This window comes from Hymenobacter sp. BT559, assembly GCF_016427535.1.
Classification (GTDB): domain Bacteria; phylum Bacteroidota; class Bacteroidia; order Cytophagales; family Hymenobacteraceae; genus Hymenobacter.
In genome coordinates, this window is the sequence record NZ_JAELXV010000003.1 from 460,865 (window position 1) to 576,207 (window position 115,343).

The 115,343-nt window shown below is 57.8% G+C and carries 94 protein-coding genes, 1 tRNA gene, 1 pseudogene and 1 riboswitch (2 of these 97 running past the window's edge); of the genes and pseudogenes, 39 read left to right on the forward strand and 57 right to left on the reverse strand.

What is annotated here, in order from left to right:
- From pafA to JAO77_RS12725, 3 genes are all read left to right on the forward strand, one after another.
- Window positions 1-786: the final stretch of an alkaline phosphatase PafA gene (pafA, locus tag JAO77_RS12715; protein WP_198990745.1), read on the forward strand. It extends 915 nt beyond the left edge of the window; only the last 786 of its 1,701 coding nucleotides appear in the window; the start codon falls outside the window, past its left edge; its stop codon occupies window positions 784-786.
- A gap of 153 nt (window positions 787-939) precedes the next feature.
- Window positions 940-1,494, forward strand: a complete 555-nt coding sequence (locus JAO77_RS12720; protein ID WP_144846364.1) for an inorganic diphosphatase — start codon at window positions 940-942, stop codon at window positions 1,492-1,494.
- Window positions 1,495-1,581: 87 nt separating this feature from the next.
- The gene (locus JAO77_RS12725; protein WP_198990746.1) at window positions 1,582-2,436 is read left to right on the forward strand and encodes a UbiA prenyltransferase family protein; all 855 of its coding nucleotides are present in this window, start codon (window positions 1,582-1,584) and stop codon (window positions 2,434-2,436) included.
- Between the two features lie 86 nt (window positions 2,437-2,522).
- Here JAO77_RS12725 and JAO77_RS12730 read toward each other — a convergent pair whose 3' ends face one another.
- From JAO77_RS12730 to JAO77_RS12740, 3 genes are all read right to left on the reverse strand, one after another.
- Complete coding sequence (locus tag JAO77_RS12730; RefSeq protein ID WP_198990747.1) at window positions 2,523-3,221, reverse strand: hypothetical protein; 699 nt, start codon at window positions 3,219-3,221, stop codon at window positions 2,523-2,525.
- A 1-nt stretch (window position 3,222) separates the two neighbouring features.
- Window positions 3,223-4,518 (reverse strand): LVIVD repeat-containing protein, encoded by a 1,296-nt coding sequence (locus tag JAO77_RS12735; protein WP_198990748.1) that lies wholly within the window; start codon window positions 4,516-4,518, stop codon window positions 3,223-3,225.
- Window positions 4,519-4,707: 189 nt separating this feature from the next.
- Entirely contained in the window at window positions 4,708-6,258 is a 1,551-nt protein-coding gene (locus JAO77_RS12740) for an NAD(P)H-hydrate dehydratase (RefSeq protein ID WP_198990749.1), read from the reverse strand.
- Window positions 6,259-6,379: 121 nt separating this feature from the next.
- Here JAO77_RS12740 and JAO77_RS12745 point away from each other — a divergent pair, with 121 nt between their 5' ends.
- The 4 genes from JAO77_RS12745 to sdaAA all read left to right on the forward strand — a co-directional run bounded on the left by JAO77_RS12745 (window position 6,380) and on the right by sdaAA (window position 9,657).
- Complete coding sequence (locus tag JAO77_RS12745) at window positions 6,380-7,558, forward strand: hypothetical protein (protein ID WP_198990750.1); 1,179 nt, start codon at window positions 6,380-6,382, stop codon at window positions 7,556-7,558.
- 24 nt (window positions 7,559-7,582) lie between these two features.
- The gene (locus JAO77_RS12750; RefSeq protein ID WP_198990751.1) at window positions 7,583-8,122 is read left to right on the forward strand and encodes an RBBP9/YdeN family alpha/beta hydrolase; all 540 of its coding nucleotides are present in this window, start codon (window positions 7,583-7,585) and stop codon (window positions 8,120-8,122) included.
- 74 nt (window positions 8,123-8,196) lie between these two features.
- The gene (gene msrB, locus JAO77_RS12755) at window positions 8,197-8,655 is read left to right on the forward strand and encodes a peptide-methionine (R)-S-oxide reductase MsrB (RefSeq protein WP_198990752.1); all 459 of its coding nucleotides are present in this window, start codon (window positions 8,197-8,199) and stop codon (window positions 8,653-8,655) included.
- Between the two features lie 105 nt (window positions 8,656-8,760).
- Window positions 8,761-9,657, forward strand: coding sequence for an L-serine ammonia-lyase, iron-sulfur-dependent, subunit alpha (gene sdaAA, locus JAO77_RS12760; RefSeq protein ID WP_198990753.1), 897 nt, complete (start codon window positions 8,761-8,763; stop codon window positions 9,655-9,657).
- A 6-nt stretch (window positions 9,658-9,663) separates the two neighbouring features.
- Here the strand turns inward: sdaAA and JAO77_RS12765 are convergent, their stop codons facing one another.
- The 4 genes from JAO77_RS12765 to ispF all read right to left on the reverse strand — a co-directional run bounded on the left by JAO77_RS12765 (window position 9,664) and on the right by ispF (window position 14,505).
- Complete coding sequence (locus tag JAO77_RS12765; RefSeq protein ID WP_198990754.1) at window positions 9,664-10,728, reverse strand: hypothetical protein; 1,065 nt, start codon at window positions 10,726-10,728, stop codon at window positions 9,664-9,666.
- A 27-nt stretch (window positions 10,729-10,755) separates the two neighbouring features.
- Window positions 10,756-12,138 carry a lactate utilization protein B gene (locus JAO77_RS12770; protein ID WP_198990755.1) on the reverse strand — a complete coding sequence of 461 codons (1,383 nt, stop codon included), beginning with the start codon at window positions 12,136-12,138 and terminating at the stop codon, window positions 10,756-10,758.
- A 94-nt stretch (window positions 12,139-12,232) separates the two neighbouring features.
- Window positions 12,233-13,957, reverse strand: coding sequence for a M28 family peptidase (locus JAO77_RS12775; protein ID WP_198990756.1), 1,725 nt, complete (start codon window positions 13,955-13,957; stop codon window positions 12,233-12,235).
- Window positions 13,958-14,025: 68 nt separating this feature from the next.
- Complete coding sequence (ispF, locus tag JAO77_RS12780) at window positions 14,026-14,505, reverse strand: 2-C-methyl-D-erythritol 2,4-cyclodiphosphate synthase (protein ID WP_198990757.1); 480 nt, start codon at window positions 14,503-14,505, stop codon at window positions 14,026-14,028.
- Window positions 14,506-14,816: 311 nt separating this feature from the next.
- Between ispF and JAO77_RS12785 the strand changes: the two genes are divergently transcribed.
- The 5 genes from JAO77_RS12785 (at window position 14,817) to JAO77_RS12805 (ending at window position 22,176) form a co-directional block, all read left to right on the forward strand.
- Window positions 14,817-15,431, forward strand: a complete 615-nt coding sequence (locus tag JAO77_RS12785) for a TetR/AcrR family transcriptional regulator (protein WP_198990758.1) — start codon at window positions 14,817-14,819, stop codon at window positions 15,429-15,431.
- 47 nt (window positions 15,432-15,478) lie between these two features.
- The gene (locus JAO77_RS12790) at window positions 15,479-17,146 is read left to right on the forward strand and encodes a TolC family protein (protein ID WP_198990759.1); all 1,668 of its coding nucleotides are present in this window, start codon (window positions 15,479-15,481) and stop codon (window positions 17,144-17,146) included.
- 24 nt (window positions 17,147-17,170) lie between these two features.
- Window positions 17,171-18,304, forward strand: a complete 1,134-nt coding sequence (locus JAO77_RS12795) for an efflux RND transporter periplasmic adaptor subunit (RefSeq protein ID WP_198990760.1) — start codon at window positions 17,171-17,173, stop codon at window positions 18,302-18,304.
- Between the two features lie 29 nt (window positions 18,305-18,333).
- A complete protein-coding gene (locus tag JAO77_RS12800) occupies window positions 18,334-21,774 on the forward strand; it encodes an efflux RND transporter permease subunit (protein WP_198990761.1) in 3,441 nt (1,146 codons plus the stop codon).
- Between the two features lie 129 nt (window positions 21,775-21,903).
- Entirely contained in the window at window positions 21,904-22,176 is a 273-nt protein-coding gene (locus tag JAO77_RS12805; protein WP_198990762.1) for an acyl carrier protein, read from the forward strand.
- A 589-nt stretch (window positions 22,177-22,765) separates the two neighbouring features.
- Here the strand turns inward: JAO77_RS12805 and JAO77_RS24380 are convergent.
- Together JAO77_RS24380 and JAO77_RS12815 are read right to left on the reverse strand one after the other, a co-directional pair.
- Window positions 22,766-23,125 (reverse strand): annotated as a pseudogene (locus JAO77_RS24380) (YkvA family protein); the annotation flags it as partial.
- 149 nt (window positions 23,126-23,274) lie between these two features.
- Window positions 23,275-23,970: a C40 family peptidase gene (locus JAO77_RS12815; RefSeq protein ID WP_198990763.1), complete on the reverse strand. Its 696-nt coding sequence runs from the start codon at window positions 23,968-23,970 to the stop codon at window positions 23,275-23,277.
- A 319-nt stretch (window positions 23,971-24,289) separates the two neighbouring features.
- Between JAO77_RS12815 and JAO77_RS12820 the strand changes: the two genes are divergently transcribed.
- Window positions 24,290-24,610 (forward strand): hypothetical protein, encoded by a 321-nt coding sequence (locus JAO77_RS12820; protein WP_198990764.1) that lies wholly within the window; start codon window positions 24,290-24,292, stop codon window positions 24,608-24,610.
- A gap of 67 nt (window positions 24,611-24,677) precedes the next feature.
- Here the strand turns inward: JAO77_RS12820 and JAO77_RS12825 are convergent, their stop codons facing one another.
- Window positions 24,678-25,409, reverse strand: a complete 732-nt coding sequence (locus JAO77_RS12825) for an SDR family NAD(P)-dependent oxidoreductase (protein WP_198990765.1) — start codon at window positions 25,407-25,409, stop codon at window positions 24,678-24,680.
- Between the two features lie 161 nt (window positions 25,410-25,570).
- Between JAO77_RS12825 and JAO77_RS12830 the strand changes: the two genes are divergently transcribed.
- The 3 genes from JAO77_RS12830 (at window position 25,571) to JAO77_RS12840 (ending at window position 28,649) form a co-directional block, all read left to right on the forward strand.
- Entirely contained in the window at window positions 25,571-26,302 is a 732-nt protein-coding gene (locus JAO77_RS12830; RefSeq protein WP_198990766.1) for a YetF domain-containing protein, read from the forward strand.
- Between the two features lie 115 nt (window positions 26,303-26,417).
- Window positions 26,418-27,167: a hypothetical protein gene (locus tag JAO77_RS12835; protein WP_198990767.1), complete on the forward strand. Its 750-nt coding sequence runs from the start codon at window positions 26,418-26,420 to the stop codon at window positions 27,165-27,167.
- Between the two features lie 132 nt (window positions 27,168-27,299).
- Window positions 27,300-28,649 carry a lysophospholipid acyltransferase family protein gene (locus JAO77_RS12840; protein ID WP_198990768.1) on the forward strand — a complete coding sequence of 450 codons (1,350 nt, stop codon included), beginning with the start codon at window positions 27,300-27,302 and terminating at the stop codon, window positions 28,647-28,649.
- A 78-nt stretch (window positions 28,650-28,727) separates the two neighbouring features.
- On the opposite strand, the gene JAO77_RS12845 is transcribed toward JAO77_RS12840, so the two are convergent.
- Together JAO77_RS12845 and JAO77_RS12850 are read right to left on the reverse strand one after the other, a co-directional pair.
- Window positions 28,728-30,383: an NAD(P)/FAD-dependent oxidoreductase gene (locus JAO77_RS12845; protein WP_198990769.1), complete on the reverse strand. Its 1,656-nt coding sequence runs from the start codon at window positions 30,381-30,383 to the stop codon at window positions 28,728-28,730.
- 93 nt (window positions 30,384-30,476) lie between these two features.
- Entirely contained in the window at window positions 30,477-31,874 is a 1,398-nt protein-coding gene (locus JAO77_RS12850; protein ID WP_198990770.1) for a sensor histidine kinase, read from the reverse strand.
- Window positions 31,875-31,977: 103 nt separating this feature from the next.
- Here JAO77_RS12850 and JAO77_RS24160 point away from each other — a divergent pair, with 103 nt between their 5' ends.
- Window positions 31,978-33,291 (forward strand): McrB family protein, encoded by a 1,314-nt coding sequence (locus tag JAO77_RS24160; RefSeq protein WP_198990771.1) that lies wholly within the window; start codon window positions 31,978-31,980, stop codon window positions 33,289-33,291.
- Between the two features lie 114 nt (window positions 33,292-33,405).
- Window positions 33,406-34,437, forward strand: a complete 1,032-nt coding sequence (locus JAO77_RS12860; protein ID WP_198990772.1) for a 5-methylcytosine restriction system specificity protein McrC — start codon at window positions 33,406-33,408, stop codon at window positions 34,435-34,437.
- 105 nt (window positions 34,438-34,542) lie between these two features.
- Here JAO77_RS12860 and JAO77_RS12865 read toward each other — a convergent pair whose 3' ends face one another.
- The gene (locus JAO77_RS12865) at window positions 34,543-34,767 is read right to left on the reverse strand and encodes a hypothetical protein (protein WP_198990773.1); all 225 of its coding nucleotides are present in this window, start codon (window positions 34,765-34,767) and stop codon (window positions 34,543-34,545) included.
- 152 nt (window positions 34,768-34,919) lie between these two features.
- Here JAO77_RS12865 and JAO77_RS12870 point away from each other — a divergent pair, with 152 nt between their 5' ends.
- The 3 genes from JAO77_RS12870 (at window position 34,920) to JAO77_RS12880 (ending at window position 37,261) form a co-directional block, all read left to right on the forward strand.
- Window positions 34,920-35,510: an RNA polymerase sigma factor gene (locus JAO77_RS12870; protein ID WP_198990774.1), complete on the forward strand. Its 591-nt coding sequence runs from the start codon at window positions 34,920-34,922 to the stop codon at window positions 35,508-35,510.
- Window positions 35,511-35,609: 99 nt separating this feature from the next.
- Complete coding sequence (locus tag JAO77_RS12875) at window positions 35,610-36,779, forward strand: S1C family serine protease (RefSeq protein ID WP_198990775.1); 1,170 nt, start codon at window positions 35,610-35,612, stop codon at window positions 36,777-36,779.
- A 242-nt stretch (window positions 36,780-37,021) separates the two neighbouring features.
- A complete protein-coding gene (locus tag JAO77_RS12880; RefSeq protein WP_198990776.1) occupies window positions 37,022-37,261 on the forward strand; it encodes a hypothetical protein in 240 nt (79 codons plus the stop codon).
- 114 nt (window positions 37,262-37,375) lie between these two features.
- Here the strand turns inward: JAO77_RS12880 and JAO77_RS12885 are convergent, their stop codons facing one another.
- Window positions 37,376-38,302: a septal ring lytic transglycosylase RlpA family protein gene (locus JAO77_RS12885; RefSeq protein WP_198990777.1), complete on the reverse strand. Its 927-nt coding sequence runs from the start codon at window positions 38,300-38,302 to the stop codon at window positions 37,376-37,378.
- 346 nt (window positions 38,303-38,648) lie between these two features.
- Here JAO77_RS12885 and JAO77_RS12890 point away from each other — a divergent pair, with 346 nt between their 5' ends.
- Window positions 38,649-39,563 carry a DUF72 domain-containing protein gene (locus JAO77_RS12890; RefSeq protein WP_198990778.1) on the forward strand — a complete coding sequence of 305 codons (915 nt, stop codon included), beginning with the start codon at window positions 38,649-38,651 and terminating at the stop codon, window positions 39,561-39,563.
- Between the two features lie 214 nt (window positions 39,564-39,777).
- Here the strand turns inward: JAO77_RS12890 and JAO77_RS12895 are convergent, their stop codons facing one another.
- Entirely contained in the window at window positions 39,778-40,521 is a 744-nt protein-coding gene (locus JAO77_RS12895; protein WP_198990779.1) for a tetratricopeptide repeat protein, read from the reverse strand.
- 153 nt (window positions 40,522-40,674) lie between these two features.
- Between JAO77_RS12895 and JAO77_RS12900 the strand changes: the two genes are divergently transcribed.
- Entirely contained in the window at window positions 40,675-41,565 is an 891-nt protein-coding gene (locus JAO77_RS12900; protein ID WP_198990780.1) for an alpha/beta hydrolase, read from the forward strand.
- 11 nt (window positions 41,566-41,576) lie between these two features.
- On the opposite strand, the gene JAO77_RS12905 is transcribed toward JAO77_RS12900, so the two are convergent.
- The 6 genes from JAO77_RS12905 to JAO77_RS12930 all read right to left on the reverse strand — a co-directional run bounded on the left by JAO77_RS12905 (window position 41,577) and on the right by JAO77_RS12930 (window position 48,114).
- Window positions 41,577-42,371, reverse strand: coding sequence for a DUF4097 family beta strand repeat-containing protein (locus JAO77_RS12905; protein ID WP_198990781.1), 795 nt, complete (start codon window positions 42,369-42,371; stop codon window positions 41,577-41,579).
- A 196-nt stretch (window positions 42,372-42,567) separates the two neighbouring features.
- Window positions 42,568-44,697, reverse strand: coding sequence for a prolyl oligopeptidase family serine peptidase (locus JAO77_RS12910; protein ID WP_198990782.1), 2,130 nt, complete (start codon window positions 44,695-44,697; stop codon window positions 42,568-42,570).
- Window positions 44,698-44,745: 48 nt separating this feature from the next.
- The gene (locus JAO77_RS24385) at window positions 44,746-45,237 is read right to left on the reverse strand and encodes a methylated-DNA--[protein]-cysteine S-methyltransferase (RefSeq protein ID WP_198990783.1); all 492 of its coding nucleotides are present in this window, start codon (window positions 45,235-45,237) and stop codon (window positions 44,746-44,748) included.
- 297 nt (window positions 45,238-45,534) lie between these two features.
- Entirely contained in the window at window positions 45,535-46,725 is a 1,191-nt protein-coding gene (locus JAO77_RS12920) for an amine oxidase (protein WP_198990784.1), read from the reverse strand.
- Between the two features lie 36 nt (window positions 46,726-46,761).
- Window positions 46,762-47,685 (reverse strand): cation diffusion facilitator family transporter, encoded by a 924-nt coding sequence (locus JAO77_RS12925; RefSeq protein WP_198990785.1) that lies wholly within the window; start codon window positions 47,683-47,685, stop codon window positions 46,762-46,764.
- 356 nt (window positions 47,686-48,041) lie between these two features.
- Window positions 48,042-48,114, reverse strand: a tRNA-Thr gene (locus tag JAO77_RS12930).
- 144 nt (window positions 48,115-48,258) lie between these two features.
- Here JAO77_RS12930 and JAO77_RS12935 point away from each other — a divergent pair.
- Complete coding sequence (locus tag JAO77_RS12935) at window positions 48,259-48,699, forward strand: hypothetical protein (RefSeq protein WP_198990786.1); 441 nt, start codon at window positions 48,259-48,261, stop codon at window positions 48,697-48,699.
- A 23-nt stretch (window positions 48,700-48,722) separates the two neighbouring features.
- Here JAO77_RS12935 and JAO77_RS12940 read toward each other — a convergent pair whose 3' ends face one another.
- The 4 genes from JAO77_RS12940 to JAO77_RS12955 all read right to left on the reverse strand — a co-directional run bounded on the left by JAO77_RS12940 (window position 48,723) and on the right by JAO77_RS12955 (window position 53,233).
- Complete coding sequence (locus JAO77_RS12940; protein WP_198990787.1) at window positions 48,723-49,625, reverse strand: S66 peptidase family protein; 903 nt, start codon at window positions 49,623-49,625, stop codon at window positions 48,723-48,725.
- Between the two features lie 84 nt (window positions 49,626-49,709).
- On the reverse strand, window positions 49,710-50,741 hold the full coding sequence (locus JAO77_RS12945) for a homoserine O-acetyltransferase family protein (protein WP_198990788.1): 1,032 nt from the start codon (window positions 50,739-50,741) through the stop codon (window positions 49,710-49,712).
- Window positions 50,742-50,921: 180 nt separating this feature from the next.
- Window positions 50,922-52,301 (reverse strand): O-acetylhomoserine aminocarboxypropyltransferase/cysteine synthase family protein, encoded by a 1,380-nt coding sequence (locus JAO77_RS12950; RefSeq protein ID WP_198990789.1) that lies wholly within the window; start codon window positions 52,299-52,301, stop codon window positions 50,922-50,924.
- A gap of 345 nt (window positions 52,302-52,646) precedes the next feature.
- Window positions 52,647-52,764, reverse strand: a riboswitch (SAM riboswitch).
- 178 nt (window positions 52,765-52,942) lie between these two features.
- Window positions 52,943-53,233 carry a LysM peptidoglycan-binding domain-containing protein gene (locus tag JAO77_RS12955; RefSeq protein ID WP_198990790.1) on the reverse strand — a complete coding sequence of 97 codons (291 nt, stop codon included), beginning with the start codon at window positions 53,231-53,233 and terminating at the stop codon, window positions 52,943-52,945.
- Window positions 53,234-53,455: 222 nt separating this feature from the next.
- Between JAO77_RS12955 and JAO77_RS12960 the strand changes: the two genes are divergently transcribed.
- A complete protein-coding gene (locus JAO77_RS12960; protein ID WP_198990791.1) occupies window positions 53,456-53,881 on the forward strand; it encodes a hypothetical protein in 426 nt (141 codons plus the stop codon).
- Window positions 53,882-54,028: 147 nt separating this feature from the next.
- Window positions 54,029-56,614 carry an erythromycin esterase family protein gene (locus JAO77_RS12965; protein ID WP_198990792.1) on the forward strand — a complete coding sequence of 862 codons (2,586 nt, stop codon included), beginning with the start codon at window positions 54,029-54,031 and terminating at the stop codon, window positions 56,612-56,614.
- On the opposite strand, the gene JAO77_RS12970 is transcribed toward JAO77_RS12965, so the two are convergent.
- Together JAO77_RS12970 and JAO77_RS12975 are read right to left on the reverse strand one after the other, a co-directional pair.
- Entirely contained in the window at window positions 56,604-57,689 is a 1,086-nt protein-coding gene (locus JAO77_RS12970; RefSeq protein WP_198990793.1) for a lysylphosphatidylglycerol synthase transmembrane domain-containing protein, read from the reverse strand. The two genes, JAO77_RS12965 and JAO77_RS12970, sit on opposite strands and share 11 nt — an antisense overlap.
- 63 nt (window positions 57,690-57,752) lie before the next feature.
- On the reverse strand, window positions 57,753-60,644 hold the full coding sequence (locus tag JAO77_RS12975) for a TonB-dependent receptor domain-containing protein (RefSeq protein ID WP_235998402.1): 2,892 nt from the start codon (window positions 60,642-60,644) through the stop codon (window positions 57,753-57,755).
- A gap of 388 nt (window positions 60,645-61,032) precedes the next feature.
- Between JAO77_RS12975 and dxs the strand changes: the two genes are divergently transcribed.
- Window positions 61,033-62,979, forward strand: a complete 1,947-nt coding sequence (gene dxs / locus JAO77_RS12980) for a 1-deoxy-D-xylulose-5-phosphate synthase (protein ID WP_198990794.1) — start codon at window positions 61,033-61,035, stop codon at window positions 62,977-62,979.
- 197 nt (window positions 62,980-63,176) lie between these two features.
- Here the strand turns inward: dxs and JAO77_RS12985 are convergent, their stop codons facing one another.
- The 17 genes from JAO77_RS12985 to JAO77_RS13065 form a co-directional block, all read right to left on the reverse strand.
- Complete coding sequence (locus JAO77_RS12985; RefSeq protein ID WP_198990795.1) at window positions 63,177-67,649, reverse strand: malectin domain-containing carbohydrate-binding protein; 4,473 nt, start codon at window positions 67,647-67,649, stop codon at window positions 63,177-63,179.
- Window positions 67,650-68,070: 421 nt separating this feature from the next.
- Window positions 68,071-69,129 carry an NAD-dependent epimerase/dehydratase family protein gene (locus tag JAO77_RS12990; protein ID WP_198990796.1) on the reverse strand — a complete coding sequence of 353 codons (1,059 nt, stop codon included), beginning with the start codon at window positions 69,127-69,129 and terminating at the stop codon, window positions 68,071-68,073.
- A 9-nt stretch (window positions 69,130-69,138) separates the two neighbouring features.
- On the reverse strand, window positions 69,139-70,380 hold the full coding sequence (locus JAO77_RS12995; RefSeq protein ID WP_198990797.1) for a glycosyltransferase family 4 protein: 1,242 nt from the start codon (window positions 70,378-70,380) through the stop codon (window positions 69,139-69,141).
- Window positions 70,381-70,440: 60 nt separating this feature from the next.
- Window positions 70,441-71,010, reverse strand: a complete 570-nt coding sequence (locus tag JAO77_RS13000) for a WcaF family extracellular polysaccharide biosynthesis acetyltransferase (protein ID WP_198990798.1) — start codon at window positions 71,008-71,010, stop codon at window positions 70,441-70,443.
- Window positions 71,007-71,903 (reverse strand): glycosyltransferase family 2 protein, encoded by an 897-nt coding sequence (locus JAO77_RS13005; protein ID WP_198990799.1) that lies wholly within the window; start codon window positions 71,901-71,903, stop codon window positions 71,007-71,009. Before JAO77_RS13005 ends, JAO77_RS13000 begins: the two co-directional genes overlap by 4 nt.
- Window positions 71,900-73,048, reverse strand: a complete 1,149-nt coding sequence (locus JAO77_RS13010; protein WP_198990800.1) for an XrtY-associated glycosyltransferase XYAG1 — start codon at window positions 73,046-73,048, stop codon at window positions 71,900-71,902. The genes JAO77_RS13005 and JAO77_RS13010 overlap by 4 nt, the downstream gene beginning before the upstream one ends.
- Before the next feature lie 37 nt (window positions 73,049-73,085).
- On the reverse strand, window positions 73,086-73,616 hold the full coding sequence (locus JAO77_RS13015; protein WP_235998403.1) for an acyltransferase: 531 nt from the start codon (window positions 73,614-73,616) through the stop codon (window positions 73,086-73,088).
- A gap of 134 nt (window positions 73,617-73,750) precedes the next feature.
- Window positions 73,751-74,911 (reverse strand): glycosyltransferase family 4 protein, encoded by a 1,161-nt coding sequence (locus JAO77_RS13020; protein WP_198990802.1) that lies wholly within the window; start codon window positions 74,909-74,911, stop codon window positions 73,751-73,753.
- 15 nt (window positions 74,912-74,926) lie between these two features.
- On the reverse strand, window positions 74,927-76,273 hold the full coding sequence (locus JAO77_RS13025) for a hypothetical protein (RefSeq protein ID WP_235998404.1): 1,347 nt from the start codon (window positions 76,271-76,273) through the stop codon (window positions 74,927-74,929).
- 25 nt (window positions 76,274-76,298) lie between these two features.
- Complete coding sequence (locus tag JAO77_RS13030; protein WP_198990803.1) at window positions 76,299-77,564, reverse strand: glycosyltransferase family 4 protein; 1,266 nt, start codon at window positions 77,562-77,564, stop codon at window positions 76,299-76,301.
- A gap of 42 nt (window positions 77,565-77,606) precedes the next feature.
- The gene (locus tag JAO77_RS13035) at window positions 77,607-78,722 is read right to left on the reverse strand and encodes a hypothetical protein (RefSeq protein ID WP_198990804.1); all 1,116 of its coding nucleotides are present in this window, start codon (window positions 78,720-78,722) and stop codon (window positions 77,607-77,609) included.
- 26 nt (window positions 78,723-78,748) lie between these two features.
- Window positions 78,749-79,783, reverse strand: a complete 1,035-nt coding sequence (locus tag JAO77_RS13040) for a glycosyltransferase family 4 protein (protein ID WP_198990805.1) — start codon at window positions 79,781-79,783, stop codon at window positions 78,749-78,751.
- A gap of 8 nt (window positions 79,784-79,791) precedes the next feature.
- Entirely contained in the window at window positions 79,792-80,940 is a 1,149-nt protein-coding gene (locus JAO77_RS13045; RefSeq protein WP_198990806.1) for a polysaccharide biosynthesis protein, read from the reverse strand.
- Between the two features lie 273 nt (window positions 80,941-81,213).
- A complete protein-coding gene (locus tag JAO77_RS13050; RefSeq protein ID WP_198990807.1) occupies window positions 81,214-82,146 on the reverse strand; it encodes a glycosyltransferase family 2 protein in 933 nt (310 codons plus the stop codon).
- A gap of 34 nt (window positions 82,147-82,180) precedes the next feature.
- Window positions 82,181-84,523, reverse strand: a complete 2,343-nt coding sequence (locus JAO77_RS13055) for a GumC family protein (RefSeq protein ID WP_198990808.1) — start codon at window positions 84,521-84,523, stop codon at window positions 82,181-82,183.
- Window positions 84,524-84,538: 15 nt separating this feature from the next.
- A complete protein-coding gene (locus JAO77_RS13060; protein WP_198990809.1) occupies window positions 84,539-85,315 on the reverse strand; it encodes a polysaccharide biosynthesis/export family protein in 777 nt (258 codons plus the stop codon).
- A gap of 740 nt (window positions 85,316-86,055) precedes the next feature.
- Window positions 86,056-86,739: a sugar transferase gene (locus JAO77_RS13065; protein ID WP_198990810.1), complete on the reverse strand. Its 684-nt coding sequence runs from the start codon at window positions 86,737-86,739 to the stop codon at window positions 86,056-86,058.
- Window positions 86,740-87,499: 760 nt separating this feature from the next.
- Between JAO77_RS13065 and JAO77_RS13070 the strand changes: the two genes are divergently transcribed.
- The 3 genes from JAO77_RS13070 (at window position 87,500) to JAO77_RS13080 (ending at window position 89,709) form a co-directional block, all read left to right on the forward strand.
- Window positions 87,500-87,787 carry a hypothetical protein gene (locus JAO77_RS13070; RefSeq protein WP_198990811.1) on the forward strand — a complete coding sequence of 96 codons (288 nt, stop codon included), beginning with the start codon at window positions 87,500-87,502 and terminating at the stop codon, window positions 87,785-87,787.
- Window positions 87,788-88,005: 218 nt separating this feature from the next.
- Window positions 88,006-88,986 (forward strand): aldo/keto reductase, encoded by a 981-nt coding sequence (locus JAO77_RS13075; protein WP_198990812.1) that lies wholly within the window; start codon window positions 88,006-88,008, stop codon window positions 88,984-88,986.
- 162 nt (window positions 88,987-89,148) lie between these two features.
- Window positions 89,149-89,709, forward strand: a complete 561-nt coding sequence (locus JAO77_RS13080; RefSeq protein WP_198990813.1) for a DUF4136 domain-containing protein — start codon at window positions 89,149-89,151, stop codon at window positions 89,707-89,709.
- Between the two features lie 15 nt (window positions 89,710-89,724).
- On the opposite strand, the gene JAO77_RS13085 is transcribed toward JAO77_RS13080, so the two are convergent.
- From JAO77_RS13085 to JAO77_RS13100, 4 genes are all read right to left on the reverse strand, one after another.
- Window positions 89,725-90,873: a Gfo/Idh/MocA family protein gene (locus tag JAO77_RS13085; protein WP_198990814.1), complete on the reverse strand. Its 1,149-nt coding sequence runs from the start codon at window positions 90,871-90,873 to the stop codon at window positions 89,725-89,727.
- Window positions 90,874-90,954: 81 nt separating this feature from the next.
- Window positions 90,955-91,827, reverse strand: coding sequence for a hypothetical protein (locus tag JAO77_RS13090; RefSeq protein WP_198990815.1), 873 nt, complete (start codon window positions 91,825-91,827; stop codon window positions 90,955-90,957).
- 96 nt (window positions 91,828-91,923) lie between these two features.
- Window positions 91,924-92,394 carry a c-type cytochrome gene (locus JAO77_RS13095; protein ID WP_198990816.1) on the reverse strand — a complete coding sequence of 157 codons (471 nt, stop codon included), beginning with the start codon at window positions 92,392-92,394 and terminating at the stop codon, window positions 91,924-91,926.
- Window positions 92,391-93,674: a PQQ-dependent sugar dehydrogenase gene (locus JAO77_RS13100; RefSeq protein ID WP_198990817.1), complete on the reverse strand. Its 1,284-nt coding sequence runs from the start codon at window positions 93,672-93,674 to the stop codon at window positions 92,391-92,393. Before JAO77_RS13100 ends, JAO77_RS13095 begins: the two co-directional genes overlap by 4 nt.
- Window positions 93,675-93,794: 120 nt before the next feature.
- Between JAO77_RS13100 and JAO77_RS13105 the strand changes: the two genes are divergently transcribed.
- The gene (locus tag JAO77_RS13105) at window positions 93,795-94,562 is read left to right on the forward strand and encodes an alpha/beta fold hydrolase (protein ID WP_198990818.1); all 768 of its coding nucleotides are present in this window, start codon (window positions 93,795-93,797) and stop codon (window positions 94,560-94,562) included.
- 1 nt (window position 94,563) lies between these two features.
- On the opposite strand, the gene JAO77_RS13110 is transcribed toward JAO77_RS13105, so the two are convergent.
- Window positions 94,564-95,271, reverse strand: a complete 708-nt coding sequence (locus JAO77_RS13110) for an energy transducer TonB (RefSeq protein WP_198990819.1) — start codon at window positions 95,269-95,271, stop codon at window positions 94,564-94,566.
- Between the two features lie 221 nt (window positions 95,272-95,492).
- Between JAO77_RS13110 and JAO77_RS13115 the strand changes: the two genes are divergently transcribed.
- The 4 genes from JAO77_RS13115 to JAO77_RS13130 all read left to right on the forward strand — a co-directional run bounded on the left by JAO77_RS13115 (window position 95,493) and on the right by JAO77_RS13130 (window position 99,895).
- Window positions 95,493-96,377 (forward strand): transporter, encoded by an 885-nt coding sequence (locus tag JAO77_RS13115; RefSeq protein WP_198990820.1) that lies wholly within the window; start codon window positions 95,493-95,495, stop codon window positions 96,375-96,377.
- Window positions 96,378-96,582: 205 nt separating this feature from the next.
- Window positions 96,583-98,109 carry a DUF1800 domain-containing protein gene (locus JAO77_RS13120; RefSeq protein ID WP_198990821.1) on the forward strand — a complete coding sequence of 509 codons (1,527 nt, stop codon included), beginning with the start codon at window positions 96,583-96,585 and terminating at the stop codon, window positions 98,107-98,109.
- Window positions 98,110-98,165: 56 nt separating this feature from the next.
- Complete coding sequence (locus JAO77_RS13125; RefSeq protein WP_198990822.1) at window positions 98,166-99,392, forward strand: DUF1501 domain-containing protein; 1,227 nt, start codon at window positions 98,166-98,168, stop codon at window positions 99,390-99,392.
- A 128-nt stretch (window positions 99,393-99,520) separates the two neighbouring features.
- Window positions 99,521-99,895, forward strand: coding sequence for an SPW repeat domain-containing protein (locus tag JAO77_RS13130; protein WP_198990823.1), 375 nt, complete (start codon window positions 99,521-99,523; stop codon window positions 99,893-99,895).
- A gap of 98 nt (window positions 99,896-99,993) precedes the next feature.
- Here JAO77_RS13130 and JAO77_RS13135 read toward each other — a convergent pair whose 3' ends face one another.
- The 3 genes from JAO77_RS13135 to JAO77_RS13145 all read right to left on the reverse strand — a co-directional run bounded on the left by JAO77_RS13135 (window position 99,994) and on the right by JAO77_RS13145 (window position 104,096).
- Window positions 99,994-100,830 carry a hypothetical protein gene (locus JAO77_RS13135; protein ID WP_370550196.1) on the reverse strand — a complete coding sequence of 279 codons (837 nt, stop codon included), beginning with the start codon at window positions 100,828-100,830 and terminating at the stop codon, window positions 99,994-99,996.
- A gap of 98 nt (window positions 100,831-100,928) precedes the next feature.
- Window positions 100,929-103,538, reverse strand: coding sequence for a lamin tail domain-containing protein (locus JAO77_RS13140; protein WP_198990824.1), 2,610 nt, complete (start codon window positions 103,536-103,538; stop codon window positions 100,929-100,931).
- 165 nt (window positions 103,539-103,703) lie between these two features.
- Window positions 103,704-104,096, reverse strand: coding sequence for a VOC family protein (locus tag JAO77_RS13145; protein WP_198990825.1), 393 nt, complete (start codon window positions 104,094-104,096; stop codon window positions 103,704-103,706).
- A 293-nt stretch (window positions 104,097-104,389) separates the two neighbouring features.
- Here JAO77_RS13145 and JAO77_RS13150 point away from each other — a divergent pair, with 293 nt between their 5' ends.
- The 3 genes from JAO77_RS13150 to JAO77_RS13160 all read left to right on the forward strand — a co-directional run bounded on the left by JAO77_RS13150 (window position 104,390) and on the right by JAO77_RS13160 (window position 107,456).
- Window positions 104,390-105,382: an aspartate-semialdehyde dehydrogenase gene (locus JAO77_RS13150; protein WP_198990826.1), complete on the forward strand. Its 993-nt coding sequence runs from the start codon at window positions 104,390-104,392 to the stop codon at window positions 105,380-105,382.
- An 89-nt stretch (window positions 105,383-105,471) separates the two neighbouring features.
- Window positions 105,472-106,632 (forward strand): hypothetical protein, encoded by a 1,161-nt coding sequence (locus JAO77_RS13155; protein WP_198990827.1) that lies wholly within the window; start codon window positions 105,472-105,474, stop codon window positions 106,630-106,632.
- A 23-nt stretch (window positions 106,633-106,655) separates the two neighbouring features.
- Window positions 106,656-107,456: an alpha/beta hydrolase gene (locus tag JAO77_RS13160; RefSeq protein WP_198990828.1), complete on the forward strand. Its 801-nt coding sequence runs from the start codon at window positions 106,656-106,658 to the stop codon at window positions 107,454-107,456.
- Between the two features lie 52 nt (window positions 107,457-107,508).
- On the opposite strand, the gene JAO77_RS13165 is transcribed toward JAO77_RS13160, so the two are convergent.
- The 5 genes from JAO77_RS13165 to JAO77_RS13185 form a co-directional block, all read right to left on the reverse strand.
- Window positions 107,509-108,513 (reverse strand): phosphotransferase enzyme family protein, encoded by a 1,005-nt coding sequence (locus JAO77_RS13165; protein ID WP_198990829.1) that lies wholly within the window; start codon window positions 108,511-108,513, stop codon window positions 107,509-107,511.
- Between the two features lie 479 nt (window positions 108,514-108,992).
- Complete coding sequence (locus JAO77_RS13170) at window positions 108,993-110,363, reverse strand: hypothetical protein (protein WP_198990830.1); 1,371 nt, start codon at window positions 110,361-110,363, stop codon at window positions 108,993-108,995.
- On the reverse strand, window positions 110,342-111,106 hold the full coding sequence (locus JAO77_RS13175; RefSeq protein ID WP_198990831.1) for an ABC transporter ATP-binding protein: 765 nt from the start codon (window positions 111,104-111,106) through the stop codon (window positions 110,342-110,344). Before JAO77_RS13175 ends, JAO77_RS13170 begins: the two co-directional genes overlap by 22 nt.
- A 131-nt stretch (window positions 111,107-111,237) precedes the next feature.
- Window positions 111,238-113,514 (reverse strand): S41 family peptidase, encoded by a 2,277-nt coding sequence (locus JAO77_RS13180; protein WP_198990832.1) that lies wholly within the window; start codon window positions 113,512-113,514, stop codon window positions 111,238-111,240.
- A gap of 92 nt (window positions 113,515-113,606) precedes the next feature.
- The gene (locus tag JAO77_RS13185) at window positions 113,607-115,085 is read right to left on the reverse strand and encodes a hypothetical protein (RefSeq protein ID WP_198990833.1); all 1,479 of its coding nucleotides are present in this window, start codon (window positions 115,083-115,085) and stop codon (window positions 113,607-113,609) included.
- Between the two features lie 226 nt (window positions 115,086-115,311).
- Between JAO77_RS13185 and JAO77_RS13190 the strand changes: the two genes are divergently transcribed.
- A protein-coding gene (locus JAO77_RS13190) for a four-helix bundle copper-binding protein (RefSeq protein ID WP_198990834.1) crosses the window boundary here: on the forward strand, window positions 115,312-115,343 show its beginning. 304 nt of this gene lie beyond the right edge of the window; the window shows 32 of its 336 coding nt (coding positions 1-32); the start codon lies at window positions 115,312-115,314; its stop codon lies off the right edge, out of view.

Consider the following 115,343-nt stretch of genomic DNA (forward strand, 5'->3'; position numbering starts at 1 on the left):
GGCCTAGGTGCCCAAACCGACTTCCTGGCCGTGAGCTTCAGCAGCACCGACTATGTGGGCCACCAGTTTGGCACTACCGCCATCGAAACTGAGGACACTTATTTGCGCCTCGACCGCGACTTGGCCCGTTTGCTGGCTGGCGTCGAGAAGCAAGTAGGCAAGGGCAATGCGCTGGTATTCCTCACCGCCGACCACGCCGCCGACCAGGCGCCTGGCTTCTTGCAAGCCCACCGGCTGCCGGGCGGCGGTGTGGGCCCAGCCATCGTGCGCGATACCGTGCAGCGCGTACTGGCCCGCCAGCACGGCCCCGGCCAGTGGGTGCTGAGCTACGAAAACCAACAGATATATCTCAATCGTCCGCTCATTGCCCAGAAAAAGCTGAACCTAAGCCAGGTGCAGGAAGAAGTGGCCGACATATTGCGAGCGCAGCCGCACATTACGGAGGCCATCACGGCCCACGACCTGCTGCACGGCAGCTGGAACGAGGGCCTGGGTTATTTCCAGCAAAATGGGTTCTACGCCTCGCGCTCGGGCGATGTGCTGGCCGTGCTGGCCCCCGGCTGGCTCGAAGCATACGGCTATCCCGTGGTGAAGGGCACCACTCACGGTGCCTCGTGGGCCTACGATACGCACGTGCCACTGCTGTTCTGGGGCTGGCATGTGCGCCACGGCGAGTCAGCAAAGAATGTTAAAATTGTAGACATTGCCCCCACGGTAGCCCGCTACCTGCACATTCAGGAGCCCAGCGGCTGCACCGGCGTGCCACTGACGGAGGTAATGAAGTAACCTAATCTTATTTGCTAAGCAGGAAAAAGCTAGTTGCTGCTGAAATAGATAGCCGTAGCGCTAGCTTTTTTCGACCTAGGGCTGCATCCATCGCATCTTTGTCGCGTAATTGCCAGCCCATTTCCCCTTCTTTCACCCCTCCCCCCATTCAACGTGGCCCATTTTAACCCCTGGCACGACGTATCGCGCGGCGATAACCTGCCCGAAACCGTGACCGGCATTATTGAAATTCCGAAAGGCAGCAAAGGCAAATACGAGCTCGACAAGGACAGCGGTCTGCTAAAGCTCGACCGCGTGCTGTTCTCGGCCGTGCACTACCCCGCCGCCTACGGCTTCATTCCGCGCACGTATTGCGACGACAAAGACCCGCTCGACATCCTGGTGCTATGCTCGGTTGATATTCCGCACATGTGCGTAGTAGAGGCCAAAGTAATCGGCGTGATGCAGATGCTTGACCAAGACGAGGAAGACGATAAAATCATTGCAGTGGCCGCCCACGACGTGAGCGTGAACCACTACAACGAGCTTGCCGACCTGCCGCCCTACATGATGCTCGAAATGCAGCGCTTCTTCGAAGACTACAAAGCTCTCGAAAAGAAGCACGTAGAAGTAAAGCAGTTCCTAGGTCGCGAAGATGCCTACCGCATCATCAACGAGAGCGTGAAGCTGTACGAAGAAACCTTTGGCGCCGAGCACCAGCAGGCGTAAGCCTTGCCATGCTCCGCTTGAACGTCAGGCCGCCCGGGTTTTCCGGGCGGCCTGACGTTCTTTTGTTAGGTTCGTTTGATTGCTCTCATGTCGCCCCGTCGCGCTCTTCCTCTGCGCCTGCTCGATGCCCTGCTCTACAGCAGCGTGTGGCTGGCCGCCGCCGCCGCCGCTCAAACGGCAGGGGTGCTGCACGAGCTACCGGGTGGCTTCGTAGGAGCTGGGTGGCAGGCAGTGGCCCTGGTGTTTGCCGTCACGCTGCTCACTTATAACCTCGATGCTGCCCTGCCCTTCAAGCACCGGCAGCCGGTGGGCACCTCGGGGCGCAAGGCCTGGCAGCACCGCCACCGCTGGGGTCTAGCCACGCTGGCCGGCCTGGCGGCCCTAGGTGGCGCTTGGCTGCTGCTGGTAGGGGGCTGGCTGCACTACCTGCCGCTGCTGCTGCCGCTGGCCGCGCTGGCCCTGGGCTACTCGCTGCCGCTGCTGCCCTGGCGCGGCCGCTGGCGGGCCGTGCGCGAAATACCATTGCTCAAGGTGTTCCTGATTGGCGGCGTGTGGGCGGCCGTGACGGTGGGCTTGCCCGCGCTGGCGCTGCACCGGCCGCTGGCCCCCCTGGCGCTCCTGCTAGCACAGCGGTTTTGTCTGGTGTCGGGGCTAGCCATTGTGTTTGATATTCGTGACTTTAGTCGCGACCGGCTTACTAATCTGCGCACCATGCCCGTGGTGCTGGGCCTGGGCGGCGCCAAAACCGTGGCGCTGGTGCTGCTCAGTATTTCGGTGGCCCTCGGCTTGTGGCGGGGCTCGCCGCTGCTGGTAGTGCTGCTGCCTGCGGCCTTGGCCGCCTGGGTTATCGCCGTATCGCGCGATACGCGGAGCGACTATTTCTTTGCCCTCATCGCCGATGGAGTGCTGCTGGTGCAGGCCGCGGCCGTGTTCCTGCTGTAGGAAGGAGGGCATGTCATTGCCCGGCAGTAAATAGGCCACCTAGGGCCTGGTGCCGGCACCAGGCCCTAGGTGGCCTATTGGGGAAGCTATAGTACTATGCCCAGCTTAAAGCCCGCCGGAAAGTAAATGCCTTGGTGCGCATAGTCAGAAGGCCCACTGCGAAACTGGCTTTCATCGAGCGCTGACCAAAAGTGACTTTTGCGGACGCCTACGCCGGCGTACACATCGAGCAGGGCCCAGCTTGCTAGTGCTAGCTGGTAGCCAGCTTGGGCGGCTACGCCGTAGCGCAGCACCGTTTCGCGGTAGCGCAGCGGGCCGTATACTAGGTAGGGTAGGCCGCCCGGTCCGGTTTCCTCGTGCCACTGGTCGCCTTGCGAAAAGTGAAGCCGGAAGAACTGCACTTGTGGGCTATAACCCAAATACAAGCCCGTGGCGAAAGACTGGCCAGCCCTAGGGGCCGCCAGATAAAAGCGGTGCTGCCCCTGCAGGCCCGCGCCCCGCACCAGGTCGTTGTAACGGCGGCGGTTGGGGTCGGGGGCTGCGTCGGGACGGCCGGTGGGCCCCCAGTATAGCTGCGGGCCCACCGTGAGCGTTTGGGTGGGGTGGCCGGGCCGGGCGTGCTCGGCCTCAAGCCAAAACCCACTTAGCACCAAGTGCTGAGGTGTGGCTTTGAGGACCCAGCCGCTAGGCGCTTGGCCGTGGGCTCGCCCGCCCAGCAGCCCTAGGGCCAGGCAGCCCAGCCAGCAGGCACCCGCTGGCTGGCTTAATAAGGAAAACGCTGGCATGCTACAGTGTAGGCGAAACCGGGAGCATACTCACCTGCTGCAAGCTGGTGCTACCAACCCGGTACTGGTAGAGGCCACCCGGCCCGATGGCCAGCAGGTAGTCGCCATTCGGAATAACGTCGGTGATATTAGTCGTGAAGTGCTGGAGCTGCGTGAGGGCCGGGGCCTTACTGGCATCAAAGGTTTTGAGGCCGTCGTCGCACACGTAGAGGCGGTTGTTTTCAATACCTAGGCCACCCGGGTTGGTCAGCGGGTAGGTAGCGGCCAGGGTAGGCCGGCTAAGGTTCGTTAGGTCGATGACTTCGAGTGCGTTGGTAATGCCCCCGCCGCAGGTGCGGCCCGTGCGCAGGGTCACGTAGGCGTAGCGGCCGTCTACCACCACCGGGTCGCAGCTAATCAGGTGCTGGTAGAAGCTCACCCGCTGCGGGTTGGTGGGCGTGGCTACATCGTAGATGTACATGCCCGACTGCGTACCTAGGAATAGGTAGTGGTCCTGCGGAAAAATTGTTTCAATGCCAAACCCGACGTTTACCTGCTTGCTCGCCACTGGTGCAGCCGGGTTTTGCAGGTCAAACAAGCGTAGGCTATTGTCGTCTACGGTGTAAAGAGTCTGGCCCAGAATAGCAAAGCGAGCCAGCGAGCCGCCTTTGCCCGTGGTGGCACCCGGGGCCGCGCTAGAAGCATTGGACAGCGTATTGCTGTAAAACATCGGGCCCCAGTTCCGATAGGTCACCCGGTAGGGAATTACTTCGCTGGCAGTCAGCTTATGCCAGCCCACTACCACGGCATCGGCGGGGCGCTTGCCGACTTGATAGGCTTCTTCCAGCGGGCCCATCTCGGGCATGGGCAACTCGCGGAAAGCGTTGCGCACGCGTCCCGTAGGCTTGGCATTGGCCGGGTCGCTGATGTCGATGGTAACCAGGTCGGGGCCGTTGTCGGCATACAGCAGGTTGCCCCGCACGGCCAGGTCCACGTTGCCCGGAATGCGCAGGAAGCTCACCGGCTTAGGGCTGGCCGGGTCGCGGTTGTCGATAACGTGGATACCCTCGTATTTCTCATTCACAAATACATAGGCGCCGCGCAAGTAAATCTTGCCAGTATTGTGCAGCGGCTGGGGCGCTACAGTGGCCACCGAGCTTTCGAGCGTGCTGCGCGTCAGCAGCAGGGGCCGGTAGGCAGCATACACCAGGTAAGAAACGGTGTTTTCGGGCTCCGGGTCTTGGCGGGTGCAGGCTAGCAGGGTAAGCAGCCCCAGCAGCAGGGCCCAGCTCGATGGGCGAGGTAGTAGTCGGTTCATGTGGCAGTCAGGCTAAAGGAAAATGACAAAGTAGCCCCACCCAAAAGCGGGGCACTCAATAGAGCCCGTATGACTGCCAAGAGGTTGCAATCCTAAAGTATTTATTTACTTATATGCTGTCAGCCGCTTGCTTGCAGTAGCCATGCAGCTTGGGCTGCGAACTCCAAACTACATGTCTATCCTCACAACTCAGCCTTCCAACTCCCGCAATGCGGGCCCGATGTGCTGCACTAAGTCGCCCGCTATCAATCCAGCTTCGCCAGTGTGGGCAGCGGCCAAGTCGCCGGCGCGCCCGTGAGCTAGCACAGCCAGGCGCGTGGCCAGCAATGGGTTGAGGCGCTGGTCGGCGCGCAGGGCCAAGAGTAGACCCGTGAGCACGTCGCCGCTGCCGCCGGTGCCCATGCCGGGGTTGCCGGTGCCGTTGAAGTACACCTGCCCATCGGGTGCAGCCGTGGCAGTGTAGGCACCCTTCAATACCACAATGCAGCGGTGGCGCCGGGCAAAATCGCGCAGCAGGTCGAGGCGGTGGTAGTCGTCCTGGGTCTTCTCGGTGAGGCGCGCAAACTCGCCTAGGTGGGGCGTGAGCACCGTGTTTTCGGGCAGCAGGTCGAGCAGCTCGCGGTGGGTACCTAGGAGATTAAGCGCGTCGGCGTCGATGACGAGCGGCACTTTGGCTTCGCGCAGCAGCTTTTCGAGCACAACGCGGCTGGCGTCGTCCTGCCCCAGGCCGGGGCCGATGGCAATGGCCTGGTACGGCTTCAGGTCGGGCAACTCGCTGATGAAATCGGCCTGCGGGTCGGGCAGGCACATGGCCTCGGGCCGCGTAGTCTGGATGATGTCGTAGCCGCAGCCAGGCACGGCCACCGTTAGCAGGCCCACGCCGCCGCGCAGGCAGGCTCCGGCGCTGAGCACCGCCGCGCCCACCTTGCCCCGGCTGCCCGCCAGTAGCAGGGCGTGGCCGAAGGTATTTTTATAGGCGAACTTATTGCGCCTAGGTAGTTGCAGCTCGGGCTGCGGCACGGCGTGCGGGGCAGCCCAGCCATCGGGCAGTGGCTTAGAATACTGCGTAAAGTGCCAGGGCGTATCGGCGTGGTCGATGTACTGCTGGCTCAGGCGAATGTCTTCGAGGTGCCACTCGCCCACGTACTCGGCATTCTGCGGCAGCAAGAAAGCCAGCTTGGGCAAGCCAAAACTGACGGTGTGCATGGCGCGCACCACGGGCGCTTCCGGGTCGGGCTGGGGGGCGTCGGCCAGCAGCCCGCTGGGTAGGTCGATGGCTACCACCCGGGCGTGGCTGGCATTGAGGTGCCGCACTACGTTGGCGGGCAGCCCGGTGAGGGGGCGCGTAAGGCCGGTACCAAATAGCGCGTCAATGACCAGAGTAGTGGGCTGAATGTCGGGCAGTGCATCGGCGGCCAACTCCTGCACTGGAATGACCTTGGGCAGCACGTGGTGGTTGTGCTGGTAGTCGTCGGAGTACTTCTCGGCGGGTAGCAGGGCCAGGCGCACGGCGTAGCCGGCGTAGTAGAGCAGGCGGGCCAGCGCAAGGCCATCGCCGCCGTTGTTGCCGGGGCCGCACAGCAGCAGCACATCGGTGGCCGTGTGTGGGTCGTAGTGCCCGAGCAGCCACTCGGCCACGGCGGTGGCAGCGCGCTCCATGAGCTCGGTCGAGGTGGTGCGCTGCTCGCGGATGGTGGCTTGGTCAAGCTCGCGGATTTGGGCGGCGGTGAGGAGTTTCATGGGATAAGGCAAGGTAAGGCAGCCACGTGGGGCGGTAGTAATAAGCGGATACTATACCGGTGTGTTGTAGTATTGGGAGAATTTTATATTCAAGGCTTTAGCTTTTAGCCACCTAGCTGCTATGGAAAAACTTGTCCTTGTGGCCCTGCTGCTGGCTGGCGCCTCGGCCCACGCCCAGCAGGCCGCCTCACCGTATGTGTTTGCCGACGACATTGCGGCTACCCTGCGCACCCAGCCCGACCAAAATCAGCAAGCCGCCTGGCAATACTCTCGCATCGGGCGCTACCAAGCGGCACTAGTGGCGCACGAAAAAGGCGTAGTGCCCACCCCGCGCCCCTTGCCCCACGCCGATAGTCTAGCCTTTGCTGCCTACCGCCCTACCAATGCCAAAGCCTACATTCTGAAGCGGGCCCAGCACGAGCGCATCCTTATTATCAATGAGGCTCACCATGTGCCGCGCCATCGGGCGTTCACGGCCTCGCTACTACCCGAGCTGGCGGCGCAGGGCTATCACTACCTAGCCGTAGAGGATTTGCTAGAGGACGACTCGCTGAACTGGGCCGCTCGCCGCTACCCCGTGCAGGCCACTGGCAGCTACGTAGGTGAGCCTAACTTTGGCAACTTGCTGCGTACCGCCCAGCGTCAAGGCTACCAACTACGCTGCTACAACTACGGCTTTAGCCGCGAGGGCGACTGGGTGGCCCGCATTCGAGCCCGCGAAATGGCTCAGGCTCGCAATATTCAGCATATTCTGCTAGCCGACCCTAAAGCCAAAATAGTAGTGCACTGCGGCTACAGCCACGCTAGCGAGCAGCCTGACCCCGAAGATCAAACGCGTTGGCTGGCCAGCTACCTGCGCGAGTACACAGGCATCGACCCGTTTACCGTAGACCAAACCTCTCTCAGTGAGGGAGCTGGTAACCCTTATTACCAGCCGCAGCCCATGCGCGAGAGCGCGGTGTTGCTCGATGCGCGGGGCCGGCCCTTCAGTACCGCCGACAAGTATATGAGCGTCGATGCATATGTGTACCACCCGCCGGCTGCCTACATACAGGGCCGACCCACTTGGTTATTTACTGCCAAGCGCCAGCCGGTAGCGGTTGCCAGCCGTGTGCAGGTGCCCTATCCCTGCCAGGTGCTGGCCTACGTAGCCGGCGAGCCCGCCGAAGCCGTGCCGGTCGATATAATCGAGCTAGCTACCAAAGCGGATGCCACGGCCTTGGCCCTAGCCCCCGGCCGCTACCGCGTGGTAGTACGCAGCCGCAGCGGGCAGGTGCAAGAATTTGAACTGAAGCGCTAAGTAGTAGGCGTTCTACCTTCGGCCATGCAAAGTTCCACTCGCTTTTTCATTGTGCCCGGCCTGGGTAATTCGGGCCCCAGCCACTGGCAAACGCTTTTTGAGCGTCAATACCCCGATTTCACTCGCGTTCAGCAGCGCAGCTGGGATGCCCCCGACCGCGCCGAGTGGGTCGCAACGCTAGAGCAAGCCCTAGCGGGCGAAGACCTCAACCAAGTCGTGCTCATTGCTCACAGTCTGGGCTGCGCAACGGTGGCGCACTGGGCCAACACCTACGGCCACCGCATCAAGGGCGCGCTACTAGTGGCTCCGGTTGATGTAGAAACTGACGCCTTCGCTACCCTTGCCCCTACCGGCTTTGCGCCTCTACCGTTGCTGCGGCTGCCTTTTCTGAGCAAAGTAGTGACGAGCACCACCGACCCCTGGGTGAGCGCAGCCCGCGCCGGGCAGTTTGCCGAGGCCTGGGGCAGCGAGTTGGTCGTAATTGGCGACGCTGGCCACATCAACGTATCCAGCGGCCACGGCGACTGGCCCGAAGGCCTAGCGCTGCTGCGCGATTGGGCCTAACGGCTCAGCTTGAACTCTGCGCGGTGTCCTGCGTTTTACCTAAGTATATCCCCTGCCTCTAAAACCAACCCGAGATGCAAACCTGGAACGACGTTATTCGCCTGGCCAACCACGGCGCCCCCGAGCCGCCCCGTCGCGTAGAAAAAACCAATGCCGAATGGAAGCAAGAGCTCACGCCGCAGCAATACCACGTCACGCGTGAGCACGGCACCGAGCGCGCTTTTACTGGCGAGTACTGCGAGGCCCACGAGGCCGGCCTCTATGCCTGCGTGTGCTGTGGCACCCCACTCTACGACTCGCGCACCAAGTTTGAGAGCGGCACTGGCTGGCCCAGCTTCACGCAGCCAGTCGAAGAGAACGCGATTAAGTACAAGAAAGACACCAGCTATGGCATGGTGCGCGTGGAAGTGCTCTGCAACGTATGCGACGCCCACCAGGGCCATGTGTTCCCCGACGGTCCCGCCCCGAGCGGCCTGCGCTTGTGCATCAACTCGGCCAGCATCAAGCTGGTAACTGAGAAAGCACCCGCCTAGGTAGCTAGCCAACCAGGTAAACGCCCGTCATGTCTCAGCAAGCTCAGCATGACGGGCGTTTTATCTTTGTGCCTCTTCTCTGTTCCCTGCCTCACTCCACCCACCATGTCGCTCCTTTTTACCGATTTCGCCTCCTGGCAGGCGCACTGCGCCGCCACCGGCGAGCCGCTTTTTCAGCCCGTGCTGGCCTACGAAATCGAGCAGAAAGGGGCCGCTGAGGCCGACATTTGGCCCGGTTTGCAACGCGCCTACGACGTAATGCGCGACGCTGTGCACACCGGCCTGACGGGCGACATGACTTCGCGCTCGGGCATGATAAATAACGGGGCCAAGAAGATTGCGGCCTCGCCTGTTACAGTGCTATCGCCCGAGTTCAAAAATCTAGTGGTGAGCGCCCTAGGGGCCAAGGAAGTGAACTCGTGCATGGGCCGCGTAGTGGCCGCGCCCACTGCTGGCGCGTCGGGTATTTTGCCGGGCGTGCTCACTACCATTCAAAATATCCACCACCTGCCCGACCAGAAAATCCTGGAGGGCCTGCTGGTGGCGGCGGGTATTGCGCTTATTATCGAGCAGAATGCCTCGCTGGCCGGCGCCGTGGGCGGCTGCCAGGCCGAAACTGGCTCGGCCGCTGCTATGGGCTCCGGGGCCATTGTGTACTGCCTAGGTGGCACCGTGGAGCAAGTTTTTGCCGCCGTGGCCATCACCATTCAGTGCATGCTCGGGCTGGTGTGTGACCCCGTGGCGGGCCTCGTAGAGGTGCCCTGCGTGGTGCGCAATGCCTCAGCGGCGGCCATCGCATTTTCGTCGGCTCAGATTGCCATTGCGGGCGTCGACCCGGTTATTCCCGTTGACCAGTGCGTGGCGGCCCTGGGCGAGGTGGGCCAAAGCATGGAAACCCGCTATAAGGAAACCGCCCTAGGTGGCCTGGCCAACACCCGCCGCGGCCGTGAGATTGAGAAGATGGTGTTGGTGCAGGATGTCAACATCTTGCCCGATGAGTAAGGCGGCTTAGTGCAGCGAGCCCATAGCCGGCGCAAACAGCAGCTGGCTCATAAAGCCTAGGGCGCTGTCGTACAGCTGGCGCCGCTCCTGGTATTGCTGCCAGGCTTCTTCTTCGTCGGGCCGCAGGGGTAGGCCTGCTTCTTGCATTTCCTGCCAGGCTTTGGCGAACTTCTGGCGGTCGGGTGAAGCTTCCTTAATCTCTTCTTTTGTGCGCAATTCGGCCGGCTCGGTTTCGACTTTGTGGTTGAAAAAGCGGTGAATGCGGTTGAGGGCTAGCACCCCAGCCGTAAACGTTAGCTCTACCTGTCGCGAGCGGGGCACGTCGAGTGCCGAGAACAGCAGGTTGGCCGTATCGAGCACCAGCCCGGCCGCCGTAACCCAGGAGCGCCCTGCTTGAGGCGAGCGAAAAAAGGCCAACACCGGCAGCGAGGTGTGGCTTTCGTCAATCTCAACCAGCCACTCTTCCCAAGCCAGCCATTGGTCGTCGTCGTTGCTGAAGTTGCCATCGTGGCCCAGCCAGCGCAGCAGCCCGCTAGCCGTGGCCGGAACGCCCGCGCGCAGCTCTATCTGAGCCACCACGATTTCGCGCCGCGAAAAAGCCTGGTAGATAGTAGGTAGATAAGAGATGAGCAGCGTGAGCAGCAATAAGCCAATGGTGGCCTCCGAGTAGCTGAAGACGTTGATGGCAAAACCTGCTTCCGATGTAGTACCTAGGGTGAGCAACGAGCTGCCACTCAGCTCATAGCTCTTGGTAAAGCCATCGACACCGAGCGCCCAGTAAATGCCGGTGTAGCCGATGCCCACCAATGCCAACCACCCAATAGGCAGGGCCACCAATCCTACCGGCGCGTAGTGCGCTAAGATGCGGTCGCGGTGCGCATAGGTATTGGCGCGGCGCGCCGCAAAGTCAAACAAGGCTCGCACACCGCCAAAGACGAAGGCATTGAGCCGCACGGACTCGTTGCGTGGTAGCACAAACGAGCGGATGGCCCCCGATACGGTAGTGATAATGAGCCAGCCGCCGGCTATTCCGGCCAGTACGCGCAGGGCGTACTCAACAGTTGAAGACATGGCCCCTTGTACGGAGCCGCTGAGGTTCTAGCTGCTATGGCTGGCCTTCCATAGTTCCCGGAATGACTTGTCGGCCACTTTCAGGCTCTCGCGGCGCTTGCGCCAGCCCGCTTGGTCGAGCAGGTAGCCTAGGCTGAAATCCTTGAGGCGGCCGGGCAGGATGTCGAGCGCCCAGCGGTGGCGCATGCTCCAGCGCCAGAGGCCGATGGCGATTCTCTCAACCCGGGCATTGTGACCCTCGCTTACGCTCTCCTGGCGGTTGAGCAGTAATAAGTTGTGCAGGTTGATGCGCACCGGGCACACGCTGGTGCACGCCCCGCACAAGCTGCTGGCGAAGCTCAGGTGCTGGTGCTCCTTTAGCCCACTCAGGTGCGGGCTGATAACTGAGCCGATGGGCCCCGAATAGGTAGTTTCGTAGGTGTGGCCGCCGATGTTTTTGTACACCGGGCACACGTTGAGGCAGGCGCCGCAGCGGATGCAGCGCAGCGCCTCGCGGCGGTCGGGGCGGGCCAGCAGATTGGTGCGGCCGTTGTCGAGCAAAATCACGACCATCTCCTCCGGGCCATCGGGCTCACCAGGCTGCCTAGGTCCCAAGTACACCGTGTTGTATACCGTTACCTGCTGGCCAGTGCCACTGGTGCTGAGCAAGGGCCAAAACAGGTCGAGGTCGGTGAGCTGCGGAATCAGCTTCTCGATGCCGACCACCGCAATGTGCAGCTTGGGGAAGGTGGCCGACAGGCGGGCGTTGCCCTCGTTCTCGGTCACGGCCACGCCGCCCTCTTTGGCAATCAGGAAGTTGCCGCCCGTGATGCCTACCTCAGCCGCCGTGTATTTGTCGCGCAGCAAGTGGCGCGCCGTAAGCACCAGCTGCTGCGCATCGTCGGTATGCTCAATGCCGAGGTGCTTGACAAAGATGTTGGCGATGTCGGCCTTGCTCAGGTGCATGGCCGGCGTCACGATGTGGTAAGGCCGCTCGCCGTTGAGTTGTACAATGTACTCGCCTAGGTCGGTTTCTACCGACTCCACGCCCCGGCTCTGCAAATACTTGTTGACGTGGATTTCCTCGGTGGTCATGCTCTTGGCTTTCACCACCGTGCGGGCTTGGCGCGCCTCGGTGAGGCGGCCTATTTCATCCAGCGCTTCCTGGGCATTTTGGGCCCACACCACGCGCCCGCCGCGGGCCGTGAAGGCAGCTTCAAACTGTAACAGGTACTCGTCGAGCTTTTCCAGCACGCCGGCCTTGAGGTAGGCGGCGCGGGCGCGAGCTAGCTCGTGCTGCTCGTAGAGCTGCATGCCAGCGCTCACCGCCGCATCGTATTTGCCGATGTTGAAGCGGATTTTGCGACGGTGTTCGAGGTCGAAGGCTTTAGCTTCGGCGTCAGTCTGGAAGGCAGTGGCTTTAGTTAGCATAGGCTTCCCGCAGGGTTAGCAGGGTATGGCATAAAGTTTCGCAAAGACAGCCAGAAAACCTGCGCCTTACTCTGCTAACTCTGCGGGAAATTACTTAAGGTTTGTTCGAATCTACCACCGGCCGCTCGTCGCGGTTGGCTAGTTCCCAAGCAGTGTAGAACACGAGCCGCGCCCGCGCTTCCATCTTGCCAAACTCAATCTTGTCGATTTCGTCGCTCGCTTCGTGGTAGTCGGCGTGCACGCCGTTGAAGAAAAACGCCACCGGCACCTTGTGCACCGCAAAGTTGTAGTGGTCCGAGCGGTAGTAAAAGCGGTTGGGGTCGTTGGGGTCGTTGAAGCGGTAGTCGAGGTCGAGCTTGGTGTACTTCTGGTTGGCGGCTTCCAGCACGCTGTGCAACTGCGACGACAGCTTGTCCGAACCAATGACGTATACGTAGTCGGCCTTGCCCTCGTGGGCCACATCTGTGCGGCCTATCATGTCGATGTTGAGGTCCGTAATGGTGTTAGCCAGCGGAAAAACCGGGTGGTTGGCGTAGTACTCCGAGCCCAGCAGGCCTTTCTCCTCGCCCGTGTTGGCCAGGAATAATATGCTGCGGCGCGGCCCGTGCCCCGCGTGAGCAGCCTTGGTAAACGCCTCAGCAATAGCCAGCATACCGGTTGTGCCCGAGCCATCGTCGTCGGCGCCGTTGTACACCTTGCCGCCGATAATACCTAGGTGGTCGTAGTGCGCCGATACCACCAAAACCTCGTCCTTCTTATCGGTGCCGGGCAAGAAGCCCAGCACGTTTTCGGTGCCCACCGCCGAGCGCTCCTGCGGCGCGCTGATAGTGAACTTGACCGGCTTGAACTTGCTGGCTACCGGTGCCTTAGCAGCGGCCGTGGCAGCGGCATAGCTGCGCAATGCCGCGTCGGAGGCACCTAGGAGCTTGAGACCTACAGCCGGCGACACGAAAAACGACGGCGCCCGGCCGCCACCCTGCTCGGCTGCCGCAATAATGGGCTGCATCACGCGCGGGGCCAGCCGCTCCTCCATCTTCTCAAATGCCAGGGCCGGCTCGGTGCTGATGAAGAACACGCTGCGGGCGCCTTTCTGCGCCGCCAGCGCGGCCTTAGCCCGGAAATCAACGCTCCACTTAGTGGCGCTGCCATCGGAGCTCAGCACCGATTTGCCATCGGTGGTGCGAGGCTCGCCCAGCAGCATCACTAGGTCTTTGCCTTGCACGTCGCGCCCGGCGTAGTCAGAATAGGTGCCCTGCTCGATGCCGTAGCCCACAAACACCGGCTGCACCGCCGTGGCCTGCTGAAAAGGCGAGCGCCCAAACGCATAGAAGTCTTTAAGCCAAGCATACGCCTTGCCACCCACCGTAAGCGTGCCACCTTTCTGCCAGGCGCTGCGCTCTAGGCTAAAGGTTTGCAGGTACGGGTTGGCCGTGTTGGCGGTCACGGGCGCTACCAAGCTATCGGCCCGGAACTGCTGGGTGATGTATTCGGCGGCCATCTTCTGGCCTTTGGTGCCGGTTTCGCGGCCTTCGTACTCGTCGGAGGCCAGCACCGAGAGGTCGCGCCGCAGTTTGTCCTGCGTAATGTAGCGCTCAGCATACACCGTAGCGTAGTCGGCCGCTGGCAGGGGCGCCACCGGCACCGAGCCATGCGGCGCAATGCCACCATCAGTAGGTTTAGCCGCTGGCTTTTTAGTAAGCTTGGTTTTTGTCTTGGTCTTGACCTTCACCGCGCCCGGCGTTTGGGCAGCTAGGGTAGCCGGCAGCGCCAGGGCAGCGAGCAGCAACAGGGGGTATTTCACCAGTTTAGAAGTTATCATAGAAGTAGGTCTGTCATGCTGCGCCACGCTCAGCCCGGCAAACGTCTTTTGATTATTAAAATCGATACCTAGGCTTTCGTAATCAGTACGGTGGCATAAGCCGCTACGCCTTCTTGCCGGCCCACGAAACCAAGCTTCTCGGTAGTAGTGGCTTTGATGGAAATGTCGTCCTCGTCCACGCCCATCACCTGGGCCAGCACCGTGCGCATGGCCGGGATGTGCGAGTTCACCTTGGGCCGCTCGAGGCAGATGGTCGAGTCGATGTTGCCGACTTCGTAGCCTTTCTCGCGCAAGATGCGCATGACCTCGGCTAGCAGCTTTTTACTGTCGATGCCTTTGTACTGCGGGTCGGTATCGGGGAAGTGGAAGCCGATGTCGCGCAGGTTAGCCGCGCCCAGCAGCGCGTCGCAAATGACATGGATGAGCACGTCGGCATCGGAGTGGCCTAGGGCGCCGTAGGTGTGCGGCACCTCAATGCCGCCGAGCCAGAAGGGGAGGCCCTCGCGGAGCTGGTGAACGTCGTAGCCGAAGCCAACGCGAATTTTCATGGAGTTGAAGTGGAATAGCGAAACCACAAAGGTATTGGCCCGTGCCTAGGCCAGCGGCAAACTGATAATCACTAAAAAATAGGTAAAAGAATATGGTAATAATTAAACTAATAATATTAGCTTTGTGCAGCTAATAAAAGTAGTTGGCGCAAGCTGGCTTGCAACCTAGCTGAAAAAATAATGAACCGGCTTAAAGTAATCGGCTGGCCACCGCGTCAGGTGAGCTGATTGAACCAGACGAGCAGCGCCAAAGAAACTTTGGAAACTTTGAACTCGATAATAGTTTCCGCTGTATCTTTGCCATGCCAATCATGGAAACGAAGGACCGAATTCTGACCCGCGCTGCTGCACTGTTTTTGCGCAACGGCATCAAGAGTGTGAGCATGGACGACATCGCTGCTGACCTCGGCATGTCGAAGAAAACGTTATATAAAACCTTTGCCAGCAAGGATGAGATAGTGATGGCCGTGATGTCGGGGCACCTCTGCCAGGCGCAGGGCGAGTGCACCCGGGTAGCGAGCGCCGCCGCCAATGCTGTGGAGGAAATGCTAACGCTATCGGCCTGGGCCGACAAGGAGTTTAGCAACGTGCATCCCAGCATTTTCTACGACCTCAAGAAGTACCACCCCGATGCCTGGACTTTGTTCTCCACCCATAAAAACGCCTTCATTCTTGACCAGATAACCCAGAACCTGCGGCGCGGCATTGCCGAAGGGTTGTTTCGGGCTGACCTCGACGTGGAAGTGCTGGCCCGCCTCAACCTGGTGCAGATAGAGCTGGCCTTCGACCCCGATATCTACCCACCCGCACAGTTTAGCCCACTGCGGGTAAACCGGGTGTTCGACGAGCATTTTCTGCTGGGCGTGGCTACGCTAAAAGGGCACCGGCTTTTTAACAAGTACCGTCAGATTACGGAAGAAGAATAACGGTTTCTCCTGAGATTTTACCCAGACGTTCTGTCTCTCACATTTTTATGAAGAACGCATTAACCAAGGCGTTGCTGGCTGGCCTAGCCCTAGGGGCGGGCGCCCCCACCTTGGCGCAGACCCCCGCCCCAGCCACGCCGGCGAACCCGGCCGGCCAGGGCCCCATGGCCATAAGCCTGAGCCAAGCCGTGCGCTACGCCGTGCAAAACAAGCCTAGCCTGCTGGCTACCCGCCTGGCCGAGCAAACCGCCAAGGCAAAAGTAGGCGAAGTAAAAAGCCAAGGTTTGCCGCAGGTAAACGTGGCGGCTAACCTAGCCGATAACTTCAAGCTGCAAAGGTCGTTGCTGGATGCGGGTGCCTTTTCGGGCCCCACGCTGAGCGGTACTACTCTCACGCCGGGCGACATAGCAGCGGCATCGGCTGGCCAAAGCGTGACATTACCGCCGGCTTATGGGGCACCTGTATCGGCGCCGCCCCAGGCTATTGCCTTCGGCTTGCAGTATGCGGGCAACACCTCAGCTTCGTTTTCGCAAATGCTGTTTGATGGCTCGTACCTAGTAGGCCTGCGGGCGGCTAGGGTGTACGAGGAGCTGGCTAAAAAGCAGACCCAGCAGGCCGAAATCGACGTAATCGAGCAAGTAAGCAAGGCCTACTACAGCACGCTGGTAGCCCGCGCCCGCCTGGCCCTGCTGGCCCGCAACGTGCAGCGCCTCGATACGCTGCTGTACCAAACCGATAAGACGTTCAAGGCCGGCTTTGCCGAAAAGCTCGACGTGGACCGCTTGCGCGTGCAGCGCAACAACTTAGTGGTGGAGCAGCAGAAAGCGCAGCGCCTCACCGAAGTAAGCGTGGCGCTGCTTAAGTTTCAGATGGGTTTGCCGCAGGCGCAAAACGTGCAGCTTACCGACTCGCTCGGCGCGGCCGTGGTCGATGCCGGGGCGCTGCGCCAGCGCCTAGGGGTAGCCAATTTCAACACTGGCGGCGGCGACCAGAGCCTCGGCCAAGTACCCACGGTGGCCGCGCCCACCACCGGCCAGGCGCCCACTACGGCGCCCGTAGCCAATAATACCGGCCAGCCCACGCAGGCCAATGCAGCGTTTAACTACAACAACCGCATCGAGTTTTCGACCCTCGAAACGCAGCAGGCGCTGGCTGGCCTCGACCTAGCCAACCGCCAGCGGGGTGCCTACCCGCGCCTGAGCCTCACGGCTGCCTATGGCTTCACGGGCTCGGCCAAGTCGGCGCGCGACTTATTTGCCTTCCGCGGCCCTGAGTCGGTTAACGGGCAAGGCCTACTCAACCAAAACTGGTTTGGCTTTGGCAACGTGGGCCTGGCCCTGAACGTGCCGGTGTTCGACGGCTTCCGCCGCAAGTACCAGGTGCAGCAGGCGCGCTTGCAGCAGAAGACCATTGAGCACGGCTTCGAAACGCTGCGCCAAAGCATTGATTTGCAAGATGCCCAAAGCCGCGCCACGCTCGTGAATGCCCTCGACGTGCTCGACAACCAGCAGGCCAACCTAACGCTGGCCGCCGATGTAGCCCGGGTGTCGAAAATCAAATTCCAGGCTGGCGTGGGCTCCAACGTGGAGCTGATAACGGCCGAAACGGACCTGCGCCAAGCCCAAACCAACTACTACGCTGCCATTTACGATGTGCTGGTGGCCAAGGTAGACCGCGACAAAGCCACCGGCGAGCTGTACCAGCAGGCCAAGTAATTCTCTTTGAAAGCTAGTAACCTCATGAACCTGAATACCGCTCGTTACTCCCTGCTCGCCGCCACGCTTTTCCTCGCTTCGTGCGGCGGGGGCGACAAAGACCCCAACGCCGAGCTGGCTAAGCTCAAGGCCGAGCAGGCCGCGACCCAGGCCAAAATAGCCGACCTAGAAGCCAAAACCGGCTCGGCCAAAGCCGCCGAAGCCAACTCGGCCGTGCCCGTGTCGGTAATTAAAGTAGCGCCCCAAAACTTCGCGGGCTACCTCGAAGTGCAGGGCCGCGTTGATTTTGACCAGAACGCCACTGTGGGCGCGCGGGCGGCCGGCACGCTCACCAGCGTGCGTGTGCAGCGCGGCGACCAGGTGCGCAAAGGCCAAGTGCTGGCCACCGTAGATGCCAGCATCCTGGACGCCAACATTGCCGAGCTACGCACGCGCATGGACCTGGCTAAGACGGTTTACGAAAAGCAGGCCGGCCTCTGGAAGCAGCAGATTGGTACCGAGGTGCAGTACCTGCAAGCCAAGAATAACTATGAGGCCTTGCAGCGCAACCTAGGTAGCCTCAACCAGCAAAAAGCTCTCTACAACGTGGTGGCCCCCTACGCCGGCGTGGTCGACAACGTGCTGCCGAAACTGGGTGAAACGGTAGCGCCCGGCGCACCGGTGGTGCAGCTCAATAGCGGCCGGGGCGGCAAAGTACTCGCCGATGTATCAGAAGCTTACGCGGGCAGCATCAAGGCTGGCGACAAGGCCCTGGTAGCCCTGCCCGACATGGGCAGCGAAGAAATCGAGAGCACTGTGCGCACCGTGAGCCGCACCATCTCGGCCACCAGCCGCACCTTCACCGTGGAGCTACGCCTGCCCAGCAACGTGGCCGCCCGCCTGCGCCCCAACATGGTAGCCACCGTGCGCATCAAAAACTACGGCAACAACAACGCCACCGTGCTGCCAGTCGACCTCATTCAGCACGACGAGGAAAACGCCTACGTGCTGGTGGTGAACAACGAAGGCGGCAAGCCCGTGGCTGCCAAGCGCGTCATCAAAACCGGCCAGACTTACAACGGCAAGCAAGAAGTACTAAGTGGCCTAAAAGCAGGCGACGAAGTGATTTCGGCAGGCTACCAGAACCTCAATGAGGGGCAGACGGTGAAAGTCGGCTAAGTACACTCCTCAACTAGCAACTACCTGTTATGCAAGATATTGAAAAGGAGTTTGGACCCACCAGTTGGTCCATTAATAACAAGACGAGTATTTACATCATCACCTTGCTCCTGACGGTGATGGGCATTTTTGCCTACATCAAGCTCGGCAAGGAGAAGTTTCCCGACATCGTGATTCCGCGCATCATCGTGGCTACGGTGTATCCCGGTACGTCGCCGACCGACATTGAAAACCTGGTGACGCGTCAGATTGAGAAAGAAATCAAGGGCGTAAACGGGGTTAAGAAAATCAACTCGACCTCGAACCAGGACTACTGTATTGTAGACGTAGAGTTTAAGTCGGGTATCGATGTGCAGGTGGCTAAGCAACTCATCAAGGATGCCGTAGATAAGGCCCGCACCGAGCTGCCCAACGACCTGCCCACCGAGCCCACGGTGCAGGAAGTCAACATCTCGGAGCAGCCGATTATGTACGTCAACCTGAGCGGCAACCTGCCGGCCTCGCAGCTCAAAAAGCTGGCCGACGACTTCCAGGATAAGATTGAGGCACTGCCCGAAATCACCCGCGTCGACATCGTGGGTGCCCTGGAGCAGCAGGTGAACGTAGACGTGGACTTGCAGAAGCTGCAAGCCTCGCAGCTGAGCTTTACGGACATTGAGAATTCCATCGCCCGCGAGAACATCACGGTGTCGGGTGGCTCTATCGACGTGGGCGACCAGAAGCGCGCTGTGCGCGTGGCCGGCCAGTACGTGAATGCCGCCGACATCGCCGACATCCAAATTAAGAACCTGCGCGGCGCTCCGGTGCGCCTAGGTGACATTGCCACCGTGCAAGACGCCTTTAAGGACCGCGAAAGCTATGCCCGCCTCGACGGCCAGCCCACCGTGACCCTGAACGTGGTGAAGCGCCAGGGCGAAAACCTGCTCGACGCCTCAGACAAGATTCACACCCTAGTGAAGGACGCCGAAGCCAGTCTGCCCAAAGGCACCAAAATCACGATTACGGGCGACTCGTCGAACGAAACCCGCAATACGCTGAATGACCTGATTAACACCATTATCATCGGCTTCCTTCTGGTGACCTTGATTCTGATGTTCTTCATGGGTACCACCAACGCGCTTTTCGTGGGCTTGTCGGTGCCGCTGTCGATGTTCTTGGCCTTCGTGATGCTGCCCATGTTTGGCTTCTCGCTGAACATGATTGTCCTCTTTGCCTTCTTGCTGGCCCTAGGTATCGTGGTAGACGATGCTATCGTGGTTATCGAAAACACGCACCGCCTGCTGCACGAGCACCCCAACCTGAGTACTGCTAAGGCGGCCAAATTCGCGGCCGGCGAGGTGTTCATTCCAGTACTGGCCGGTACGCTCACTACGGTGGCGCCGTTCGTGCCGCTCATGTTCTGGCCCGGCATTGTGGGCTCGTTCATGTTCTTCTTGCCGGTGACCCTAATTCTGACCCTAGGGGCTTCGCTCATCGTGGCGTTCATCATGAACCCCGTGTTTGCCGTGAGCTTCATGGAGCGCGAAGAGCACCTCGACCGTGTTGAAACGCCCAAGCTGACCCGCAACTTCCTGCTCGGCATGGGCGGGCTGGCGCTGGTAGCGCTAGCGGGCTACCTGGCCGGCTCCAAGTTCTTGGGCAACTTGATGGTGACCATCATCGTGCTCTGCTTCCTCGATAAGTACGTGTTTGTGTACATGATAGCTGGCTTCCAGCGCAGCATCCTGCCGCGTTTCCAGGATGGCTACGCTCGCCTCGTAGAGATTGTGGTGGGTGGTTCGGTGTGGCGCCAGGTGGGTATCATGCTAAGCTTGGTAGTGCTGTTTGTGGGTAGCATCATGGCCGTGGGCGCCCGCAAGCCCAAGGTGGACTTCTTCCCCAAAGGCGACCCCAAGTTCATTTACACCTACTTACGCATGCCAGTGGGCACCCGCGTAGAAGTAACCGACTCGGTAACTAAGATTCTCGAAAAGCGCGTGTACGGCGTTATTGGCCGTAACAACCCCGACGTAGAATCGGTGATTACCAACGTGGCCATCGGCGCCGGCGACCCCACTGAGGCTACCGCGTCGGGCGTGTCGCAGTCGCACCTAGGTAAGGTGGGCGTGGCCTTCAAAGAGCTGGCCGAGCAAACCGGCCCGGCTACTCATACCTACATGGATAAGATTCGGGAGGTAGTGAAAGGCATTCCCGGCGCCGAGGTGTCCGTTGACCAAGAAGCCAGCGGCCCGCCCCAGGGTAAGGAAGTAGCCATCGAAGTATCGGGCGACGACTACCCCAAACTGGCCGCCCTGAGCAAGAAAGTAGAGCGCTACGTCGATTCGCTGAAAATCGGTGGTATCGAAGACCTGCGCTCCGATTTGCAGGACCGCAACCCCGAAATTGGCGTGCGCATCAACCGCGTGCGGGCCAACCGCGAAGGCATCTCGACCGCCCAAATCGGCTCGGAAGTCCGCACGGCTATCTACGGCTTCGAGGCTAGCAAATTCAAGACCCCCGACGATGAGTACCCCATCCAGGTGCGCTACGCCAAGCCCTACCGCGACAACGTAGATGCCATCGTAAACTCGCCGCTCACCTTCCGCGACGCCACTGGCGCCGTGCGCCAGGTGCCTATTTCGGCCGTGGCCGATGTGAACTATGGCACTACCTACGGCGGTATCAAGCGCAAGGACACGCACCGCCTCATCACGATTAGCTCCAACGTGCTCAACGGCTTCACTGGCCCCGATGTGGTGGCCAACGTGCAGCGCGCGCTCAAAAGCTTCCCCACACCGCCCGGCTACACCGTGCGCATGGGTGGCGCCCAGGAAGACCAGAAGGAAACCAGCGACTTCCTAGGGGTGGCTGCTATTGGCGCCATCGCCCTCATCTTCTTGGTGCTCGTGACGCAGTTCAACTCGGTAGCTAAGCCGCTCATCATCCTCACCGAAGTTATCTTCTCTATCATCGGCGTAATGCTCGGCCTCGCCATCACGGGCATGAATATCTCCATCGTAATGACGGGGGTAGGTATTATCGCCCTAGCTGGTATTGTGGTGAAGAATGGCATCTTGCTGGTGGAATTCACCGACATGCTGCGGGCCCAGGGCATGAACCTGCACGACGCCCTTGTGCTGGCCGGCCGCACCCGTCTCAACCCGGTTATTCTCACGGCTACGGCCGCCATCCTAGGTCTGATTCCGCTGGCTATCGGCCTGAACATCGACTTCTACGAGCTCTTCAACTCGGGCCACCCACACTTCTTCCTAGGTGGCGAGTCGGTGGTGTTCTGGGGCCCGCTGGCCTGGACCATCATTTTCGGGTTGTCGTTTGCAACCCTTGTGACCCTGCTGGTAGTCCCGGTAATGTATCTGCTCAATGAGAAGATACAAGCGGCCTTTACCGGGCGCGATGTTAACAGCCCGCCACCTTCGGTTCCAGCCGACCGTGAGGAGGTAGAAGCTGCTACGCCGCCCGTGCTGGCCTAGTTCTTGTGGTAAGTTGATTGCCGGGTGTGGAGAGGTACTTGTCTTCCTAACAAGCGCCGCTCGATGCTCGGCAATCAATTTTAAAAAGGCATTCTCACCCGACGTTTCTGCAATTTTACACTTCTATCTATGTTCGCTGCTACTACCTCTGCCACCCAGGCTGCTTCCAAAAATATTGAGCAGCAAGTGCTTCGAATCATTAGCAAGCGCAAGGCCATCAAGGCGGTGCGCCTGCGTCGTACCGCTAGCCTCAGCCGCGACCTCCGCTTCGATACCGTTGACCTAGTCGACATCATTCTGGAGCTAGAGCGCAACTTCCACATCACCGTGCCCGATGAAGTTCCGTTTTACACCGTCGGCGACTTTGTGCGCTACGTCACGGCCCACGCCGCAGCGGCTTAGTTGTCTGAACCGCAGATTCGTCGGATTTATCGGATGAGGCGGATTTTGGAGCTAGTAGCTTACTTGTTCGTTAAATGCGTATTCATTAAAAAAGGCTGCCCTAGGGCAGCCTTTTTTGTGACTATACTAATCAATGAGGGTTGTCCTCAAAATCAGACTAATTCGATGAATCCGCGGTTCAGACCTAGCGGTCGTTGCCGCCCGTGTCGTTGCGCTGGCCAGTATTGCCATCGCGCGAGCCGTCGCTCACGTTGGCGATGTCATCAACGCCAGCCGACTTAGCCGACTCGTTGGTGGGCTCGGGTAGCGGGCCGTCGGGACCCACATCGCTGATGGGCTTGGTCGTAGAGGAGGTTGGCGAACCTAGACCTGCATCAGTGGCCGACTGGCCGGTGCCGGCCGGAGCGGTAGGGTAGTCGGTAGTGCCGGTGTTCTTAGCCGACTGGTTGGTGGTAGTTGACATAGCGAGTGCAGGGGTAGAGGGGCGGTTTTTGTAGATTTCTTCATCCGACACCACGGTAGCAGCCTTGGCCGTTTCCCAGGCGTGAAACTTGTCGAGCTCGTGCTTGATGGAGGTTGAAAACCACGCCACCAGCGCCATATCATCGAGCAGGCCCACTACCGGAATAAAGTCGGGAATCAGGTCAATCGGCGACAGAAAGTAGATGAGCACGGCTACCGCCGCTACCACTGTTGAGGTAGGCAGTTCGGTGTACTCGCCCGAGATGCTGAGCTTGATGAGCCGAAATAGGCTTTGCAGCGTGTCCCAGGCTTCGTGTGCCAGCGTGCCTAGCTCTTTCTTCTCACTAGCCTTTTGGTAAGCGTCAGTCAGAAGCTTCTTAAGCCGAGTGGGTTGCTGAATGTAGCTCTCGGCCGCAGCCAGAAACTTCTTGAAAAACTTGGACCCGGCCACATCGTTGCCGGAAGGGGGGGAGTTGTAAGTAGCCATGCGGAAAAAAGGGAATGCAAAGAGGCAAGCGGCGCCACCGCCGCCAGGGCTTAGTACTGCATTCGGGCCGGCAATGTTTTGGCTAACCAAAAACGGCCCTTAGCAGCGAGAGCTAAGGGCCGTTGAAAAGGCGAAAGTGCTAAGTATGACTAGTTGGCTAGTTGCACAGTAGCTGCTTCGAGCATCGCTTCGGCTTGGGGCACTTCGGTGCCTTCTACGCGGCCGGCAGCGTAAAAATTGCGGTGGTAGTAGGCTTGGTTGAGCGAGCTCACCATCACGCCGCCATTGGTGGCCGAGTGGGCAAACTTGCCGTCTTTCAAGTAGATGCCTACGTGGTAGATATTGCCCTTGCCGTGGCTGAAGAAGACAAGGTCACCAGCTTTCATCTCCGTCTTGGCCACGCGCTTGGCCGAGCCAAACATGGCCCGCGAGCTGTGCTTGAGGGTGATGCCGTACACCTTCTTGTAAACCTGCGTCACAAAGCCCGAGCAATCGGTGCCGCGGCGCGAGCTGGCGCCGTAGCTGTACGGCGTGCCAATCCAGTCAATCACGGTTTGGAGCAGGCTCTTGTTCTCGGTCTGGGTCAGCTTAAGACCTAGGGTTTGGCCATAGTAGCCGTAGGCCAGCGAGTCGCGGGTGGCCGTTACTAGTGCCGACTCGGGCGCGGCCGTGGGCTCATCGCCTTCGTTGCTGGGCAGCAGGCCCGAAAGCAGCGATGCTTCGGCTACGGCGGGCACAGCGTGGGTAGCAGTACCGGCCGAGGCCGAAGCATCGGGTGCTTTATCAAAGCAGAAGGAGAGAGCCAGGGAGGCAGCGGCGAGGCAACACAGCAGGGTATTCTTCATAGTCCGTTGGTTGGGGTGAGCACCGGCCAGTGCCATCGAGCTACTCGGCCGGGAAAAAAGGTGGTGACTGTTGCGCTAGGCGAAGCGGTAATTACCGCCAGAATTAGAGTGAGTAAAATGAAATCGAATGACTCAATTTTGGGTTGAGCTAAGAAATAGGCTCGGCCAAATCTAAGTCATAAAAAGTGATACAATTGAATGGAAAGCAATAAAAGTGCAAATTTTATTAGAAAAGTACCGTATTAAAGCAAAAATAACTGTTCAAGAGCCGTAACTATTACCAAATCAACCTCGTAGTTTCGCCCGAGTTTTGTACTTTATGGAGCCACGCACACTCGTTAATTCTCCGCTCGCCCGGGTGGCCCGGCTAGTGCTAGGCCGCGCCCCGCGGGTAGCTATGGTGCTAGGCCAGACGGTGCACCTAAGCGGCGCCACACGTGCCGAATTCTTGGCCGACCCTGAATGGGTGGCGCATGAGGAAGTGCACCTGCGCCAAGTGCGTGACCTAGGTCTGCCGCGCTTTTTGTGGCAGTACTTGGTAGAGTCGGCGCGAGTGGGCTACTACCAAAATAGGTTTGAGGTAGAAGCTCGCGAAGGCGCCCGGCTCTTCATGGAAAACCTAGCCAAAAAGGCGACCTAGGGCCAAAAAGAAAAGCCTAGGTCGCTTACCGCGACCTAGGCTTTCAAAAGGCGTAGTGACTAGCGTGTTAGAGCTGTGCCAAGCGGCCACCATCGACTACGAGCGTGGTGCCGTTGATGAAATTGGCCTCGTCGGAGGCTAGGAAGCAGATGGCGGCGGCCAGCTCGTCGGGAGTACCTATCTGGCCGGTTATCTTCTCGGTGCCGTTCTGCACGTTGGGGTTGCTGCGCAGCATGGGCGTTTCGACGGCTCCCGGCGCTACGCCCACAATGCGAGCCTGGGTGTAAGGAATTTCGAGGCTAAGGCCGCGAATGAGCGCCTCCGTAGCGCCTTTGCTAGCGGCGTAGGGCACCACGTTGGGGGTAGTTTGGAAGGCGTGCACCGAGCTGATGGCCACCACGGCGCCGCCCTGCATGTGCGGCACGCAGAGCTGGCAGAGCCGGAACAAGGCCCGCACGTTTACGCTCTGCACGCGGTCCCAATCGGCGGGGGCCATTTCGAGCAGGGGAGTGTAGGTCATCATGGCCGCGTCGTTTATCAGTACGTCGATGCGCTTAAATCGCGCCAGGGTGCGCTCCACGATGCGCACCAGGTCGGCGTCTTTGCCCACATCGGCTTTGATGAATAGTGCTTCGCTACCGCCAGCCTTTATCTCGGCCTCTACTTCGCGGCCTTCTTTGGCTTCGCGGCCTATGCAAATAACTGATGCCCCTTCGCGCCCTAGGCGCACAGCTGTGGCCCGGCCAATGCCGGAAGTGGCGCCCGTGACCAGGCAAACTTTATTCTGAAAACGGAACATATAACGAGTAGCAATAGTAGCGCTTAGTAGTTGCCTACCTAACGGTGGCGGCGACCTAGGGTTGTTCGGCTAAGGTGGGCTATTCGCCTAAAAAAGCAATTGCTAGCCAGTTTATGACGAGTAAGGCAGCCATTGGCCTGATGCGGTCGTAAAGAGGAGCTATGGTTTTATCTGCATTGCTCCTAGCGGCCGTTGAGCCCTTTTCACTAAAGCGGCTACTGATATCAGACGAGGCGCCCGTTAGCTTCCTGCTCGAAATCGTGCTGCGCAGCGTGCTTATGTTCTTGCTCACCGTGGGGGCACTGCGTATTTCGGGCAAGCGTGGGGTAAGGCAGCTCTCCCTGTTTGAGTTTGCGCTGATACTGGTGCTGGGTTCGGCTGCCGGCGACGCTACCATCTACCACGACACGCCCCTGCTACACGCGGTCGCTGTATTTGTAGTAATTATTGCCCTATATGTGCTTTTTAACTACTGGACCGATAAGTATCCCCGGGTAGAGCGCATGCTGGAGGGTGAGCCTGAGTTGATTGTTCAGGATGGTGAAATCGACTTGCCCGCTTTCAACAAAGCTAGCCTGACGGGACAGGAACTGAATGGCCAATTGCGGCAGCTGCAAGTGGAGCACCTAGGGCAGGTGCGGCGCCTATACATTGAAGCAACCGGTGAGATAAGTGTTTTTTTCTTTGAGCCCGAGCACGAGCGCCCCGGCCTACCTATTTGGCCCGAGATATATAAGCACCCCCTGTACGAATTGCCGAAGGCTGGCGCCTACGCCTGCCACGCCTGCGCCACCGTGCGCGAGCTGCCTGCTGGGCCAGTACCCACCCCGTGCCCACGCTGTGGCCGAGCCGATGGCTGGCTGCCTGTGTGCGCCACGCCCCGCATTACGTAAGCCCTAGGGCTAGCTCGGCCGCAACCCGCCAGCCACAACTTACGAATACTAACGCTTACTAGCCCAGCCGGGTCGGCAGGGCCTCTTAGTCCTTTCCCTTATCATCTTTTCGCTCATGGAACCTACTTCCCACCAGCCGTCTTACGGCTCTACTGGCGCCGCCAATACGCCTCATTCTGACAATACCTCGTCGGCCGATTCGAGCTTCTCGACTACAGCTGCGCACGCCACGGGCAGCAGCCCGTACCCAACCAATGCCTCGGCACCGCAGCCCGCCGCTAGCGGTGTAAAAGCTAAGCTTGACAACGCGCTCGAAAGCGGCAAAAAATGGCTCAACGATTCGGGCGTGGCCGAGCAAGCGCAGCAACTGCCCCAGAAAGCCAAAGACCTCAGCAACAAAGCCTGGACGGGCATTAGTGGCCTCACTACCACCCAAAAAGCAGTGGGTGTAGGCCTGCTGGCCGCCGGAGTAGCCTTCCTGGCCACACGCGGCAAGAGCAAGAAATCGGCCGGCGAGTACCGCGACCGCCCCCGCAAGTCGCCCTTCGACCACCAGCCCCACACCAAAGACGGCGACCACGCCTACGACCGCAAAGGCCAGCGCCCCTGGGGTGCCAGCCGCTATGGCTCAGGCTCCGCAGCAGCCGGCAAGCCCCGCGTAAGCTCGGGCAGCGGCTACACGTCGTCGCCTTCTTCGTCGCACAGCAATGACCTAGGGCGCCAGGCCCCGGCCAGCCGCCACCAAGATGCCCCGGCCTCTGGCCAGCGCCGCGACCAAGGCCCCGCCTCGGGCAGCCGCTACGACGCAGGTACCTCGGGTGGCCAAAACCCGAATAACCTCGACCAGCTCAATAGCGCATATTAATGATTAATTATTAAGGGTTAATTGTTAATTTCTCTCCATGAGCCATTAACAATTAACCCTTAATAATTAATCATTAACGAAAAGGCCGACTGCTCGCGCAGCCGGCCTTTTTTAGTGTAAACTTGCCTGCCTATGCTCTTCTACACCGTTATGAAGCCCGTAGTGCGCCTTGGGCTGCGCGTGTTTTTTCGGCGCCTTGAGGTGCGCCACCGCCAGCGCCTGCGCCTGCCGGGCCCACTCATGCTGTGTAGCAACCACCCTAATACGCTCATGGACCCGCTCGTAACGGCTGTGCAGCGGCACCAGCCCATCGCGTTTCTGGCCAAGAGCACGTTCTTCAAAAACCCGGTACTCGGCGCCATTATGCGCTCAGGCAACTGCATTCCCATCTACCGTCGCCAAGATGCCGAAGGCGAGGGTGCCAGCACGGCCCGGCAGCTAGCCGCCAGCAACGAAGCCAGCTTTGGCCGCTGCTACGACTACCTAGAGCGCGGCGGCACGGTCATGATTTTTCCGGAAGGCACCAGCGTGAGCGAGCGCCGTCTGCGCCCGCTCAAGACCGGGGCCGCCCGCATTGCCCTAGGGGCCGAGGCGCGGCACGACTTTAAGCTGGGCCTCAAGCTAGTGTGCGTGGGCACCAATTACTTTGACCCCACGCGCTTCCGCTCCGATGTGCTGCTCAATGTGGCCCCGCCCATCGTGGTGGCCGACTACGCGGCCCGCTACCACGAGGACCCCGCCGCCGCGGCCGACGAGCTCACCGAGGAAATCAGGCAGCGCCTCACGCGGCGACTCGTCATCAGCCGCGCTGCCGAGGACGACGAGCTGGCCCAGCAGGTAGAGCGCACCTTCGGTGACCACCTCAATCCCGACGACGACCCCACCACGCTCTACGACAACTTTGAGCTGAGCCGCACGCTGCTCGACGCCGTGGCTTGGTTTGAGCAGCATAACCCCAATCGGCTGGCAGCGTTGCGCACCGCCCTAGGGCAGTACCTAGCCAGTTTACAAGCCTATAGACTCGAAGACGACGACCTCGACCAAACCCAACGCCCCGGCGCGCGCCTGGCCGACTTCCTCAACCTGGTGCTGGGCTTGCCGGTATGGCTCTATGGGCTCATTACTAACTATGTGCCTTATAAGATTCCGGCGCAAGTAGCCCGTCGGGCTACTAAGGACACTGAGTTTATCGCTGCTATCCTACTAGGCGTGGGCATCATCACGTTTCCGGTGGCTTACGCCATTGAAGCGGCTGCCGTGCAGCACTGGCTCACGCACGACTGGCGCCTGACGAGCTTGTTTGTGCTCAGCCTGCCGCTGGCAGGTTTCTACGCCCTAGGGTACTGGCAAACGCTGAGCGCCCGCCTGCGCCGCCTGCGGGTGCGCTGGCTACCGGCTGCTACCCGGGCTGGCCTGCGGGCGCAGCGTGCCGAGGTCCTGCGTCTGCTGGATGACGCACGAGCCGAATACTTAAAGCAATGAGCAGTTAACAATGAACAATGAGCAGACGGAATGACGCCTCTGCCCATTGTTCATTGTTAACTGCTCATTATTAATTGACTATTCGTCCAAGTATTGGTGCACAAACTTGATAGCCATGCTGCCCTCGCCCACGGCTGAGGCCACGCGCGCCATGGCGCCAGCGCGGCCATCGCCGGCGGCAAACATGCCGGGCACGCAGGTTTCGAGCAGGTAAGGCTCGCGCTCCTTTTTCCAGGAGGCGCCGTAGCGCGGGTCAGCTACCAGGTCGCGGCCGGTGAGCAGGTAGCCCTTGGCATCGCAAATGGCGAGGTGGCATATCCACTCGGTGCTGGGCCGGGTGCCGATGAAGATGAACAGGGCGCGCGCAGGGTGCTTTTCAGGCTCCTGGCCATCGCGCTGAATCACGACGGCCTCCAGCGAGGTGTCGCCGCACGCCTCGCGCACCTGGGTGCGGGGTAGCAGTTCGATGTTCGGCGTCTGGCTAATCTGCTCGATGAGGTAGGCCGACATGCTGGCCGCCAGGCTCTCGCCCCGGATAACAATAAATACCTTCGACGCATACGTGGAGAGGTACATAGCCGCCTGCCCCGCCGAGTTGCCCCCGCCGATGATGTACACCGGCTGGTTGCTGCAGCTGCGGGCTTCGGTGCGCGCCGCGCCGTAGTACACGCCCGCCCCGCTTAGGCGGTCGAGGCCCGGCGCTTGCAGTGTGCGGTAGCTGACGCCGGTAGTAAGGACTACGGCGCGGGTTTTTATCTCAGTTTTGTCGCCCAGAGTCAGTACTTTGTAACCATCTTTTACGCACAGGTCTACTACCTCTTGCGGTGCCATAAACTCGGCACCTAGGCGGGTGGCCTGACTCCAGGCGCGGTGGGCCAGCTCGGCGCCGCTCAGCCCGGTGGGGAAGCCTAGGTAGTTTTCGATGCGCGACGACGAGCCCGCCTGCCCGCCGGGCGTTTGCCGCTCAATGATGAGCGTTTTCAGACCTTCCGATGCGCCGTACACGGCGGCTGCCAGCCCGGCTGGGCCCGCCCCAATAACGACCACATCGTACAGCTCTTGCTTGGCCTCTACCAGCAGCCCTAGGTGCCGGGCTAGGTCAAGTTTATCGGGCCGCGACACCACCTTACCATCGGGGCAAAATACCACGGGCAGGTCGTCGGGCCCGAAGCCGCTGGCTTGCAGCAGCGTAGTAGCTTCGGCATCCTTCTCAAAATCAAGCCATTGGTAACCCACCATGTAGCCGCTTAAGAAGTCCTTGAGGTCGTGCGACAGTGGCGACCACTGAAACCCAACCAGCCGAATGCCCGCAAATGCCGGCCGGTAAGTGGCTTGCCAGCTAGCCAGCAGGTCGTGCAGGGTAGGGTAGAGAAGTTGCTCGGGCGGGTCCCAGGGCTTGAGCAGGTAGTAGTCGAGCTGCGCCGAATTGATGGCCTGAATAGCGGCTGTAGTATCGGCGTAGGCTGTCAGCAGCACGCGCTTGGTGCTCGGAAACAGGCCGCGGGCGTGGGTTAGTACCTCCACCCCCTCTACTTCGGGCATACGCTGGTCGGCCAGCACCAGGGCCAGGGGCTCGGCGCGGGCGCGCAGCTCGTCGAGCGTTTTTAAGGCCTCTGGGCCCGAGCCTACGCTCAAGATGCGGTAGTCTTTGTGAAACTCCTTGCGCAGGTCGCGGGTAATAGCGCCCAGCACCTGCGGGTCATCGTCAACAGTCAGGATAATGGGCTTTTTCATAGAAGGAAGCTAGCACGCAGCATGAGTAAGCAGCGTGCAAAATAATAGTAGATGCGTACCACATTCAATACGCAGCGATTGGGTAACACTTCCTTAACCAATCGGCAGCCAGGTGGTGAACTCGGTGTGCCCAGGCTGCGATGCGGCCTCTAGGCGCCCGCCATGCTCCTGCACGATGCGCCGCGCTATGTCAAGGCCCTGGCCCGAGCCCTCGCCGGCCGGCTTAGTGGTATAGAAAGGCTCGAACATGTGCGCTAGCACCTCGGGTGTGATGCCCGAGCCGTTGTCTTGTATACTGACGCACACGAAGTCGCTTTGCTTGGTTACGCGCACCGTGAGCTCGCCGCCTTTGTCTGGTAGCGCATCCAAAGCATTGTCAATCAAATTAGTCCACACTTGATTAAGGCTGCCGGCCTGGCCCATTATCAGCGGTAGGCTGGGGGCATAGTCGCGGGTGAGGCGCACGTTTTTCTGGCGTAGCGTGTGGGCGAAGATGTTGAGCGTGCTATCAAGCCCGGTCGTGACGGCCAGCTTCTCGCGGCCCCCGGCACGGTCCATGTGCGAGTAGGTTTTGACATCGTTTACCAGCGTGCTGATGCGCTGGCTAGCCTCCCTGATGTCGTGAGCTAGGCGTAGCGTGGCCAAGTGGCCAGCCAGCCAGGTCAGTGCCGGAGTGCGGGCCGCGTCCGGTAGCTGGGCCACTACCGGCGCCAGGGCATCTAGGTCCAGGCCCGCGTCGAGGAGGTTGGCAGCTAGGGTGTAGCCATCGGGGCAGCCCTGTGTTTCAAGCCAGTCGGCCAGTTCTTCTTCGCGGTCCGAGGCTTGCAGCGCCGAGAGTACCGGAGGCGCCTCGGTGGGTAGCACCGCCAGCGCCGTGAGGGCCGCCATGGCGTCGGCCGGTGGGCAAGCGGCGAGCATATCTAGCAGCAGCTGTGGCTTCAGAAGCAGGGAGTCGGCCAGTGCGGCGGCGGCGCGGCTAATGGCGGCGGCTGGGTTATTGAGCTCGTGTGAGAGGCCAGCCGACAGCTTCCCTAGAGCCCGCAGCTTGTCGTCCCGCTCCTGAGTGCGTGCTTCTTCGCGGGCGCGGTCGCTCATGATGCCTACTAAGCGCTGTACTAGCTCGGGGCTCACATGCTCTAGCGCTGCAAACTGGCTGCGCGGCAGTTGATACAAGATAGTTTCGCCAACTGCTACACCTTGGCCACGAAATATTTGCAGTCGTGAGTAGGGGAGCACTCCGGTCACGCGGCCTGCTTCGACGCTAAAGACGGGTGTGCGGCCGGTGGGGGCCGTGGCGTAGTACTGCATGGCGCCCTTCACCACGGCCAGCATACGGTCGGCGGGGGCACCGGCTTCTACGACGATTTCGCTGGGGGCGTACTGCCGCACTTCTCCTGCTTCGAGTAGCCAGGTCAGTACTTCGGGCGGCAGGTTTTCGAAGGCCGTAATGCCACCTAGGAGAGCAGGGTCGGGAGGAAGGAGCTGAGACATACTAGGGCAACCAGCCAGCCGCTGGCAGAGTTAAGCGAGGAAGACGGGCCAAAGAAAAGGCCCCGGCCCGCACTACTGGCGGCCAGTACGTGTTATTTGCGCTGTGACTGACGTTTCTGCTCCTGACTCCCCGGCGCCTGCCGCCCCGCTGCTCACCCGCGAGCAGGTGCTGCGTGCCCTGCGCCTCGTGGAGCGCGAAGGCCGCCAACTGCCACCCAGCACCGTGTACGAGTTGCTGTATCGCAGCCGCCGCTACCCACCTCGCGCTGTGGCCGAGCTGGCCTATCGCCTCGCGCACCGCGACCCCAAAATTCGCTGGCCCCACCCCGCCGGCCAGCCTACCAATACGGTGCTCGAAGCGCTCGACTTTACCATCGTGGCCAAGCGTCCCATCCTAGCCGCGGGCTCGGCCCAAGACCAGGGTCAGGCCGCCGAGCAGCAGGCCGAAGACCTGTACACCGGCCCGCCCCTGGCCGACAAGGTGGCCGCCGACTCCGCTGTGGCCGAGCCTGCCCCCACCTACGCGAGCCCGCCGCCAGCGGCCTACGACGAAAAAACGGCCCTAGGTGAGCTGTTTATCTCGAAGGAAGAGCTAACCGCAGCCCTGGCCGGCCTGCGCCGCCGCCGCGCCCTGTTGCTACAGGGCCCGCCCGGCACCGGCAAAACGTTTTTGGCGCGCCGGCTGGCTTGGCTGCTCCTGGGTGCCCAAGACGATAGCCGCATCGAGTTGGTGCAGTTTCACCCTAGCTACGGCTACGAAGACTTCGTGCTCGGCTTTCGGCCTGGCCCCGACGGACAGTTTAGCTTGGTGCCCGGCGTGTTGCCGCTGCTGTGTCAGCGCGCCGCGCTCGACCCCGAGCGGCCTTATTTCCTATTGATTGATGAGCTAAACCGCGGCAACGTGGCCCGCATTTTTGGTGAGCTCCTAGTGCTGCTAGAGCCCTCGCAGCGCGGCCCGGCTCACGCCCTGCGCCTGCCCTACGCCCCGCCCGAGGAGCCACTGTTTTACGTGCCTGAGAACCTATACGTCATCGGCACGCTCAACCTCGCCGACCGCTCGCTGGCGCCCCTCGACTACGCCCTGCGGCGCCGCTTTGCGTTCGTGACCATGCAGCCGCAGTTTAGTGGCGCCCTGCAAGAGCTGCTGCACGCTGCCCGCGTACCCGGACCCCTAGCCGCCCACGTAGCCGAGCGCATGGCCGAGCTCAACCAGGCCATTGCCGATGACCCCGACCTAGGGCCCGATTTTGCGGTAGGCCACAGCTACTTCTGCGCCCCGCCCGCCGCCCCTGCCGAGGCAGCAGTTTGGCTGCGCCTAATCTTCGAGCAAGAAATAGGCCCGCTGCTGGCCGACTACTGGCGTGAGCAGCCCGCCACGGCCGCCGCCCATCAGCGCCGGTTATTGCAAGGGTTGTAAAATACAGGCCGCAGTATCTCGCGCAACTACTGGATAGCCCCCGCCCCCAACTAGTCAGCCCGCCGCAGGCGGGCGTATCCGCGCAATCAGTTAAATCCGCTAAATCTGCGATAAATGATACCGCTCGCCACGCTCTACTACTTGTTGTGCTACGCCTGGCAGCGCCTGCCCGTGCCGGCCGTGCTGCAAGCCACCGAGGCCACGCCCTTCCACCGCCCGCTGGAGCTGCTGACCCAAATGCTGCTGCACGCCACCCGCGAGCTGCTGCGCACCGGCCTGCCCCGCGGCTACCAAACCCAGGAAGCCGAGTTGCGCGAGCTGCGGGGCCGCATTGAGTTGGCACCCAGCCTAGGCCGTGGGCTGTTGCCCCAGGGCCGCGCCGTGTGCACCTACGACGAGTTGAGCCCCAACCAGCCGCTGTACCGGCTGGTAGCTGGTACCCTAGCGGCCCTGGCCAACCACCGGGCCGTGCCCGTGGCCCTGCGCCGCGACCTAGGCCATGTGCGCCGCCGCCTGCCCGCCGAGGTAGTGCCGCTAGTGCCCACGGCAGGCATCTTCGCGGAGCTGCGCCGCCAGCGCCCGGCCAGCCAAGAGGCGTTTTTACTGCACCTCTGCGAGCTCATCTACCAAACTGCTCTGCCCGAGCCAGCCGAGGAGGGCAGAGGACGCTTTGTAGATTTTCGGCGCGACGAGCGCCTGATGGCGCGCTTGTTTGAGCAAGCCGTGCGCAATTTTTACCGCCGCGAGCAGCGCCAGTACCGCGTATTTGCCGAAACCATTACCTGGCAGGCTGCCGCCCCGCAGCCAAAAGACCTAGACTTACTGCCCACTATGCTCACCGACACGACCTTGGATAGCCCGGCCCGTAAGATTATTCTCGATACCAAGTACTACGCGGCGGCCCTGCGCCCACGCTACGACCAGCAGCGCCTCATTTCGCCGCACCTCTACCAGCTCTACGCCTACCTCCAAAACGTGCGCCCCGCTGCGGGCCAGCAGCTCGAAGGCATCTTGCTCTATCCCGCTGCTACGGCCGCCGTCGATGTGCGCTATACCCTAGGCGGCCACCCGGTGCGCATCGTCACCCTAGATTTACACCAGCCCTGGCCCGGCATCGCTGCCGACTTGCTGGCGCTGGTTGCCTAAGCTGGCCTTGCGAGCTTAGGGAGCACCTAGGTCACAAAAAAGCGGCTCACACTAGGTAGTGTGAGCCGCTTTCAGAAAAATACTCCGGGCTAGGCCCGGGCGTAATTACATTTTCTTGGTGGTGTCGGTGCTCATAGCGCCGGTGCCGGTAGCAGCATCAGCAGGAGCAGCGCTCATCGACGAGGTCGAGTCGGTGGTAGCCGTGGTGGTCGACTCCGTGGTAGCGGGCGTAGTGGTGGTGGTTTCGGTGGTAGCGGGCTTCGACTCGCACGAGGTCAGGCCAACAGCGAAGAAAAGAGCAGCAGCCGATACTTTCAGAAGGTTGTTCATCTTGAGGTAAATTTGAAAATGGGAGTAGTTAAAATCTGCCCTTAATCCGCCAGCCGCCCCTAGGTAACCCAGTGGGTGGAAAAATTTTTTAAATAAATTATTTTGGGTTACTAATGCCCGTTAGCCGGCATTAACCCCCGAAGCGAATGAACATGGATAGCACAACGGCGCTGGCGGCCGATGCCCAACTTATCCGAGCCATCCAAAGTGGCGACGAGCGGGCGCTGAGCCAGCTCTATCGACTGCACTGGCCCATGGTGTCGCACTTCGTGCTGCAAAACAGCGGAACCGAAGACGACGCCCGCGATGTGTACCAGGAAGGCGTAATGGTGTTTTATGAAAAAGTACGCGAAGGCTCCCTGGAGCTGAGCTGCCAGATTAAAACTTACCTCTACGCAGTGTGCCGCCGCCTGTGGCTCAAGCGCCTCACCACCAAGAGCCGGCTGCACGGTGTGCGCCTGCTCGATGATGATGACTACGGACCCTACCTCAACACGGGGGCCGAAGATGACCTCCACGAAGCCGAAGAGCGCGACCGGCGCTTTGCAACCATGAGCGAGGCGCTCACCCACCTAGGGGAGCCCTGCCGCTCGCTGCTCGAAGGCTTTTACCTGCTCGATAAGTCGATGCAGGACCTCACGGCGGAGCACGGCTATACCAACGCCGACACCGCCAAAACCCAGAAGTACAAGTGCCTCACGCGCTTGAAGAAGTTGTTTTTTGCTAGTTATAAAGAAGTATAGTTTAGGGCATAGTGCCTAGCTGCTAGTGCTTAGTAAATGGTCGACCAAGCCAGTACTAAACGCCAAGCACTAAGCACTAGCAGCTAGGCACCAATCAAAATGCAAACCGAAGCCGACTACTACGCGCTCTTTGAAGCTTACCAGCGCGGTGAGCTTGCCGCCGGGGCGCGGGCCGACCTAGAAGCGCGCCTCAGCACCGACCCGCGGCTGCACCAGCGCTACGCCGAGTTTGAGGAGCTGACCGGCACGCTACGTGCCTACGGCGAACGCCGCCGCACCCGCCAGATGCTAGGTGGCTTGCACGAAGCCATGCTGGCTGCCGACGAGGCGCCAGCTGCAGAAGAAAAACAGGCAGATGGCTTGTCGTATTCGGTAAACCCGCGCCTGAGCATTTCGCGCACCGAGCGCCGGCTGCGCGAGTTTTGGAATGGCCACCGCGCCACTATGGGCGTGGCCGCTTCGGTCGCCGTGTTGGCGGTGTTTTGCACGTTGCTAGGCCTCGATTTGTGGCGTGCTACCACTGCCGCGCCGGCCAGTAGCCTGCGGGAGTTGCGAGGTGAGGTAGCCCGCATTACACGCCGTACGGATGCGCTCACCCGGAAGGTGAATAACGTGGCTGGTACAACCGATGCTGTAGCACCAGTACGCGTGAATAAATATAGCGGTACCGGTTTTGCGCTCACCGCCGATGGCTACCTCGTAACCAGCGCGCACGTTATTAAAGGAGCCGATTCGCTACTGGTAGAAAGCCGTGACCACCGACGCTACCACGCCGAAACCGTGTATACTGACCGCAAGCACGACCTCGCTATCCTACGCATCAAGGACCGTAATTTCAAGCCCTTTAATCGACTGCCTTACACGTTTAAGGCTGGTCAAGCTGACCTAGGCGAACGCGTGTACACCTTGGGCTACCCCCGCGAAGATGCTGTGTATGGCGAAGGTGCGCTAAGCGCCCGCTCGGGTTATGACGGCGACACGGCGTTTTACCAAGTAAGTATTCCCTTGAACCCCGGTAACTCGGGCGGTCCGCTGCTTGATGGGCAAGGCAACCTGATTGGGGTGGTAAGCAGCCGGCAAGACGATGTGCTGGGCGCGGCCTTTGCCACTAAGTCGTCGTACCTGGTGCATCTGGTCGATTCGCTCAAAAACAAGCAGCCCTTGCAGCCCTACCACTTGCCGCGCACCAACCAGCTGGCCGGCGCCGCCCGCCCGCAGCAACTCAAGCGCCTGCAAGACTTTGTGTTTGTAGTAAAGGTTTATGAATAGACTTTCATCCTGCTTTCTGCAAAATTTAGAAAAAGCCCCGCTCTCCAGTGGGGCTTTTTTTGTGGCTGGTAGCCTTCTAAATAGCAGGCTGCTTGCTACCGCCCTAGGGCTGGCACCCCCTACGCTAGGTACCAAATAATAATTAACTCGGCCAAAACGCCAGGCTGACTTTCGCGTACAACCGTTGCACAGGCCGCCAGCTACCGGCCGGCCGTGCTCCCTCACCAAAATACCCTCCCCCAATGGCTGACCAACTCCAACAAGTCGAAAAAATTCTCCCCGAGGATATTGCGCGCACGTTTGAGGCCGCCGTCAATGTGTTTCAAGGCAAGACCGAGCACATGGATGACCTACTCAAGAACGGCGGCACGCTGCTGCGCAAGGTTTCTAAAAACTTCAACTCTACGCAGATGATTCTGGGCGTAGCCGCGCTGGCCGTGGTGTCGATTATCGTTATCAACCGCGCTAGCCAAGACGAATAGTACTGGCTAGCCAGCACTAGCAGTACCTCCTAGGTACCTAAAAAAAGCGCCTCACTCCTAGTATCTAGGAGTGAGGCGCTTTTTTGTAAAAAGCTATAGAGCAGCTTGTGGGGCCTAGTTGAGTGGCGCAACAGCGGGCGTAGTAGTGGTTGCGGCAAGCACAGCTTGGCTCGGCAGCTGCCGCACTACGCCAGTTACGCCCCACGACTGTAAGCGGCGCTGCACGGTTTCGGCCGCCAGCCACGTATCGAGCTGGCTAATGAGCACGCGGCTAACCTGCTGGCCCGCCAGGACCTCTTGCTTAATACCGACGGTTAGCGCTGGGTCGAGCGACAACACACGGGCGCGCATAGCTTCGGCATTCTGAGCTTCTTGGAAAATGCCCACCTGCACCAGAAACTGCGGGGCCGGTTCGGTAGCAGTAGCGGCCGGAGCAGCCGAGCCAGTAATAGCGGCAGGCGTGGTAGCCAGGGCAGCACTATCGGGCACGCTATGCCACTCATAGGTAGTAAACGGCGCAGCGGGGTTGGGGTCGGCAGCTCGCAGGTCTACGAGGTTGAGCGGAGTGGCGGCAGGACCTAGGGGAGTAGTGGTAGGTACTACCTGCGCAATAACAGTAGCAGCACCCGTCGAGATGATACCTAGGGGGCGCGCTGCTACCTCCGACAGGTCGATGATGCGCTGGTGGCGGAACGGGCCGCGGTCAGAAACCCGCACCACTACGGCTTTGCCGTTTTTCACATTTGTAACGCGCAGCCGGGTGCCAAAGGGCAGGCTCTTATGGGCGCAAGTAAACTTGAAGCGGTTGAACCGCTCGCCGCTGCTAGTGCGCTTGCCCTGGTGCTCGCGGCCGTACCACGAAGCCCGGCCCCGCAGCACGGTAGAGTAGGAAAGGGAGGCTGTTGCCTTGGCGTGGGTGGCGGCCGTGCGGGCCCGGTGGGTGCCGGCAACCGCAGGTGAAGCTAACCCACAGACAAACAGTAGATAAAAGCAACTAAATAGAAAGCCGGAAGTAAAGAAAGAAATTCGCTTGAGCGTCATGCGCTTTATAGGGATGGTAACTGACCGAATTTAAGTAGGCCCCTCCTCAAAAACCTATTATCATACTTTGCTAAAGAAATTATCAAGCGTTAAAAATTATCCTTTTTTTATAAAACTTGCATTTAAGATATCTAAGTGCGGGTAAAGCAATGGCTGATTGTGTTTAGTAAAGCCACTTTTTAGCTGCTTATTGTATTTTTCCGCGGTGGCCTCCAGAATTAGATTTTGCGGCGGGTGTAAAATTTTGGCATTGCGTCGTCGAGCTAGCTCGTGGCTAGGTTGCACAGGTGCCGCTTTCTTTGTATATGCGCGCAAGCTTCCCGCAGGTAGGCCGTACCTTCGTAGCATGGATTTTGGCCGACTACCCGACCTGCGCCACGTCGATTTCAGACTACCCCCCGACCACCCCGAAACGGCGCACGTGCTGGCTCGCGCTCAGCCGACAGCCCCCGATAGCCCTGGCCTGTACGTGGGCTGCCCCATCTGGACCAATAAAGAATGGCTGGGCTCGTACTTCCCGCTCGGAGCCAAGGAGCCTGACTACCTGCATCATTACGCCAAGCAATTCAATTCGCTAGAATTGAATACGACGCACTACCGCATCCCCGATGCGCCCACGGTGCGGCGCTGGCGCGAGGCGGTGGGGCCGGGCTTTAAGTTTTGCCCCAAGCTGCCGCGCAGCATCAGCCACGAGCGCGAGCTATATAATACTGACGCGCTAACACTGTCCTTTACCCGTGCCATTCTAGAGCTGGAGGACCGCCTAGGTCCCTGCTTTCTGCAATTGCCACCCCACATCGGCCCCGAGAGCTTGCCACGGCTCGAGCGATTCTTGCTCGACTGGCCGGCCGAGGTGCCGCTAGCCGTAGAGCTACGCCACCCCCGCTGGTTTGCCGACCGGGGCCTAGCCGATACGATATACGCCACGCTCGAAGCCCTGAATAAAACGTTGGTCATCACTGACGTGGCGGGTCGGCGCGACGTGCTGCCCCAGCGCCTGACCACACCCGTGGCGTTCATCCGCTTCAATGGCCACGGCTTGGTGAACAGCGATTTTCAACGCGCCGACGAATGGGCCGAGCGACTGGCTAGCTGGTACCAGCAGGGGCTACACGCTGCCTATGTCTTCATCCACCAAAAAGACGTGCGGCACGCGCCCATTTGGGCGCAACATTTCCTGGGGCGCGTGCACGCGCTCACGGGCTTTCCCATTCAGCCACCACGGCCCATTCCGCAGGTAGTGCAGGGTAGCTTGTTTTAAGGGTTAATTGTTAATGGTTAGTTGTTAATGATTTTAGTCTAAATCAATTATTAGACTTGCTTCTGGACAAGAAGCTTAAATAACAACTGTCATGCTGAACGCAGTGAAGCATCTCTATCGCACAATTGAGCAAGTTCAGATGGTGCGTTAGAGATGCTTCACTGCGTTCAGCATAGCGCGTTTTTGGCCTTTTCTTAATTTAGAAACAAGGCTATTACCTAAACTTGCCTTGGGGGTCGGGCAGCTTCTCCTTTAAGTCGCTGATGAGGGTAAAATCGAGGCTGGACAGGTTTAGATTCTGGCCTTTGTGAACAGCCTCCCACGCGCCAGCATAGTCTTCTTGGTAGTAGCGCACGCGGGCCTGAGCTTGCCAGGCGTTGGCGTTGTTAGCATCGGCCAGCACGGCGCGCTGCGCATAGCTAGCGGCCTCGGCTAGGTCTTTCTTTTTCTTGGTCTGAAGGTAGCGCTCTATCGCGATGGTAGTAGCATCGGTGAGTAGCCCGGCGTTGGTGGGGGCCACGGCCAAGCCTTGCAGCAAGATGGCTTGCACCTCGGCCGGCGGAACCTGGCGTTGGCTCATGAGGGCCGCAAAACCGTGGTAGGGGTCGGGATTTTTTACATCGAGCACCCAGGCCAGGTTAAAGCGCACAGCGGCCGTGTCAGGCTGGTTTTCAAGCATATATTGAAAACCCTTGGTGCTGAAAAACTTGCTTGCCTCGGCCCGCGATGGGAAGCTGCGGTCGATGTCGGCCAGCACGGCTGCGCCCACTAGGGCCTGCGCTTGGGCTGGGCTAGCGCCGCCGTACAGGGGGGCCAGCCGCGCTGGGCCGGTAGCGGCTGCTGCGGGCGCGTTCTTCTTGTTGCGTTGGGCGTGGGCGGGCAGGCAAGCAGCCGTGCCCAGCAGTGTGAGGAAAACCGCGCCTAGGAGCGTGCGCGTGGAGTGTGAAAAGAAAGCCACGGAAAATGCAGATGAATGGGACAGTTAGCAAAAATAGGGTGTCACTGCCATTTGCTGGCTACCCCTGCTTAGTCGCGGCAAACCACCCACCTAGAGCCGGCGTAGGTAGGATAGCGGCCCCAAAAACTTATCTGGCTGCGGCTGCCCTCACTTATGCGTTATATACGCCTGCTGGCGCTACCCACCCTTGGGTTGTTGCTGGCTATCACGATAGTATTGCTGGCCACCGAGTGGGCCGTGGCCCGCGCCAGTCACCGTGCGTCCGATATCGCTTACGTGCCGGCGTCGGCGCCCGACTTCGATACCAACCGCCACCGGCTCGATGTGTACGAACCTAAGCAGGAGGCCACCGCGCCGCGGCCGGTAGTACTGTTCATCCACGGCGGCAGCTGGAACAGCGGCAGCAAAGACGACTTCATTTACAAGGCCATCGGCCGGCGGCTGGCCAAAAACGGCTTCGTGGGCGTGGTAATCAGCTACCGCCTCTCGCCGCAGGTGCAGGTGCCGCAGCAGGCGGATGACTGCGCCCGCGCCCTGGCTTGGACGGTGGCCAACATCAAAGACTACGGCGGCGACCCGGCGCGCATCGTGCTCATGGGCCACTCGGCGGGTGGTGGGCTGGCCGCCCTGCTGGCCACCGGCTCCGATACCTTGTTGGCAAAGCATGGCCTGCCCCGCACGGCCGCCCACGCCGTGTTGCTCGACGACCCGGCCGGCCTCGATATGCTCGACTACCTCACCAAGATGCAATACCCTGACGATGCGCAATACCTAGGTGCCTTCAGCAAAGACCCGGCGGTGTGGCGCCAAGCCTCGGCGCTCTACCACATGCGGGCCGGAGCACCGCCCTATAGTATCTATATCGGCGGCGAAACCTACCCTAGCATCAAAGAGAGCAGCGAGAAATTTCGGCAGCGGCTGACGCAGCTGGACCAGGCGCCTAGGTATACCATTTTGCCTGGTAAGAAGCATGTGAGCATGGTGACGCAGCTGTTTTGGGCGGGCAACCAGCTCTATAATGAACTGCGTCGGCTGGCGCAGTAAACGTGAGCAGCCTAGCTCTGCCGCACGACCACACTGCCATTGGTGGTCACGGCTTTAACTGGCTGGCCACCTTTGCCTAGCGCAGTATTGACCTCGTGCTTGCGGCTTTTGGGGTCGCTCTGCGGGAGGGTGGTTTTGAGGCTGCCGTTGGTGGTGCTGGTCGAAAACTGGGCTGAGTAGTCGGCCGGTACCTCCCACCTAATGCTGCCGTTCACGGTTTCTACGTCGAGGCCACTGCCCTGCCATTGGTTGCCGCTAAGCTTGATGGAGAGGCTGCCGTTGACGGCCTTACCTGTTACTTGGCCCCCTAGGTTGGCTAGCGACACGCTACCGTTTTGGGCGCTAAACGTGATGGCTGACTGCACACCCGCGAGGTAAATACTGCCGTTTTGGGTGGTGAGGGCTAATGCCATGCGGCGCGGCACAAACACCTCGTAGCTAACCGCGGCCCGCTCTACGCCATTCGGTACTTTGGCAACCAACTCGTTGCTCGCCGTGCTGATACGAATAGCCGTTGCTTGGGCCTTGGCTTCGGCCTCAGTATCAGCCCACGCCGTTACCTTGGCTCGCATACGCACATCGGGGCCGTCCCAGCCCTTCACGCTAATACTGCCATTGGTGCTGGCATCGATGGTGAGGGGCTGCCCCGCCGTGGCGGGTAGGGTGAGGTCGCGGGTTTCGCAAAAGAGCTTTTGGCGGCCGTCATTACGCTCCTGGCAAGTGGAGGTGAAAGTGGGGGCCGGAACGGTTTGAGCAGTGGCAGCTAGTCCGCTCAGTAGCAGCAAGCCTAAGGCTAAGGATTTCATGGGCAGTAAAATAACAGGTGAGTGAAGAGCATTTGAAAGGTGGCGACAACAGGAGTACCGGCCGCTAGCGCGTTCGTTACAGGCACCTAGGGCTTTTTTGGAGCCTCGCGCCAGGCAACACCTAAAGTGGGTCAAAACAAACAAGCCCCTACTCCGGCAAAAGAAGTAGGGGCGTGCCGGTTGCCACATGGCAGGGCTACTGTGCCGCCGAGTATTTCACGCCCATGTTCTCGAACATGAACGCCCACTTGTCGGTCTGCTCGCTGATGACCTGGGCCGTGCTGCGGCCCGCGCCGTGGCCGGCCTTGGTTTCGATGCGGATGAGCACCGGGGCCGGGCCCTGCTGGCTTTCCTGCAAGCGCGACGCAAACTTGAAGGAGTGCGCTGGTACCACGCGGTCGTCGTGGTCGGCGGTGGTAATGAGCGTGGCCGGGTAGCTGGCCGGCTTCAGGGCGTGGTAGGGCGAGTACTTATAGAGGTAGTTGAACATCTCGGGCGAGTCTTGGGCCGTGCCGTAGTCGTAGGCCCAGCCCGCGCCGGCCGTAAACTGGTTGTAGCGCAGCATGTCCATCACGCCCACGGCCGGGAAAGCCACCTTGCAGAGGTCGGGCCGCTGCGTCATAGTGGCGCCCACCAGCAGGCCGCCGTTCGAACCGCCCGCGATGGCAAGGTGGTCGGTATCGGTGTACTTATTGGTTTTTAAGTATTCGGCCGCAGCAATAAAGTCGTCGAATACGTTCTGTTTCTTGAGCTTGGTGCCGGCCTCGTGCCACTTCTCGCCGTACTCGCCGCCGCCCCGCAGGTTAGCCACGGCGTACACACCGCCTTGCTCCAGCAGAATGATATTGGAAGTACTAAAGCTCGGCGTCACGCTGGAGTTGAAGCCGCCGTAGGCGTAGAGCAAAGTGGGGTTCTTACCGTTCAGCGCTAGGCCTTTCTTGTACGTGATAATCATCGGCACACGCGTGCCATCTTTGGAGGTGTAAAAGACCTGCTTCGATTCGTACTTGCTAGGGTCGAACTGCACGCCCGCTTTCTTGTATACCGTGGAGATGCCAGTAGCTAGGTTGTACTTGAAAATGGTAGGCGGGTAGGTGTACGACGTAAACGTGTAGTACGTCTCCTTATCCGTTTTCTTGCCGCCAAAGCCGCCCGCCGAGCCCACGCCCGGCAGCCCAATGGTGCGCAGCTTCTTGCCAGCCATGTCATACTCTTCTACCAGCGAGGTAGCGTCTTTGAGGTAGGTAGCGAAAATGTGGCCACCCACGGTGCTGACGTTCAACACATTTTTGGTTTCTGGAATGAGGTCTTTCCAGTTGGCTTGCGTAGGAGCGGCAGCATCCACGGTTACGAGGCGGTGGTTGGGAGCCTGGTAATTGGTTTCGAGGTAGAGCTTGCTGCCCACATTATCGACCACGTGGCTGATGCTCTTTTCGTCGGGCACGATAGTCACGATGGGGCTGCCGGGCTTGCTTAGGTCCTGCAAATACAGCTTGTTGCCGGTAGTGGTGTTGGCCGCCGAAATGATGAGAAAGCGCTCGTCCTCCGTCACGCTCGCCCCGATGTAGCGATTCGGGTCTTTCTCACCGCCGAAGATGAGCTTGTCCTGGCTCTGCGGCGTGCCCAGTTGGTGGTAGTAGAGCTTATGAATCTGGGTTTTGCCGGCCAGCTGGCTGCCCGCCGTGGGCTTGTCGTAGCTGCTGTAGTACAGGCCTTGGTTGCCCTTCCAGGCCAGGCCCGAAAACTTTACGTTCTTGAGCGTGTCGCCCACGATGGACTTGTCGCTGGTTTTCAGTACTATCACCTTGCGCCAATCGGAGCCGCCTTCCGAAATCTGGTAGGCCGCTAGGCTGCCATCCTGCGTGAAGTTGATGCCCGCCAGCGAAGTGGTGCCGTCTTTCGAGAAGGTATTAGGGTCTAGAAACACCTCAGGGGCACCGGTGCCAAGCTGCCGGTACATGACGTACTGGCTTTGCAGGCCGGTGTTTTTCGAGAAGTAAGTGTACTTACCCTCCTTGGTGGGCGCCGAGTACTTCTCGTAATTCCAGAGCTTGGTGAGGCGGCTGCGGATGGCCTCGCGGTACGGAATCTTACCTAGGTAGTCTTGGGTCACCTTATTCTCTTCCTGCACCCAGGCCTTGGTATCAGTGGCCTGGTCATTTTCGAGCCAGCGATAGGGGTCGGGTACCTTAGTCCCGAAATAAGAGGTAACGGTATCTACTTTCCGGGTTTGAGGGTAAGGCAGCGTTTTGCTGGTGACTACGGCCTGGGCACTGGCCTGACCGGCCGCCAATAGGGCAGCAGCTAGTAGCGGGTAGTTTCGCATAAGCAAGTGTGGATTACGGGACTAGGGAGCCCGCAAAGTACAACTTGCTCAGGAAAAAAGGCTGCCCTGCTGCTCGGGCTGCTCAAAAGCCAGCAGCCACTGCTTGCGCACCAGCCCACCCGCGTAGCCGGTGAGCGAGCCATTAGCGCCCACAATGCGGTGGCAGGGCCACACAATCGGGAGCGGGTTTTGGCCATTGGCCGCGCCCACCGCCCGCACCGACTTGGGGTTATTTAGGCGCTTGGCAATGTCGAGGTATGAGGCCGTGCGGCCGTGTGCCACGTCCGCTAGGGCAGCCCACACCTGGCGCTGAAAATAGGTGCCCGTGAGCGATACGCACGTCAAGTCAAACTCGCGCAGCTCGCCGGCAAAATACGCTTTGAGCTGGTGATAAGGCGCTTGTAGGCACGCGGCCAAGTCGGCCGGGGCAGTGGGCGCCGGGGCCTCGCGGTCGAGAAAACGAACCGCGTGCAAGCCCGCATCGGAGGCACTGAGCGCCAGCATGCCGAGGGGCGAATAGAGGTAGGCCAGGGTTTCCATAGAATAAAAGCTAAGGTGGCTACTACCTGCAAGGTACGCACGGCTGCCACTATAGCACGAGCAGCTACCTAGGGCTTTCTAGGCGTAAGACCCCACCCCCGGCCCCTCCCCTCCGGGAGAGGCGAGCCGACTACATACAGACTTTAATGGACGTAATTAGTCGTCCAACACCCCTCTCCCGGAGGGGAGGGGCCAGGGGTGGGGTCTCACGAATGGCAGGCTAATACCCCAAAAAAAGAGGCGCCCCACCGGGGCGCCTCTTTGCAGCGTAAGATAAAAAGCCGAGGCCCTCAAGGACTAGCTCAGGGCCAGGGCGGGCTTGCGGTCGAGCACAGCCGATACGGTAGCCTGGGCTTCGAGTAGGGCCTCGGCGCTGGGCTGGTGCAGCACGCGGTGGGGCGGGCCGTCGGGTTGCAGGGCGGCGTCCCACATGCCCGAGTGGTGCCAGTGGTCGAGGAAGTCCCAGTCGGGCCGGTCTACCATGGGGTAGATGCAGGCGCCCAGTAAGGGCACGCCCTGTTGGATGGCCGCCGCGCACTCGCGGCCTATCATCTTGAGCCACAGCGGTCGGTCGATGCCGGGGTGGCTAGTTTCGGTGAGGGCCACGGGACGGCCATAGCGGCGGTGCCCTTCCTTGAGCAGCTCACGCAGGTTGCGCCAGCGCGAGTCGGGGTGCGGGTCGTTCCAGCCCAGGCGGTGGTGGGTGGTCACGTCCCACTGGTTGTCGTAGTAGTAGTTAAAGCCGATGATGTCCATAAACTCGGGCCGGCCGCCTAACTCGGGGCTCACGCGACCCGCCAGGATGTCGGTGGCTTGGTACTGCCACTCGTGGTGCTGCTTGGCTTCGCGCTTTTGCTGCGGGGTGGCATCGTGCGGCGCTACCACATTCACCAGTGGCTCGGTGGTGAGGATGCGGATGCTAGGGTCGGCCTCGCGCAGGGCTACCACGCCTTCAATATAGGCGCGCATCAGCGCATACTTCACTTCCCACCCTAGGCGCACGCCGTAGGGGGAGGTGGCCCGCACCTCGCCGCCGGCCCAACTCAAAAAGCTTACTTCGTTGATGGGCGTGACAATGAGCGCACCCTCGGGACGCTCGGAGCGGTAAAAATCGACAAAGGCCCGGCACAGCGCCGCAAAGCGCCGCGCAAACATGGGGTGCAGCGGCGTCAGGTCGTCGGGGAAGCCGAAGTGGCACATGTCCCACACCTGCTGGATGCCGTGGCGCTGCCCGGCGTCGAGCATCGTCTTCACGGTGCTCCAGTCGTAGTGGTAAGGCGTTTTCTCGATAAAGGCCCAGCGGATGCCTTCGCGCACAGTTTTGACCTGAAACTGCCCTAGGTCGGTGTAGTCTTGGTCGAGCAGCTGCAAGTGGCCGGTAAGGGGTAGAAAATCGACCCGGTTGCCAAACGCATTGAGCTGGTCGGTGCACTCGTAGCCGCCCCACCAGAAAGACTGGAAGGGGCTATCGGTCATAGAAGACATCATAGGGTAAGTGGGTATAATGCTGTCATTGGCAAGAAATTATTCGCGGTTAACCAATGACTTAGCTTCAATAAAAATGCGCTTAAACTCGGGGTGCGCGGCCCGGATGCGGTCTTGCACCGCCTCCACGGCTTCTTCTACCTGTGTGGCCGTCAGGTGGTCTTCAAAGTCCACGTCGAGGGCCAGCATCACCTCGTCGGGGGCGAGGTACATGGTGAGCGGCGGGCGCACTTGCGACACGCCGGGCGTTTGGCGAGCCAGGTCTTGCACCTGCTGGGTGGTGGCCTCGTCTACGCCTTCACCGGTTAGCAAGTCTTTGGTGCGCGACACCAGCAGCACGGCTACACCCATCAGCAACAAGCCAATGATAATAGAAGCACCCCCGTCGAAGAGCGGGTTGTTTAGCAAATGTCCAAAATAAACTCCTAATAACGCAATGACAAGGCCTGCTACGGCTGCCACGTTCTCCAGCACTGAGGCAAAAACGGCCGGGTCGCGGCTCGTGCGCAGGGTGTGCCAGAAGCTGCTGCCAGCCGCTTGCTTTTCGAGCAGCGCCCGAATGGCCAGCCCCGCCGCCGCGCCTTCAAACACTATCGACAAGCCCAGCACGATGTAGTTCCACATGGGGTCGGTGAGTGGCTCGGGGTGCTCTAGGTGCTTGATGCCCTCGTAAAAAGACATGCCGCCACCGATGGCAAAAATGAGCACGGCTACAATCAACGCCCAGAAATACAGCTCCTTGCCGTGGCCAAACGGATGCTTGGCGTCGGCGGGACGCTGGCTGCGGCTCATACCATAGAGCAGCAGGCCCCCGTTGCCAGTATCTACCAAGGAGTGGATGCCCTCGGAGAGCATGGCCGAAGAGCCCGTGATATAGGCGGCCACGAATTTGCTGATGGCGATGGCTACGTTGGCCGCGATGCCGCCGTAGAGCGAAAGTTTGGAGGAAGAGGATGCTGACATGCGAAGAGGGGTTTGTACGCGCCAAGGGAGCCGAGGTTGGGGTCGCAGCCAGCTTGGCGGTCGCGTCGCCCCAACTGCCACCTAGGGCACCGGCCCACGCAGCCTACCCGGCGCCCCTAAAATAGCCGAAGACAGATACTCGCTACGAGTTGCTTCTGAGCATGGGGCCGAGCCGCCGAGTGCCTAGAGCACGCAATTGCCCTGCTGAGCCGGCATAGTATGCCGGCCTACTTGGTTTGACCCAGCCGCTGGCCAGGTTCGATTGCCAACGGCTTGCCGCGCTTGCTACGAGGCAAAAAGCCACTAAAAACAAAAAGCCCTGGACGCTAGCGCCCAGGGCTTTTTGTTTAAAAGAGAGCCGATTATTGGACTCGAACCAACGACCTGCTCATTACGAATGAGCTGCTCTACCAGCTGAGCTAAATCGGCCTATACGCCAGCGGCCATCTGCTGCTGGGGCTGCAAAGATAACACGCCACGCGGAAGCCGCACAAGCTTAGGCAAAATTTTACGTAACCTAGCGGCGTGCTACGCGTCTCACCACTAGTAGCCATGTAGCGGCTGCCCAGCCTCATGAAACTTCTGCCTTCGCTAGCTGCCGGCTTTACCGGAGCCGTAGCCCTGACCATTTTGCACGAAACAGTGCGCCACCTGCGCCCCCACGATGCGCCCCGCATGGACGTGCTCGGCGAACGCGGCCTGCGCAAGCTCCTAGGCATAGCCGACGCCCCTCAGCCCGATGAATCGACCGCCTATGTAGCGACGATGGCTGGCGATATACTCAGCAACGGGCTGTATTATACGCTAGTAGGCAGTGGCAAGCACAGCTTGCGCCGCGGTGTGCTGCTGGGCGCGGCCGCGGGTGTGGGCGGTGTGCTATTGCCCGGTCCCCTAGGCCTAGGCGAAGCCCCCAGCAATCGCACCCCCCAAACCCAGGCCATGACGGTGGCGTGGTATACCCTAGGTGGGCTAGTAGCCGGTGCTGTAGCTCAAGCCCTGCGCCGAGGCAAATAGCCGGCTCATAGAGAGAAATAGGATTACTGGCTAAGCTGGCTGCCTGTAGTGCTAACTACCAGTGTGGCCGGCCGGCCTACTACCAGCGCTTGGTTATCAGCCTCGTGCCCCACCGGAAAGCCGTAGCCAACCGGGAAGGAGTAGCGTTGCGCGTAATGGTCAATAATCTGGTAGGCATCTTGGCCGAAAGGCACGGCATTGTCGCGCATCTGCGAAAAATGACCTACAACTAAGCCCGCCAGGCCGGCCAGCTGGCCGCTGCGGTGTAGGTGCAGCAGCATGCGGTCGATGTGGTACAGGTACTCATCCAGGTCTTCGAGAAACAGAATGCGCCCCGTGAAATCGGCCTGCGAGCTGGTGCCCGTGATGGTGTGCAGCAGGCTCAGGTTGCCGCCTACCAGTTCGCCAGTAGCTGTACCGGGTCGGTTGAGGGCGTGCGCTGGGGCCGTGTACGTAGCTGGCTCGCCTACCAGCGCGGCGCGCAGGCTGGCCACGGCGGCGGCGCTACCCTCCTGGCCAAAGAGCACGGGCATCACGCCATGAATGCTTTGGTAACCTAGGCGCAGTAAGTGGCAGTTGAGCACGGTGATATCAGAAAACCCTGCCACCCACTTGGGAGCCTCAACAAAGCGGCTGAAGTCCAAGGTATCGACTAGGCGAGCAGTACCGTAGCCGCCGCGGGCGCAGAAAATAGCCCGGATACTGGGGTCGTCGAGTTGGCGCTGAAAGTCGCGGCGCCGCAGGTCATCATCGCCGGCAAACTGGTGGCTGGCCGCCCCGATGCTCTCGCCCAGCACTACCTCTAGGCCCCAGTCGGTGAGGGTTTGCTGGGCAAACGCTACTTCGGCCGGCGTGATTTTGCGGGCCGTGCTGACGAGCGCCACGCGGTGGCCGGGCTGGAGAAAAGGAGGGGCGAGGGACGGCATAAACACGAGCTGAATCAGCTCGCAAAGAAAGCCCGTGGGCATTACTCATCGGCCTCTGCTTACTTAGCGGCCCCTAGGTGTCCGCTAATCACCCGCTAGCTCGGCGGCATAAAAGGCCTCCAGCGCGTGCGTAATTTTTACGGTTTCTAGCAGAAAGCCATCGTGCCCGAAGCTCGAATCAAGTTCCCCGTACACCGCTCCCAAAATGCCTTGAGCAATAGTGCGTTGCTCCGCTAGCGGAAACAGCACATCGGAGGTGATGCCCAGCACCAGGGTGTGCGCCCGAATGCTGGCCAGCGCCGCAGCCACGCCGCCCCGGCCTCGGCCGAGGTGGTGCGAGTCCATGGCGCGCGTGAGGGCTACGTAGCTGTAGGCATCGAAGCGAGCCACGAGCTTGTTGCCCTGGTAGCGCTGGTAGCTGCTGGCCCGAAAATCGTGGAGGCGGCTGTCGTCGGGGTCGGTTTGGGTAGCAGCGTAGGCGTCGTAGCCGCGGTAGCTGAGCAGCGCCACCGCCCGGGCGGCAGCCAAGCCCGCATCGCCACTGCCGGGTTGGTTATCGTGGTAAGTAGCGTCGGCCTCGATGGCCAAGCGCTGCGCCTCGTTGAAGGCAATGCCCCAGGCCGAGTGGCGAGCGCTGGTAGCGATAACTACCAAGTGATTAAAAACATCGGGCTGGCTCACGGCCCATTCCAACGCTTGCTGGCCGCCCATCGAGCCGCCAATGAGCGTGTGTATGTAGGTCAAGCCCAGCTCTTGGCGCAGGGCTTCGTGCGCGGCCACTAGGTCGCGAATAGTGAGCAGCGGAAAGCGCTGGAAGCGACCTAGGCCGGTGGCGGGGTCGCTATCGAGTGGGCAGGTGCTGCCGTAGCACGAGCCCAGGATATTGGCACACACAATAAACCAGTCGGCCGGGTCAAAGAAGTGGCCTTCCCCAAACAGTCCCAGCCACCAGTCCAGTACATCCGCATTGGCCGTGAGGGCGTGGCACACCCACACCACGTTGTCGCGGGTGGCGTTGAGCTGGCCCCAGGTGCGGTAGGCTACGTGGGCGCCCGCCAGCACCTCGCCACTTTCTAGCAAAAACTGGTCGGGAAGTTGAAAAAGGTATTCTTTCATAAAGGAGGTATACGAAACTATTTACCATTGCGAGGAGGAACGACAAAGCAATCGCACCCGAACGGCTCGTTAACAGCTCATTCGAATACGATTGCTTCGTCGTTCCTCTTAGCAATGACAGTGCTTAGTTAATTGGTGCTTAGTGTGTACTCTAAGCACTAATTAACTAAGCACTAACAACTAAACTTCCAGCGGCTGCACGTGCTCGGGCTGCGGGTCAGGAATGGTAGTATCGGCCTCGTCTTTGGGTGCGGCCTTAGTGGCAGCCTCCAGGGCTTGGCCTAGGTCAGCCAGGATATCGTCGATGTGCTCGATGCCCACCGAGAGGCGCAGCAGCGTGGGCGTTACGCCCGAGGCAATCTGCTCCTGCTCGCTTAACTGCTGGTGCGTAGTAGCCGACGGCTGAATGATGAGCGTTTTGGCATCGCCCACGTTGGCCAAGTGGCTGATGAGCTTGAGGTTGTCGATAACTGCCGTGGCCGTATCCTTGCTGCCGTGCAGCGCAAACGACAACACGCCGCCAAAGCCGCGCTGCAGGTACTTAGCGGCCGTAGCGTGGTGCGGGCTGCTGGGCAGGCCGGGATAGTTGACGTTGGCCACCTCGGGGCGCTGCTCTAGCCATTGGGCCACCTTGAGGGCGTTCTCAACGGTGCGCTCTACGCGCAGGCTCAGCGTTTCGAGGCCTTGCAGCAGCAGGAAAGAGTTGAAAGGGCTGATGGCGGGGCCAAAGTCGCGCAGGCCTTCCACGCGCGCCCGGATGGCGAAGGCGATATTGCCAAACGGCCCGCCAATGCCAAATACGTCGTTGAATACCAGGCCGTGGTAGCCTTCGCTAGGCTCCGTAAACTGCGGGTATTTGCCGTTGCCGAAGTTGTAGGTGCCGCCATCCACAATGACACCACCGATGCTGGTGCCGTGGCCGCCTATCCACTTGGTGGCCGACTCTACCACGATATTGGCGCCGTGCTTAAGTGGCTGAAATAGGTAGCCGCCCGCGCCGAAAGTGTTGTCTACCACCAGCGGCAGGTCGTGCTTCTTGGCTACGGCCGCCACGCGCTCGAAGTCGGGCACGCTAAAGCTGGGGTTACCAATGGTTTCGAGGTAGATAGCCCGCGTTTTGTCGTCAATCAGGCTCTCGATGCTGTCGGCGTCATCACCCTCAGCGAAGCGTGCCTCGATACCTAGGCGCTTGAACGCCACCTTAAATTGGTTGTAAGTGCCGCCGTAGAGGTAGGAGCTCGACACGAGGTTGTCGCCGGGCTGCAATATGTTGTTCAGGGCAATGAACTGCGCCGCTTGGCCCGAGCCCACGGCCACGGCCGCCACACCACCTTCGAGCGCCGCAATGCGCTGCTCGAATACGTCGGTGGTGGGGTTCATCAAGCGCGTGTAGATATTACCAAACTCTTTGAGGGCAAATAAATTAGCGCCGTGCTCTGCATTTTTGAATACGTAGCTGGTCGTTTGGTAAATGGGCACTGCCCGCGAGCCAGTGGTGGGGTCAGGCTGCTGCCCGGCGTGTAGCTGAAGGGTTTCGAAGTGCAAGTTTTGGGTAGCCATGGGAATGGAAGCTTAAAGCTGAAAAATGCTAGAAATACACAGTGAGGAAGCTTGTGCAGCGCGTCAGAGGTCGCGCTAGCGGAGCCCGGTTGCAGGGCGAGTCGGCGCGGGGCTTGCAGATGACTTTAGTCTGCTGGCAGCAACCTAGGCTGCCTCACGCACTCATGAACCCGCAAAAAGATAGGAGTAGCTAATACTGCTTAGCAGCAACAACGCGAGCCGCAACAGCACATTCGGCGGGCGGCGCCTAGCGCAACTGACGTAGCCATCCGGGCCTGGCTGCGGGCGGCAGCCGGAGTGGGGGAGGGCAAGAAAACGGCGAAGAGGGAATGTTGCATGGTACTCGATTTATAGCTCCCGTGCCGGGCAGCAACGCCGGGCAGGGTAGGAATTGGCACCTTTCCGAATGGGAAGGTTGCCAGCGGGTCACGGAGCCTAATCTCTCGCCGCTTCTGTATAAAACTGAAAACAACTGCCCCGCCGGCTGCGGGGAGTACCAAGGGTTGGTGCGGGCAAAGATATACACGAAGCGCACTTGCGCAACAAAGCGCTTTCGAAGTGCAAATCCGAACATAGCAGGCAATAAAAAGGCCGCCCCAAATCTGGAGCGGCTTTTCTCACCTTTTTTCTGCAAAAAGTACCTAGAGACTAGGTAGGGTTAACACCTGACCGATTTCAATCTTGTCAGGGTTACTGCCGATAGTGGCCTTGTTGGCCTCGTATATCTGGTGCCACTTGGCGGCGTCGCCGTAGTGGTTTTTAGCAATCTTGGAGAGCGAATCGCCGCTAACTACGGTGTAAGAATCACCGGCAGTAGCATTGGCGGGCTTGCTGTTGCCGAAAAAATCGGTGTCCGCGCCAGTAGCAGCTGGCTTAGCAGGCTCAACGGGCTTCTTATCGCCCTCATTAGTCAGAAAATCTAGTAAGCCCATGGCTGCAAATGATTGGCTGTGAAAAGAATAGGTAAGGCAACCTAAGGGCAGCTGCTTGGCAATGGCTAAGCGCTACCCGGCTGGTTTGCGGAGACTAATACGCGTTAGCAAACCAAAGGTTATGATTAATAACCAAAAAAATTGCACCGCGTAAGCAGCTCCGTTACTGGTACTACCCGTAATTCATTCGCTCTTCACTCCTCACAAAAAACTTTCTTCCCCATGGTTACCTCTTCTTTTTCCCTCCGGTCTTACGCAGCGTCGTTGCTGTGCGCTTTTGTGTTGCTATTTGCGGCTGCTTCGTGCGGCAATGACAAAGGCAAAGTAGAAGGCGTAAACATGCTCTACGGCACAAGCGGTAAGGTATGGAAAACCGCTAAGGAAACCGATGCCGCTGGCGACAAGGTAAAGCAGACCGATGCCCAGGAGCAGGAAACGCTGCACATGTTCTCGAACAACACCTATACCATGACTGGCACCGCCGGCGCCATGCAAGGTAAGTTCGCCTTCGACCAATCGGCCAAGACGCTGACGCTGACCCCCGAAGCTGGCGGCACGTCTAACACCTTCACCGTAGAAACGCTGACCGACAAGAAGTTGACCCTCGTAGGCACCAGCGGCGCCAAGCTGGTGCTGGAAGCCGAATAGAGCGGCCTCAACATACTAAAAAAGCCCCGTGCCTAGTTTGGCATGGGGCTTTTTTTGCGCCCGATGCGACCTGCGCCCGCCGAGTTGCTTCTTTGCATTCGAATTGGCCAGTATGGCATCTAGATAAGTTATTTTAGTACATAAAAAATGAGTTGGTTTCGTTGGGTAGTGCTGTGGGCACTGGGCGTGGGGCTAGGCATAGAAGCACAAGCGCAGGTAGCGCCGCCCGGCCAAGCAGTGCCGGCCCGGGCGCTACGCAGCGTGAGCCCGGCCGATACCACGTTTGCCGACCTAGAGTTTTTGCGAGCCGAAATAGGCGGGGCCCGGGTGGTGTTCTTGGGCGAGCCCACGCACGGCGAGGGCAATGTGCTGGCGGCCAAGGCCCGACTAGTGGCGTTTTTGCAGCAGCGCCTTGGTTTTACGACCCTAGGTATGGAAAGCGGCTTCTACAGCCTGCACAAGGCGCAGCGCCAGATTACGCTGGGCAAGTCGGTGGCTAAAAACTTGGAAAGTAGCATCTTCCCGATATGGATGCGCACGCAGGAGTTTCAGGCCGTGGTGCCGCTAGTGGGCCAGGAGGGACTGCGCGTAATGGGCTTCGACCCGCAACTGAGCGGCGAGTACAGCACCGACCTAGTAGATGACCTCGACGACTTCTTGAGCGATGAGAAAGGCAGCGACGCCATCAACTACGACCTGCTCGACAACATCATCAGCTACCAAGCTGACCATTTTGCTTTTCCGCTCAACCACCAGCCCGCCGAGCTAGAGGCCGAATTGGCTAAGGCCGATAAGCTGCTTGCCAAGGCGGCCACCGCGTCTACGGCCGCGCGGCGCAACGAGGCGCTGTTTTGGCAACAGTGCCTGCGCAGCTTGCGGGCCCTAGCCCGCGACTACGCCGAGCACGACCCCAGCGCCAAGACCCAGGCCGAATGGGTAGCCGCCGACAGCAACCCGCGCGACGCCCAAATGGCCGAAAACCTGCTGTGGTACCTGCGCCAGCATCCTGGCGAAAAAGTGATTTGCTGGGGCGCGCTGCCACACTTCGCCAATCGCGTCGAGCTGCTCGGTAGCGAGGAACTGCGCGCTTACCGCCCCATGGGCCGGGCCGTGAAAGACGCCCTAGGTGCCAGCCAGGTGTATATACTGGGTACGCTAGCGGGGAGCGGCGCCCACGGGCTGCCCGGCACCGCGGGCATGGCCGTGCCCGAGCCCGCCGCGGGCACCTTAGAGGCCAGCCTACTGGCCCTAGGTTCGCCCTATGCCTTTGTGAGCCTCAAGCATGATGCGCCCGGCCGGCAGCTCACTGCGTATGCCTTTGACTACCAGCCGCTAGCTGGCCCGTGGAGCGAGGTCGTAGACGGGTTTCTGTTTTTGCGCAGCGTAGCCCCGCCGCATTTGGCAGCTGCCGACAGCATCGCCGCGCCGGCCGATAGCACGGGGGGCATAGCCGCTGTGCCGCCCCTGCCCGGCTCGCTAAACCCCGCCCCGGCGCGCGCGGGCACTACGCTGCGGCGTGGGGTAGCGGCCCCCGATGTGTCGGGGGTGCGCCTGGTGCGGGGCGTGGTGCTCGACCAGCGCAACCGCGCCGTGGTGCCCTACGCCACTGTGCTGCTGCCAGGGCAGGGCAAGGGCACTACCGCTGATGCCAATGGCCGCTTTGCCCTACCCCTGCCTGGGCCTACCAAGCTGCAAGTGCGCAGCCTAGGGTATGAGATAGCCAGTGTGCAGTCGCCGGTCGGCGATGAGGAGCTGACAGTGCTGCTGGCGCCCGCCGCCTACGCCCTCGATGAAGTGCGGGTGGCCGCCGCCCCGCCCGACCCGGTGGCGATTCTAAAAAACGTTATTGAAAATATCCCGACCAACTACGAGCAGCAGGACTACGCCACGGAGGTATATCGGCACGAGCGGATTAGCAACTTTGATACCCTTAGTTACGAGGCTGAAAGCGTGACCCGGCTGCGGGTGCCAGCCGGTTATCGGCACTTCACCCGTGGCTTCCTGGGGCATGAGGATGGTGTGGATATTCAGGTGCAACAGAAGCGCGTGCTGACGGAGCAAAAGAACGGTTCGCGCAGGGCGCAGATAGGAGGAGGTATGCAGGCATTTGCCTTTAGCGCTGCTGACCCCGTGCGGACTTCTCCTCTTTTTGTGGCCCGCAACCTACGCAAATTCAATGTAAAGCTTGACAGCGTACGCCAGCAGAGCGGCGAAACGTTTTACGTAGTAAGCTTCGCTGCCAAGAATGCCAACCACCGCAGCACGGGCACCTATTTGGCAGGTGTGTATCAGGGGCGGCTACTCGTGCAAAAGCGCGACTACGCCGTGGTGCACTACGAAGCGCTGTGGCAGCTTGACACCGCCAACTACAATGGTGTAGCCCGCAAAAGCATAGGAAAGAATAACTTGGTAGAAAAGCTATACGCCCAAGTATTTACTTCTGACCGTAACACCCACGTAGTGGACTACACTAAGGACGAAAACGGCCGCTACTACGCCCGCCGCAGTGTGGGCGTATCTCAAACGACGGGCCGCGTGCTCCGCACAAAGCAGCCGTTTTACTACCAGAGCCTGGTCGAAATGTTCTTCCGGCCTCTACCCGACGCCGGTCCGGCACCCACGCCGCCCGCCAAAGGAGCCAAGCCAGTTATAGTGGAGGTGCCTTATCGCCCTGAGTTCTGGCAGCAGTACCAGCGGCCGGGTGGGGCACTAGCCCCCGCGGCTACGAAGTAGGCGTGGGCCGGCCAAATACCCGCGCCGCCCAGCGCGGCAAGAACACGGTACCTAGGACCAGGTAGAAGTAATAGGTGACAATGCGGTAGAGCAGCACCATGAAGCTCGTCATGGTAGCGGTGCCGATGAAGCTCCCGAAAAAGGTAGGAAAGGCGCCTTCGGCAATGCCGGCGCCACCCGGCGTCACGGCCAGCAGCAGTACTACTTTGTAGGTGATGTTGCGGGCGAAGATGAACAGGAACTCGCCCGTAGTCATGGGCACGAAGGCCGCAATGAGGCAGCCAATAACGGCGTAGCGGGCCGTCCAGACGAAGAAGGTGCTGAGGCTGGCGCGCCACCAATATAGCCAGCCGGCCCCGCGCAGGTGTGCCGAGGCATTCACCATTTCCTGGCCGTGGCGGTAGGCCGTGCGCCGAAAGCGCCGCAGCCCCCGCACTGACGCCAGCCGCACCAGCAGCCGCCGCACCGAGATGGGATTGACAAACAGCGCGTACAGCAGCAGTCCCGCGTAGGACGACACGGCCACGTAGCTCACCACAAACAGCACGCGCAGCGTTTCGGTAAAAGTGGAGTCGAGGTGGCGGGGGTAAAGTGCCGACCCAGCTAGTCCCACTACCAGCGGTACCATCAGAACGTAGTAGAGGTTATCTAAAAACGCCGTGACGATAGTATAGGCCAAGGACTTACCTAGGGGGATGCCCTCCTTGGTGAGAATAATCGGTGCTGCCGCAGTGCCGCCCGCCGCCGAGGGCAGCACGCAGGAGGCAAGCTCCCAAATCACGATAACTTCAAACGCCTGGCGCCAACTAAGCTCGCGCTCCGAAATGTAGCGAATGCGGTAGATATAGCCTAGGTCGCGGGCCCAAAGCACGAGCAGCGTTATGAGCAGCCACTCCCACTTGGCATTGGCTAGCGGGGCGAGGTCGCCGGGCTTGTAGCTGCGCCAAAACAAAAAGCCTACTACCGCCAACCCAATGAGCACGGGCCACACCAGGCGCGAAGGGCGCAGCTGCCGCAGCAGGTTGGCATCCTGGTCGTCGGCGGGGGGCGGCGGGGGAGGGCTAGCTAGGGGCATAAGAAAGGGGCGGCCGGGCAAAAGTACGCCCAGCCGCCCCCGCTATACGGTGCTAGCCCCTACCTAGGGGCGCCCGCCCGGGCTACCGGCCGGCGTGATGCCGCCCGGCGAGGTAGTACCCGGCGACGGCGCGTTTACCGGCGTCGTATTATTAGAGTTGGTAGCCGGCGTCGTAGGCTTCACTACCGAGTTGTTGGCGGGCGTTGCCGCAGGCTGCCCGGCTGGCGTAGTGCCCGGCTGGCCTGCTGGCGTGGTACCCGGCACTACCTGGGCGGGCTGCTGGCCCGAGGTGCTATCGGTAGGAGCAACGGCCGGGGCCGTTTTGGTCGTATCGGTCGGCGTAGTAGCGCCAGGTGCGCCGGGCAAGCCACCAGGCCGCTGGCTCGCACCGGCTGGACGCTGCCCACCACCGGCCGGGCGGCCGCCACCGCCGCCTTGCTGGCCACCACCGCCGGTGTCGCCACCGCCGCCACCTAGGCCACCGCCGTTGTCGCCGCCTTCTTTCAAGTCATCGTTGCTCACGCCTCTGCGGTTGCGGGGGCGCTGGTCTACCGTCAGCTTGCCGATTCGGTAGCTGATGTTGACCTTGAAATTTAAGATTCTGATAACGTTGGTGCTACTCTGAGTTAGCAGCGGCGAGTTGATTTCGTTGCGGAAATCACGGGTGCTGGTGAAGAAGTTTTCGGCCCCAAAGCCAATACCACCCCGGTTGTCGGCAAAGCTGCGCCGGATGTTGAGGCTATAGATGCCGAAGCCGCTTTGGTAGCCCTGCAGCTGCACCTGCTGCCCGCGGAAGAAGCTAAACCCTTGAATGGCCCACTGCTTATTGAACGCGTACGAAGCTTGCACGCGGCCATTTATGACAAAACCCTTGTTGCTAGCTGCGTAGAGAGGGTCTTCTAAGTTGTTATTCAGCACGGCGTAGTAGGTATCTACGCCACCGTTCAGGGTTAGCTTGCCCGCGTTAGCGCTCGCAAAAATGCTGGCCCCATAGGCGTCTTCCTTACCTATGTTAGCAAAGCTGGTCACGATGGTGTCGCCGTTAGGTGTGCGAAAAGCCTGGATGGAGCCAGTCGTATTGCGCACAAAGGCCGACATGTTCAGGTTCACCTTCTGCTTCACCAGCGTGCTGTAGCCAATCTCGTAGTTGTTGGTGTACTCGGGGCGCAGCTCCGGATTGCCCTGGGTAGCTTGCAACGGGTTGGGTGCCTGGCGGTTCGGGTTCAGGAACTGTAGCGAGGGGCGCTGAATACGGCGGTTGTACGCCAGTTTCAGCACGTTGCCATTGTCAAGCTTGCGCGACAGGTTCACGCTGGGTACTAGCACACCGTAGTTCGGAATATCAGGTCTTTTGTTATCGCCCTGCGCAAATTCGGCGCTGATGGTCGTGTACTCGTAGCGTACGCCGGGCTTCAAGGTAAAGCCTTTGGGCAAGCCGATGGTGTACGTAGCGTAGCCCGACGCCACGTTCTGGTTGTAATTGAAATTGTTGGGCCGCTGCTCAGTATCGACAATAAAATTGTCGCTGTTGCCCGTGGCGGTGAAGTAGGCGTACTCGCTATTCACCTTGCGGTAGATATTTTTTACACCCAGCTCTAGTAACTGGTTTTTGGCTGTCGGCGACTGATAGTCAAGCTGCGCCGTCATTTCCTGGTTATAGCTGTCGTTGTCGTTGCGCCGGCGGCTAGTCGTCTCGTTGCCGCCACCTAGGATGTCGTTTAGGAAGTTATTCGTCCGGTTATTCCGGCTGTACAGCGTCAAAATGCTGAATTCCCGTTGCGGCGTTTCGTAGGTATGCGTGTAGTTGAGGCTGGCATCGACGGTGCCCGACTCATCGGTTGTCTTCACGTTGCGCACCGAGTTGAGCAATGGGTTGGTCGATACGGTTGTCAGCAGGTCTTGGTAGTTATTGCTGTTACGCACCCCATACGCCACCGAGGCCGACAGCGAGTTGTGCTTGTCGATGTCGTAATCCCAACCCAGCGTGTAGCGGCCAAATGCGTCATTGCGCCGCGTGTCAGCCGACTGTATGTTGTTCGACCCGAAGCTGCCGTCTAGATTACGGGTAGTCTGGTTGTTGATGAAGCTGCCCGGCTGGTTGTAGCTAGCCCGCCCAAAGCCGCCCAGCGAAAAGCCCATTTTGCCGGTACGGTAGCTGCCGTTCAGGCCCAGGTTGCTGGCCCGCAGGCCGGCCCCTAGGTCCACGTTTAGCGAGCCGCCGCGCAGGTTATTCGTTTTAGTTACAATATTGATGATGCCGCCCGAGCCCTCAGCGTCGTACTTGGCCGAGGGCGAGGTAATGACTTCCACCGTCTGAATCTGGTCGGCCGGAATCTGCTTAAGCGCATCAGCGATGCTGCTGGCCGCGATGGTCGAGGGCTTATTGTTAATCAGCACCCGAATGTTAGAGCTACCCCGCAGGCTCACGTTGCCGTCTAGGTCCACGCTCAGCAGCGGCACACGCTTGAGCACGTCGGTGGCGTCGCCGCCGGCCGTGGTCTTGTCCACGTCGGCATTATACACGGTGCGGTCCACGCGCTCCTCAATCAGCTGCTTGCGGCCGGTTACTACTACCTCCTTCAGGGCTTGAGCCGAAGCGCCCAGCTGGATGGTACCTAGGGCCACAGCTCCGCCCTCGGCGGGCACTACCACGCCTGGGCGCTCCTCACCCTTGTAGCCCAAGAAAGAGACCTGCACCGTATAAGTGCCGCTCGGAATGCCAGGCAGCACAAATTTGCCATCGTCGCCGCACACGCCGCCATTTATCACCTTGCCGGTGCCGTCGAGCACGGCCACGGTGGCATACGAAATGGGCTTGCCTGTAGCAGCATCCGTAACGGTACCGGTGAGGCGGCCGCTGGCAGCAGGCCGGGCCGCCGGAGCCGCTGCGGGCACGGGCGCCGCTGCCGGGCGGGTGCCCGCACCCGCGGGCCTAGTGCCTTGGCTATGAGCCAAAAGCGGTGCAGTAAGTAAAGCCGCCGCAACTAAGGCAGGAGGTAGGGTAGTCTTCATCATAAAAATCGATAACGGCCAAAGTGCGTAAACGGCTGGCAATAGTTGCATTAGTCAGCCCCGAATTGCCAAAATCGTCGGTTAAAGCGGCAATTGTATCGACTAAGGCAGGTAAAGGAGCTGCTGGTATTGCCAGTGCCCCAAGCCACTACGCCAGGCAAAGGTCCAGCGAAAAGCAGACCTAGGTGGCATTTTTTTTGTAAGCGCTACCTTAAGTGCACGCCGTGCCAGAACCGCCCAGCCGGCGCTGTCGTACCTTTGTCTCAACCGCCCAATCTTTTAGACGGCCTAGCGGTTACCCACTGCCTCTTCTTCTGTACACGCTTGCCCGATGATGATTGAACCCGGTCCGCTACTGGCGGCGATAACCTCGCCCGACGACCTTAAAAAGCTAGCCCCTGAGCAATTAGTGCAGGTTAGCGCTGAGCTGCGCGAGTTTATTATCGACACGGTAAGCATCTACGGTGGGCACTTCGGCGCCTCCCTAGGGGTGGTCGAGCTAACGGTAGCTCTGCACTACGTTTTTAATACTCCCTACGACCAACTGGTGTGGGACGTGGGCCACCAGGCCTACGGCCATAAAATATTGACTGGCCGGCGCGACCGCTTTCCTACCAACCGCCGCTACGGTGGCATGTCGGGCTTTCCCAAGCGCAGCGAGAGCGAGTACGATGCTTTTGGCGTAGGCCACAGCAGCACCAGCATCGGCGCCGCCCTAGGTATGTCGGTGGCCTCCGATTATAAGAAAGAGTTCGACCGCCAGCATATTGCCGTTATCGGCGATGGCTCCATGACGGCCGGCATGAGCTTCGAGGCACTCAATCAAGCCGGCGCGCTCAACAATAACATGATTGTCGTGCTCAACGACAATTGCATGAGCATCGACCCTAACGTGGGCGCGCTCAAGGAGTACCTGACCGACATCACCACCTCGCGCACCTATAATAAAGTGCGCGACGAGCTGTGGAATGTGCTCGGCAAGCTTTCCAAGTTCGGGCCCAACCCGCAGCAGATTGCTCGCAAGGTAGAAGCCGCTATGAAGGCGACCCTACTTAAGCAGAGCAACCTGTTTGAGGCGCTAAATTTTCGGTACTTCGGTCCCGTTGATGGCCACGATGTGCAACACCTAGCAGCAGTATTCAACGACCTAAAGAGCATTCCTGGCCCTAAGCTGCTGCACTGCGTCACGGTGAAGGGTAAAGGCTACGCGCTGGCCGAAAAAGACCAGACCCTGTGGCACGCGCCGGGCCTGTTTGATAAAATCACGGGCGAGATTTTTACCAAAATTCCCGACAAGCCACAGCCGCCCAAGTACCAAGACGTATTCGGCCACACCTTGCTGGAGCTAGCTCAAGCCAATGATAAAATCATGGGCGTGACGCCAGCCATGCCCAGCGGCTCGTCGCTGAACATCATGATGGCGGCCATGCCCGACCGGGCTTTCGACGTAGGCATAGCCGAGCAGCATGCTGTAACCTTCTCAGCTGGCATGGCTACGCAGGGCCTGGTGCCGTTCTGCAACATCTACTCTTCGTTTATGCAGCGTGGTTACGACCAGGTAGTCCACGATGTAGCCCTTCAAAACCTGCACGTTGTGTTCTGCCTCGACCGGGCCGGCTTTGCCGGTGCCGATGGCCCCACGCACCACGGCTGCTATGACCTAGCCTACATGCGCTGTATCCCGAACATTGTAATAGCAGCGCCCATGAACGAGCAGGAGTTGCGCAACCTCATGTACACCGCGCAGCTGCCCGAAAATGCCGGGCCGTTCAGTATCCGCTACCCCCGCGGCGAAGGCGTGATGCCCGAGTGGCGCACCCCCTTGCAGCGCATAGCCATTGGTACTGGCCGCGTGGTGCGCGAAGGCGAAGCTGGTGGAGTAGCCATTCTCAGCATCGGCCATATCGGTAACTATGCTGTGCAAGCCACCACCGCGCTAGCTGCTGAAGGTCTTGAAGTAGGCCACTACGACATGCGCTTTTGCAAGCCGCTTGATGAAGAAATGCTATTGTCTATCGCTCGCCGCTATCGCGCCATTGTAACGGTTGAGGATGGCTGTTTGCAAGGTGGCTTTGGCTCAGCTGTACTAGAGTTCCTGGCCGACCAGGGCCAGCACCTTGCAGTGCGCCGCCTAGGTATCCCCGACCGGGTAGTTGAGCACGGCACGCAAGACCAACTCTATAAAGAATGTGGCTTCGATGCCGCAGGTATTGCAACCGCCGTGCGCGAGCTGAGTAGTAAAACTTCAGTTGCGATACGGGAAACGGTTATAGGCTGAGGAATAGCTTAAAAAAAGTGTAACAGTACAGGTGCTATTTAGCTGATGCATAAGCTATTTTAATGCTACGATACGAATTTTAATAATTAGATAAGCAATATCCATTAACGTAAAACGGGCCCTAGTACCAATCGGTACTAGGGCCCGTTTTACGTTAATGGATATTGCTTATTGGTACACTAATCAAGAAAAAAGAATCATTTACCTGAATAAGATACTTTGGTGCTAGCAGACCAGTTTTGGCATTGTAACTGTAAGTAGTAAACTCCCGCTACCTTCAGTATTTGTGAGAAGTCTAGGCTTAGTTCCGAAGATGGTTCGGCTAAGAAAATACTCTTAGACAGTAATGCGTTTCCAGTAACTGAGGTCAGCTTTACTTGTACATCCCCTTGCACCGCTGTGGGCAAAACCCAGTGAATTTTACCGTCGGCAGTGGGATTAGGATAAACAGCTGATTTAGCTACTACAGCTTCTTCTGCTAGGCTAAACGAGGTAGCGCTAGCTGCTAATACTTTACTTGCTGTGTTTATCGTACTTACTGTTCCACTTACTACCTGTAGGGCCGCTACAGTAGGATAATCGAGACCTCCATCACTAGGCAGAGAACTGAAGCCAATGGACAATACACCATCGCTAACAGTAGTAGTAAATTTCTCTATGCGCGCTGCGTTGGCGCCTGCCTTAGCAAAAATGTCATAATTGTCAAGAACTTTCTTACCTTCTATTGTTACGTCGAACTGCCTTCTGCGAGCCGCAGTCCACTGAGTTTCAGCGAAGTGTAGGATAACAGTATAAGTGCCTTTAGGTACCGATAAATTGTAGCTGAGTACTCGGCTATCCGAGCGTCGTTCCGTTTGGTAGAGGGCAACATCGACTGTATTAGCGATGGCTGAGGTAGTGCTTGCAGTTCTGTTGATAGAGGAAGAATAGAAATTATCTGCTTGAAACACCCCTTGGGAGGTGGCTAGCTGATTACCCCCAGCGTTGATTTGATATAGTGCTGTAGTAACAGGAGCGCTCTTTGTGATATCGGTAATGGTGAACGTAGTAGTAAGTGTTGAGCCAGCTGTGCCGGTGCCTGCACTTGCCGTATAAGGTGTAGCTTTAACTGTATAATTACCAGCTGTGATAGCTTGCCAGGGCACATAGGAGCCGTTGTTATCTCCAAACATAGTATAGGGAGCTGTATTGTCGGTGGTTCCAAGCTGCCGCGCGCCAGTTAGGCTAAATGATACACTCCCAACGGTAGTAGAGCTAGCATTAGCTCGGATGCTTAGATTGCGCGTTGGCAGCGCTGGGAGATTAATGGTTTCACCGTCAACCAGCTGCTTAATATCCTGTCCGTTATCAGCATTAACTAGTACAAAGTTAGTAAGCTGTGGTGCTGCTACTGTTGCAAGCTGACTAGCAGGTAGGATGGTAGTAGCTACTGGGTCGTTATCTAAGAAGATAGCCTGTACTGTTCCACCCTGGCCGTTCTTATTATCTATTGTCAAACTGACATCACCCTTAAAGCGAAATTGGATAATGTGGTTTTTGCCAAGGTCTTCCTTAATAATGTACGTAGCTGCTGGGCTCGTTTTGCCTTTTGGAGTGAGAACAACCCGACAGTCGCGAGCTTCATCGAAGCGTACCGGGCAAAACGCCGTGAGATAGTGCCAGTTATTATCGTTTACAGTAATGTCAAGGCGGCCGGCAGGGTTGCTATAGAGACTATAGTCGGAGCCAGCCACTCCATCAACTTTGAACGTGAGTTTGACATAATTATCGTTGCGCCAGCCGGTGGTACTTTTTGTTACCGTAGTAGTGCTGGGTAGATTGGCTTTGTCAAAGCCTACTAACTTATCCGGGATTGTCACACCACCCCAGTTATAGATAACATAACCACCGCTGCCTACGGCATCTAGCTGCAGTTTATCTGCACTGTAGCGCAAAGGCTGCATCACCTGAAGTGCAGGTTTGCCATTAGTTGTAGCAGCTGAGTTGACGTTTAGCTCAGTGTAGTTACTAGTGGTGGCACCGGCCAAGTGGACTACTACGGCTGGGTCGTAGGGGGTAGCGGCTATCTCATCAGAACTTGCACTAGTGCCATTAGTCTGTTTAGCATCCACTATCAGGTAATAGTTCGTGTCGTTGAGCAGGCCTCCTAAGGTATAGTTAGTAGTTGTAAGGCCTGAAGCGGCTGTTATATAGGGTCCACCTGGCGTCCGCGAATAACGCACAGTGTAACTACTGGCTCCAGCTACCGCCGACCAGCCAATCTGGAGTTGTGCATTATTAGGCGTTGCTGATACTTGAGTAGGAAAAGCGGTAGCTGTGGATATTAGAGTGATAGTGCTATTGAGAGTGCCGCTACCTATAGCTTCCTGTATCGAGTTGGTGCCTACTAGATGCCAACGAATGGGGCCATGTCCGCCTTCATCATTACTCCAGAGATACGTCTCGCCGTTTTGAGTAAGTAGAGTAGGAGAAAGGCCATTGCCTGCTGAGCCAGCTAGTACTCCTTCACTAGCGAAGCGCCCTACAGTAGTCTCGCCAAATTGGCCTACCACCAAGCCGTTGTCATAAAAATGCATCCATTGGCTGGCCTGAGCACCGCCCCAAAACTCACCATGGTAACCATACACAATATTGCGTCCTGCTGCAGTGACGATATTGCCCCCATACGCGACATTGTTACCAATGTCATAGCTTCCCTTACCATCTAGTGCGCCAGTAGGTGAGGCTCTCCACAACCATGCTGTACTACCTGGCTTAATAGCCCCTAGGTGGTAATTGTCATTTTTTGAGTTGTCAAAAGAAATAACTAAGCCGTTAGAAGTAAGCGGCGTGCGTACCCCGCCTGCGCCGCCGGGTCGGGGATATGGGTCCTTATTAGCTGTTGGCGCGCTGGCCAGTGCTGTGAGGCTGCTCCACTGTGGGTTGCCAGTAGCGTCGAAACCTGTAATGGTACGTTTCTGCCAAGCAGCTGTGCCGTTAGCTGCAGGATTATAAGGTGCCAGTACTAATGAACCATCAGGCTCTAAGGTGGCAGAGCCACTGTCGAAGCCTGTGGTAGGCTTAATGCCAGTGGGACGCAGTTGGGACCCGGCTAATTCCACTAGCTCAGGGTAGTACATTTTCGGCAAATTTACCATTGCGTACGTTCGCCCATTAGCTAGCGTTGTTACTTGCTGTAGGCCCTGTCCAAAGCCTAAGTATTTGTTATCGAGACCTACGCGCCAGTTGCGCACTAAGGTCCATGATTCACCAATAGGTCGGCTGTAGTCTACCTGAAATTCTAGGAACTCGCTAAATACACGCGTTGGATTATTGGCATCAACCGCTGCTGCATAGGTATGAGCCTGATACATAATCTGGTTGATGTATGCTCGCGAAGCTGAGAAATGTAGGCAGCGGTTGTTGCCTGGGTCACCTACCCAGAAAGAGTGGTCGGGTGCTATCGTCAAAAAGGTAGTTTCCCCTACGCTAGACTGATTAAACCAAAGCTTGTCATTGCGTACCTCGTTACCATTTGCTAGATAGCCACCTTGTTGCCCATACGTCCACTGTGGATTACCACTGCGATTGTAAGCTTTCACTTGCTGGCTGGTTCCTCCGTCAGCCACCAATACCAAGTCATCGCTGGTCGGGTCAGTGGCTAGTGCTAAAGGATTCACAAAGCCTGTGATGGTAGTAGCAACAGTAGGTGAAGTATCTAGGTTAGTATAGCGAACAACATTGCTACCCGTTACAGCCCACAAGTCACCATTCGGCGCCATGCTGAGCGAACCTGGCTTATTGACCAAGATAGTACGCAAGAGATTGCCTTTTATCTTATCAAAGAGACGGATGACATTTTGCCCACGATGAGCTACCGCCAAGATATTGCCGTTCTTTTGGACTGCTAAACCGGTGGCTGCGTTGGAAAGAACTGTAAAACCTACGCTAGCTAGTGTATTGCTAACTTGGTCTAGGTCAATAACACTAGCATAAGTTTGATTAGGGTAATTTCCATTAAGTCGCAGCGTCTGACCAGCTTGAAATGAAAATTCTTGGTTGTCACGCACTTTTAATGCATAGACAAAGGAGGTAGTACCGCCTGTATTTACGCCGCCCTCATTGTTGGCCATATATACGTTGGTACCATCTGTGTCGAGTAAGCTGAAGGCTGTGTATCCATCAACGCGGCCAGCATTAGTTGGGTAGGCTGGGTTAGCGTGCGGAAAGCGCCTCATGCTGTATTGTCCTTCGTTGAAACCTGCTACCGTAAGCATGGATGTGTCGGTAGCTGCCATATCACGGATAGGTAGATAGCCATTATACACGTGCGGTCCTGCTTGAGCCTGCGAGGTGTTACCAATAGCACCTTCCCATACATATTGCACATTGTGGTAAATCATCTTTACCTGAAATGGACCGCTCGTAGCTGCATTACCTGCATCGTCCTTCCCATCCCAAGCCACTGTGTGCGTGCCAGCGTTATAAGACTCGCGACGCCACAAAGTGCGGACTAAACTGCCATCTGCTTTGTAAACACCCGCACTAGTAGTGTATTTCTTATCTAAAGTAAACTTTATCGTAGTCTGAGAGCTAGCAGTGGTAGTGTGTAGCGCCAAACCTACCACCGACAGCCAGAAGGGATAGCTAAATAGACGGGAGTACAACCCTGTTTTTTTAATTATTTTCATATAGGCAGTATGGTTAATCAGCACAAATCTAATCCGATAAATAGAATTTTAAAAGCCATAAGGTTAAAAAAGGGTCAGATTAATTGTATATTACCAATAAATAGATAGAAAGATATTAATTTTTATATATTTCATAGCATAGGATTTTTATTATGGCTTATTGTTTAATTTAGGCGTTTAATCTGCACCCCTAATAATTTTCATGTGGGTATCTGTAATTAGTGATATTATTAACTCAATCGGGGAGGATAGGCACTAAAAAAACGCCCATGAATGAGTTGTATACATTCAAGGGCGTTCTTTAAAAAGAATTTGCGGTCTTTTATTTATAAAGCTGTAGTAGGCTTATTAATAACTAGCAGTTCGGTACAGGCACAGTCAAAAACTATATTAGAAATTGACTGTCCAGTTAAGTAACTGCTTAGCTAATCTTAGTGCGAGTGAGCCACGATTCGTAGATTTCCTCGAAGGTGGTACGCAGATTTTTGGTAATATCCCAGTTGGGATAGTGCTCTTTCATCTTTTGCAGGTCCGAGATATAGCAGATGTGGTCGCCGGCGCGGTTTTGGTCCACATAATCGTATTTCATCTCCTTGCCCGATATCTCGCTGATAAGCTTAAAAGCTTCCAGAATGGAAATCGAGTTGTCGCGGCCGCCCCCAATATTATACACCTCACCTACGCGCGGATTGTTGATAAACTCCTCCATAAAGCTAACTACATCGTGTGAGTGAATATTATCGCGTACTTGCTTACCCTTGTAGCCAAACACAGTGTACTTGCGCTCTTCTAGGTTGCACTTGATAAGGTAGCTTAAGAAGCCGTGGAGCTCTACACCTGAATGGTTGGGGCCAGTGAGACAGCCGCCGCGTAGGCAGCAGGTCGGGATATTGAAATAGCGGCCGTATTCCTGCACCATTACATCGGCTGCTACCTTAGAGGCACCAAAGATGGAGTGCTTCGACTGGTCGATGCTAAACGACTCCTTAATACCGTCGTAATAGTTAGCATCGGCAAAATCCCAGCGGGTTTCTTGCTCTACCAAGTTCAGACGGTTAGGTGCGTCGCCGTACACTTTATTGGTTGACATGTGCACGAACGTCGACTCGGGGCAGTGGCGGCGTGTAGCCTCTAGTAGGTTGAGCGTGCCTACAGCATTCACATCGAAATCGTCAAAAGGACGGCTGGCCGCTAGGTCGTGGCTAGGCTGGGCGGCCGTGTGCACGATAGCATCGGGGCGCAAATCGCCAATGCTATCGAGCACTGCTTGGCGGTCACGAATATCTAGTTCAATATGATTGAAATTCTGGTAGTCTGACAACAGACGCAACTGATTCCAACGAGTGTCGCCGTTGGGCCCGAAGAAGTCGGCGCGCATATTGTTGTCAATGCCGTATACCTGCCAGCCGTTCTGGCAGTATTTGCGCACTACCTCGCTCCCGATAAGACCACTAGAGCCCGTAACTAAGATTTTTTTCATGAGTAAAAACTATGAGGCTACAACCTCTTGGTTGGTAGATATTTTTAGGTTTGCTTGTAAGCGTTCGAGTTGGTTGAATACATCCTGCAGCACTGGCTGCCGGTCGTACTGCTGCACAAAGCGGTAGGCGTTGTTTTTGTAATTATCAAAAGCTGGTGTGTCGCGCAGGTAGTGGTGTAACAACTGCTCCATATGGTCGATATCCCCAAAGTCGGCCGAAAGACCTACCTTGTTGCTATTAATTACCCGGTAGATTTCGGATTCTTTATCCGCAGATACCATGATGAGTTTCTGCTTAGCCATGATACCGAGCAGCTTTGATGGGAAATACACATCACCAGAATCTTTTTTCTGGGATAAAAACACAATGTCAGCGTCGGTAAGAAAATGGAAGTAGTCTTCCTGCGATAGGAAGTCAATAAAATCGAGGTTCTTTACTTGTTGTTGCTGTGCATAGCGCTTCAAGTTATCAATGTCACCACCTTGGCCAATTATTAAGAATATCAGGTTAGGCTGGTCTTCAAAACGCTTGCTCAAATCAATTAACACTGACAAGCCCTGCTTAATACCTACATTGCCCGCGTAGCCCACGATAATTTTATCGCGGTACTGAGGAAACTTCTGCCGAAAAGCCAGTTCTCGGCCTTGCATATTGGCATCAGCCACGCTTATCCAGTTGGGCCACAGATATATTTTATCATCAGAAATATCCTTCTGGCGAATGAGGTCCGTCATGGCCGTAGAAATGGAAGCTACCATGTCAGATTTACGGTAGCTGTATTTTTCGAGCGCGCCCATAGTCTCTACTATAGGCAGCTTACCTAGCATACCTAAGGATTTGGCCGCGTCCAACTGCAAATCCTGCACATTAATTATCAGCTTGGCCCCCCATATCTTACGGAACAACACGCCCAGTAATCCTAGGTTGATAGGCGTAGTAAAGAGGACGATAGCATCGTGCTTGCCGGCCCGCAGAAAATTAAAGAAAGCGAAGAGCAGAAACGTAATTTCCTGCACCATACGGGTAACAGTAGTTACCTTCTTAGGTACATATAAATATCCTCGCAGCACCTTGATGCCTTTGTAAAAATCGGTGCGAAACAGCTTGCGTCGGTCCTCGGGGCGCTTTTGCCATTTTGGATACCATGAAAAGCCCGTTACCATCGTTACATCATGTCCCTGCTCGGCTGCATACACAGCAAAGTCAGTGGCATATAATGCAATGCCACTATGGTCGGGCGCAAAGGTCATACTACTGACTAATAGGCGCATAAATGCTCGGTAAAATAAGTAAAAGGGAAGAAGAGATAACTAGGAGTTAATAACTCGCTCGCGCACGAATTTGGCTGGGTTGCCTGCATAGATACCCCAGGCATTGAGCGAGCGAGTGGCCACCGACCCAACCGTGAGGATGGCATGCGAAGGACACGTGACGCCGGGACACACCACAGACTGTGCGCCGACCCACACGCCGTCTTCGAGGGTTATAGCACCTAGGCGGTAAGGAAAGCTGCTGACAGTATAATCGTGGTTGCCAGTAAGCAGCAGTGCTCCTTGCGAAAGTGTGACGTGGCTGCCAATATGCACATCGGCTAGGTTGTCAATCCATACTGCCTCGCCCAGCCAGCAATGGTCGCCAATAGTTAGGCGCCATGGGTTTTTTACGCGCACTCGCGGTTTGATAACCAGACCTTTGCCTACGCGTGCCCCAAACCAACGCAACAGCTGAGTTTTTAGACCGTAAGGCCACGGCAAAGAGCTATCAAAGAAGAAATAGTGTACGGCATACCAAAGCAAGACTTTCCACTTCGGGCCTGCCCGGTAGCTGCCCACACTAAAGCGAGAGAGGTCGGTATGAATAATTGGCTGAGTAGGCGTCATAGAGATTGCGGAACGGAGGCTGGGGCCGGAACTGCTAGTGTGGCCTGCTGCCGGCGGTGGTTATGCTCATAGAGCTTAGCATCAACTAGAAACCGGTACCAGAATCCCTGGAGAAAGTGCCAAATCAAGCCTGGCTTACCATCAAGAAAGCCTAGCTGAATGAAATAGCGAAAACTGAAGTAGACTAGCGCCCGCAGAAATAAGGGCATCTTGCTGTACATATTCTCCTTCATCCAGCGCTTGCGTGAATATTGTTCACCCGCCAAAGTCGATTCTACGTTTTGGCTAGCCGTGGTATGGGACTCAATGGCAAGTAGGTCAAGTACTTCGCGGTTTGCATAAAGGTTATGCTTGCCGGTCCACCAAGTTAGATCGTTGAGATTGTGGTCGACCATGTCGTGTTCAAAGGCTTCCGTCTCGCCACGTTCTAGCACCACATGCTCATCCATCTGGCGGTCTTCGAGTACGGCTTGGCCAGTGCGCCAAATGCGGAGCAGCCGGTGCGGATAAAAACCACCATGCTTAATCCAGCGGTTCATGAAGTACACACGCCGCTTAATAATGAAGCCCCCCGTAGCTGCTGCAGCGTGCGGTAACTTTTGGTTGATTTCGGTAATTAGCTCAGGCAGTAGGTACTCATCGCAATCCATGCGCATAGTCCAATCGGTAGTGATGGGACAGTTAGCTAATGCCCAGTTAAATTGGGTGCTGTAATTAACCCATTTACGCTGGTACACCTGGGCCCCAAGGGCCGTAGCTAGGGCGCAGGTATTGTCAGTGGAGAAGCTATCGACCACAAAAATGTTCGAAGCGATGCCTTGTAGGCTGCGAATACACCGCTCAATATGTTGCTCCTCATTAAAGGTGAGTATAATAACTGAAAGTGAGTTCATGAGGCCTGCAATGCGTAAGGGGTGGACGCGGCGTAAAAATCAAGATATTGCTGCGCCAGATAGCGGTCATCAAACTCGCGGCGAATGGCAACTGGGGCAACGTTAGCGATGTGTGTGCGTTTCGACTTGTCCAGGATGGCGGCTTCGATAGTGGCCGCTATTTCGGGAGGCGAAAGTGTCGTGACCCAACCGTAATCGTGGGTCCGCACAAATTGGTACAGTCCGACCTGCTCGCTAATCAATACTGGGGTGCCAGTAGCCAAGGCTTCAATAACGACGATGGCAAAGTTTTCACTGTGCGACGTTAACGCAAATAAGTCAAGGCCAGCGAAAAACTCAAATTTAGCTTCTCCGTTTTTCCAGCCTACCCATTGTATTTTGTTGTCGATGTTGGTGGCGCTAGCTATTTCTTGCAATTCCTTTGTGTATTCTTCGCTACCAGCCCCCGCAACTAGTAGACGGTAGGGCAATTGGACAAGGGAAAGAGCTTTAAATAAAACGTCTAGACCTTTCTTAGGGTCAATGCGTGACAAGAAGCCAATGGTAAAGATGTCATTATCAACCCTTGGCGTAGTCTTCTGGGGCAGTGTTACTAGGTTAGGAATTATTATGCCTGACCATCCAGGAATTATTGCCTGTGATTCTTCCCATTCTAGCTGCGTAGAAACATGTACTATCGACTGCTTTAATAATTGCTTGCCAATCAAAGAATGTACAATTTTCTTTTTAGCAGAATTATTCGTGTCTAGAATGTAATTACTCAGCATTCCATGTGGTGAAACAATAGGCGTTATCCCGTGTCGACGGCAAATCCAGGCTGCTCCAATAACTAGGAGGTTCCACCACGAGTGAATGTGCACTATGTCAAAGTCCTTGACGGTCTGGCCAAGGTGGCGCCATAGGGCCGGGGAAGCGTGTGTGTGGTCGCCGGTCACGCGTTTAAAATAATAAACCGTTACCCCATCTACCAGTACCGGGGCGCCAGCCGCCACGGGCAGTTCGGTTTTGCCGTTAGCCGTAGTAGTATATACCGTTACGGAGTGGCCCATAGCAGCCAGGGTTTCGGCCAGCCGGGCTATAACCACGATGGGCCCTCCGTAAATATAAGCTGGCTTGTAAGAGGGGACGATAAGAAGAATACGCATTTAATTTCGCCGGAAGAAACGAGCGGATAAACTAGGGCTAGTACACAAAGCCTTCGGTGCGGGTAAAATATTTAGCCGTTTTGGGCAGCGGCTGCAAGGCTTTAGCCGGTACCCCCCCGTAGAGCATCCACTCGTCAGTAAGGGCCTTGTTGAGGAGCGATTTGGCGCCGAGTAGGCAGTGGTCGGGTAATATGGCACCGCCCAATACTACCGAGTTAGTGCCCACAAACGTGTGCGCCCCGATGCTAATAGGAGCACTGTCTTGCCGATTTTCAAAAACATCGATGGAGTGTGTCAGAAACTGTGACTGGTAGCCCGCGATGGTAGCGAACGGCCCGATGCTGATGGTGTGCGTGCAGTCGAGGTGATGGTTTTTGGTAATAGCGGCGGCTTCACCTATTAGCAAGCACGGGCTTCGGTCGGTCTGGTGACGAAAATGGGGCGAATCGCTACCTAATGGAAAGCCGGTTATCCAATTATTGCGCCCAATGGTAGCATTGCGGCCCAACTCGAGTCGGTCAAGGTGGATGGCGACGGTAAAATGGTCAATGTGCGCGTGAGCACCCATTATTAGCTTATCCGGAAAAACCCAGGCTAATCCAATTCGAGCAGTAGGGTGAATCTCAAACTGAAACCACCGCACCAGTGCTCGCCGCCGTAACGACCATGGTAGTAAGAAAGAAAGAATCTTTAAAATCAAGGTTAGGCTGGCTGAAGAGGTGAGTGCACGGCTGGCAGGTCCAATAAATCGAGGTAAGCTGCCGTCATTAATGCGGGCGCGTAGCGCTGGCAATTAGCAAAGCCCTGCTGCGTTAGTTCGGCTCCAAGCGGGCTGGTTGAAAGCTGTAGAAATGCTTCGGCAAACGCCTGGGCGTCGTCTGGGGAGGCGTGCAGGGCTGCGCCCCCGCTAACTTCAGGCATAGGGGCAATACTGCTAGCAATAACTGGGGCGCCGCAAGCCTGCGCTTCAATAACTGGCCAGCCAAAGCCTTCAGAATAGGAAGGGAAAATAAACGCTGCACACGTACTGTATAGTGCTACCAGCACTTCGTGCACAGGTCGGGCAATGGACACAAGGCGCTGACTCAAACCCAATGCCTTGGCCTTAGCAAGCAGTGCAGGCTCGGGTGCATCGCCGGCCAAGCAGATAACTCCTGTCCAGCGGCTACCTAGGGCGGCCACCATATCGAGCAGTAGCGCACGATTTTTTCGCGGTAAGTCGGAACCTACATGCAGTAGGAAAGGAGTATCGGGCTGCAAGCCGGTGCCTTGCAGAAATTTCCAGGCATCAGAGGCCTGCATGGGCCAAAACTTAGCGTTGAAGGCGTTGTGAATAACGCGCCACGTAGGCGCGGCTGTTGCGGCTGGCGCTAGCTCACGAAGTTGGCCAAGTGTGAAATGCGATACTGCTGCAAGGTGCCGAGCGCGGCTTAGGTTGTTCAAAATCCAGGTTTGCAGTAGGCGCCCCAGCCGGGAAGCTGGTACAAACGCATCGGCATGACCCAGGCCACCGCGAATGGCGAGCACGTCGTGACAAGTGATGCCGGTGTAAGCAGCAGGTAGATGCGCTAGGTACGGCGCGTTAGAATGGTCGCAGATATGGTAGCGGTAAGTGGCATCGGCTTGCCGTCCACGCAGGCGCCAGCGCAACACCAGGGGGAATAGCACCCACTTATCTAGGTACCCAAGCCATTTACCTACGCCGACATACGTATTGGTGGCAAAGCGGCCCAAGACTACAGTTGGCAGCCAAGTTTCAACGGTGAGCCCAGCCTGCTGAAAACCACCCTCCAGCATCTGCGCAAAGCGCAGCATACTTTCTTGGCGGTCGGGCAGATAATTGCCAATTAAAATTACGCGCATTGAGGCAAAAGCAAATTAAGAATGGGCAGGGCGCAGAGATGCTATTATAAGCCCAGCAATGAGGGTGGAAAATCCAAGCGCTGTAGGCTGCGCCCATTGCGATTGGGGTATCATCAGTAGACCATTGCCGAGTAGTATCCAGGGTAGAATGTCGTTTTGGCGGAGGCGCTTGTAGCAGGCCACCGTGAGCTTGACGCACAGCGCCATGCGTACGAAAATGATGCAGAGTCCCAGCCATGGACCAAGCTCGCCGATAAGCCGACCCCACTCGCCCTCCGAAATCAGAAAGGCCCTGCTCCCGCCTGTCAGGATAGCGCTGCCCGCATTGGTACCCATGCCAATACCATAGCCAAAAAAGGGCTGTTGACCCGAGTTAGCTAAGGCTTCAAGCATGCCACCGAGATAGCGATTGCCCAGCGAGCCCTTTAGGCCGCCTTCTACGTCGGATGCCGCCGTAAATCGGCTTACGAAGGCTTCAATGGGAGTTTGTAGCACGCTCACTCGGCTTAGCAGCAGTAATACGCACACGCCGCCCATGCCTAGTAGCAATAGCCGCCCAATGTTTTTAGGATGGCGTAGCATCCCGAGAGCTGTAAAAAGCAGCGCTACAGCCGTGAAAAGTAGTAGGCTGCGGCTGATAGAGAACGGAATGGCCGACAGTAGACCAACTGTTGCGGCTATCAGGGCCAAACGGTTGATACCTTTTGGGTGAAGCCAGAAGTAGAAAATGAAGCATGCGGCCATCCCAAAGAATAGGTGCGTGCCATTAGTGAAAGAGAAAGTGGCGGGCGGGCGGAAAAAACCCATAGCTCCGTCAAAGCCCGCCCCTGACATGTCGCCACCTACGCCCCGGTTTACCCAGGCAGACTGGGGGCTGTAGAACTGCACGGCAATAAGCAGAGCCATAGGCGCGGTCATCCATACTAGCGCGGCACCCATTTTCACCACATCGGCGCGGTTGAATACGCGGCCAATTACGAATATCATTGGGAAGTGGAGCAGTAAGATGCGGCTTCCATATATTGCCACCGTCAGGTTGCCATGCCCCAGTAGCAAGGCGCTAATAATACCTAGGATGCTGACGGCCACTGTCGTAGTCATATATGGGTTGGCCGGGAGCAGGCTGCGCCGCCAGGTCATTACTATCAACCACAGCGCCAGAGGGTCGCGCACTATAAGCAGGGGCGTGGCTAAGCCAGGTAACACCCAGCGCCGTAGTGCCCCTTCAAAAATCAGGAGTAATAAGTATGCCCAAATGCCACGCTTGAGCAGCTGGTTGGGGTCAGTAGCCACAACCGGCCGGGCGGGCCGGATAGCCGGGTAGGCACCAGGGGCAGGCAGGGTAGTGGCAAAGTGTGACATAGAAGAAAAAAGTGCTAGAGGAACCTTAAGTGGTTGCTAGATGATTGCTGGCTAGTTCGGTGAGACCAGTAAAAACCTGGGTGCCATAGCTCTCCCACGTGTAGCGAGCAGCTAGCTGCTGGGCTAGACGCCCCATCTCAGGAATGGCCGAGCGGTTATCCAAAAACCAATTGAGCTTTTCGGCAATAGCCTCAGGCGAACGAATAGGTACTAGAAAGCCCGTGCGTCCTTCCTCAATTAAGTCTTCGCCTCCGGTATTAGGCGTTATTAGTAGTGGCAGGCCTTGGCTCATGGCTTCTTGCATCACCAAAGCGCGGCCTTCTACAATGGATGGGAGGCAAAAAACATCGCAGGTGCGCATGAGTGCAAGCACCTGGTCATGGGGGCGACCGGGCTCGTAGGTGAGCTGCGGAAGCTGCTGTCGATAAAACTCAAGTGGCGCCAGTGGGGTACCCAGTAGTACCAACTCCAAGTCGGGACGGTCGAGCTGTTTCACGGCCGCCATCAAATCGCCGAGACCTTTGCGTTGACCTAGGGCACCTACAAATAGCACACGCAGTGGCCGGCTGGCGCGCTGCGCTGCTGTGGGCAGCGTAGCAGTAGTGCTGGTCGGTGAGCCGAAGGGTACCATAATAGTGGGTTTTTCACGTGCCCAGGCGGGCAACGAATCGCGCACAAATAGGCTAGGAGTCACTACTACATCGGCCAACTCCAACTCCTTCGTTTTGCGGGCTAGCTTCGCTGGCGAGTCCTGAATGCCCCCGCCCAGCGTGGGGGCCCACTGCGGTAGCCGAGCTGCCTCTTCCTGCATAAGCTGCCGGCCAGTTTCCCAGTAGGCAATGGGTAAGTCGTAGACGCACCGCATACCTAAGGCTTTGGCCCGCGTGAAGGTAGCCAAAGCTCCATCTTCATAGGCATACACCGTATCGGCTCCATGCCGTGTCTGCAGCGAACCTAGGCGGTGGGCTACGGCTGTGTCAAAGTCTTGGTATACAGCATCCATACTGGCCCATCCCTGCTCGTGGCGCAGAGGCGAGCGCACCCCCAGCTTGGGCAGTAGTAGGCGACTAAGCTCGCGGAAGGGATGGGAGTGGCACTGGTGTGCCGGCACCTCATAGGTGCGGCGCAGCCATTCTTGGCGCAAACCGCCCGGTAGTAGGCGCAGCCAAGCCGCCTGCGGCGAGATAGCCAGCGTTGTGTCAAACTCAGCCAGCTGGTCAGCCGCCAGAAGCGAGGCCAGGATAGCCCGGACGTTGCGGTTGCCAGTAGGGTGCGAAAGAACGGCTTTCATATAAGGGAAATAGTAAGGGCCACGTTAGCCAGTCTAGGATAGCTAGCGTGGTGTTTCCTGCAACCAAGTGTGGAGCGATTGGCCAATGGCTTCCCAACTGCGCGTAGCCCAAAACCACTTGTGCAGTTGGCGGCGGCGGTTTTCGCCGGCAGTGCTGGCCAGTATGCCAGGGTCAGCCAGCACTTCGCTGGGCTGAAACAAGGCCGCTCCTGGTGGGTAATCGAGGTCCTTATCTGCTTCGCAGATAACTGGCACGGCGTGCGCAGCCATGGCGGCGAAGGTGCCTGATTTTTTGAGGCCGTTGGCATTCAGGCCCACCAAGGCGGCTTGGGCACTTAGGAGTTGCTGCGATATCTCGTCAGCCGCCAGCGCCCCCATCTGCACCAGTATGTTAGGGCCTAGGGTATTGTCTATCAGTTCTTTTTCTGTACGGGCAAACTTCGTGTCACTGGGCCCTATGGACCGAATGTGGCGCAGTACTCCTTGCGCATGCATTGCCTTGAGCAGCGGCAGGTTAGCTTCGAGCGACCATAAGCGCGTGTGCGACAGCCCAAACACTAGCCACTCGCCCGGCTGACGCTCGCTCAAGAAGCCGGCCTCGGGGTGAGGCGGTACTATGTTAGAGCCGATAGGATGCACGCGGACGTTGGTGCGTCGTAAAAGCTGGGCTAGTTTCTGCTGCTGCTCGCTATTAACAACGGCAACCCCAGTAGCAAGCTGGCCGATGCGGTCCATGGCCGAGCGCACAATACGCTGCTGCACTTGCTGATATAACCGCAAGTCACGGCTGTCGTTCCAGGTTTCGTGGAAAAAAACAAATAGTCGGTTATCCGGGCGGCTCTTGGTAAAGTGGCGGAGCGCCTTCAGTAGCCCAATGGGCAAGCCTGAGCGCGCAAAGCTAGTAGGAGTGTAATTCAGAAACACGTCGGTGCCCAGCGGCGCCGCCGCTGCTTGCTGTAGCAGTTCCTGCCAGTGCGCCAGCGGCAGCCCGTGCCCAGGCACGGGGGCCTCAGGTAGGCGGTCAGCTCCGATGGCGACATCAGCGTACTGTTTACCTAGCTCTTGCGCTACTTTGTAGGCGTAGTCGCTCACTCCGCACACCTCTGGAGGAGCAGTCGGGGCGATGACGATTAGTTTCTTATTAAGTAGCTCAGGCATAGAAAAAAATGTCGGCGCAGCAGTCATTATTGTGAAAAGGCTGTCCGGTAAAACTCCATTGGCTTCAGATATTGAGCCAGCGAACTGTGGCTTAGCTCGCTACGCTGCCGGTACTCTTGGCTGGTCATGGCGGCAGCCTCCTGCATGCACCGCGCCAAGTCGGCCACGTTGCCGGGTTCGGCAATGAAAGCGGCTGGCCCGCCCGACTCGGGTAGGCCACCATCACGCGTCACGATGGCAGGCACTCCTACGCTACGGGCTTCGATAGGCGTCAGACCCATGTCTTCTTGGGTGCGGGCTGGTGCCAACAGCCAGCGGGCAGAGGCTACGTACTTCTGCTTGGCAGCATCATCGACAAAGCCTGGCATGTGCACGTCGGTTAGACCTAGTTCGGCCTGTAGGCCCAACACCTTTTCCTTGAGCGGGCCGTCGCCTAGTATCGTTAGGGGCCAGTCAGCTGCCGAAAATTTAGCTAGCGCGTAGGCTTGCAGTATCTCCTCCAAGCCTTTATTCGTAATCCAGCGTCCTACGAAGATGAAACCCTTGCGCTGCTCGGGCGGGCACTGCTGCTGCGGCAACCGGCACACGGTGGGGATGCAATCACTATTGTTTGATTTTATCCTTGGCTCCCAAGTGCTCCACACAAAACGAGAATTGTACCAACGTTGGTTGGCTAGCTTAATTGTAATTCCCCAAATGGCTGTGTGCAGACTATTTCCTGGTAGCCGCCGGTTGTGCACTGTCAAAAATATCTTCTTGCCGAGCAGGCGGCCCGGAAAAACGATGTCCGGTGGCATATTTTGTACATGCAAAATATCAGCCCACCGTATTAGGCTCAAGAGGTTAGATGAGCCCCGCTCCACGTAGTATACCTGGCGGCACACATTCTCGGCCAGTTCCTTTAGCTCTGTTTTAAACGTAGCGCCTTTCACTAACTTAAAGCACAGTCGCACTTCAAACTCGGGCCATGCTTCGGCTGCTTCGGCCATGGCTATCATAAAGGCCTCAATGCCTCCGTAGCCGCCCTGCGAAGCACCCACAATCAATAGTTTTTTACGCAACGCAGCCATTAGGAGTGAGTAGATTGTGGCTCAAGCACGGAAGCAACTGGGACAGGCGTGGTAGATCGGGCCAACTGCCTGATTTTATAAATCCCGTAGGTAGCGTGCATTAGAAGCTGAACAAGGGCGACGAAAATGTCGAGCCGGAATATCCCTTGTAAAGAAGAGAAATCGAAAAAGAAAACGCCGAGCCCAGTAGATATGATACCTAGAGGAATGGAAATAAGAGGGTTGATAATCCAGCCCTTGCTAGTGCATAGCAGAAACGTCAGCGACGCCGCCATGCTCAGGCACTTGCCGACCATCATCAGTGTCAGTTCGGTTTGGAGGCCCGCATACTGCTTGCCCAATACCCATAAAATGGGGTTGGCTAGCACCCAGGTGCCGAATACTATGGCAGCACTCAGGCCCAGTAACCCCACTACTAATCGCGTAAAGTGCTGAAACAGCATTCCAGCCTGGTCGGGCAAACGAGCGAAGCGCGGCAGTATTAGGGAGGAGAAAAGAACGGTAAATAGGCTAAGAGCCACGGCCAGGCGCCCTAGGGCACCTATCTGGGCCACTGCAGCCGTAGAGCCATAAAACGAGATAAGCCAAATGGCAAACTGGCACGCAAAGCAATAATACAGCGCATCAGGTAGCAGACGCTTTACCTTCGCCAATATTTCCTGCCGCACGAGTGGGTCTACCGGCTGTGTATCGTCGGCATAAGTCTTGGTCAACTTGCGCAGGCGCCAGTTAGACCATACTTGTGGCAAGCTGGCAACTAGTATGGCCAGACTGGCCCAGGGAAAGATAACTAGACTCAAACTCAGTAGAACCACACGCCCCACTGACGACTCTACTTGGTAACGCTGTAGAGGCACGATATTTTGGTGCAGCTTGGGCGCGATTTCGAGGAGTGTGCCTGACAGCGTAGTGAAGAAGGCCGGAATGAGGGCTGCCGTAATGAAAACCGCCATTAGCCAGCTAGCGCCGTGGTGCCGCAGTAGGTAGAGTAAGGCAGGTAGTGCCAGTAGCAGGCTCACTACCGCAAATTTGCGCCGCAGGTGTAGGCCTGTGGCAAGCACTGCCCCCAGCCGTTCCCTGCTTTGCCACACGCGACCGCCCTGCGACATCACCCCCGTGGCGATACCGCCATCAGCTAGCAACAGCATAGTACCCACCATCGTGTTAGCCAGCGTATAGAGCGCATACTCTTGCGTCGGTAGTATTCTGATTACTAAGACGCCACCAGCAAACCCAAGTGCCTGTACTGCTATCTGAGCTGTCCCCGTAATTGTAATCAAACGTCCCCACTCAACTAGCTTGGCCCGACGAGGTGAGGAATTAAGAAGTTGAATAGGCATTTTTTATAATATAAAGCCAATTAGCTAGTATCTATAGCTGAGTTTTGGATACACTAATAAAATATTTATAGCGTACCCAAATTATCTATTGAAAATACTAGGAAATAAGATTTGTATAAATCTCTTCGCTCCGCCAAGGGAAATAATACGGCCTCGATACCATTTGCTAAAATAAATCTCAAATGCATCTTTGCGATTACCCCTGATTGCATACTCAGTAATCGCAATCGGTGCTCTTTCAAGCATTCGCTTAGCTCTAATACTTTTTGCTCTTGGAGTATCAGCTGCACAATCGCGTATTAATCGAAATGCTTGAGACGCCATATCGCTTGTTTTAGAAGAGGATATAGACTGGGCAGATAATCGATACATACCAAGGTATTTATTGATAAAGTAAGTCTTATAACCAGCTTTGCCCAGTTGAAAACCAAAGTCAAAATCGCATCCGTCGTTTGCTTCAGACCTCAAGCGAACTTTTTCAAGTACAGCTGCTCTGATTAAATAACCATTGTTTGGTATTTGTTGGCTTAAGCCAGCCTCAAAAGGTGTAAGTATGCTGCCTTCAAATTCTGCGTCTCTGTAAAATGCTTTATTAAAGCTTATTGATGATACAGGGTCTATCTCGCTTTGCTCATTAATAATGTATTGTCGACCATAAGCAATACTTATCGTAGGGTCATTCGCAAGTATAGCAGTTAGTGTAGATAAAGACTCAGGAAGTATCAAGTCATCATCATGAAGCAACATGATGCTTCCTCCTTTAGCATTACTAAATAAGTTATTCACATTGTTGACTTGCCCTAATGATGGTGTATTTCGAATGTATCTTATAGGAATTGATGTGGTTGAAATTATTTGATTTATTGCTTCTTCGGTAACTGTGTCTGGAGAATCATCCCCTATTACTATTTCGTAAGGTGGTAGTATTTGATTCAGACAGGACCTAACTGCTTCTATTACGCGAATTGGTCTTTTATAAGTAGGGATTACAATAGAAACTTGCGTTACATCCATGGCTAAAAATAGTTGATACTAAACTATGCCTTATTTAGATAGTCGCTCGGCTGAATAGCCGTTTCTTCTGATTGATTTCTTCGCCGTACCCATACCCATATCCATTCTTTGTGTCAACGGACACGTCGTTTAGAACAATCAGCGGATTGGGTAGCTTGCCGCTTTTCAAAATACTATCGACAATGTCAAGCTGTTTTTTAAGCGTAAACCGGCTCCGCACTACGTAGATAGTTTGGTTAATATAGCTGCTCAGTGTAAAGGCATCTGCTACCTTGCCAACGGGCGCCGTATCGATGATGATGTAGTCGAAGGCCTCGCGCAACTCATGCAGCAAATAGCCCATCTTTGGAGACATCATCAGCTCGGCTGGGTTAGCTACCTGCTGACCAGCTCCAATAACGAACAATCCATCAACTTGGGGTACAGGCTGCAATAAGCTGTCAATGGCTGTCTGCTGCGATTGGAGATAATCGGTGAGGCCAAATTGCGTAGACATATCTAGCATTTGCAGCAGGGCAGGCTGCCGCAAATCCATTTCCAGCACTGCCACGCGCTTACCCGATAGCACTAGGGTAGCTCCTAGGTTTAGGCTGATAAAGGTCTTGCCTTCTCGGCTCATACTAGAAGTGACCAGAATCACTTTCTCGTCGGGGTTATTGGCTGCAAAGTGTAAGTTGGTGCGAATCAAACGGAACATCTCTGCTAAGCCGCTTCGGTTTCCCCTGGTCATCACCAGCGGACCTTGGTTGTTGCGAGATAGCTCGCCAATAATGGGCGTGATAGTGTGGTGTTCAACGTCATGCCGATTCTCTACTTTTTCATTGAGCAGGCCCTTCGCATACACGCTGCCAAAAGGGACTAGTAATCCTACCAGTAAGGCAGCCAAGTATACAATCTGCTTGCTAGGCCGGATAGGATAGTCGGTGCTGATGGCCGAATCAACGATGCGGGTATTAGCTACCGTGCCGGCCAGAGACAAGCCAGCTTCTTCCCGCTTTTGCAGTAGGTAGAGATAGAGCTTCTGCTTAGTTTCCTGCTGACGATTGATATCTTGTAACTGCCGCTCTAGTAGGGGCACTTGCTGAATGCGTGACTTAAATTGACCCGAATTGGCGCGTAGGTTGTTGCTAGTGATTAGCAAACCATTTTTGATGTTGCGCAAATTTTCTAGGATGTTGGTTTGCAAGTTGGCAAGCTGCTGGTCAATGTTCACGACCAGTGGGTTACTGAGTTCCGTGGTGCGGAGCATGCGCTCGCGCTCCAACTGCAATTCATTGAATTTGGCTATTAGTGCCGCTAGGGTAGGGTCTTGAATACCTAGGGCGCTAGGAACAAGCTTGTATTGGCTGCCATTCTTGGTCAGATAATTTTCTATCGACTTGAGAACGTTGATTTGGATGGTCCAGTCCGATAACTTCTTATTATAGTCGCTAGCTTGCTCTAAATAATTAGAGGCCTGTACTGACATATCGGTAACCTCATTTCGGCTCTTATACTGCTCTACCTTTTTCTCTACACCAGTAAGTTCATTAGTTAGAAACTTCAGGCGCTCATCTAAGAACTGAATGGTATTAGTAGCCGTCTGGTTTTTATCTTCCAAGGCTTCTTGGTTATATACCTCCACTAGCTTGTTGATGATGTCGCGGCCGCGCTCTGGAATGGCGTCCGCCATGCTTACTTTCACCACAGTAGCATCCTTGCTCACCGGCGCTATTAGGATGCTCTGCCGATAATTGTTGGCTATCGTCTTAGGGTTATGCAGGCCCACCAGCAATTGGCTATTTGCATAATTGGCGAGCAACTGCGCATTGCTATCGGCCACAATCGTAAAGTCGGCGTAGGGCCGTTTTATTTGCTGGCCGAAGCTATAAGAAGTGCGTTTGCCGTTTTCCTCTAAATCAAAAGCCGTACCCTTACCAAGGTTCAGCAGAAAATCCTGGTTAGTAATCTCTGGGCTAAGTCTGTCTACTACTATTTTAATAGGCAATTGCTTGCCGTATAGCTCAGTGTTGCGAAATTTCCCCTTTGTGTGGTAAGTAATATTAAGCCCTAAGGCTTGCGTTACTCTTTCCATCAGGCTGATGGATTCCAATATTTCTATTTCATTATTTAAATTCTTTGAGCTAGCAAAGAGATTCAAATTAAAAGACTCGTCGGCCGATGTAGCTCCTGGCTTGTCATCTTTGATAAGAAGCGAGCTAGTAATGGAATACTCTGGTACCGCGTAGTATTTTAGGTAAGCATAGGCAGAGCCTAGGCAAAGAGCCAAGCTTAAAGCAAACCAGTACCAATACTTAGTATATTGTGCCAGTAGCTGGCCAATATCCTTATGATTTTGCTTCTCCGAAGCTAACGGAAATAATTCTTTATTATTCATAGCTATTATGATGACTTACTTTAAAACAGATATGAATATACTTATTACCGATAGGGCAGTCAGTACGATAGGTAGGTAGAAGGATTGAGTGCTCGATTGCAGCGCGCGGCTACCCGATGGCTCTACATACACGATATCGTTTTGATGGAGATAGAAGAGAGGTGAGCTCAGGGTATTTTTATCGGCTAGGTTAATTCTGGAAGTAGTTCTAACCCCGTCCTTTTCTCTAATTACCAAAACGTTCTCGCGCTTGCCGTAAGGCGTCATATCTCCGGCTAGGCTAAGTGCTTCCAAAATATTAATCCGTTCGCTCACCACATTAAAGCTTGATGGGCGGGTAACCTCACCCATCACCGTAATTTTGAAGTTCAGGAAACGGATATTAATGATTGGATTCTTGACGAAATTTTTAAGAGCAGCAGTGAGCTTTTCACTTGCCTGCGCTTTTGTAAGGCCACCAACAGCGATAGAGCCTATGACTGGAAAGTTGATATTGCCATCTTTATCCACTAGATAGCCTTCGCTACTGCGAGTGGGGGTAGTAGACTGTACACCGCTGCCAGCCGTCGCTAATACCCCATTATTGAATAGGATATTAGACTCAGGATTTAGACTGCTGACAGTTATAGATAACACGTCGCTCGGCTGAATTTGCGATTCCTCTATCGCTCCAATAGGAGTTCGAAAATCTCCTTTTTCGTCAAGATTCCTGAAATATGATAGCTTTTTACTGGATGTACAGGAAAAAACAAAAACTAACAGTATGTATGGAAGAATATGCGTGAAGCGCATGTATTTTCAGAAAAAAGGTAGAAGAACATCTTCGTAGAATAACATACTGATGGTATACTATTCGAATTGAAGAAAGCTATTGCAACAACAAATATAGCAGTTGAAGCATCTGTTATAATCAAATTGATAGATTAATGCCAAAAAAATGCAATAAATCTTTATAAAATCAACTTCTATAATTAATAACCTCTTAACTAGGTTTCTTGCATTTATTATCTGAATAATTTATAGTGCCACTTTTCTTTTTATGAGAAGTAGCTCTTTATTTTATCTCATTAATCTTGAGTTGATAGTATTACTAGAAATTTTATTTAGTGTCTGATGTCGGCATCATATTAACCTGTGCATGGTGCTAATTAGTAAGGCTTATAGCTGTGTATGTGCAAATCAGTATTTGAACCTTCCCAATTGAGTAAGCGCTTACTCAGTTAAATCAGATTTATCAATCGTGTATATATCGAATTGTTGTATGGTGTAGAATAGGTGTGCAGTGCTATTAGTGACGCATGGTAAAGACGTCGATTATCAGATGTAATACATTTTTGAGCCATTAATGCTAGCCCAGCTTAAATGTGTTCCGGGCCGACACTAGCTCAGAACAAGATAGCTTAGAGCTACTAGCTTTTAGCAATCGCATTTTTGGGTGCAATTACTTAATAAGTAGCACTGATGATTAGAGTCTTATGCTCGTTGTTTCCGCATGCGGTTCGCTGACTAGCAAGTCGATAATGAAGTAAGGCTTAAAAAGCGTTGTCGCTTCCTCTCAGCATTTGAACGAATGTTAGCGCAATAATTTTTAGGTCTAGTAGGAAGGACCAGTTATGCAAATAGTGAATATCAAAAGTGAACCGCTGCTTGATAGCCTCTGGACCATTAATCTCGCCTCTGCAACCAGATACTTGTGCCAGGCCAGTGATACCCGGCTTGACCATATGGCGGTCCATGAAGCTGTTAACAGTTTTTGAGTAGTCCTCAGTGTGCCGTATCATATGTGGTCGTGGTCCAACGATAGACATTTCCATGCGAAGCACATTGAAAAACTGAGGGAGTTCGTCCAGGCTAGTTTTACGCATAAATGCCCCTAGCTTAGTAATACGAGCATCACCTCTTCTAGCTTGTTGCGTGTCCGAGTCTTCGTTGAGATACATGCTCCTAAACTTAAAGCAATAGAAAGGCTTGCCATTCTTGCCAGTTCTTAATTGCTTAAAAAATACTGGGCCCCTTGATTCAGCTTTTATAAGCAGAGCAATAATAGGAACCAACCAGCTCAATAATAGAATAAGTACTGCGCTTGCGATGAATAAGTCAAGTACCTGCTTGCGTAAGGAAGGCTTAGTCGCAATGCGTGGTTTCACTAATATTATCTGAGTATTAGATGGTACTTTTCCAAGTAGAGAAGCAGAGTTGTCTGTTATTGTAATCATAATGAGGAAGGGTTAGAAAAGTGCTTTCCATGCACATCTTATCAATTATACAGGTATATGTTGTGTTTATCAAAGTAATTGGGGTAAATGAATATGAAATATGAGAAAATTACAATAATTATGGCTATTATTTTGACTTTGTCCTTATTTAATTAGATAATATAAGTTTCATGTCAACTACTATGTTATGATAAAGTGAACAGTATCATCTTTTGTGTTTATTTAATAAGCCAGGTTGAGCGTAAATCCGCTTAATCTGGGTGGGAAATAGGTATTGCGAGATTTAGAAGCAACTACTGAGGTGTTGGGTTGAATAGTGTGACCTTGGGGTGCCACTATCGGGTAAGTAAGGAAAGTGAAACAGATATGGGAAAGTGTGGAGAATAGATACGGTGAGTGAGTACTAACTGAGTGGATATAGAGCGTGATAGTTATGTAGATGCACATCCTTTTCGGTATGGGAGCAAGGTTGTGGTTAGTCCTATGTTTGGTTTATATTTAAAAGAAACTTTTGAGCTGATTTATCTAAATTGCAGTGGCTCATTAGAATAAAGAAGCGGCTCATTTTATTGAAATAGGCTGGAATCTAGATTATTGATTACCTATGTGTCTAGCTAAAAAGCTGCTTTGAATAAATAAGTTGGATGAATCTGTAACGAGCGTATGTATTACTGTTGAAAAAGAAAACAATAACATATTTGTCGGTATGATAAAACTTTTGTTGTTTTGCATTATTAACTCATAAAAGATTCTTCTTCTGATGGCAGTAGACCTCGCCCAATTACAACAAGTGCTGGATAATGCGCAAAAAGCAGATGCTTTCAAAGCGGATGTTAAAAGAGCGTTGCGTAAAGTATCCTCCTTGGTAGTCAACTTACAAAGCGCATTGGAAGAGGCTGAAGCTCTACTGAGCGACGATTACATTCCTACCGTAAAAGAGCGTAAAGCTCGTACACCGCGCGAAGCAGTAGAAGTTGATGCTGAAGCGCCGTATGGCAGAAAAAAAGACGGTACACCTAAAAGCAAGCCTGGTCGCTCTAAGGAATAAATACTAGGTATTAAAAACAGCCACCTATTAGAAGAGCACTTAGCAAATGCTAAGTGCTCTTCTAATAGGTGGCTGTTTTTATAAAGTCAAATGAAGGCAGGTATTACGTTTGATAGTAAAGGCAGATAGCCCAGCGTAGCTTGATTAACGCCATCTAGGCGACATGGCCGTATACAGGTACTGAACTATCTGGTCTGCTTGCGGCGGCCTGCTACGCTATGGAATTTACTCGATTGGGGGCCACGGGCCTGCACGTTTCTAAAATATGCCTGGGCACCATGACCTACGGCACACCTACTGACCGCTGGCCCTGGGCTTTGAATGAGGAGCAGAGCCGGCCCTTTATTCAGAAAGCGCTGGAATTGGGTATCAACTTCTTCGATACGGCCGATGTGTACTCAAACGGCGCTAGTGAGGAAGTAGTGGGCCGAGCCCTGCGCGACTTTGCTAAGCGTGATGAAGTAGTGCTGGCTACGAAGGTATTTAACCCCATGGGGCCGGGGCCCAACCAAAAGGGACTATCGCGCAAGCACATTATGAGCGCTATCGACGCGAGTTTGCAGCGCCTAGGTACCGATTATGTGGACTTGTATCAGATACACCGCTGGGACTACGATACGCCCATTGAGGAAACGCTGGAGGCCCTACACGACGTGGTGAAGGCCGGCAAGGCGCGCTATATTGGGGCCTCGTCGATGTACGCGTGGCAATTTGCGCAGGCGCTGTACCTAGCTGATAAGCACGGCTGGACGCGCTTTGTGAGTATGCAGCCGCACTACAACTTGGTGTACCGTGAGGAAGAGCGCGAGATGCTGCCGCTGTGCCAGAACCAGGGCATTGGCGTGATTCCGTGGTCGCCGCTGGCGCGGGGGCTGCTCACGGGTGGGCGTAGCAAGGCGCGCAACGAGACGGAGCGCGCTAAAACGGATGCTTTTGGGAAAAGCCTTTATGGCCGTGACGACGATTTTGCGGTGGCCGACCGCGTGACGGAGATTGCCCAAGAGCGGGGTTTGCCCAATGCGCAAATAGCGCTGGCTTGGATGCTCTCGAAGCCCGCAATTACGGCGCCCATTGTGGGGGGCAGCAAGCCCGGCCACCTCGAAGATGCCGTGGCGGCTATCGACGTGAAACTGAGCGCCGACGAGATAAAGCGTCTGGAGGAACCGTACCAGCCGCACCCGGTGCTGGGCTTTTCGTAGACCTAAGAGTGCTAATTGATTGAACCAAAAGGCCCAGCCCGTGCGAGTAATCACTGCACAGGCTGGGCCTTTTGCCGCTGGGCTTGGTAGACGGTATCCCTAGAGCAGCCGTATAAGCTATTGACTTGCACTACACTCGTGAACTTCTTGCTTATGCGCGCCTTGCCAACTTCTCTAAAACTGCCGTTGCTGGCCCTAGCATTCAGCTTGGCGGCCTGCTCTACCAACGAGCGACTGGCGCAGGTAGACCAGAAAACGGGTATCAACTTCGCTACCTATAAAACCTATGGCTTTATGGACGCAGTGGCCCGCAACGACTCGGCATTTCAGAACTCGGGCACCGGTATTTTTGACCTGAAGCGGGCGGTAACGGCTGAGATGACGCGCCGCGGCTTTCAGCAGGCCGAGCAGCCCGACTTGTGGGTGAACATCGGCATCGTGACGCAACAGAAAATCCAGACGCGGGAAACCAACTTTCGATTTGATGGTGCGCCCCAGTACATTGGGCAGCGGCGCTACCACTGGGATGCACGCGATATACCGGTGGGCCAGTACCAGGAAGGTACCGCCACCATTGATATTGTAGATGCCGCCCGCAAGGAGCAGGTGTGGCAGGGCACCACGACCAGCATTTTGTCGCGCAAACCTATCAAATCGGCTAAGCAGATTGATAAGGCAGTGGCTACCATGTTCGAGCAATTTCCGGTAGCGCCGCGCAACTAAGCGGCCCTAGGTAGCTTAGCGGGCGTTGGTACGGTCGATAAGCTTCTGCACATCGGTGGTGGCTACTTTCTGGCCAGTTTCGGCAGCACGGTAAATAGCTAGTAGCAACTGCACATCGCGCAAGCCCATTTCGCCGGGCACGCGGGTGGGCTTATTGTGTAGCACACAGTCGGCAAAGTCGTCCATTTGGGCGGCTTGTTGGTTGATGTTAGGCAGGTCGAGCTTGCCATCGTTTTTGCTGGTACTGCCTGCCAGACCGCCGTAGCCGAAGGCCGGCTGCAGCTCAAACCAGCCATTAGCCGCCTCGGCGCGTAGGCGACCGGCCAGGTTTTCGGCGTAGCTGGTGTGGCAATCGGCCGTGGAGCCATCGGCAAATTGTAACTGCCACTTGAGGCCCGCTTCCACATCCTTAAAGAGCTGCGTGTCGGTCTTAGGGTCGAACTTGGCCGTGACCGCAATGGGTACCTGGCCTTTGGTATAAATGCAGCCTTGCAGGCTGTAAATGCCCATGTCCATGAGCGGCCCGCCGCCCGCCAGCGCCTTATCCACGCGCCACGGCGTGTCGTTGCCGAACCGAAAGCCGTTGTCGGACACCAAGTGCTTGAGCGGTCCGTAGGCCTGGGTTTGCCCTAGGTGCATCATGGCTTGGTTGTGCGGCTCGAAGTGCAGTCGGTAGCCGATGCTCAGTTTTTTGCCGGCTTTCTGACTAGCGGCTATCATGCGGCGGGCGTCGGCCACGGTGGTAGCCATCGGCTTTTCGCAAATGACGTGCTTGCCAGCCTGCGCGGCGCGCACCGCGTACTCGGCGTGTAAGGCATTGGGCGTCACCACGTACACGATATCAATATCCGGGTTGTCCGCAATGCGGTCAAAGGTTTTGTAATCGTAGATATTCTTATCGGCGAGCTGGTACTGCTGCTTCCACTTAGCTGCTTTTTCGGGCGAGCCCGTGACGATGCCCGCCAGGCGGCAGAGCTTGGTTTGCTGCAAGGCCGGCGCCAGTTGGCCGCTGCTATACTTGCCTAGGCCCAGCAGTGCCACCCCCAGCTTGCGCTCGGGTGGCGCTGCCAGAAGGCTGGGGGCTAATAAAGTAGCGCCAGCGCCTAGCGAGAGGGTCCGGAGAAATTCGCGGCGCGAGGCGGCCGAAGCGGCAAAGTCAGTCATGGTGAGGAAATGGAGTAGACTACCGCTTACCTTGAACCATGCCAGCAGGTTATGTTGAGCTTACCGCTGCTAGGCGCCCGCCTAGTCGCCCACATACTCCACATTGCGTGGGGGCAGTAGGCGGCGGGTGAGGTCGTCGAGGCGCCCTAGGGTGCTGCGCACGTGTTGCTTGATGGGAAACGCCTTGAAATCAAGAGTGTCGAGCGCAGCCAGGTCCTCGGCCAAGGTTCGGTTTTGTAAGTGCGAAGTCAGCAAAAAGCGGCCGATGAGTTCACTCCACATTTCCTTGGTGCTCCAGTAATGGCCGATGTAGGGCCGGGCTGGCTGTAAGCCGTAGGTTTCGGCCAGCGCCACCGACAGCGCAAACTGCTCGATGAGCCGGGGCGTGACTTGGCGGCGGCATAGGTCGTCGCAGATACCTAGGGCCAGCGCAATGGCCTCTTGGTTGCGCTGAGCCGGTACGCCCACAGCACCCGCATTCCACATGGCGTGCTGCGCCGTAATAGCCACGCCCCCAAACGACTGCCCTTGCACCTGCTGCCACATGCGGCGCTCGGTCTTGCTGGGCAACTGCGACAGCAGGCCCTCGGGCTCGTGCATTAGGGCTTGGCCGGTGCCTAGGTGCTGCCGCAGAGCAGGCAGCGAGCCATAGAGAAAGGTATCGGTATCGAGGTAAAGCAGCGGCAACTCGGGGAACTGCCGCGCCGCCAGTTCCAAGGCCTTGATTTTAACCCGCCAGAAGAACTTGAACTCGCCTTCCCACTCGCGCAGCGTGGCCGCCTCCACCACCTGCACCGCGATAGCGTCGCCTAGGTGCCGGTAAAAGTCCGGCGCATCGGTCATCACCGTGATGCGCAAGTCGCCTTGCCCTTGTCGCAAAAACGTGAGGATAGAAAAATGCGCCTGAAAGTGGTTCTGGATGTTGGTGCCAAACACCAGATAAAGCAGTTGCATACGCGCCGGGCGGGGTAGGGAGGCCCAAAAATACGGCGCCCCGAGTAGGCTGCTGCTAAGCGCAGCAATCCACTCGGGGCGCCTGTGTTTGATATATTACTTGAGAGTAGCGCGCACAGCTTTTACCTCGGCTACCTGCACAGCGCTGGCTTTGTTGCCGAAGCTATTGCGGACATAGGTGAGCACGTCGGCAATCTGCTGGTCGGTGAGGTGGGCCTGGGCGGGCATTGGTTGCTTGTACTCCTCCCCATCAATTTCGATGTGCTCGGCCAGGCCGGCCAGCACGATGTGCGACAGGCGCGCTTTGTCGCCGAGCACGTACTGGGTTTTAATGAGGGGCGGGTTGATGGGAGGCAAGCCGCCGCCATCGGCCTGGTGGCAGGTGATGCACACGTTTTTGTACACCACGGCGCCCCGCGTGAGCGACGCTGCCAAGGCGGGGTCGGCGGCGGTTTTAGCCGAAGCTTTAGCTGGCGCCTTAGCAGCAGGGCGGTGCTGGGCTTGCAGCGTAAGGCCCGCGCAGGCTAGTAGGGCGATACCTAGGAAAAATTGCTTGCTGAAAATCATTTTTTGGCGTTGTACACAATGCGGTAAATAGTGCCCTTCGAGTCGTCGCTGACATAAAGCGAGCCATCGGGACCCTGGGCGAGGCCGCAGGGGCGGTGGTCGGCGCGGCCCGAAGCGGTTTTCTCGGCCGAGCCCGAGAAGTTATCGGCAAATACCTCCCACTGACCGCTAGGCTTGCCATCCTTGAAGGGCTGGAAGGCCACCATGTAGCCAGCCTGTGGCTCGGGGGCACGGTTCCAAGAGCCGTGGAAGGCGATGAAGGCGCCATTGCGGTACTTGGCCGGGAACATATTGCCGGTGTAAAACAGTAGGCCGTTGGGCGCCATGTGGGCGGGGTAGGCAGCGGCGGGCTTGAGGTAGTCGCCCTTGGCGGGCGTTTTGCCATCGCCGCCGTACTCGGGGCCCTGCATTACTTCCTTGCGCTGGGGGTCGTAGTAGATATAAGGCCAGCCGGCATTAGAGCCCTTGCTGAGGGCGTACATGCACTCGGCGGGCAGCGTGGCCGACTGCTGGTCGGTGTAGAGGGCAGGCCAGTTGTCGTGCAGTTGGTCGCGGCCGTGCTGCATCACAAAGAGCTGGTTGTCTTGCGGGTTCCAGTCGAGGCCCACCACATTGCGCAGGCCGGTGGCGTAGCGGGTGCCCTGGGCGTAGCGCTGGTTGAGCTGGCTGGCTTTGAACTGCCAGATGCCGCCCGCCGAGTCTAGGATGGGGCAATTGGGAATGCCTTTCGAGCCGCGGGTGCGGTCTTGCTCCTGGCAAGCGTTGGCGTAGGCGCCTACGTTCACATACAGGTTGTTATCGTTGTCGAGCACGATGGATTTTGACTCGTGCTGGCTGCCTACTTTGAGGCCGCGTACCAGTAGCTCGCCCTTGGTGGGGTCTACTACCTCGCCGCGCTCGTCGAGCTTGTAGCGGTATACGTCGTGGTCGGAGGAGGCATAGAGGTAGCCGCTCTTTACGTACATGCCCGTGCCGCCGTAGTCGCCAAAGCCGCTGGTTACGGAGGCTTTACCGGTGGGCTGGCTGTGCAGCACCAAAATGCCCTTGCCATCTTTCACCCGGTTGAGCTTCACGTAGATAACGCCCTGCGGGGTAATAGCGATATGGCGAGCTTTACCGCCGGTTTCGGCTACTTTGAGGGCACCGAAGCCCGCGGGCAGCTTCAGGCCGGCGTTGTCGGGGTCGGGCGCCACGCGTACGTTGGTTTGGCTGGCGTAGAGCAACGCGCTGCCCGCAAGGGCGGCCGTGCCGAGCAAAAGGCGGGAATAGGTAAAATTCATAGGAACAAAGAAAGAAAAAACAGAAGTAGAAACGGGTGGCTTGCCTTGCTGCCAACTGCGAAGAAGGACGTAAGGTTGCGGCCCCTGGCTGCGCCTGCGCCTAGGTGGCTATTTTTGCTTATGCCCACTGCCCAGCCCACTGTTGTTTTCTTGCACGGCTTTGCCGAAAGCCGCGAAGTTTGGACCGAATTTACTCGTCCTTTTCCGGCTGCTTACCGCCTGCTGGCGCCCAACCTGCTGGGCCACGGCACTAGTTTGGCCCCGGTGCCCGACTTCTCGATGGAGGCCCAGGCGCGCTACGTGATTGAGCACTTAGGGCGCCGCAATGCCACCGAGCCGGTGCTGCTAGTGGGCCACAGCATGGGCGGCTACGTGGCCCTGGCCGTGGCCCAGCGCTACCCCGAGCGCGTAGCGGGCTTGGCGCTCATCAACTCCACGGCCTACGCCGACACCGACGAGAAGCGCCAGAACCGCGAGAAGAACATTGGCTTTGTGGAGCGCCATGGTGTAGACAAGTTCATGGACAGCTTCGTGCGCCCGCTCTTCGCGCCCGCCAACCGCGACCGCCTGCCCGAGGCCCGCGCCCTGCTCGAAGACATCGGCAAGGCTACGCCCGAAACCACGCTGGTGGGCGGCCTGCGCGGCATGGCCGCCCGGCCCGACCGCACGGCCGTGCTGCGCGCCGCCCGCTTTCCGGTGCTGGTGGTGGCCGGCAAGCACGACGTAGCCGTGCCCCTGGCCGACTCGGTAGCCCAGGCAGCCCTGGCCCCGGTGGGCACCGGGCTGTTTTTGGAAGGTAGCGGCCACCTCTCGTACCTCGAGCAGCCAGAGGCTACGCGCCGGGCGGTACTGGCGCTGGCTAGTGCCGTGTTTGAGACACAGCCCTAGGTTACATAATCCTCAAATTGATAGGGGCTATGTAAGCTACGCGCACCGGCCGGCCCTGGTGGCGCGGCGGGGTGGTGGCGTTAGGTAGCGTTTGCAGCGCGCGCAGGGCTTCGGCATCGATGCTATAACTCAGGCTGCCCACCACGCGGCGCTGCTCGATGGCACCGGTTTCGCTTACCTCGTAGTATAGGTAGACTGTGCCTTGCACCCCATTGCGAAGGTCTTGGGCAGGGTAGCGAAAGCTCCGCTGGATATAGTCAATGGCCGCATCGGCAGCACCACGCGGAACGCGGGAACTGGTTGCGAAGGGAAAAACTGGCTTCTCATCGCTGTAAAGCAGGGGGAGCGGCGCGGCAACTGGCCCAAACGTAAGCGGTAGTATCATGGTCGGAGCCACCTCATTAGCCGGGTCAGGGTTTAGTTGCCACGGTGGCAGTTGGCTGAGCAGCTTTTGAGCGCTAGCCTGCGCGTCTTTGTTGCGAGCCAGTGCCCGTGCGGGGGCCGAATCGGATACTATATAGGAAGCTTTGCTAGGCACGCCATCCTTATTCAGGTCCAGCTTCAAAAACAATTGACCTCGTAGCTCCGGGTTAGCCTGCTGCTGCACACGGCTCAGTAGCGCGCGCAGCGAGTCGGGGCCGCTTACAAAGCGCGGCTCACCAGCGGGCGACTTTTGGGCCCAGGCTGCCGGTCCGGCCAATGACAGCACTGCAATTAGAACCGGAGCAACTGGCCGTAGCAAGTGCGAAAAAAGCGGCGCATAGGAAAAGCGAGGGTGAGAGTAGCTGACGGTAAATATAGAAGCTGCTGCGTCTGAGTAAGTACTGGCCTGACTGGTTTTGGGCTAAGCCCGTTTCTGCCCGCCATAACAGTTCAGGTGCAGGCCCGCCCTAGGTAGCTGCCACCGCCTTTTCTGCGTACTTGCCGCCCATGAAGCAATTTATTACCCTAGTAATCGTGCTGCTGGCAGGCCTGCCCTTGGCCGGTTGGGCACAATCCAGCGACGACAACCACCCCAAGTTTCCGAGCCCCTACGACTCAGCGCATTTTAGCTGGCGCAAGCCCGTGCCGCGCAACCGCCTGCGCCCCCTGCGGCCCGACCGCCCCGGCACCACCGAAAGCCCCTTTACCGTTGACGCCGGCCATTTTCAACTTGAAACCGACCTGGGGCGCCTCATCAACGAGCCCGGTTCGGAAGACGACCCGCAGAAGCGTACCTGGCGCGCCGCCTACGCCCTCGTGAAGCTTGGGCTGAGCCGCAAAACGGATTTGCAGGTTGAGCTGCCTTTTTATGCCGCCCAAAAGCAGCGGCCCGACGACGCTAGCGAGTGGGAAAACCAGCGCGGCTTTGGCGACGTGGCTGTGCGCCTCAAACACAACTTTTTGGGCGACGACCAGGAGGGCCCATTAGCCGCCAGCATAATTGGCTTTGTGCGGCTGCCCACCGGCGCTACGGGCGTCAGCAATGCCCGGCCCGAATACGGCATTGTGCTGCCCGTTGACATAGAGATAGGCAAGACCTATAACTTGGAAGCTCAGTTCGAAAGTGACCTTGATTACGACCCCGAAGAAGGCCAGCGCTACGTGCGCCTCATGCCCTCGGTGGCGCTCGACCGGCAGTTTGGCGAGAAGCTAGGTTTGCTCGTGGAGGGCGCTTTTCCCTGGAACAGCGAGCAGCACCGCTGGCACGCACAGCTCAACGTGGCGCCGACCTTCAACGTGACCGACAATTTTCAGCTTGATGCGGGCACCCACATTGCCCTCAATGGCCGCACCCAGCGCGAATATTTCGTGGGTTTGACGGTGCGGTACTAGAGCGGTTATTAGATTGAAGGATTGTCGTTAAAAGGCGTGAAGACGCAATACTTTGCGTCTCATATTGTTGAGCAATCGCACTCTAACACCAGCCGCAACGTATTGCGTCTCTACGCTCTGCACACGAGTTTGGGAATGCTTTAGGTAGCCGGCGCTGGGCGTGCAGTAAATTAAACCTCTGCACTCGCCTTGCATCTTACCCGGCATGAACTCGCAGCAGCTTCAGCACTTGTATTGGCGCGCCGGCTTTGGCCCGCGCCCCGCCGATATTGCCGCCGGCCTCAGCCCAGCTAAGGCTTTGCGCCAGCTCCTGCGCGAGGCTGAGTCCTACACGCCCATCGAGGGCCCAGCTTTGCACTACGCCGACCCTCTAGGAGCCGTGATGGCTGTGCAGCCTCCGGCGCCTGTCATGGCTGGAGCCGCAATGGCCGCCGAGCTGCCGCTGCTGAGCCCGCGCACGGGGGCGCTGCCCGCGGGTCGGCCTGCCGCACCGGTGCTGCGCCGCCGCGACCTCACGCCCGAGCAGCGCAAGCAGCAAAACGAAGGCATTCGCGACGCTTTTGCGGCCATGAGCACTGCCTGGATGGAGCGCATGGCCACCGGCCCCGGCCAACTGCGCGAGAAGATGGCGCTGTTCTGGCACGGGCATTTTGCCTGCCGCACGCGCCGGCCCGACGACAGCTTGCAGCTGCTCAACACTATTCGCCAGCACGCCCTAGGTCGGTTTTCGGACCTGCTGCTGGCCGTGAGCCGCGAGCCGGCCATGCTGCAATTCCTGAATAATCAGCAGAATAAAAAAGAGCACCCCAACGAGAACTTCGCCCGGGAGGTGATGGAGCTATTTACTTTGGGCCGGGGCAACTACTCCGAAGCCGACGTGAAGGAGGCCGCCCGCGCCTTCACCGGCTGGAGCTATGATGGGCAAAACAACTTCGTGTTTCGGGTGCGCCAGCACGACGATGGGCCCAAGAACTTTTTAGGCCACATCGGTAACCTAGGCGGCGAAGACGTGCTGGCCATCATCATGCAGCAGCCAGCGGCTGCCACGTTTCTGGTCACCAAGATGTACCGCTTCTTCGTCAACGACGTGCCCAATCCGGCGCACATTGAGCCGCTAGCCGCGGCCTTTCGGCGCAGCCACTACGACATTGCCGACCTGGCCGAGCGGCTGTTTTCGGCCCCTTGGTTTTATGACGCAACCAACGTGGGCGTGCGCATCAAGTCGCCGGTCGAGTTGATTGCCGGCCTGCGCCGCACCCTAGGCGTGCAGGTCGATAATGTACAGCCGCTGCTGGGCTACCAGAAGGCGCTGGGCCAAACGCTATTTATGCCGCCCAACGTGGCCGGCTGGCCCGGCGGCCGCAACTGGATAGATTCGTCGTCGCTGCTGCTGCGCTTGCAGCTGCCGGCCATTCTGTTCAAGAACGCCGAGTTTGCGGTGCGCCTCAAGGACGACGAAAACGATATCACACCCCAAACCACCGGCAAGGAGCGCACCGTGCGCAACACCGTGGGCGCCCGCCTGCCGCTGGCCGCGCTGCAGCAGCTGCTAGGTGGCAGCAGCGCGGCCGAGCAGCCCCGGCAGCTGGCGCAGCACTTGCTGCAAGTACCCATACGCCCCGAAAACCTGGCCCTGGTGCAGCAAGCCGCCGCCCAAGCCACCACACCCGAGGAGCAGCTACGTACCACGCTTATCAGCTTGCTGAGCTTGCCCGAGTATCAATTGAGTTGATAAAAACGTCTGTCATGCAGCGCGCAGCGAAGCATGACCTTTTGAAACAAGCCTTTATGCAACGCCGCCACTTTCTGCAATCGTCTGCCTTAGCCAGCTCCCTGCTGCTGGTGCCCAAATTTTTGCACGCCCTCGACCGGCCCGAAACCCGGCTGGCGGCACAGCTGCGCGATGCGCCTACTGACAAAGCGCGCCGCCTCATCGTGGTGCAGCTCAGCGGCGGCAACGATGGGTTGAATACCATCATCCCATATCGCAACGACTTGTACTACAAGGCGCGGCCTACGCTGGCGCTCAAGCAGGCCGAGGGCATCTTGCCCCTCAGCGACGACCTAGGGCTGCACCCCCGCATGACCGGCCTCAAAGCCCTCTACGACCAGGGCCAGCTGGCCGTGCTCAATGCCGTGGGCTACCCCAACCCCGACCGCTCGCACTTCCGCTCCATGGACATCTGGCAAACCGGCTCGGGTTCGGACCAGCTGCTGACTACCGGCTGGCTCGGCCGCTACCTCGATAGCAGCTGCGCGGGCTGCGCCTTGCCCTACCAAGCTCTAGAAGTAGACGACACGCTCAGCCTGGCCCTCAAAGGCCAGCTGCGCAAAGGGCTGGCGGTGAAGACGCCCAGCAAGTTTCACCAGCTCACTCAGAGCCGCTACCTCAGCCAGCTAAGCCAGGAGGCGGCGCCAGCCGCGGCCACCTCCGAGCTCGACTACCTCTACAAAACGCTGGCCGAAACGGCATCGTCGGCCGACTACCTCTACCAAAAGTCGAAGGTGCACACCAGCACCGCCACCTACCCCAACACCGACCTAGGGCGCAACCTCAAGACCACGGCCGAGCTGATTACCTCGGGCGTCGAGTCGCGGGTGTACTACTTGGCGCTTAGCGGTTTCGATACCCACGTGCGGCAGCACGAGCAGCAAGGCCGCCTGCTGGGCGAGCTCTCGGATGGCCTGACCGCGCTGGCCGCCGACTTGCAAAAGAGCGGCGAGTGGGCCAATACTTTGGTGATGGTATTCAGCGAGTTTGGGCGGCGCGTGATCCAGAATGCCAGCAACGGCACTGACCACGGCACCGCCAACAACGTGTTTCTGCTCAGCGGCGCCCTGCGCAAGCCCGGCCTGCTCAACGCCCCCGCCAGTCTGGCCGACCTCGACCAAGGCGACCTGCGCTACCAAGTTGATTTTCGCAGCCTCTACGCCAGTATTTTATCCGACTGGCTCGGGGCCGATGATAAACTAGTGCTTGGCCCTGGCATCGAGCGCCTTGCGGGCCTAGTATGAGGAGATAGCTCCTAGGTGATACAGTCGGGGTAATTTATTGTAAAGCAGCGCTGTAATGCAAGCTGGGCTATATCCTTGCCCAGGGCGGCCCGTATCTACGGCCACTTCACCCCCTTACCTCTCCTGCTATGAAGCCCATTTCCCCAGCCGTGCACGGCATTCTCGACTACATGACTTGCGCGTTTTTTGCGGCAGCTCCCAGCCTCTTCGGCCTCGGCGGGGCCTATGCCACGGTGTGCTACATCTTGGCGGGTGGCTACCTGGTTATCTCGCTGCTTACCAACATGCCCCTAGGTCTGTTTAAGGCTATTCCTTTCTGGCTGCATGGCAAGCTAGAGCTAGTGAGCGGGCCCGTGTTCATTGCCTCGCCTTGGCTGTTTGGCTTCGCCGAAAATACCACGGCCCGCAACCTGTTTGTGGGCGCAGGTATCGTGTTTTTGCTGGTGTATTCGCTCACGCAGTGGTACCCGCAAGACCGCACTGCCAACGTAGCGCACGCTTAAATAGTTAATTATCAGTTGTTAATGATTAATTAGTCAGGCGAGCACGGTAGACGCCCTCCGGCTAATTAATCATTAACAACTGACAATTAACCATTGACCTACAGCGGCACGTTGAAGCCGAGGGCGCAGGTAAGCTGGGCCGAGCCAAAGCGGTGCGTCACCAGCGTTTGGCGGTCGTAGCCGATGCGCGAGTTGGTGTAGTTGGCGAAGGCGCCTTGCATGTCGGACTGCAAAAAGAAGTACCGAAAAACCTCAAAGCGCAGGCCCGCGCTGGCGCCCGCGACCCAGCCTTCGTAGCGAAAGGGCCCTTCGGAGTGGCTCGTGAAAATCGACGCAATGGTGTAGGTAATCATGGGGCCGCCGCCCACTTTACCGATGGCGCTCAGGGCCAAGTGCTTGCCCATGAGCAGGCGCTGCCGCTTCACGAGGTTCACCATCAGATAGTTGTTGCCGTTGGTGTGCTGCAAGTGCACAAAGTCGGGCGTCACGAGCGTGTCGCGGTCGAAACGAAAGCCCCGAATCTGGCCCGCCGCCCGCATTACTTGGTTGTCATCGACCACGTACTTGAGGTGGTTCCAGGCTATTTCGATACCTAGGTCGTGCTTGTCGCCAAACATATAGCCCACCGTGGCGTCGTACTGCGGCACGGTCAGGTTGCTGGGCTTCCAGAAGTCGCTCATGCTCATGTGGTCGTGCGCCTTCGCGTCGTGAAACGTGAAGTCGAAGTCATCGGTCGTGCTATTGCGAAACCGGATGTCGGAGCGCGTGTACCAGTCGCGGTTGTAGCCCCAGCTGAAATACAGTGCGCCGCGGTGGCGGCCAAGGGAGAGTTGTTGGGTGGCGGGGCCGGGGGCATCTGGCTGGGTGGCAGGCCGGGCGGCCAGCGGCGTTGTCAGGCTGAAAGCAGCACCGGCAAAAAGAGTAAAAAGCTTCACGTAAGAGTGGTGGAGGCGAAATAGCGGCCTGTCTGCCTAAGCAGACAGAAATGCGGAGCTTATATTTTAAACTCCGCACTAAATAGGTTTTAGCTGAGCTATAACCGGGCGCCAACCACCACTGTTTTCTTGTATTCGCGGCGCTCGCCACCACTGGGCCTAAACAGCTCGACGTGAATGATGTAGTAACCCACGGCGGCCTTGCGGCCATTGTCGTCGGTGCCATCCCACTGCACGGTGCCGGTGGTGGGTAGGCTCTCATTGCGCAGCAGGCGGCGCGTGAGGCGACCTAGGGCATCGTACACCGTCACGGAGCCTACGTAGCCGGGCTGGTCGAGCTCGTAGGTCAGAGTCGTAAAATCTTGCTGGCCATCATCGTCGGGCGTAAACAGCTCGGGCGTGAGCGTCAGCTCCTGGCCGCCCCCGGCGGCATCTTGGGTCTGCGAGTTGAGGCGGCCGGGCGTGGCGTAGCCCACTGTGCTGGCCGCCGAGTGGAAATTGCTCGCTAAGCTAGGCCCCGCCGCCCTAATGCGTTCCAAGCTCACGCCAGCCTGGGTGCTCAGCAGCGGCAATTGCTGGCTTTTGTCGTAGGCGTAGTGGTCAAGCTCTTGGCTGGTTGCATCGTAGAGGTACACCGTGCCCGCGCTGTTGTCGAGGGCCGGAAAGCCCGCCACGGCCAGCAGCGCCGCCGCGTCGCTGCTAGTCGGGTACTGCGCCTGCAAAATGCCAGGGTCGCTGGTGAGCGCTACCAGCTGGCCCGGCGCCAGCACGTAGGCCGCCGCGGGGCTGATAATGCAGGTACCTAGGCCGGTAGCTTTCTGCGTAGCCAGTTGGTAGCCTTGTAGGTTGAGGTAGCGCGCCGAGCGGTTAAGCAGCTCCACAAAATACACCCCGCCCGAGCGATGGTTGAACAGTATCTCGTTCACTACCAAGTCGCCGGGCAGCGCCGCCTCGGGCAGCGCAAAGCCTGCCGAGGCCAGCGCGCCGCTGGCATTGCCGGCGCAGTCGGTGGCGCGAGTCACGGCCACGGTTACCGGCTGGCTGGGCTGCAAGGAGGCACCTAGGAGCAAGTCTACAGCCCGGAAGTCAGGTCCTACGGGCGCAGCCTGGCGCACACCTAGGGCCGTACCTGCGCTACTTTGCAGGGTATATAAGGCTAGATTGGCTGCCGCGGTGCTGTCTAACTTTTCGCCGAAGTGCAGGCGCACGGTGCTGGCTGTCAGCGCGACAGCGCGCAGCAGGGTAGGGGGTGTGCGGTCGGGGCTGGCAGTGGCCACGCTGTTGCGGCGGGCGGGGGTGCCGCCGCTGGCATCTTGGCTGGCCTGCCAGTTGTCGGTACCGCCGCAGTAGGTACTGGGGTCGCGCATTTCGAGAGTCCAGCCGCCGTTTTTCTTGCGTTGGTCGCGATACCAGTCGTCGGTATAAGCCACTTCGAAGAGGGTAGTGCCCGTGCGGCCGCGCAGCACGAGCTGGTCGCCAGTGTTGCTGAGCGCCGGGAAGTTGCTGACCCCGTATACCTTACCATACGGCGCGAACTGCGCAGCGCGAGTGGTGCCGCACACTACGGCGTACTGGCCCGGCAGCAGCTGGGCGGTGTCGGGCAGCGCGGTGGCGGTCGAGCTACCAGTCTTCAGCAGGCGCACGCCTCGCAAACTCAAAATTTTGCTGGCGGTGTTATTGTAAATCTCCACAAACTCCGACGCCGGCAGGCCCACGGCGGGCGTTTCGCGGGCCATAATCTCGGTAATGAGCAGCTCGCCTATCCTAGGCGCCACCGGCACCCCGCCAAACGTAGCCGTGAGCGGCTCAGCGGCCACGTTGCCGTAGGGGTCAGCTAGTTGGCGCACTTCTAGGGTATTCCTACTGGCGAAATCCTGCCCGAAGGTGAGGCGCACCACGGCGGGGTTCAGGGCCGATACCTGGGCCGTAGTAGGCACCGCGCCCGTAGCCAGCCGGTAGCGGTCCGGCTGCGCGGCCGCGGCGGGGTCCACAGCTTCGTTGAACACTACATCAACTGTGCGGGCGTCGAGCGGCGCGGCCCGCGTGAGCAGCGGCGCCGTGGCATCGGTCACGTTAAAGTCGTCGAAGTAAAAGTTCTTGCTGTTGGCCGCCGAATACAGCAGCGACACGCCCACCACGGCACTGCGCTGGTGCGTGTTGTCGATAGGTTGGCTGGCCTCAGCCATAAAATTGCGGCCGCCGCCTAGATCGCGCTCTAGCTTCCACTGGCCTTGCAGCGAGCGCGTTACGCGCACGCGCACCACGTTGTTGGTTGAGGAGCCTAGGGTGCCGTTTTGGCCATCAATAACCAAGACGGCCGCCTTGGCCGAGTCCTTGCGAAAGAGGCTTACTTCGTCGTCGGTGCCGCCCAGGCGCACGAAGTAGCCTTTAGTGGCAGGGCTTTTGAGGTCAGCCTGCGAGGCCAGCAGCCACACATCGGCTAGGTTGCCCGAAGAAGTGGCCAACTTCAGGTTAGCCCAAAACTCCCAGGTGGTGCCGGTACTGGCTTGGCAAGGTGTGGCTAGCTGCAGCTGGGTGCCCGTGGTAGCGGGGCCGTTGCTTTGCAGCACTTGGCTGGCCACGCTGAAGCTGGCCGCGTCGCCGCTCCAGGTAGGGTTCTGCGTGAAGTTGCCGTCGGCAAACGTCTCGGCGAGCTGCGCGAAGGCCGCCAGCGGCAACAGGAAAAATAGAAATAATAAGTACTTCATTAATAGGGTCACCTAGATAGATAACCCTAAATAAATTCCTAGCAGCCAAACGGCAACGCCAAATTGGCGAAAGTCATTTCGATAAGCTGCTGAAAAAAGGCAAGCGAGCAATCTGACTGTTTAACAGTTAGATTGCTCGCTTGTCTTCATCCTATTCACTCGTGCTTAAGCCATATAAAACTCCCACTGAATGCGGTCGGGGTCCTTAAAAGCCACGTACTGCTTGGGTTGAACAGTATCCGTTTTTATACCCGTATTTTCGACGCCGGCCGCCTGCAAGGCGTCGGCTACGCGGTGCAGTTCGGCCTCGTCTTCGCAGGCAATGGCAATGTGGTCGAGGCCTACATTGAAGGGCGTGAAGGTGCCGCCGCCGGGGTACGTTGGCTCCGCTTTTTTGAAGCCGAGGAACAAGGAGCCGACCTGGAAGCCCAGTATCTCGGGCGTTTCGAGGGCGATTGGCAAGCCTAGCAGGTCGTGATAAAACGCCTTGGCGCGGGCAAAATCGGAAGTGCGCAGGGCTACGTGCGAGAGGCCCTTGGTCTTTGGCTGAATGGCCATAAGTAGTTGGCTGGTTTGGTGATGGAGTGAGTAAATAGCTTGGCGAGAAATAATAGCTGTCCTGCCGAGCAGAGTGCAGTATAACAGCTACTATTTCTTCTAAAACCTCAACGGTTAATCTGCAACTTTGGCTGGCCTGCGTGGCGAATAGTTTGCGCCACCTAGGGCCGCAACTACCTAAGGCTGATTTCCAAACCCGGCAACTCACCAGCTAACCACTTTTATCCCGACATTTGCCCCGCACCGGCCGGCGCGACGCCGCCCGTTTAACGTGCTGACTAACTGTTACCCTCATGAAAATTGCCGTTGTGGGTGCCACCGGGCTGGTGGGCACCGAAATGCTGAAGGTGCTCGCCGAGCGCCAGTTTCCGGTTACTGAATTGCTGCCCGTGGCCTCGGCCAAATCGGTGGGCCAGCTGGTTCATTTCCAAGGCAAAGACTACCCTGTGGTGAGCATGGAAGACGCCATCACGGCGCGCCCGGCCATTGCCATTTTCTCGGCCGGCGGCGGCGTGTCGCTGGAGTTCGCGCCCAAGTTTGCCGAGGTCGGCACCGTGGTAGTCGATAACTCGTCGGCCTGGCGCATGGACCCCAGCAAGAAGCTGGTAGTGCCCGAGGTGAACGCCCACGAGCTGACCAAGGACGATAAAATTATCGCCAACCCCAACTGCTCGACTATTCAGATGGTGGTAGCGCTTAACGACTTGCACAAAAAGTACAAGGCTGAGCGCATTGTGGTGAGCACCTACCAGAGCGTGACCGGCACCGGCAAAAAAGCCGTGGACCAACTGATGGAGGAGCGCGCCGGCCAGCCGGCCAGCAACCCCGCCTACGCCCACCCCATCGACCTGAACGTGCTGCCCCACATCGACGTGTTTCAGCCGAACGGCTACACCAAGGAGGAGCTGAAAATGGTGAACGAGACCAAGAAAATCATGAGCGACGACAGCATCCGTGTCACTGCTACTTGCGTGCGCGTGCCCGTCATGGGCGGCCACTCCGAGTCGGTGAATGTGGAGTTTGCGCAGGATTTTGACCTCGACGAGGTGCGCGACGTGCTGCGCCAGACGGACGGCGTGGAGCTAGTAGACGACGTGCAAAACAACAACTACCCCATGCCCAAAGATAGCCACGGCCGCGACGCTGTGCTGGTGGGCCGCCTGCGCCGCGACGACACCCAGCCCAACACCCTTAACATGTGGATTGTGGCTGACAACCTGCGCAAAGGCGCCGCCACCAATGCCGTGCAAATTGCCGAGTATCTGGTAGCCAACGGCCTAGTGTAAACTGAACTGAAAATCATGAAAGCCCCTGTGTTTCGTTGGAAGCGCAGGGGCTTTTTGATGTACAAAAGCGTAGAAGCCAAGGAGGCTAGATGAAGCCAAAACGACATTGGAGCACGCGGGTGCGGTGGGGCCGGCTAGCGATAATAGTGGGAGTACTGCTATGGGTAGGCGGCAGCTGGCCTACCTACCAGCCGCCTAGCCGCCCCGAGGTGCGCTTGCGGCTGAATTACTTAGAGCGCGTAATTCAGGAAGGAACAACCCCGCCAACAACCCTAGGTAGGCTAACGGCAATGAGTCCCGAATGGGGGCTTTTTACACTCTCCTTCAGCACGTATGCGCTGGCCAACCTGGCGGCCCAGCGGCCCGATTTACGGGCGGAGGCTGCGGCTACCATCGGCCAAGCCATAGAAGTTGCGCTGACTGCCCCACTGCGGCAGCCCTTTAATTTAGACATACCGGCCGAGCATGCCACGGCTGCGCTACCTAGCTCGGTGCTGTACCTAGGGCACCTCAACCTGATGCTGGGCTGCCACCGGCAGCTGTCGCCCCACTCGCCTTATCGCCACTTACACGACAGCCTTTCGGCCGCGCTGGCTGCCCGCTTCCAGCAGGAGCCCAGCGGCAACCTACCCTCGTACCCACACCGGCGCTGGCTGCCCGACAATACCGTAGCCCTGGCTTCGCTGGCGCTGCATAGCCGCCTCACGGGTAACAACTACGCCGCCACGGGCCACCGCTGGGTAGCGCGGGCTCGGCACGAGTGGCTCGACCCTGCCACCGGCCTGCTGGCTTCGATGGTAGACGCCGCCGGCCGGCCCAGCGAAGAACCTAGGGGCTCTCACCTGGGCTGGAGCATCTGGTTTTTAGCGCAGGTCGATTCGGATTTCGCCCGGCAGCAATATGCTTTATATCAGCAACATCACAGCACCAACCTAGGCGTGCTGCGGTTGTACAGCGAGTTTGCCAACAGCTACGAAACTGGCGCGGGCAACATCGATAGCGGCCCGCTTATCCTGGGCTACGGTATTCCGGCCACGGCCTTCGCCTTTGCCGATGCGGTGGCCCTAGGTGACTACCGCAATGCCCAGCGGCTGCGGCGCGTCATCAGCCTCGGCAGCCGCACTATTAGGGAGGGCGACGAGCTGCGCTACGGCGTGCGGCTGGTGAACCTCGACGTGAACCCGCTGTCGGAAGCGCTATTGCTGTGGGCCGATGTGCCAGGCAGCGCAATTGCTCGGGCTGGCCAATAATGCTAATAAGCAGCTTAATGTCTATGTCATCCTCGCCCACCGCGCCTATTATCGTTTTCATCACGGGCGCTTCCGTCACCAGCAATTGTTGGAATAATTGGAAAAGCTTTTTTGAAAGCCAAGGCTATGTTTGCTATGTGCCCGACTGGCCCCACAAAGCGGCCCCAGCTGCGGCACTGCGCCGCCAGCATCCGCATTCGTCCATTGCCCAAAACGGACTAGCCGATGTATTGAAGGTGTACACTGATTTTATTGCGCAGCTGCCAGCTAGCCCTATTGTTATCGGGCATTCTTACGGAGGACTGCTAGTGCAGCTCCTGCTGCAGCAAGGAACGGTGGCCGCGGGCGTGGCCATCGAGTCGGCGCCACCGCGGGGCGTAGCAGTGTGGAGCTGGTCGCTTTTTCGCTCGGTATTGCCCATGCTAGGGCTCCTTTCGTCGCTGAAAACTACCTTTTTGCCCACCTTCGCGCAGTGGCAGTACGCCATCGCCAATGGTCTACCGCTGACCGACCAGCAGTCCTCCTACGAGAACCTAGCCGCGCCGGAGTCGAAAAAGTTGATTCGCGGGGCGCTTAGTAGCCAGGCCCGCGTCGATTTTCGGCGGCCGCACGCGCCGCTACTGTTTGTGGCCGGCGGCGCCGACCGCATCATGCCCGCCGCCCTCAACCGAGCCAACTTCCGGCGCTACCGGCACGCGCAGTCCATCATTGATTACCGAGAACTGCCCGGCCGCAGCCACGCCATGTTGGGCCAGCCTACCTGGCGTGAAGACGCAGCAATGGTACTGCGCTGGCTGGTAGACGTGGGAGCTTCAGTTTGCTGACTAGTTTTTTGCCGAAAGGTAGATTCATGCCCGTCCGATTACGTGGGCATGGTCACGCGCTAAAATCGCAGTACCACGCCGCCCACTGTTTTATCCAGCCCACGCGCTCGCGCAGGTAGCGCGGGCCAAAGAAGGTGTTCGACCAGTCGTCGAAGTTGCGATAAGCAAACTCGAAATAAAAAAGCCAGAAGCCTACGCCTAGGTACGGAATGGCGGCCAGCTCAGCATCGGCCAGCGGGCGCACCTCGCGGTAACCAGCCACAAATACGGCAAAGGCCCGCTCGGCCTCGGCCTCCGTGACGCCCTGCAACAGACGATGCAGGAAGTAGTGCACGAAGAAAGTCATGATATCATTGACCAGGTAGCCGGGCCCGGCAAAGTCAAAATCGAAGAATGTGAGTCGGTCCTCGGCGTCGAAGTGAAAGTTCTTAGGTAGGAAATCGTAGTGGCAGTACCCATGGCTAAAAGCCGACGTGTCGGTGCGCATTAGCTTGGTAATAGTCTGATTTACTATTTTCTGCAGCTCGGCATAACCCTCGGGGTAGTCGCGGAAGGCGGGCTCCAGGGCACGCAGGGGCTGGCGCAGCGTGGTATCGAGGTCGTAGCTGGGGCGCAGGTGCTGCAGCGTTAGGCCAGCGGTGAGGTTATGCAGCCGGGCCATTTCGCGGCCCACCGTGCGCAGCTGGTCATCGCTAAGGTCCATGACTACCCGGCCCGGCGCGAAGGTGAAAAGCACGCCGTAGCGCTCGCCCTCGGCCGCCGCCAGGGGTAGCAAAAAAGCGCCGTTGCGAGCCGGCAGCGGCGCCGCCACCGGGGCGCCGTGCGCCTGCAGATACGTGAGTAATTCTACCTCGGCGGCTAGCTCGGCCTGGGTGCAGTGCGCCGCCCGGTACACTTTAAGAATATACTTGGCATGCTCATTTTCGAGCAGGTACGTGTCGCTGACGCCACGCAGCAAGTAGCGCCCCCGCAGGCCCGGCAAGCCATATTCGGTGCTGACGTGGGTGGCCAGCGCGCCAGCCGAAAGCGTAGAATATTGGGTCGGGAAAGTTGACATAGGACGTATGGTGCAGCTCAACGGCACAATTTTACTTGCGGCTCCTAGCCGGCGTACTGGCCAAGAAAACTAACATTACTAAACCATAAATCGCCGCTTGAAGCCAATACTGGTAGTGCATTTGAGCCAGAGAATAAATCGTTCTCTTGCCCACGATATCCACTTGATAAGCTAGTGTATTAGGCTCTTGGTGAAATAATGTGCCGGCTGCGTCATAGTGAATGGTTAGCGTGTCGCCTACTTGTAGCTGCGCGACAAGTTGCTGTGCTGCCTGACTGTTTGTGCCCAAATCTAGTCCTAGTACGATAGGTGGAGAGCGGAAACAAAAGACAACGTACTTGCTGCAGCTGATTCCATCGACGAGAGTTGGCCAGTGAAACTAGCTAAGTCGTCTAGACCTCGAGTGGCCTGAAAGATGCTTTGCGCGCACAAAATACCCAAGCACACGGTGCACAAAATGTGAACTAGCTGCCGCCACCTCATGCCCCAATACCCTTCAACAGCTTGCGGCGCAGTGCCCCATCATTGCGCAGCACCTGGCGCAAGGGCCACGCCGCCGAAGCAGCCACCAGCAGCGCCAGCGCGATGCGGACCCACCACCACGGCGTAAAGTATAAGGCCGCGCCTATTCCAATGCTAGTTGCACTCATGGCTCCGGAGGTATTGTTGCGCATGTTAGCAAAGTCAATAGCTTTGATAACCGGCTTGGCGTGGTGCAGGCTGGCCCACAGCCCTACGCTGAGCAAGGCCGCGCCCGCTAGGGGCAATAGCCCCAACATGTGCCATAACGACGTCGGAAACAAGGCTAGCACGAACACTACCGCCAGCAGGCAGTCGGCCAGCAGCACGGGTAGCACCAGGCGCAGATACAGCGCCAATAGCCGGCGCGTGAGGCCCAGGCGAATCAGTTCGTTGGCCGTGAGGCTACCTAGGTAGGCAAAAAGATTGTTGTTGACGTAGGTGAAGCTCACAATGGGCAGTAGCCCTAGGTAAAATAAGCCGGGGTTGGTAACCTTGCCGTTTTTTATCATAGCCAGGCCCGTGACACTCAGTAAAATGGCCTTGAATACTAAGCCCACCGTTAGCGGCAGCCATACTTTGCGTAGGTATACCTTCCACTCTAGCGGCAGGCGAGCCAGCGTGGTGTTAGGAGCCGTAGTAGCCGTAGCCGCCGGCAGGTAGCGGGCGCTGAAATACGGCGCCAGCCAGTAGAGCTGCGCCGCACCCACCAGCCAGGGTAGCAGCGCCATGCTCACGCCCAGCGCCGCGGCGTAGGGTGCCGCGGGCACGGCCAGCCACCAGCCCATTAGGCCCAGGCTGAGTAGGTTGGCCGCCAGCAGCGGGTGCCGCCAGCGCCCTAGGGTCACGAGCAGGCGCACGTTGAAGCTCAAGACCGTGGCGCCCAGTATTAGCAGCAGGCTAAAGCCCGGCACCAGCGCGTGGCGCGGCGCTACCAGCAGCGCTAGCAGCAGGCCTAGCACTAGCATGAGGCGGCGCAGGGTTATCAGGTCGAGCAAGAAAGCCGTGACCACGTTCTGGCGCTCCGACACCGGGAAGTGCTCGGGCAGGGGCCGCGTGATGGGCCGCAGGGTAGGCAGAAAATCGACCAGCAGCGTCGACACCAGCCAAGCGGCGTTCAGCGCCACCAGCATTTTGGGAAACACCCCGGCTATACCGCGCTGGGTTTGGTGATTGAGCATGAAGCCAAAGCCCACGCCGTAGAGCGCCATAATGCCGAGCAGGAACAACGCCAGCGCGCGCTCGCCGCCGTCGGGCGGCCACACCACGGCCCGCAGGCGGCGGCCCAGCAGGTAGGGCAGGTAGTGGCCTAGCGTTGCGTAGTTAGCCATGACAGGTCTTGGGTAGTAGCGGTAGGAGTGGGCCGAATGAGCTGGAGCAGCGCATCACCAAGCACAGCGCGCTCGCCGTGCAAAAAATCGGGCAGGGTGCCCCAATACTTCACCTCGTTGTCGTCTATCACCAGCAAGTGCGTGGCTACCTGCTCGATGTGGGCCAGGTTGTGCGACGACACAAACGTGAGCGCCTGCGGCCGGTAGCTATTCAGCAACGACAGCACGCTAGTGGCCGAAAACACGTCGAGGCCGTTGAACGGCTCATCTAGTATTAGCAGCTCGGGCCGGTGCAGCAGGCACGAGGCAATGGCCACTTTCTGCTTCATGCCTGTCGAAAACGACCCTAGGCGCTTGTGGCGCACTGTAGGATAGTCTTCGAGCAAGTGAGCCAGCAGGCTCTCGATGTGCGGCTGCGCATCGGGCAGCCCGTAGATGCGGGCCACAAACTGCAAGTACTCCTCGGGCGTAAGCTGCTCCACCAAGTACGCTTGGTTGACGAGCGCGCCCATGCGCCGCTTCACTGCCACCGGAAAGGTATCGCCCAGCGGCTGGCCGTCGAGGAGTATCTGGCCGCTGTCGGGCAGCAGGATGTTGGTGAGCAGGTTGAAGAGCGTGCTTTTGCCCGCGCCGTTGCGGCCCACTACGCCCACGCAAGCGCCGGTTTCGGCGGTCAGGCTCACGTCGCGCAGCACGGGTTTGGGCCCGAAAGACTTGGTTAGGTGTTGTACTTCTAAAACCATTGGTAGCAGCGATGAAGCCGGGGACGGGATGAGGGCGCAAGGTACTGGCACCTGCGCCCCATCCCGACCCCGGCTTCATCGCTGGGCGGCCGTCAGCATTACAAAGCACTTGGCCCCGCCTCGTAGACGCGCTACCCCGCCTTTATCAGCTGCACGGCCTTTTCCAACACCTCGTCGCGCCCCTCACTAATACCCTTGATGGTGGGCTTGACTTCCACATCGGGTACGATGCCCACGCGCTGGGTTTCGCGGCCGTCGGGGTAGTACACGCCGAGGCCGCTAATGGCGGTGCGCACATTGCCAGGCAGCACGATATACGACACGTTGCCATCGGCCCCGGCCGTAGTGCTGCCCATCACGGTAGCGCGAGGGGCGGTGCGCAGGGCCATGGTAGTGTATTCGGCCTGGCTTTGCGAAAGCTCATTTACCAGAATCACAACCTTGCCAGGGTAGGCGCGGCCGGGGCCGGGCGCTACCTTGATGGACGGGGTGCGTGTAAACAAACCAGGATACGTAACCTGGGGCTCACTGAAAATCACAAACTCCGCGGGCTTGTCGAGCAAGTACTTGGAGAGCGAGAAGACTACGAATTCCGAAGGGTAGTTGCGGATGTCGATAACGAGCCCCTTCGTGTCTTTGGCCTCGGCCATCAGCTGCGGTAGGTCGGCGTTGCGGATGGTACCTAGGGCCAGGTAGCCGATGTTGCCGGGCAGCATTTTCCAGGCTGAGGCTTTGGGGTCGGGAGTGCCGTAGTTCATCGCTAGGTTAAGCTTGCTGGCGGGCACGCGCTCTACCGTAACCGGGAACTCGCGGCCATCGCGCCGCACTACTAGGGCTACTTGTGGGGTGGCGCCGCGCAATAGGTCGTTGGCCGTGTTGCGCAGCTGGGTGGGCTCGTTGGAAGCGGGCGTGATGGGCTGGCGCGCTTTCACTATTTCGGCTACCGGCTTGCCATCTACCTGCACGATTACATCGCCTGGCTTGAGGGTAGTAGCGGCTCCTAGGGTCGCATCGTAGTAGCCCGCTACTGTGGCTTGGCCCTCCACAAAGCGCAGCCACAAAGGCGCGTAGAGCGTGCCTTTGTAGGCGGTCAAGGCCTTGCCGCTGAAAACATTGGCGTGCGTGTCGTGGATGCGGGCAATGAGCGCCAGCGCTGTGAGCTGGTACTGCTCGGCGGTGCGGGCGGCCACAAACTTGGGGATAAACTCGGGCAGCACGCGCTGCCAATCTTCGCCAATGGCATAGCGATACGGGAAGAAATAGGCAATCATGTTCCAGTACCGAAACAGCCCCACTAGGCGCAGGCCCGCATCGGGCGTTTCCTGGCTGGCGTAAGTTTCTTCGTGCAGGAAAAGCGGGTTGCCAATGTTCGGCGCGGCGCCGATATAGTAGTGGGGACCCTGGTTACGATTTTGGCGCAGGTACGTCAGTTGCTGGCTCAGAGCGGGGCTGAGCTGGGTTTTGTCGGTGAGCCAAGCTAGGTCGGGCTGCAGGCGCACATCCTTGGCGCCGGGCTCGCGGCAGGTGCGGCAGGCCGGCACGGGACCTAGGCTTGTGAGCCAAGCGCTCAATACTTCACTACGGGCGCCTAGGTTCTTGGCAGCTAGTATTTTGGGTAGTACGCGCAGCAGTTCAGCATCAAGGTTGTAGTCGCCGCGCGCCACGGCGGGGTGGTAGTATTTGACAAAGCCCCAGACCCGGCCCAACACGGCCAGGTTATCGAGCTGCTGTGGGCTGAGATTATCGAGCACCAGGCCCGAGCCCCGGCGAAAGGCCGTATCCTGCTCTGCCTTAAAATAGTGAATAGCCTTTGGCGGGGCCTGCGCCAGCGGCTTGTCGTCCACAGTCAGCGTCAGGTCGTCGAGCCACAGCGTGCCGGTGGTTGAGAGCAGACCGCCGAAATAAATGGTACGCGCTTCATCGGCAAGTGGCAGCGTGATGCTGTATTCTTGCCAGTCGGCAGTGCTGGGTACCGGGCGCTTGGCCATGTTGTCGAAGGCCAGCGAGCCATCGGGGCCATCTACGCGCAGCCAAAGGCCCGCGGCACCATTCTGCACTTGGTCGGTTTTGAGAAAGCCCGTTAGTTTGATGGTACTGCCTTTAAACGTGGCGGGTATATGCAAGCTGGCGGCCCCAAACTCGCCCTCAGTGCGCGGTTGGCCCGTAGACTGGATGCGCAGGGCGTAGCGCCCGCCGTGGTGCACCACCGAGTCGGCCACTGCCTGGTAACCATTGGTAAACGCGGCGGGCGCCCCTGTCCGGACACCCGGCAGCCAGCCAGTGGGCCGATGGGTTTGGTGGTTTAGCTGCTCCATGCTCAGGTTGAGCGCAGCGGGCGCCTGGGCGCGGCCCGGCAACGTGGTGAGCAGTAGGAGGGAGGCGGCCGAAAAGAGCCAGCAGGTTTTCATAAGCTACGCAGGGAAAGGAGAGGTGCCAAGGTACTAGCCTAGAGCAGCTTTTAACCCGAAGGGTTGCCTGCGTAGCGTAAAATAACTGGCGCCTACATACGGCCCATCTGCATCCAGGGCGCCGTGAGGCGCACGTACACCGAGGCAGAGAGCGGTAGCTTGCCGTAGCCCAGCTGCTGCGCAAAGCCGCGCCCGCGCTGGTCGTTTTGCAGCGTGCTAGGGATGGCATAGCCCGTAATCTGGCCGCCCACGCTCAGCTCAGGGCCGCGCGGGCCGCCTAGGTTGGCAAGGCGGTAGCTGCTGCCCAGTGTGAGGGCGTGCACGTTAAACACCAAGTCCAGCGGCATATCGGCGGGGCCGGGCACGTAGTAGGCCAGCTCTTCCGAGCTTTTCTGCACCCACTCGTAGCGGCCGTAGAAGGTGGGCCGGCCCAGCGTGAGGTTGCTTTCGGCCAGCACGGCGTGCTCAGCGTGGGCGCCGTGGCCCTGGTTGAGGCCCCACACTAGCGAGGAGGCAATAAACTGATGGTCGCCCCAGGTGCGGCTGTGCAGCACCGAGGCCGTGGTGCGGCGCACGTTTTCGTCGGGGTGCAGGTCCTCGGGGCTTTTGATGAAGGCATGGCTTACTTGCAAGGCCAGTTCCGAGGTCGGGTTCCAGTTGAGGCGGGCGGCCCAGGAGTCGGCCCTAGGGCGGTCAAAATCGTAGCGGTACTGGTTGGGCTCGCGGCCCGTGAAGTTGCTGCCTTCCAGCTTAAACTGCTTGTAGCGCAGCCCCAGGCTGGCCACGCCATAGGTAATGTGCGTGGCGTCGGTCCAGTGGTGCGAGAGCGGCGCATCGGGGTTGGGCATGGCCGAAATACGGTGCATAAAGGCCGTAGGCCCGATGGTAGGCTCGCCGGGGTACCCTAGGTAGGCGGTCAGGTCGATATCCTTCGAAAACGCGTAGGTGTAGGCCACGCTCAGCCCCGAAAACAAGTCGTGCGGGTGCTGCTTGTCGATGAGTGGCTGGCCCTTATATGACTCGCCTGTCTGGAATAGCAGCGGGTATCCGCCCCGCGTTTCGGTCAGCGGGTCGAGGCTCATCATGAGGCTCAGGTTCAGTAACCCGCGCTGGCCTACTTGGCGCTGGGCCATGGTCATAAACCAGTTGGGGCCGTCCACGGCGCTGCGGTGGCCGCGGGCATCGCGGTGGTTAAAGTTTTGGTTGGTGTAGCGGCCAAAGGCGCTGCCATGGTACATCAGCATCCAGGGGCCCTTGTGCTGCATCCACATGTACATGGGCGTCTGGTCGGGCTGCCAGGCCGTGCCCGAGCCGTTGCGGTTCATGGGCAGGTTGCGCGAGTAGGCGTGGCTCATATTCATGTCCCCCATGTCCATACCGGCCATATGGTGGCCGGCCTGGCTGCTGTCGTTGGGCATTTTCATGCCCGGCATGTGGTGGCCCTTGCCAGCGGCGTGGTGGGTGGTGTCGGTGGGCGTTGCCATGCCGGGCATAGCGTGGTGTTGGTGCTGGGCCAAGGCCGGGGTAGCCGCCAGGCCAGTAGCCAGCAAAAAGTAAGCAGGTAGTTTCATAAACGAGCGCTAGTCAAGAACTCATCTAACGTGCCTGCCCTGCTAATGGCTGCCCGGCCGGCCCATAAGGTTGAGGCCGCCAGCGTACAGAATTAGGTCCGGCCGGGGCGCAAGCCTAAATCCTGCACGCCCGCCGCCTCTACTTTGTACGGCCTAGGCTGGCTTGGGCGCGTACAAAGCAGTAGCCGCGCCTTGGTGGCTGATACTCTTTTATTTCCCTACTGGCATGAAAAACGCTCCCAACGACTACCGCTCCCT

Coding starts and splice junctions, on each gene's coding strand:
- JAO77_RS12725 (WP_198990746.1), top strand. CDS start 1,582: ATGTCGCCCCGTCGCGCTCTTCCTCTGCGCCTGCTCGATGCCCTGCTC.
- JAO77_RS12730 (WP_198990747.1), bottom strand. CDS start 3,221: ATGCCAGCGTTTTCCTTATTAAGCCAGCCAGCGGGTGCCTGCTGGCTG.
- JAO77_RS12735 (WP_198990748.1), bottom strand. CDS start 4,518: ATGAACCGACTACTACCTCGCCCATCGAGCTGGGCCCTGCTGCTGGGG.
- JAO77_RS12740 (WP_198990749.1), bottom strand. CDS start 6,258: ATGAAACTCCTCACCGCCGCCCAAATCCGCGAGCTTGACCAAGCCACC.
- JAO77_RS12745 (WP_198990750.1), top strand. CDS start 6,380: ATGGAAAAACTTGTCCTTGTGGCCCTGCTGCTGGCTGGCGCCTCGGCC.
- JAO77_RS12750 (WP_198990751.1), top strand. CDS start 7,583: ATGCAAAGTTCCACTCGCTTTTTCATTGTGCCCGGCCTGGGTAATTCG.
- msrB (WP_198990752.1), top strand. CDS start 8,197: ATGCAAACCTGGAACGACGTTATTCGCCTGGCCAACCACGGCGCCCCC.
- sdaAA (WP_198990753.1), top strand. CDS start 8,761: ATGTCGCTCCTTTTTACCGATTTCGCCTCCTGGCAGGCGCACTGCGCC.
- JAO77_RS12765 (WP_198990754.1), bottom strand. CDS start 10,728: ATGTCTTCAACTGTTGAGTACGCCCTGCGCGTACTGGCCGGAATAGCC.
- JAO77_RS12770 (WP_198990755.1), bottom strand. CDS start 12,138: ATGCTAACTAAAGCCACTGCCTTCCAGACTGACGCCGAAGCTAAAGCC.
- JAO77_RS12775 (WP_198990756.1), bottom strand. CDS start 13,957: ATGATAACTTCTAAACTGGTGAAATACCCCCTGTTGCTGCTCGCTGCC.
- ispF (WP_198990757.1), bottom strand. CDS start 14,505: ATGAAAATTCGCGTTGGCTTCGGCTACGACGTTCACCAGCTCCGCGAG.
- JAO77_RS12785 (WP_198990758.1), top strand. CDS start 14,817: ATGGAAACGAAGGACCGAATTCTGACCCGCGCTGCTGCACTGTTTTTG.
- JAO77_RS12790 (WP_198990759.1), top strand. CDS start 15,479: ATGAAGAACGCATTAACCAAGGCGTTGCTGGCTGGCCTAGCCCTAGGG.
- JAO77_RS12795 (WP_198990760.1), top strand. CDS start 17,171: ATGAACCTGAATACCGCTCGTTACTCCCTGCTCGCCGCCACGCTTTTC.
- JAO77_RS12800 (WP_198990761.1), top strand. CDS start 18,334: ATGCAAGATATTGAAAAGGAGTTTGGACCCACCAGTTGGTCCATTAAT.
- JAO77_RS12805 (WP_198990762.1), top strand. CDS start 21,904: ATGTTCGCTGCTACTACCTCTGCCACCCAGGCTGCTTCCAAAAATATT.
- JAO77_RS12815 (WP_198990763.1), bottom strand. CDS start 23,970: ATGAAGAATACCCTGCTGTGTTGCCTCGCCGCTGCCTCCCTGGCTCTC.
- JAO77_RS12820 (WP_198990764.1), top strand. CDS start 24,290: ATGGAGCCACGCACACTCGTTAATTCTCCGCTCGCCCGGGTGGCCCGG.
- JAO77_RS12825 (WP_198990765.1), bottom strand. CDS start 25,409: ATGTTCCGTTTTCAGAATAAAGTTTGCCTGGTCACGGGCGCCACTTCC.
- JAO77_RS12830 (WP_198990766.1), top strand. CDS start 25,571: ATGGTTTTATCTGCATTGCTCCTAGCGGCCGTTGAGCCCTTTTCACTA.
- JAO77_RS12835 (WP_198990767.1), top strand. CDS start 26,418: ATGGAACCTACTTCCCACCAGCCGTCTTACGGCTCTACTGGCGCCGCC.
- JAO77_RS12840 (WP_198990768.1), top strand. CDS start 27,300: ATGCTCTTCTACACCGTTATGAAGCCCGTAGTGCGCCTTGGGCTGCGC.
- JAO77_RS12845 (WP_198990769.1), bottom strand. CDS start 30,383: ATGAAAAAGCCCATTATCCTGACTGTTGACGATGACCCGCAGGTGCTG.
- JAO77_RS12850 (WP_198990770.1), bottom strand. CDS start 31,874: ATGTCTCAGCTCCTTCCTCCCGACCCTGCTCTCCTAGGTGGCATTACG.
- JAO77_RS12860 (WP_198990772.1), top strand. CDS start 33,406: ATGATACCGCTCGCCACGCTCTACTACTTGTTGTGCTACGCCTGGCAG.
- JAO77_RS12865 (WP_198990773.1), bottom strand. CDS start 34,767: ATGAACAACCTTCTGAAAGTATCGGCTGCTGCTCTTTTCTTCGCTGTT.
- JAO77_RS12870 (WP_198990774.1), top strand. CDS start 34,920: ATGGATAGCACAACGGCGCTGGCGGCCGATGCCCAACTTATCCGAGCC.
- JAO77_RS12875 (WP_198990775.1), top strand. CDS start 35,610: ATGCAAACCGAAGCCGACTACTACGCGCTCTTTGAAGCTTACCAGCGC.
- JAO77_RS12880 (WP_198990776.1), top strand. CDS start 37,022: ATGGCTGACCAACTCCAACAAGTCGAAAAAATTCTCCCCGAGGATATT.
- JAO77_RS12885 (WP_198990777.1), bottom strand. CDS start 38,302: ATGACGCTCAAGCGAATTTCTTTCTTTACTTCCGGCTTTCTATTTAGT.
- JAO77_RS12890 (WP_198990778.1), top strand. CDS start 38,649: ATGGATTTTGGCCGACTACCCGACCTGCGCCACGTCGATTTCAGACTA.
- JAO77_RS12900 (WP_198990780.1), top strand. CDS start 40,675: ATGCGTTATATACGCCTGCTGGCGCTACCCACCCTTGGGTTGTTGCTG.
- JAO77_RS12905 (WP_198990781.1), bottom strand. CDS start 42,371: ATGAAATCCTTAGCCTTAGGCTTGCTGCTACTGAGCGGACTAGCTGCC.
- JAO77_RS12910 (WP_198990782.1), bottom strand. CDS start 44,697: ATGCGAAACTACCCGCTACTAGCTGCTGCCCTATTGGCGGCCGGTCAG.
- JAO77_RS24385 (WP_198990783.1), bottom strand. CDS start 45,237: ATGGAAACCCTGGCCTACCTCTATTCGCCCCTCGGCATGCTGGCGCTC.
- JAO77_RS12920 (WP_198990784.1), bottom strand. CDS start 46,725: ATGATGTCTTCTATGACCGATAGCCCCTTCCAGTCTTTCTGGTGGGGC.
- JAO77_RS12925 (WP_198990785.1), bottom strand. CDS start 47,685: ATGTCAGCATCCTCTTCCTCCAAACTTTCGCTCTACGGCGGCATCGCG.
- JAO77_RS12935 (WP_198990786.1), top strand. CDS start 48,259: ATGAAACTTCTGCCTTCGCTAGCTGCCGGCTTTACCGGAGCCGTAGCC.
- JAO77_RS12940 (WP_198990787.1), bottom strand. CDS start 49,625: ATGCCGTCCCTCGCCCCTCCTTTTCTCCAGCCCGGCCACCGCGTGGCG.
- JAO77_RS12945 (WP_198990788.1), bottom strand. CDS start 50,741: ATGAAAGAATACCTTTTTCAACTTCCCGACCAGTTTTTGCTAGAAAGT.
- JAO77_RS12950 (WP_198990789.1), bottom strand. CDS start 52,301: ATGGCTACCCAAAACTTGCACTTCGAAACCCTTCAGCTACACGCCGGG.
- JAO77_RS12955 (WP_198990790.1), bottom strand. CDS start 53,233: ATGGGCTTACTAGATTTTCTGACTAATGAGGGCGATAAGAAGCCCGTT.
- JAO77_RS12960 (WP_198990791.1), top strand. CDS start 53,456: ATGGTTACCTCTTCTTTTTCCCTCCGGTCTTACGCAGCGTCGTTGCTG.
- JAO77_RS12965 (WP_198990792.1), top strand. CDS start 54,029: ATGAGTTGGTTTCGTTGGGTAGTGCTGTGGGCACTGGGCGTGGGGCTA.
- JAO77_RS12970 (WP_198990793.1), bottom strand. CDS start 57,689: ATGCCCCTAGCTAGCCCTCCCCCGCCGCCCCCCGCCGACGACCAGGAT.
- dxs (WP_198990794.1), top strand. CDS start 61,033: ATGATGATTGAACCCGGTCCGCTACTGGCGGCGATAACCTCGCCCGAC.
- JAO77_RS12985 (WP_198990795.1), bottom strand. CDS start 67,649: ATGAAAATAATTAAAAAAACAGGGTTGTACTCCCGTCTATTTAGCTAT.
- JAO77_RS12990 (WP_198990796.1), bottom strand. CDS start 69,129: ATGAAAAAAATCTTAGTTACGGGCTCTAGTGGTCTTATCGGGAGCGAG.
- JAO77_RS12995 (WP_198990797.1), bottom strand. CDS start 70,380: ATGACCTTTGCGCCCGACCATAGTGGCATTGCATTATATGCCACTGAC.
- JAO77_RS13000 (WP_198990798.1), bottom strand. CDS start 71,010: ATGACGCCTACTCAGCCAATTATTCATACCGACCTCTCTCGCTTTAGT.
- JAO77_RS13005 (WP_198990799.1), bottom strand. CDS start 71,903: ATGAACTCACTTTCAGTTATTATACTCACCTTTAATGAGGAGCAACAT.
- JAO77_RS13010 (WP_198990800.1), bottom strand. CDS start 73,048: ATGCGTATTCTTCTTATCGTCCCCTCTTACAAGCCAGCTTATATTTAC.
- JAO77_RS13015 (WP_235998403.1), bottom strand. CDS start 73,616: ATGGGTGCTCACGCGCACATTGACCATTTTACCGTCGCCATCCACCTT.
- JAO77_RS13020 (WP_198990802.1), bottom strand. CDS start 74,911: ATGCGCGTAATTTTAATTGGCAATTATCTGCCCGACCGCCAAGAAAGT.
- JAO77_RS13025 (WP_235998404.1), bottom strand. CDS start 76,273: ATGTCACACTTTGCCACTACCCTGCCTGCCCCTGGTGCCTACCCGGCT.
- JAO77_RS13030 (WP_198990803.1), bottom strand. CDS start 77,564: ATGAAAGCCGTTCTTTCGCACCCTACTGGCAACCGCAACGTCCGGGCT.
- JAO77_RS13035 (WP_198990804.1), bottom strand. CDS start 78,722: ATGCCTGAGCTACTTAATAAGAAACTAATCGTCATCGCCCCGACTGCT.
- JAO77_RS13045 (WP_198990806.1), bottom strand. CDS start 80,940: ATGCTGTTGCTAGCTGATGGCGGTATCGCCACGGGGGTGATGTCGCAG.
- JAO77_RS13050 (WP_198990807.1), bottom strand. CDS start 82,146: ATGGATGTAACGCAAGTTTCTATTGTAATCCCTACTTATAAAAGACCA.
- JAO77_RS13055 (WP_198990808.1), bottom strand. CDS start 84,523: ATGAATAATAAAGAATTATTTCCGTTAGCTTCGGAGAAGCAAAATCAT.
- JAO77_RS13060 (WP_198990809.1), bottom strand. CDS start 85,315: ATGCGCTTCACGCATATTCTTCCATACATACTGTTAGTTTTTGTTTTT.
- JAO77_RS13065 (WP_198990810.1), bottom strand. CDS start 86,739: ATGATTACAATAACAGACAACTCTGCTTCTCTACTTGGAAAAGTACCA.
- JAO77_RS13070 (WP_198990811.1), top strand. CDS start 87,500: ATGGCAGTAGACCTCGCCCAATTACAACAAGTGCTGGATAATGCGCAA.
- JAO77_RS13075 (WP_198990812.1), top strand. CDS start 88,006: ATGGAATTTACTCGATTGGGGGCCACGGGCCTGCACGTTTCTAAAATA.
- JAO77_RS13085 (WP_198990814.1), bottom strand. CDS start 90,873: ATGACTGACTTTGCCGCTTCGGCCGCCTCGCGCCGCGAATTTCTCCGG.
- JAO77_RS13090 (WP_198990815.1), bottom strand. CDS start 91,827: ATGCAACTGCTTTATCTGGTGTTTGGCACCAACATCCAGAACCACTTT.
- JAO77_RS13095 (WP_198990816.1), bottom strand. CDS start 92,394: ATGATTTTCAGCAAGCAATTTTTCCTAGGTATCGCCCTACTAGCCTGC.
- JAO77_RS13100 (WP_198990817.1), bottom strand. CDS start 93,674: ATGAATTTTACCTATTCCCGCCTTTTGCTCGGCACGGCCGCCCTTGCG.
- JAO77_RS13105 (WP_198990818.1), top strand. CDS start 93,795: ATGCCCACTGCCCAGCCCACTGTTGTTTTCTTGCACGGCTTTGCCGAA.
- JAO77_RS13115 (WP_198990820.1), top strand. CDS start 95,493: ATGAAGCAATTTATTACCCTAGTAATCGTGCTGCTGGCAGGCCTGCCC.
- JAO77_RS13120 (WP_198990821.1), top strand. CDS start 96,583: ATGAACTCGCAGCAGCTTCAGCACTTGTATTGGCGCGCCGGCTTTGGC.
- JAO77_RS13125 (WP_198990822.1), top strand. CDS start 98,166: ATGCAACGCCGCCACTTTCTGCAATCGTCTGCCTTAGCCAGCTCCCTG.
- JAO77_RS13130 (WP_198990823.1), top strand. CDS start 99,521: ATGAAGCCCATTTCCCCAGCCGTGCACGGCATTCTCGACTACATGACT.
- JAO77_RS13140 (WP_198990824.1), bottom strand. CDS start 103,538: ATGAAGTACTTATTATTTCTATTTTTCCTGTTGCCGCTGGCGGCCTTC.
- JAO77_RS13145 (WP_198990825.1), bottom strand. CDS start 104,096: ATGGCCATTCAGCCAAAGACCAAGGGCCTCTCGCACGTAGCCCTGCGC.
- JAO77_RS13150 (WP_198990826.1), top strand. CDS start 104,390: ATGAAAATTGCCGTTGTGGGTGCCACCGGGCTGGTGGGCACCGAAATG.
- JAO77_RS13155 (WP_198990827.1), top strand. CDS start 105,472: ATGAAGCCAAAACGACATTGGAGCACGCGGGTGCGGTGGGGCCGGCTA.
- JAO77_RS13160 (WP_198990828.1), top strand. CDS start 106,656: ATGTCATCCTCGCCCACCGCGCCTATTATCGTTTTCATCACGGGCGCT.
- JAO77_RS13165 (WP_198990829.1), bottom strand. CDS start 108,513: ATGTCAACTTTCCCGACCCAATATTCTACGCTTTCGGCTGGCGCGCTG.
- JAO77_RS13170 (WP_198990830.1), bottom strand. CDS start 110,363: ATGGCTAACTACGCAACGCTAGGCCACTACCTGCCCTACCTGCTGGGC.
- JAO77_RS13175 (WP_198990831.1), bottom strand. CDS start 111,106: ATGGTTTTAGAAGTACAACACCTAACCAAGTCTTTCGGGCCCAAACCC.
- JAO77_RS13180 (WP_198990832.1), bottom strand. CDS start 113,514: ATGAAAACCTGCTGGCTCTTTTCGGCCGCCTCCCTCCTACTGCTCACC.
- JAO77_RS13185 (WP_198990833.1), bottom strand. CDS start 115,085: ATGAAACTACCTGCTTACTTTTTGCTGGCTACTGGCCTGGCGGCTACC.